Origin of the sequence: Microbacterium sp. Nx66 (assembly GCF_904066215.1) — a bacterium.
In the GTDB taxonomy this organism is placed as follows: domain Bacteria; phylum Actinomycetota; class Actinomycetes; order Actinomycetales; family Microbacteriaceae; genus Microbacterium; species Microbacterium meiriae.
Genome location: NZ_LR880474.1, coordinates 2867524 through 2977803, shown reverse-complemented (window position 1 = coordinate 2977803; position 110280 = coordinate 2867524). Strand labels below are relative to the sequence as shown.

The following is a 110280-nucleotide window of genomic DNA, read 5'->3' as shown; positions in this document are numbered from 1 at the left end:
CCAGCGCGTCATCGGCCAGGAGGAGGCCATCGCGGCCCTCTCCAAGACCATTCGTCGTCAGCGTGCCGGCCTCAAGGACCCGAAGCGTCCCTCCGGCTCGTTCATCTTCGCCGGCCCCACGGGCGTCGGAAAGACCGAGCTGGCCAAGGCGCTCGCGGAGTTCCTCTTCGACGACGAGGCCGCGCTCATCTCGCTCGACATGAGCGAGTTCGGCGAGAAGCACACCGTCTCGCGGCTGTTCGGTGCCCCTCCCGGGTTCGTCGGCTTCGAAGAGGGCGGTCAGCTCACGGAGAAGGTGCGGCGCAAGCCGTTCAGCGTGGTCCTCTTCGATGAGATCGAGAAGGCCCACCCGGACATCTTCAACTCGCTGCTGCAGATCCTCGAGGAGGGTCGCCTCACCGACGGCCAGGGTCGGATCGTGGACTTCAAGAACACGGTCATCATCATGACCACGAACCTCGGTGCGCGTGACATCGCCGGAGGCCCCGTGGGCTTCCAGATCGAGGGCAACAACGCCACGAGCTACGAGCGGATGAAGGGCAAGGTCAACGAGGAGCTCAAGCGGCACTTCAAGCCCGAGTTCCTCAACCGCGTCGACGACATCATCGTCTTCCCGCAGCTGAGCAAGAGCGAGCTGGTGCAGATCGTGGACCTGTTCACGAAGCGCCTCGGCGAGCGTCTGCTCGACCGCGACATGACGATCGAGCTGTCGCAGTCGGCCAAGGAGCGCCTGATCGAGATCGGCTTCGACCCGGCTCTGGGTGCTCGTCCGCTGCGTCGCGCGATGCAGCACGAGATCGAGGACCGTCTGTCGGAGAAGATCCTGCACGGCGAGCTCGACTCGGGCGACCACGTGAAGGTCGACGCGAAGGACGGGGAGTTCCTGTTCGAGCACGGCCCGCGCGGCGAGAAGGTCGCGGTCGGCGTCAACACCGGCGGCGGCGCCATCTCCGGCACGCCCGACCTGGCGATCACCGGCAACGACTGATCCTCGACACGGTCACCCGAAGGGGCGGATGCGACAGCATCCGCCCCTTCGTCGTCCCCACTCCGCCGCCCTCCTGGCCACAACTTCGGAGATGACAGACGACACGCGGGGCGCAGCTTCTGGGTGCCGGAGTGTCGGTCGGGATCTCCGAAGCTGTGCCCCGTCTGAGAGCCGACGGGAGGGGTGGGTCCTAGGCTGGTCAGGTGAGCGCGTACATCGTCCGGCCGGCCCGCAGCGCCGACATCGTCAGCATCCGGAACCTGCTCCAGCCGATGGTGGAGCAGCGCATCCTGCTCGGCAAGGACCTCGCCGTGCTCTACGGCGCCGTGCAGGAGTTCGTCGTCGCCGAGGCCGACGGCGAGCTGATCGGCTGCGGCGCGCTGCACGTGATCTGGGAGGACCTCGGCGAGGTGCGCACCCTGCTCGTCCGCGACGACTGGCTCCATCACGGCGTCGGTCGGGCGATCGTCGAGCGGCTCGAGGAGAACGCGCGGGCGCTCGGGCTCACGCGCCTGTTCTGCCTCACGTTCGAGGTCGACTTCTTCGGCCGTCGCGGCTTCACCCCCATCGGGGAGCAGGTCGTCGATCCGGACGTGTACTCGCAGCTCCTCCGCAGCGGCGACGCCGGCGTCGAGGAGTTCCTCGACCTCGCGCACGTGAAGCCGAACACGCTCGGCAACACCCGGATGCTCAAGGTGCTCTGAGCCCCGGACGACCGCTCGCGCCTCCCAGGCTCGTGGAGGGGGATCGCTTAACCTGGAGGCATGCCCCGTCACTCCGCCGCCGTCTATCGTCGTCGGCGGTTGGCGGTGCTGTTGGGACTGCTCCTCGTCCTCGCGCTCGTCGGAGCCTCCGTCTGGCTCCTCGTCGCACGACCGTGGGCGGCCGCCGACGGGCAGGGGACCGCACCCGCGCCGACCTCCTCCGCCACCGCCGGTCCGACGCCGTCCGGGTCAGCCTCGCCGTCGCCCTCACCCTCGCCCTCTGCGGACGCCACTCCGGCCGTCGTCGCGTGCGAGGCGAAGGACGTCGAGGTGAAGGCCGTGACGGATGCCGAGTCGTACGCCGACGGTGCTTCGCCGAAGCTCTCCATCTCGCTGACCAACAAGGGCACCAGGGACTGCACGATCGACGTCGGCTCCACGACCCAGGTCTTCACGGTCTCCAGCGGCTCGGACGTGTGGTGGCGGTCGACCGACTGCCAGGAGAACCCCAGCAGCATGATCGCCACACTCACCGCGGGATCCACCGTGGTGAGCAAGGAGCCGGTCGTCTGGGATCGCACGCGCTCCAGCGTCGAGACCTGCGCGCAGGAGAACCGGCAACGGGCTCCCGGCGGTGGGGCCTCGTATCACGTGGGCGTCTCGATCGGCGGTTTCCCCAGCGCCACGACCACCCAGATCCTCTTGTTCTGAGAGCGTGACCGGCACCTGTGCTGACAGGGCTCACTCTTTGGGATACCATAGAGGTGACTCTCCCGATATGCGGCAACATGCCATCCCCAGTGGCGTCGAATCACAGCGTCCCCAGCGCTTCGACACCGCCGCTCGAGAGTCCGAGGGCCCTCTCGAGTACCCCAGTCCCCAATGGAGGACTCGAGAGGGCCCCAATCTTTCCCCGGCGCCGCCGCGTCGCCCCGATGCCTAAGCTGGATGCATGGCAGCGAAGAAGGCGAAGTCCGGGAAGAGCGCGAAGAAGAAGCCCGCCCCGGAGGACTTCCGGTCCGAAGCACTCGCGCTCGCGCTCGAGAAGCAGGACGTCGCCGCAGTCGCGCTCGCCCTGCGGCACGGCACCACCGTCGTCCCGCTCATCAAGCCGGGCGCCCGCGACAACCCGCTCGACAGCGGCGAGGTCTGGACCTACCGCGACCCGAACTCGGGTGACCTCGCCCTCCTCCTGTTCAGCGACGCGAAGAACAAGCCGGCGAACCTGCCGCCCGGCGTGGGCATCTACGACGCGACCTGGCTGCGGGCGTTCCTCTCCGCGCACCCGATCACGACCGTGTTCCTCGACATCGCAGGACCGCACCCGATGCAGGCCGACCCGGTGGAACTGCTCAAGGCCCTCGACGCCTGACCTCAGCCGCGCTCCGGCTCAGAACGGCGGGATGTCCCGGTCGGGCCGACGGGTGCTGTTCCGTGCCCTGACGTCTCCCAGCGCGGCACGCAGCGTCTTCGAACGGTCGTCCACGACCTGCTCGTAGCCGAGTCGCGCGGCTTCGGACCGCCGCTGCGCCGCCTGCGTCACCGGCCGCACCTCACCCGCGAGACTGAGCTCGCCGACGGCGGCGACCGTACGCGGGACCGAGATCATCTGGATGGATCCGGCGACGGCGATCGCGATGGCGAGGTCGGCCGCGGGCTCCGTGAACCGCACGCCGCCGACCGTGGACACGTACACGTCGAGGCTGCCGGTGGGCACGCCCGCCCGGCGCTCGAGGATCGCCAGCACCATGGCCACCCGCGAGGAGTCGAGGCCGTGCACGATGCGGCGGGGGTTCGGGGCGTTGCTCGGCACGGTGAGCGCCTGCACCTCGACCGGGAGAGCGCGACGGCCTTCGAGGGAGATGGCCACACAGGTCCCGGGTTCGGAGGCGCCCTGCGACAGGAACAGACCGGACGGGTCGGGGACCTCGGCGATGCCGTCTCCGGTCATCTCGAAGCAGCCGACCTCGTCGGTGGGGCCGAAGCGGTTCTTCAGCGCCCGGATGAAGCGCAGCGAGGTCTGCCGGTCGCCCTCGAAGTGACACACGACGTCGACGAGGTGCTCCAGCACCCGGGGCCCCGCGACCTGGCCGTCCTTGGTCACGTGCCCGACGATGATGATCGGCAGGTCGCGCTCCTTCGCCACCCGGATCAGGGTCGCGGCGACCTCCCGCACCTGGCTGGGCTGACCGGCCGCGCCGTCGGTGAGGGACGACGACACGGTCTGCACGGAGTCGACGATGACGAGCTGCGGCTGCACCTCGTCGATGTGTCCGAGGATGGTGGCGAGGTCGGTCTCGCTCGCGAGGTAGAGCTCGTCGTGCAGCGCGCCCGTCCGCTCCGCCCGCAGCCGCACCTGGGCCGGCGACTCCTCCGCGCTCGCGTACAGCACCCGTCGCCCGCTCCGCGCCGCTTGCGCGGCGACCTCGAGCAGCAGGGTCGACTTGCCCACGCCGGGCTCGCCGCTGAGGAGGATCGCGGCTCCCGGCACGATGCCGCCGCCGAGCACACGGTCGAACTCGCCGACGCCGCTCGTGCGCCGCGGGGCGTCCTGGGTCGTGATCTGCGTGATCGGTCGTGCGGCGCGATCGGCGGTCGGGGCGAGCGCGTTCACGCGACGGAGGATCCCGGTCTGCGCGGCCTGCTCCTGGACCGTGCCCCACTGCTGGCACTCCCCGCAGCGGCCGACCCACTTGGCCGTCGTCCACCCGCACTCGGTGCAGACGTACGCGGGGGGAGCGGGTTTCCGGGTGGCCATGCCCCCAGGCTATCGGCGGGATCAGACATCCCTATCGACCAGGCGATTATTCACGGCCCGGTTCCCCCGACGGCCACCGGTCCCGGCCGATAATTGAGACATGTCCAACGGCGGGTCCGTCTGCGGGCCGATCTCCAGCTACTCCCGGGTGCGCATCCTGCACCTCCTCTTCGAGGCCGGGCACTCCGGTGCCTCCGGAGAACTCGCGATCGGCGACCTGTGCGAGGCCACCGGCCTCCACCCGAACACGGTGCGCGAGCACCTCCAGCGGCTCATCGAGGGCGGCTACGTGATCCCGACCGTGGAGCACCGCACCACCCGGGGCCGTCCTCGTACGCTGTACCGTGCCGCCACCGGCGCCCCCGACGCCTCCAGCCCGGTCGCGCGGAACAAGGCCAAGGCCGCCGCCCGTCGCGGCGACCTCCTCCGCAGCGTCCTTCCCGGCACCGGAAGCGCCCTCGGGAGGGACGCCACCTACCAGCTCGACGCCCTCGTCGAGCACCTGGAGGAGAGCGGTTTCGAGCCGGTCGTGGACGACCGCGGGCTGACCGTCGACCTGAGCCCGTGCCCGCACGCGGCCGGCCGGCCGGAGGACCGCCCGATGCTGTGCCAGGTGCATCTCGGCCTGATGCAGGGCATCCTGGCAGAAGCGGGGGGTCCGCTCGAAGCCGAGTGCGTGCGCGAGGCCGCGCTGCCCTCCGAATGCACCGTGCAGCTGCGCGACACCGCCGCGCAGGCGTCGAACAGAACGGGAGTCGCTCATGGAATGGCTTGATCCGCTCGCCCTGGCCCGATGGCAGTTCGGGCTGACGACCGTCTACCACTACCTCTTCGTCCCGCTGACGATCGGCATGGCGCTCGTCGCAGCCATCTTCCAGACGGCGTGGGTGCGCACGGCCAAGGTCCAGTACCTGCACCTCACCCGCTTCTTCGGCAAGATCTTCCTCATCAACTTCGCGATGGGGGTCGTCACCGGCATCGTGCAGGAGTTCCAGTTCGGGATGAACTGGTCGGACTACTCCCGCTTCGTCGGTGACGTCTTCGGCGCCCCGCTCGCCTTCGAGGGCCTGCTGGCGTTCTTCTTCGAGGCGACCTTCATCGGCCTCTGGATCTTCGGCTGGGACAAGCTCCCGCAGAAGATCCACCTCGCCACCATCTGGTGCGTCTCGATCGGCAGCATCCTGTCGGCGTACTTCATCATCGCCGCCAACGCATTCATGCAGAACCCGGTCGGCTACACGTACAACGAGGTGACCAACCGCGCCGAGCTCACCGACTTCTGGGCGCTGCTGACCAACCCCGTCGCCCTCGCCGCGTTCCCGCACACCATCTTCGGCGCGCTCATGTTCGCCGCCGGTGTCGTGATCTCGGTGTCCGCCTGGCACCTGGCCCGCGGGCAGCACTTCGACACCATGCGCGTCTCGCTGAAGTTCGGCCTCTGGGCGATGATCTTCTCCACCGCGGGCGTCGTGCTCACCGGTGACCAGTTGGGCCTGGCGATGTACGCCGCGCAGCCGATGAAGATGGCCGCAGCCGAGGCGACGTTCAACACGGTCTGCGGCGCCGACGCCTCCTTCAGCATCTTCACGCTGGGCACGCCGGACGGCAGCTCCGAGCTGTTCTCGATCCGGGTGCCGTACCTGCTGTCGCTGCTGTCGACCCACACGCTCGACGCCTGCGTGCACGGCATCAACGACCTGAACGCCGAGTACGCCCAGACCTACGCGAGCACCGGCCTCACCGACTTCGCCCCCGTCCTGTGGATCACGTACTGGTCGTTCCGCTGGATGATCGGCCTCGGCATGGCCGCCGCCCTCGTCGCCGTCGCCGGCCTCTGGGTCACGCGCAAGAAGGCCACGAAGCCGGTCGCACCGTGGATGTGGAAGGTCGCGATCTGGTCGTTCCCGCTCGCGCTCGCCGCCAACATCATGGGCTGGGTGTTCACCGAGATGGGCCGACAGCCGTGGATCGTGTTCGGTCTGATGTCCACCCGCGACGGCGTCTCGCCGGGGGTGAGCGGACTCGAGGTCCTGATCTCGCTGATCGCCTTCACCGCGATCTACGCCGCGCTGGCCGTCGTCGAGGTCAAGCTGATCGTCAAGGCCGCCCAGAAGGGGCCGGACACCGACGAACAGCCCCATGAGGAGACGGCTCAGCTGCCGTCGGTCGTGTACTGAGAGGAACGAGCATCATGGATCTCGCAACGATCTGGTTCTGGGTGGTCGCCTTCCTGTTCGTCGGCTACTTCGTCCTCGACGGGTTCGACTTCGGTGTGGGCATGTCGCTGCCGTTCCTCGGCAAGGACGACGTCTCCCGCCGGCAGGTCATCAACACGATCGGTCCCGTGTGGGACCTCAACGAGACGTGGGTCATCGTGGCCGGGGCCTCGCTGTTCGCCTCGTTCCCCGAGTGGTACGCCACCCTGTTCAGCGGGTTCTACCTGCCGCTGCTGCTCATCCTGCTGGCACTCATCCTCCGCGGCGTCTCGTTCGAGTACCGCCACCAGCGGGAGAGCCGGAAGTGGAAGCAGGGCTTCGACCGGATGATCGTCATCGGCTCGGTCGTCCCGGCACTGCTCTGGGGCGTCGCTTTCGGCAACATCGTGCAGGGCGTCGCGATCGACGAGAACCACATCTACGTCGGCGGCTTCTTCTCGCTGCTGAACCCGTATGCGCTGCTGGTCGGCGTCACGACCCTGCTGCTCTTCTTCCTGCACGGCGTGCTGTTCGTCGCGCTGAAGACGGACGGCCAGGTGCACGAGGATGCCCGGAAGCTCGCGAAGAAGGCCGCCATCCCGACGATCCTCGTCGCAGCCGCGACGGTGGTCTGGACGGTCGCGATCGCGATGGGCCGCGAGGCGCCGCTGCTGTGGCTGGTCATCGGAGCCGGTGCGCTCGCGGCGGTCAGCCTGATCGCGGCGGTCGGCTTCTCGCTCGTCCGCCGCGACGGGTGGGCGTTCTTCGCCGGCATGCTCACGGTCATGTTCGCCGTCGTCATGCTGTTCTCCGCCCTCTTCCCGTTCGTGATGCCCTCGACGATCGACCCGGCGTTCAGCCTCACGATCGCCAACGCGTCCAGCACTCCGTATACGCTGCAGATCATGAGCTGGACCGCGCTGATCGCCCTCCCGCTGGTCATCGCGTACCAGACCTGGACCTACTGGGTGTTCCGCAAGCGCGTCACCCGCCGGTCGATCGAGGGGGCTCCGGCGCACGCGTGAAACCCGTCGATCCGAGGCTGCTCCGATACGCGGCCGCCGCCCGGGGGTTCCTCCTGGCGTCGGCCGCGATCGGCGTCTTCCAGACCGCGGTGACGATCGCCTTCGCGTGGCTGCTCACCGAGGCGGTGGTCGGCGCCATCGCGGGTCGCGACGTCACCGCGACCCTGCTCTGGCTGCTGGCGACGGCGCTGCTGCGGGGGCTGCTCATCGCCGCCTCCGACGCGGCGGGCACGCAGGCCGCGGCCCGCACCGGGATGCAGCTGCGCGCGGCCCTCGTCGCAGCGGTCGGGCGACTCGGGCCGGGGTGGCTCGCTCAGCGGAACCAGACGCAGATCGCCGTCACCGCCGGTCACGGCCTGGAAGCCCTGGACGCGTACTTCGCGCGGTACATCCCGCAGCTCGTCCTCACCGTCATCGCGACGCCCGTGCTCGTCGCGGTCATGTGGTGGCAGGACTGGCCGAGCGGGCTCACCGCCGTCATCACCCTGCCGCTCATCCCGCTGTTCCTCATCCTCATCGGCATCGCGACCCGCACGGTGCAGAAGAAGCAGTGGCAGACTCTGCAGCACCTCGCCGCCCGCTTCGCCGATACGGTGCAGGGGCTGTCGACGCTGCGGCTGTTCGGCCGGGACCGTCGGGCGGCCGACCGCATCGAGGTGACCGCCGACGAGTACCGCCGCGAGACCATGAAGGTGCTCCGGTTCTCGTTCCTCTCGGGGTTCGCGATGGAGCTGCTGTCGTCGCTCGCGGTCGCGCTCATCGCGGTCGCGGTCGGCTTCCGGCTGCTGTCAGGAGACCTGAGCCTGGAGGTCGGGCTCTTCGTGCTGCTGCTCGCCCCGGAGGCCTTCCTCCCCATCCGTCAGGTCGGCGTGCAGTTCCACGCCGCGGCCGAGGGCGTCGCGGCCACGGAAGACGTGTTCGATGTGCTCGATGCGGCGCGCGACCGGGACCGCGGCGGGGTGCGCAGGCACGATCCGGACACGGATGCACGACCGAACCCCGTGGACTCGTCCGGCAGCCGTGCCGGAGTCGTGCAGGTGGCACACGGACTCGTGGTCGAGGGGCTCCGGGTGAGGGACCTGCCGCCGGTGTCGTTCGTCGCGGAGCCGGGGACGGTGACCCTGATCGAGGGACCGAGCGGCTCCGGGAAGTCGAGTCTGCTCGCCGCCCTCCGCGGAGCGGTGGACTACACGGGGACCGCGACCTGGGACGGACGGGACGTCGTCGAGCTCGCGCCGTCGGAATGGCTCGCCTGGGCCGGCCAGACGCCGGGGCTGATGCGCGGCACGGTCGCGGAGAACGTGGCTCTGGGCGACGCGGCTCCCGACCTCGCCCGCGTGCGCCGGGCCCTCGACGCCGCGTGCGCGGAGGGGATCGAGGCCGACCGCGTGCTGGGCGTGCAGGGCGCAGGGCTGTCGGGAGGGCAGGCGCAGCGCGTCGCGGTGGCCAGGGCGCTGTATCGCCACGACGGTGCCCCGGAGCGGATGCTCGCGCTCGATGAGCCCTCCAGCGCCCTCGACGCCGACACCGAGGAGCGGCTGTGGCGGTCGCTGCGCGCGCGGGCGGACGCCGGCGCGACCATCCTCCTCGTCTCGCACCGCCGCTCGGCCAGGGACATCGCCGACCGGATCGTGGCGCTGGGGGTGAGCGCATGACCGAGACGACGCGCAGCGAGCGGGTCCGGGACATGCTCCGGCTCGCGCAGCCGCCGTTCCGCCGCTTCCTCCCCGGGCTGATCTGGGGGGTGCTGTCGGCGGCCGCCGCAGTGAGCCTTCTCGCGGTGAGCGGCTGGCTGATCGTGAGCGCGTCGATCGTCGACTCCCTCGTGCCGCTGTCCATCGCGGTCGTCGGGGTGCGGTTCTTCGCCGTGACCCGGGCTGTCACGCGGTACCTGGAGCGGCTGAGCGGTCACGACGCCGCGCTCCGGCAGCTCGCCACGACCCGCTCCGACATGGTGCGCCGCCTCATCCCGCTCTCGCCGGCGGGGCTCGGTGCGACCGACCGTGGGCAGGTGCTCGCGGCGCTCGTCGACGACGTGGAGAACCTGCAGAACCTCCCGCTCCGGGTCGTGCAGCCGCTTGCCGTCTCGGGCGTCGTCGCCCTCGGAGCGGTGGGCTTCCTCGCCTTCGTCTCGCCACCCGCCGCGCTGACCCTCGCGGTCTGCCTCCTCGTCGCCGCGTTCGCGGCGGTCGGGCTCGGCTGGATCTTCGGCTCCCGCGCGGAGGCCGCGGTGTCGGCGCGTCGGGCCGAGGTGTCCGCGGCCCTCGTCGACTACTTCGGCAGTCTCGACGTGCTCCTCGCGTTCGGTGCGGAGGCGCAGGCGCGGGAGCGGATCCGCGTCGCGGACGCCGCGCTGCGTCGCGTGGTCAGTCGGGCGTCGCTCGCGCAGGCCGTCGCGGCCGGAGTGGTGTCGCTGATGGCCGGGGCCGCATCCGTGTGGGCGCTCGCCGCGGCGGCTCCGGGCCTCGACACGGGGGCGATCGATGCGCCGTGGCTCGCGGTCGCGGTGCTCGTGCCGATGGTCGTGTTCGAGGTGCTCGGCGCCGTGCCGATCGCCGCGGCCTCGTGGCGGAGCGTGCGCGCGAGTGCGGAGCGCATCGTGGACGTGCTGCCCGAACGGATGCCGCCGGAGCTGCGGCCCGACGCGGGGCAGGATGCCGAGGTCGCGGGTGTGCCCGCCCTCGTCCTGCGCGGTGCCACGGCGCACTGGCCCGGAGGCGCGGCGGCGTTGACCGGCGTGGACCTCGACCTCGCACCCGGGGAGCGGGTGCTCGTCTCCGGAGCGAGCGGGGCGGGCAAGAGCTCGCTGGCGGCCGCACTGGTCGGCTTCCTCCGGGTGGACGGCGAGTACCGGATCGGCGACCTCGACGCGGCAGCCCTGTCCGGACCGGCACTGCGGCGCATCGTCGGTCTGTGCGAGCAGCAGCCCCAGCTGTTCGACGAGGACGTGCGGCAGAACCTGCTCTTCGCGAGGGATACCGCCACCGATGACGAGCTCCTCGCCGTGCTCGACCGTGTGGGCCTCGCGGCGTGGGTCCGCGAGCGTGGGGGTCTCGACGCCCGAGTGGGCGACCGCGGTGCGCTGGTGTCCGGCGGTCAGGCACAGCGGATCGCCCTGGCTCGCGCGCTGCTGCGCGGCTTCCCGGTGCTCGTGCTGGACGAGCCGACGGCGGGCGTCGACCCCGAGGCCTCGGACGCTTTGCTGCGCGATCTGCTGCAGGCGACGGGGGAGCAGTCGGTGCTGCTCATCTCGCACGTGGCGCCGCCCGCGGGGACGGTCGACCGGGTCGTGCGGATCGAGGGCGGCCGGACGGTCTGAGCCTCAGCCGACGAGGTTCATGTCGGCGGGCGGCTCCATCACGATGCCCTGCGCTTCGAACGCGCGCCGGCGCTCCTCGATCCTTCGGTGCATCTCGACCTGGGCCTCGTCGATGAGACGCGGGTCGAGGTCGACCGTCGCCGGATGCGGGTCGCCGTGGTGGGCGGCGATGTACGCGTCGAGCTCGGGGCCGCTGGTCCAGGAGGTGATGAGCGCGTACCGCGGGCCCGTGCCGCGGTGCCACACGGCGTGCCAGAAGCGCTGCGTGTCGACGATGATCCGCGAACCGGCGCGCAGCGGCAGCCGGACCTCGGTGGCCGGGTCGAACCGGTCGGAGCGGAGGATGAGCATCGAGTCGGTGTCGTCGGTGAGGTTGTAATACCCGCGGACCACCCAGCCCGTGCCCGGCTCATTGAGGCGGTTGTTGTCGTCCTGGTGCAGGTTGTAGATCGCGTCGGCGTAGTCGTTGGGCTGGAGCTCGATGACCCGGCAGCGACCGACGCCGGCGCCCGGGGCCAGGGCACGGCGCTGCAGGGTCGGGGCGATCGCGACCTGCGCCGGGATCCAGACGCCGTCCTTGTCGGTGCGCGGGGGTGTGTGGTTCCAGAAGCCGTTGCAGTCGATGTCGCCGGCGTAGCTCGTCAGGGGTGCGAAGCGGGTGATGCCGGAGGAGCGCCAGCCGACGTACTCGAGGTCACGCCACTCGGACGGGTCCACCGGGGTGGTCTCGTCGTCGAGGACCACGTATCCGGTCTCGGCGAGCGCCGCAGACGTGATGAATCCCATGCTGCTTGCATCCTTCCCGTCGTTCTGCCCCCGGAGGCGGCGGGTTCTTAGGCAATCCTAATCCCGACCTCCCCTCGCCGACCCACCCCCTTGCGTGTGTCCCACCCCCTTCCGGCCGCACGCAGAGGGGTGGCCCGGCCGGAAGGGGATGGGTCGGCGAGGGATATTCTGAGGGCATGACGCAGCCCCAGGGTGCCCTTCTCGTGGGCAGTGTGAACTTCGACGACGCCGAAACCACGATTCGCACCGCTGCGGAGCTGCTCGGCGACCGGTTGCGCCGCATCCCGGACGGCGAGGTCGGCAAGCGGTTCCACTGGATCATGTTCCAGCCCGACGTCATCGGCCAGGCGGACGGCATCGAGCGGATCGGCGACGAGCCCATCCCGTTCCCCGCCGGCATCGACGCCCGCGGCCTCCGCATCGTCGAGGGTGTGGACCCGGCGACGATCGCACTGCCTCCGCTCGGGTACGCCTCCGCGGCGATCGAGTCGTACGGGCGCTTCGCCCGGCTGCGTGAGGAGGGAGTGGTCGCGGCAGGCACCCGGTTCCAGGTGTCGCTGCCCACCCCGCTCGCCGTCATCTCCTCCTTCTTCCATGGCGACGACCGGGCCGCGATCGAGCCCGTGTACACCGCCGCGATACTCCGCGAGCTCGACGAGACCCTCGCCGCGATCCCGCACGGGGACCTCGCCGTGCAGTGGGACGTCGCGAGCGAGATGGGCATCATCGAGGGGGCCTCCGGCTACGGCGCCGTCATGGAGGCGTGGTGGCCCGGTGACCCGTTCGACGGACTCGTCTCGCGTCTGGCCGCCCTCGTCGACGCCGTCCCGGACGACGTCGAGGTGGGCGTGCACCTCTGTTACGGCGACGCGGGGGAGAAGCATTTCTTCGAGCCGACCGACGCCGGCGCCCTCGTCCACTACGCCAACGCCGTCATCGCCGCGGCCCACCGTCCGCTCACCTGGCTGCACCTTCCCGTGCCGATCGGCCACGATGACGAGGCCTACTTCGCCCCGCTCGCCGAGCTCACCCCGGTCGAGGAGCTCTACCTCGGCCTCGTGCACCGGGAGGACGGCGCGGAGGGTGCGCGCCGCCGGATCGCCGCCGCCGTCCCGTTCGCCCCGGAGTTCGGCGTCGCCACGGAGTGCGGCATCGGCCGCGCCCCCGCCGGCTCCACGGGAGGCATCCTCCGCACCCACGCCGAGGTCGCCGCCGCCTGGTGACCCGTCGATTCGCGCGCTCGGCCCCGGTGTCGTAAACTGATCCGCGGTGACGTGTCCGAGCGGCCGAAGGTGCAACTCTCGAAAAGTTGTGTAGGGTAACCCCCTACCGTGGGTTCAAATCCCACCGTCACCGCCACCACGAAGGCCCCGGCTCCCGTTGATATGACGGGGATGCGGGGCCTTCGTCCTGTCGGCTATCCCGAGCGTGATAACGTAGATGTCGTTCACGGGCCTATGGCGCAGTTGGTAGCGCGCCTCGTTCGCATCGAGGAGGTCAGGGGTTCGAATCCCCTTAGGTCCACAGGAACAGAACGCAAGAGCCTCGCCCCGCATCTCGCAGGGCGAGGTTCTTTCGTTGAAGCGCTGGGCCGGACCGACCGCTGCGACGAGACCGCTCGGCAGCGGCGGGGGTTCGATTCCGTGCCCCTAGGCTGAGGACATGGACGCGACGCCCAGCGAATCCGGCTCGACCCTGCACACGCATGCCGTCGACAGCCAGCGCCGTGCCGCGGCCCTCGGCGAGGGGGATCGCGTGCTGTCGCGCACGCAGAAGGTGTATGTGGCGCTCAGGGACGACATCGTCCGCACCCGGCTCGCCCCGGGCGAGGTCGTCATCGAACCTGAGCTGGCCGCGCGCTTCGGGGTGTCGAAGACGCCCGTGCGCGAGGCCCTGCAGATCCTCGTCGTCGAGGGGCTCGTCGTCGCCCTTCCTCGTCGCGGCTACGTCGTCCGCCCGCTGGGCATCAACGAGGTGCGCGAGGTGCTCGATCTGCGCCTGATCATCGAACCGCCCATGGCCGCGAGTGCGACGCGCTACGGCAACGAGGCTTTCATCGAGGAGCTCAGCTCGATCCTGGACGCGCAGCGCAGCGGCTCAGGCACGGCGGAGCTGACCGATGCGGCGCGCGCTTTCCACGAGTGCATCCTCGGCGCGGCGCGCAACGCTCGGGCCAAGACGCTCATGAGCGGCCTGTTCGACGAGACGACACGGAGTCATCACCTGATCCCGGCGATCGATGCGCGAATCCACTCGGACGTCGAGAACAACGGACACCAGCAGGTGCTCGAGGCGATCCGCACCGGCGATCCGCAGGCTGCCGAGGAGGCCATGCGCGGCCACCTCGTGGAGCTGCGGGAGTTCGTCCTCCAGGCATTCCTCGAAGCCTGACCCGCGCTCGTCGCGAAGGAGCGACCCTCTGGTCGTCTCAGATATATCTGACGCATATCGCTATTGTGCCCAAGATATTTGGTGGCTATGGTGGTGCCGACACCGCGGTCGGCTCTCCGGCCGCCCCGGGGCTGCCGAGAGGAACCAGGACTTTTGCGACGCCGCATCCGCACCTTCATCGAGCTGCTGAGCTTCGCTCCGCCGGCGCTTCCCACCGAGGCGAAGCGCGTGGCGGAGGCACGTAGCCTCGGCGACCTCCGCCGGCTCGCGAAGCGTCGCGTGCCCGGATTCGTCTTCGACTACGTCGAGGGTGCCGCGGTGACCGAGCAAGCCGCCCGAGACAACGAGTCGGCCTTCGCCCGCCGGAGGTTCGTGCCCTCCGTCACGGAGAGCGCAGCCGGAGCGTCGCTCACCACCCGCCTGCTGGGACGCGAGCATGCGATGCCCATCGGCATCGCCCCCATCGGCCTCACCGCCCTCATGCGCGCGGCCGGCGAGACCGACGGGGTCCGCGCGGCTGCGAACCGCGATGTGCCGTTCGTGCTCTCCACGATGGGCACGCGGAGCATCGAGGACGTCGCCGATGCCGCGCCCGCTGCGCGCCGATGGTTCCAACTCTACCTGCGGCGGGATCGTGCCGCGTCGCTCGCCCTCATCGAGCGGGCTGCTGCGGCGGGCTTCGACACCCTCGTGCTGACCGTCGACACCCGGGTGCCGGGGCAGCGCTACCGCGACGACCGCAACCGACTCTCGATGCCGCCGCGTCTGACGCTGCGCACCGCCATGCAGTCGGCGCTGCATCCCGCGTGGTCGCTCGATCTGCTGGCACACGATGCACCGGCCATGGCGAACTTCGGGCCCCGATCCGGAAGCGTCACCGACGTGGTCAGCAGCATGTTCGATCCCGCGCTGTCCTTGGACGACGTGCGCTGGCTGCGGGGGAACTGGGACGGGCCGATCGTCGTGAAGGGCGTGCTCTCCGCCATCGACGCCGAGCGCTTCATCGACGCCGGAGCGGACGCCATCTGGGTCTCCAACCACGGCGGTCGCCAACTCGACCGTGCGATCGCGCCCATCGAGGTCGTCGGTGCGGTGCGCGCCGCCGTCGGCGACGACGTCCCGATCCTCCTCGACTCCGGCATCCGCAGCGGCCTCGACGTCGTGGCCGCGATCGCGTGCGGAGCCGACTTCGTCTTCCTCGGCCGGGGGTACATGTACGGCCTCATGGCAGGCGGACGGATCGGGGTGGAGCGAGCACTCGACCTCGTGGCGAACGAGACCCTGTCGACGATGCAGCTTCTCGGCGTGCGCACGACCGCTGAACTACGCGGCCGGGGGACCACGGTCCTCGCACCGACCGGATAACCACGACCACGCCAGCACTTTTCAATGACGAAAGGACACCCCATGGCCAACGAACAGCAGCGCACCATGACCCCGCAGGCGAGGCGGGCGATCGCCGCAGCCTATTTCGGCACGCTCATCGAGTGGTACGACTACGCGCTCTACGGCGCCGCCGCCGGCCTCGTGATCGGCCCGCTCTTCTTCCCGGACGTCATCCCCGCCTCCGCCTCGATGCTCGCCTTCGCGACCTTCGCCGTCGGCTTCGTGGTGCGGCCGCTCGGCGGCCTCATCATCTCCCACCTCGGCGACCGGGTCGGCCGGAAGCCCGCGATGATCCTGACCATCGTGCTCATGGGGATCGCGACCGTGGGCATCGGGCTCCTCCCGACTGCCGAGGCGATCGGGGTGGCGGCGCCGATCCTGCTGATCCTGTTCCGCTTCATCCAGGGCTTCGGCGCCGGTGCGGAACTCGCCGGTGCGCTCACGCTCGTCGCCGAGTACGCGCCAGAGCGCCGCCGAGGGCGGGTCATCGGACTGGTCACCTCAGGCGCCCCTGGTGGAGCGTTCCTCGCGACTCTGGCCTTCACCTTCGCCTCGATGCTGCCCGGCGACGTGCTCCTCGGCGGGGCCTGGCGCATTCCGTTCCTGGTCTCCGCCGTCCTGTTCGTCCTGGCGCTCTGGATCCGTCGTCGCCTCGAGGAGACGCCCGAGTACCGGGACGCGGTGACGAACGCGGAGCAGTCCGCGACGAAGGTGCCCTTGGCGGAGCTGTTCCGCCGCAGCCCCCGCGAGCTCGTCATCGGCTTCTTCAGCGTCTGCGGGCACAATGTGACGAACTACGTCCTGAGCGCCTTCGCGCTGAGCTACCTCACGCTGACGGTCGGGATGCCTCGGGTCGAGGCGCTGATCGCGGTCCTGGTGTCCTCACTGCTCACCGCCTTCGCTCCGGTCCTCGGCGGCGTCGCGGTCGACCGGTTCGGGGCCAAGCGCGTGGTGATGTTCGGCTCGGTCGCCGGGATCGTCCTCACGTACCCGGTCTTCCTCTCCCTGCAGTCCGGCGACCCGGTGTTGGCTGCTCTCGGGATGACGGCGCTCGGCGTCATCGCCGTGGGTGCGACCGCGGCGTCCACCGGGACCTTCCTCACGAACCTCTTCCCGACCCGGTACCGCTTCACCGGCGTCGCGACGGCCCGGGAGCTCAATGGCGCGCTGGTCGCCGGCCCGACTCCGCTCATCGCCACCGCGCTCGTCGTGGCCGCCGGGGGAGGGCTCTGGCTCGTGGTGCTGTTCGTCATCGCCGCCTGCCTCTTGTCGCTCCTGGCCGTCGTCGCGACGCCGAAGCGCATCGGCGACCTGCAGCCCGAGGAGGCGTCCGGTCCGTCGGTGATCGCATCGGCGGAGAGGGTGTCGGACGGAGCGGGAGGAGGCGACACGCCCGGGAATCGGCGGTGATTTGCCCGATGCCTGGAACCCACGTAAGTTATTACCTGTTCGCCCCAAACGGTTGAGCGGAGGTCCTCGGACCGGCTCCCGTCAAGCAGCTAACACCTCCCGAATCCCACACACTCACTGAGTGAACAGGATGAAGGATGCTGATCCGTTCCCACGGTCTGGCCGAAGAAACTCGGACTTGACAACGGAAACGAGATCGGTAAGATAGAGAAGTTGCCCTGCGGGCCTGGTCGTGATGGCTGGGTCGTGGGAGCATCCGATCCTTGAGAACTCAACAGCGTGCACTTGTCAAATGCCAAATTATCCTCGTCTAGCTTCGGCTGGGTGAGAATTCCTTTGGATCAAAGACCAACCTCCTTGTGGGGTTGGCAATGGATAGTCAGCAATGATTTATCTCTTTGGTCAGCATCAAACTCGCTGCGTTCCGGTTTTTCCCCGGTTCGTATGCAATTTCTTTTTACGGAGAGTTTGATCCTGGCTCAGGATGAACGCTGGCGGCGTGCTTAACACATGCAAGTCGAACGGTGAACACGGAGCTTGCTCTGTGGGATCAGTGGCGAACGGGTGAGTAACACGTGAGCAACCTGCCCCTGACTCTGGGATAAGCGCTGGAAACGGCGTCTAATACTGGATATGTGACGTGACCGCATGGTCTGCGTTTGGAAAGATTTTTCGGTTGGGGATGGGCTCGCGGCCTATCAGCTTGTTGGTGAGGTAATGGCTCACCAAGGCGTCGACGGGTAGCCGGCCTGAGAGGGTGACCGGCCACACTGGGACTGAGACACGGCCCAGACTCCTACGGGAGGCAGCAGTGGGGAATATTGCACAATGGGCGAAAGCCTGATGCAGCAACGCCGCGTGAGGGATGACGGCCTTCGGGTTGTAAACCTCTTTTAGCAGGGAAGAAGCGAAAGTGACGGTACCTGCAGAAAAAGCGCCGGCTAACTACGTGCCAGCAGCCGCGGTAATACGTAGGGCGCAAGCGTTATCCGGAATTATTGGGCGTAAAGAGCTCGTAGGCGGTTTGTCGCGTCTGCTGTGAAATCCCGAGGCTCAACCTCGGGCCTGCAGTGGGTACGGGCAGACTAGAGTGCGGTAGGGGAGATTGGAATTCCTGGTGTAGCGGTGGAATGCGCAGATATCAGGAGGAACACCGATGGCGAAGGCAGATCTCTGGGCCGTAACTGACGCTGAGGAGCGAAAGGGTGGGGAGCAAACAGGCTTAGATACCCTGGTAGTCCACCCCGTAAACGTTGGGAACTAGTTGTGGGGTCCATTCCACGGATTCCGTGACGCAGCTAACGCATTAAGTTCCCCGCCTGGGGAGTACGGCCGCAAGGCTAAAACTCAAAGGAATTGACGGGGACCCGCACAAGCGGCGGAGCATGCGGATTAATTCGATGCAACGCGAAGAACCTTACCAAGGCTTGACATATACGAGAACGGGCCAGAAATGGTCAACTCTTTGGACACTCGTAAACAGGTGGTGCATGGTTGTCGTCAGCTCGTGTCGTGAGATGTTGGGTTAAGTCCCGCAACGAGCGCAACCCTCGTTCTATGTTGCCAGCACGTAATGGTGGGAACTCATGGGATACTGCCGGGGTCAACTCGGAGGAAGGTGGGGATGACGTCAAATCATCATGCCCCTTATGTCTTGGGCTTCACGCATGCTACAATGGCCGGTACAAAGGGCTGCAATACCGTGAGGTGGAGCGAATCCCAAAAAGCCGGTCCCAGTTCGGATTGAGGTCTGCAACTCGACCTCATGAAGTCGGAGTCGCTAGTAATCGCAGATCAGCAACGCTGCGGTGAATACGTTCCCGGGTCTTGTACACACCGCCCGTCAAGTCATGAAAGTCGGTAACACCTGAAGCCGGTGGCCTAACCCTTGTGGAGGGAGCCGTCGAAGGTGGGATCGGTAATTAGGACTAAGTCGTAACAAGGTAGCCGTACCGGAAGGTGCGGCTGGATCACCTCCTTTCTAAGGAGCATCTGACGCTTCGGCGTCCAGAACCCAGATCGAAGGCATACGTTCTTCGCTGGGAGCTCATGGGTGGAACATTTGACATGGCATCGAGATCTGATCTCGGGACTAGTACGCCGCTTCGGTGGTTGGAAGGTTCTGGGTGAGGGGACCGGTGCCTGCACGCTGTTGGGTCCTGAGGGACCGGATGCGGATCCTTCGGGGTCTGGTCTGAACCTCTGGACCTCTTTCTGTTTGTCCCTGTGGGGGCAGGTGGATGGGGGTTCCGCCCGTACTTTGAGAACTACACAGTGGACGCGAGCATCTTGCAGCCGGCTTTCGAGCTGGTTGCACAAGATGATCTTAAAGATCATTAGTCAATTTCTGATTCCATCTTCGGATGGGGTCGAGTTTTTGATTCAAACTCATGTGATTTCAAGTCTTTAAGAGCAAACGGTGGATGCCTTGGCATCTGGAGCCGAAGAAGGACGTAGCAATCTGCGATAAGCCTCGGGGAACTGATAAGCAAGTTTTGATCCGAGGGTGTCCGAATGGGGAAACCCCGCTGGGCGGCGTGCCGACCTAGTGACTCCCGCCTGAATATATAGGGCGGGTAGAGGGAACGTGGGGAAGTGAAACATCTCAGTACCCACAGGAAGAGAAAGCAACCGCGATTCCGTTAGTAGTGGCGAGCGAAACCGGATCAGGCTAAACCGAGTGTGTGTGATATCCGGCAGGAGTTGCATATTCGGGGTTGTGGGACTCACCAGTCAGTTCTGCCGAGCTGGCGACGTTACAGAAGCGTATAGACGAACGGTCTTGAAAGGCCGGTCATAGAGGGTGCCAACCCCGTAGTCGAAATGCGTGTTCTGGCGTGGAGAGTATCCCAAGTAGCACGGGGCCCGTGAAATCCCGTGTGAATCTGTCAGGACCACCTGATAAGCCTAAATACTCCCAGATGACCGATAGCGGACAAGTACCGTGAGGGAAAGGTGAAAAGTACCCCGGGAGGGGAGTGAAATAGTACCTGAAACCGTTTGCTTACAAACCGTTGGAGCACCCCTGGTAGGTGTGACAGCGTGCCTTTTGAAGAATGAGCCTGCGAGTTAGCGATATGTGGCGAGGTTAACCCGTGTGGGGTAGCCGTAGCGAAAGCGAGTCTGAATAGGGCGATTCAGTCGCATGTCCTAGACCCGAAGCGAAGTGATCTATCCATGGCCAGGTTGAAGCGACGGTAAGACGTCGTGGAGGACCGAACCCACTTAGGTTGAAAACTGAGGGGATGAGCTGTGGATAGGGGTGAAAGGCCAATCAAACTTCGTGATAGCTGGTTCTCTCCGAAATGCATTTAGGTGCAGCGTTGCGTGTTTCTTGCCGGAGGTAGAGCTACTGGATGGCCGATGGGCCCTACAAGGTTACTGACGTCAGCCAAACTCCGAATGCCGGTAAGTGAGAGCGCAGCAGTGAGACTGTGGGGGATAAGCTTCATAGTCGAGAGGGAAACAACCCAGACCACCAACTAAGGTCCCAAAGCGCGTGCTAAGTGGGAAAGGATGTGGAGTTGCTCTGACAACCAGGAGGTTGGCTTAGAAGCAGCCACCCTTGAAAGAGTGCGTAATAGCTCACTGGTCAAGTGATTCCGCGCCGACAATGTAACGGGGCTCAAGCACGCCACCGAAGTTGTGGCATTGACATTATTGGTAGGCCTTCGTGGTCCAGCCGTGTTGATGGGTAGGAGAGCGTCGTGTGGCCAGCGAAGCGGCGGTGGAAACCAGCCGTGGAGGCTACACGAGTGAGAATGCAGGCATGAGTAGCGAATGACGTGTGAGAAACACGTCCTCCGAAAGACCAAGGGTTCCAGGGTCAAGCTAATCTTCCCTGGGTAAGTCGGGACCTAAGGCGAGGCCGACAGGCGTAGTCGATGGACAACGGGTTGATATTCCCGTACCGGCGAAGAACCGCCCAAGCTAATCCAGTGGTGCTAAACGTCCGAGCCTTCACATCGTCACCTTCGGGTGACACCGTGGAGGGGAGCACGTGACCCCATGCTGGTGCGGTTAGCGTATTAACAGGTGTGACGCAGGAAGGTAGTCCAAGCCAGGCGATGGTTGTCCTGGTGCAAGTGCGTAGGCCGAGTCGTAGGCAAATCCGCGACTCATACAGGCTGAGACACGATGCGGATAAAAAGTGGATGATCCTATGCTGCCGAGAAAAGCATCGACGCGAGGTTCTAGCCGCCCGTACCCCAAACCGACTCAGGTGGTCAGGTAGAGAATACCAAGGAGATCGAGAGAATCGTGGTTAAGGAACTCGGCAAAATGCCCCCGTAACTTCGGGAGAAGGGGGGCCTTCGACGTATTAGGACTTGCTCCGAAAGCGTTTGGAGGCCGCAGAGACTAGTGGGTAGCGACTGTTTACTAAAAACACAGGTCCGTGCCAAGTCGCAAGACGATGTATACGGACTGACGCCTGCCCGGTGCTGGAAGGTTAAGAGGACCGGTTAGCCGCAAGGCGAAGCTGAGAATTTAAGCCCCAGTAAACGGCGGTGGTAACTATAACCATCCTAAGGTAGCGAAATTCCTTGTCGGGTAAGTTCCGACCTGCACGAATGGCGTAACGACTTCCCAACTGTCTCAACCGCGAACTCGGCGAAATTGCATTACGAGTAAAGATGCTCGTTACGCGCAGCAGGACGGAAAGACCCCGTGACCTTTACTACAGCTTGGTATTGGTGTTCGGTGTGGCTTGTGTAGGATAGGTGGGAGACTTTGAAGCGGTGACGCCAGTTACCGTGGAGTCATTGTTGAAATACCACTCTGGTCACTCTGGATATCTAACTTCGAACCGTAATCCGGTTCAGGGACAGTGCCTGGTGGGTAGTTTAACTGGGGCGGTTGCCTCCCAAAAAGTAACGGAGGCGCCCAAAGGTTCCCTCAACCTGGTTGGCAATCAGGTGGCGAGTGTAAGTGCACAAGGGAGCTTGACTGTGAGACTGACAGGTCGAGCAGGGACGAAAGTCGGGACTAGTGATCCGGCAGTGGCTTGTGGAAGCGCTGTCGCTCAACGGATAAAAGGTACCTCGGGGATAACAGGCTGATCTTGCCCAAGAGTCCATATCGACGGCATGGTTTGGCACCTCGATGTCGGCTCGTCGCATCCTGGGGCTGGAGTAGGTCCCAAGGGTTGGGCTGTTCGCCCATTAAAGCGGTACGCGAGCTGGGTTTAGAACGTCGTGAGACAGTTCGGTCCCTATCCGCTGCGCGCGTAGGAAGTTTGAGAGGATCTGACCCTAGTACGAGAGGACCGGGTTGGACGAACCTCTGGTGTGTCAGTTGTTCCGCCAGGAGCACCGCTGATTAGCTACGTTCGGGATGGATAACCGCTGAAAGCATCTAAGCGGGAAGCCGGCCTCAAGATGAGACTTCCATACCTTCGGGTGAGAGGCTCCCAGCCAGACTACTGGGTTGATAGGCCAGATGTGGAAGCACGGTAACGTGTGCAGCTGACTGGTACTAATAAGCCGATGACTTGATAACACACCGTTTGTTGGTGCTTGCGTCCACTGAGTGGTTCTCGATGTACGGTCGAGAACTACCTTCAACAATGATTCATCATTGCTTTAGGTTTGATTGAAACATCAATAGTGTTTCGGCGGCCATAGCGTGAGGGAAACGCCCGGTCACATTCCGAACCCGGAAGCTAAGCCTCACAGCGCCGATGGTACTGCAGGGGGGACCCTGTGGGAGAGTAGGACACCGCCGGACTCCTTTTAGTCAAGAAGGCCACCCAATGCTGGGTGGCCTTCTTGCGTTAGCGCGATCGCTCCGCGGCGCGGCCCGCAGGACGGACTCAGCGCGCCAGGCGTGCCTCGAGCGTCGCCGCTGTCTCGCGTACCGCTTTCGCCAGCGCAGATTCCCTGCCGTCGTCGTCGGCCCAGGTGACCGCCACGGCGGCGACCGGCCATCCCGCAGCGTCCCGCACCACTGCGCCCACGGAGCGCAGTCCGTCCGCGACCTCACCGTCCTCGGTCGCATACTCGCGGACCCGTACTTCGCGAAGGAGTTCGCGCAGTTCGCCGGGCCTACGGGGACCACGTCCCGTGCGGTCGGAGAAGGCCGAAGCATCCGGATACAGCGCCCGCACCTGTTCTCGGGGGAGGGCGGCGAGCATCGCGCGTCCCGTTGCGGTCAAATGCGCAGGGAGGCGCACGCCCACGTCGGTCACCAGTGCCGGGCGTCGCGGCGCCCGTTCCTCGACGATGTAGAGCACATCGCCGCCGCTCATCACCGCGAGGTGTGCGCTTTCCCCGAGATGGTCGGAGAGTGCGGCGATGAGCGGACGGCCGAGCCGTGCCAACGGCTGCTGCCGCGCGTAGCCCCCTGCCAGCTCGAAGGCCGACGTGCCGAGTCCCCATCGACGCTCCTCACGGAGGTGCAGGACGAAGCCATGTGCGGCGAGCGTGCGGAGCAGGTGATAAACCGTCGATCGCGGAAGCATCAGCTCGCGGGCGATCGCGGACGCCGCCACCGGTGCCGGCCGCCCCGCCAGGTAGCTGAGGATGCGCAGGGTCTGCGCCGCGGCAGGCACCTGGGCTTCATCGGTCTCGGGGATGTCTGGGATCACAGACACAGGTTGCCACGAAGCCGCGTGCGCGTCGACCCGGCGGGTGTGGAATCGAGACATGAGCGATCCTGCCCCTGTCATCGTCGGCGCCGTCCCTCTCTCCCCGGCGGAGGTCGTCCGCGTGGTCCGGCATGACGTGCCCGTCCGGGTGGATCCCGCCGCGCTGGCGAGGGTCGCCGAGAGCCGCCGTGTGATCGACGGCCTCGCCGCGGACCCGCACCCGCACTACGGGGTGTCCACCGGCTTCGGCGCGCTGGCGACGACTTTCATCGCTCCTGAGCGGCGACTGCAGTTGCAGGCGAGCCTCATCCGCTCCCATGCCGCGGGGACCGGCGCCGAGGTCGAGCGGGAGGTGGTCCGCGGGCTCCAGCTGCTGCGCCTCCAGACGCTCGCCTCGGGGCGCACGGGCGTGCGTCCTGTCGTGGTCGAGACCTACGCCGCGTTGCTCAACGCGGGCATCGTCCCCGTGGTCCGCGAGTACGGGTCACTGGGGTGCTCCGGGGATCTCGCCCCGCTCGCCCACATCGCCCTCGCGGCGATGGGGGAGGGCGAAGTGCGCGACGCCGCCGGGCGTCTCGTCGACGCGGCCGACGCCCTCGCCGCGGCCGGCATCGCTCCGCTCACCCTCGTCGAGAAGGAGGGGCTGGCCCTCATCAACGGCACGGACGGCATGCTCGGCACCCTGGTGCTCGCGCTCCACGACCTCGAGACGCTGCTGCTCACGGCGGACGTGGCGGCGGCGATGTCGGTCGAGTCGCAGCTCGGCACCGATGCCGTGTTCGCCGCCGACCTCATGGCGCTGCGTCCGCAGGCGGGCCAGGCGGTCTCCGCCGGCCACCTCCGTGCACTGCTCACCGGGTCCCCCATGGTCGCCAGCCACAAGGGCCCGGAGGACGGCCGCGTCCAGGACGCATATTCGCTGCGCTGCTCGCCGCAGGTGCACGGCGCCGCACGTGACACGCTCGGGCACGCCGCGATGATCGCGGAGCGCGAGCTCTCCAGCGTGATCGACAACCCCATCATCACCCTCGACGGCCGCATCGAGTCCAACGGCAACTTCCACGGGGCCCCGGTCGCCGCTGTCCTCGACTTCCTGGCGATCTCCATCGCCGACGTCGCCTCCGTGTCCGAGCGCCGCACCGACCGGGCGCTGGACCCGGCCCGCAGCCACGGGCTCCCGCCGTTCCTGGCGGCGGAGGTCGGCGTCGACTCCGGTCTGATGATCGCGCAGTATGCGGCGGCCGGCATCGTCTCGGAGCTCAAGCGCCTCGCGGTTCCGGCCTCGGTGGACTCCATCCCGTCCTCGGCGATGCAGGAGGACCACGTCTCGATGGGCTGGGCCGCGGCGCGGAAGCTGCGGCGCGCGGTCGACGGCCTCTCGCGGGTCCTCGCGATCGAGATCCTCACCGCGGCCCGTGCGCTCGACCTGCGCGCGCCGCTGCAGGCGGGCCCGGCGACCGGGGCCGTGCGCGACCTCGTCCGCACCGTCGCCGCAGGCCCCGGACCCGACCGCCACCTCTCGCCCGAGATGGAGGCCGTGACCGCCCTCGTCCAGTCGGGCGCCGTCGCCCGTGTCGCAAAGGAGCACATGCATGACTGAGGACACCGCAGCGCGTACGGTACGCGCAGCCCGAGGTGCCGAGCGCACCGCGAAGAGCTGGGGCGCGGAAGCGGCCAAGCGCATGCTCATGAACAACCTCGATCCCGAGGTCGCCGAGCACCCGGAGGACCTTGTCGTCTACGGCGGGACGGGCAAGGCGGCGCGCAACTGGGCGGCGTACGAGGCGATCGTCCGCACGCTCGACGAGCTGGAGCCGGATGAGACGCTGCTGGTCCAGTCCGGGAAGCCGGTGGGGGTGTTCCGCACCCATGAGTGGGCACCGCGCGTGCTCATCGCCAACTCGAACCTCGTCGGCGACTGGGCGACCTGGCCGGAGTTCCGCCGCCTGGAGGAGCTCGGGCTGACCATGTACGGCCAGATGACCGCCGGCTCCTGGATCTACATCGGCACGCAGGGCATCCTGCAGGGGACGTACGAGACCTTCGCCGCTGTGGCCCGCTCGCTGGGCCGGGATTCCCTGCGGGGCACGCTCACGTTGACCGCCGGCGCCGGCGGCATGGGCGGGGCGCAGCCTCTCGCGGTGACCCTCAACGAGGGCGCGGTCCTGATCGTGGACGTCGACGAGACGCGGCTGGCCCGCCGCGTCGAGCACCGGTACCTCGACGAGTACACGACCGACCTCGATGCGGCGGTGGCCCGGGTCGTCGCGGCGAAGGACGCCGGTCACGCCCTCTCGGTCGGCGTCGTGGGCAATGCCGCGGAGATCTTCCCCGAGCTCCTGCGCCGGGGCGTGCCGATCGACGTCGTGACCGACCAGACCAGCGCCCATGACCCGCTCGCCTACCTGCCGATCGGCATCGACGTGTCCCGCTGGAAGGCGGAGGCCGCGCGCGATCCGGAGGAGTTCACCCGGCTGTCCCGCGCGTCCATGGCGGCCCACGTCGCCGCGATGGTCGGCTTCCAGGACGCGGGGGCGGCCGTCTTCGACTACGGCAACTCGATCCGCGCGGAGGCGCAGCTCGGAGGCTTCGACCGGGCGTTCGCGTTCCCGGGCTTCGTCCCCGCCTACATCCGTCCGCAGTTCGAGGAGGGGCGAGGACCGTTCCGCTGGGTGGCGCTCTCCGGAGACCCGGAGGACATCTTCAAGACGGACCGTGCGATCGCCGAGCTCTTCCCCGAGGACGCCGCGCTGCACCGCTGGCTCGACAAGGCGGGGTCGGCCGTCCACTTCGAGGGGCTGCCGGCGCGCATCTGCTGGCTCGGCTACCAGGAGCGGCACCTCGCCGGGCTGAAGTTCAACGAGATGGTCGCGTCGGGAGAGCTCTCCGCACCGATCGTCATCGGCCGCGATCATCTGGACTCCGGGTCCGTCGCGTCCCCGTACCGGGAGACCGAGGCCATGAAGGACGGCTCCGACGCGATCGCCGACTGGCCGCTGCTCAACGCCCTCCTCAACACAGCCTCCGGGGCCTCATGGGTGTCGCTGCACCACGGCGGCGGCGTGGGGATCGGCCGCTCGATCCATGCCGGGCAGGTGACGGTGGCGGACGGCTCGGCCATCGCCGCGGAGAAGCTCGCGCGCGTGCTGACCAACGACCCGGGAACCGGCGTGATGCGGCATGCGGACGCCGGTTACGAACACGCCAGGGAGGTCGCGCGCGACCGCGGACTGAAGGTGCCGATGCTGTGACGACCACCCTCATCACCGGGATCGGGGAGCTGACGACCAACGTCGCCGCCGAGGGCGATCCGAGCGGCACGCTCAGAGACGCCGCCGTGCTGATCGACGGCGAGCGGATCGTGTGGGTCGGTCCGTCCGCGGGAGCCCCCGCCGCCGACGAGGTCGTCGACGCCCGGGGGAGGGCCGTGATCCCCGGATTCGTCGACAGCCACAGTCACCTCGTCTTCGGAGGCGATCGCGCGGCGGAGTTCGAGGCGCGCATGGCGGGGCAGCGGTACGCGGCGGGCGGCATCCGCTCGACGGTGCAGGCGACCCGGGCGGCGAGCGACGACGAGCTGCGGAGCCGGCTGCGTGGCTTCATCGAGGAGCTGCGGACGCAGGGCACCACCACGGTCGAGATCAAGAGCGGCTACGGTCTCGCCGTCGCGGAGGAGGAGCGCCTCGTGCGCCTCGCCGCCGAGGTGACGTCGGAGGTCACCTTCCTCGGGGCGCACGTGGTGCCGGTCGAGTACGCTGACGATCCCGATGCCTACGTCGACCTCGTCGTGGGGCCGATGCTCGACGCCTGCGCCCCGCACTCCCGATGGATCGACGTGTTCTGCGAGACCGGCGCCTTCACGGTGGCGCAGTCGCGGCGGATCCTGGAGGCGGGCATCGCCCGGGGTCTCGCTCCTCGCGTGCATGCGAGCCAGCTCGGCACGGGCGATGGCGTGCGGATGGCGGTCGAGCTCGGGGCCGCCTCCGTGGACCACGGTACCTACCTCACCGACGCGGACGTCGCCGCGCTCGCCGCGTCGGACACGGTGCTCACGCTGCTCCCCGGTGTGGAGTTCTCCACGCGTCAGCCCTATCCGGACGCCCGCGGACTCCTGGACGCGGGGGTGACCGTGGCGCTCGCGTGCGACACCAACCCGGGGTCGAGCTTCACGTCGTCGATGGCCTTCTGCATCGCCATCGCCGTGCGCGACATGGGTATGACGACGGCGGAGGCGGTCTGGGCCGCCACGGCCGGCGGGGCGCGCGCGCTCCGGCGCGACGACATCGGCCGGATCGCCCCCGGTGTGCGCGCCGACCTCGTGCTGCTCGACGCCCCCTCTCGCGTGCACCTCGCGTACCGGCCGGGGGTGCCGCTGGTGCAGCGCGTCTGGAAGGACGGGACGGCCGTCGTCTGACCGTCCCGCCCCTCACCGCAGGGCTTCGGCGCAGACCACGGCGGCAGCGGCGGACCATGCCTGCGGACGGCAGGCGGCCGGGTAGGGGACCGGTCGGCCGCCGTCGACGCGGGGCTCGCCCGAGTGCAGCTCCGGCACGCGGTAGTCGAAGCCCTCGGCGAGATCGAGCAGCTGGGCGGCGATGCGTCCGGCATGATCGGTGAGGCCGGCGCGGAGCATCCCGTGCACGGCGATCGCGGTGTCGTGGGTCCACACGCTGCCGCCGTGGTAGCTCAGCGGCCAGTATCCCGAGGCCTCCGTGGACATCGTGCGGACGCCGTAGCCGCTCGACATCGTCTCGCCGACGAGCAGTTCCGCGCAGGCGCGCTCCTCGTCCGGATCGAGCAGCCCGGTGCCGATGAGATGGCCGATGTTGCTGGTGAGCGTGTCGACCGCGGCGCCGTGGGCGTCGAGGGCGATGGCGGGGTACCGCCCCTCCGGCGTGGTGACCCAGTAGGCCTCCCGGAAGCGTCGCCGCAGGTCCGCCGCCCACGAACGCAGGTCGTCACCGCCGGCTGCACCCAGCTCGTCGAGGAGCGCTGCTCCGCGCACTGCGGCCTCGTAGGCGTATCCCTGCACCTCGCTGAGCGCGATCGGACCTTCCGCGAGACGGCCGTCGCGCCACTGGATCGAGTCACCGGAGTCCTTCCAGCCCTGATTCGCCAAGCCGTGGCCCGACTCATCCGCATAGTCGATGAAACCGCTGCCGGAAGCGTCGCCGTGCTCGATCATCCACGTCACTGCGGCGCGCAACGCGGGCTCCAGGTCCTTCAGCTCCGTGATCGTCAGGCCGGCCGCGCGGGCGTCGGCGAGGAGGCAGATCCACAGCGGTGTCGCGTCGACCGTGCCGTAGTAGAGCGGAGGCAGCAGCACGCCCTCGCCGGGGAGGGAGAGCTCCGCGCTGCGGAGCTCGTGCGCGATCTTGCCCGGGGCCTCCGCGGTGCCGGGGTCGTGCACCGTGCCCTGGAGACGCGCGAGCACCCGCAGGGTGGAGGCGGCGATGTCGCGGTCGGCGGCGAGGGCGAGACGGGCCGCCCAGATCGAGTCCCGTCCGAACAGGGTGAAGAACCAGGGGGCGCCCGCGGCGTAGAACGCCTCGTCCGGCTGATCCGGCAGGGCCAGTCGCAGGGCATCGAGGTCGGCGCAGGCGCGCTCCAGCCAGCGCGCGGCGCGAGGGTCCGCTCCGGTGGGGACGGGCCGGACGCCGGCTGTCCGTGGCGAGGACGTCACGACCAGGGTCGGATCGTCGAGGTCGACCGACCACGTCACCTCGACCTCGCCGCGCGGAGGGACGGTCACCCGCCAGGCGAGCAGCATCTCCCGACCGTCGATCGACACGGCGGCGTCCACAGCGCGCAGCGTGAACGACGCCTGCCCTGCGCGGCAGCGCTCGCCGTCCCACGACCACTCCTCGCTCCGGGCCACCCCCGCTTTGACGAGCTGCAGGGGGGTGAAATCCGGGCGGATGCGCACCGTGAGCTCGGCCGTCACCTCGTGCATGAGGTGCGAGGACACCCGCAGGGTCTCGGTCAGTCTTCCCGCCTCGACGGTGCGATCCCGGTCGAGGCGCACCTTCGGATCGGCGGCGGCATCGTCGAGTCCGCGCAGCAGGCCGGTGAACAGCGCACGCTGCGGGACCGGCGCCGAGCAGGCGATGGCTTCCAGGGCGGTGTCCCGCACCTCGAGTCCGATCGTGGCGATGTGACGGACGTCGCCGTGGTAGACCCCGTGGATCGGGGCGCCGCCCACGTCGCCGTCGCGGTCGGACCAGACCTGGGTGGGGGCGTCGAGCACCACCACGGCGTCGTCGAGCAGCGGCTGGAGGTGGGGGCGGTCGGTCATTCCTTGACGGCTCCTTCGGTGGAATTCATGATGCGGCGCTGGAAGATGAAGAACATCACGGCGACGGGGATCGTCATGATGAGCGCCGCGGCGAGCTTGAGCGGGTACTGGGTGCCCTGGCTGAGCTGCCCGCTGGCGAGCGAGGCGACACCCTTCGTGAGGGTCGTCAGCGCGGGGTCGTTCGTGGACACGATGAAGTGGCTGAGCTCGTTCCACGACCCCTGGAACGACAGGATGACGATCGTGATGAGGGCGGGCGTCGCCATCGGGAGCACGACCGACCAGAAGGTCCGGAACGCACCGGCTCCGTCGATCCGTGCCTGCTCCTCGACCGAGGCGGGGATCGACTCGAAGAAGTTCTTCATGATGAAGACGCCGGCGGCGTCGACCAGCAGAGGCAGGATCATGCCGGCGTAGGAGTTGAATATGCCGAGCTGGTTGATGACGAGGAACTTCGGGATGAGCAGGACGACGGTCGGCACCGACATCACGGCGACGAGGGCCGCGAACACGACTCCTCGACCGCGGAAGCGCAGACGCGCGAGCGCGTATCCGGCGAGGGAGTTGAAGAACACCCGCCCCGCGGTGACGAAGATCGTCACGATGGCGCTGTTGACGAACCACGAGGGGAAGTCGGAGTTGGCGAAGAGCCGTTCATAGGCGGCGAACGTCCACGACTCCGGGAGCAGGTTCACGCCGGAGCTCGCGGCGTCCTCGTCCGTCTTGAAACTCGTGAACACCTGGATCAGGAACGGGTAGATGTAGATGACGGCGAGCACGATCAGCACGGTGTACAGCACGATCTGCCAGGTCAGCTGCGTGCGCGAGAGCCTCATGACGTCCCTCCCTCGCGCGCGACCTCGTACGCGCGGATGCGGCGCCGCGATACCGGCCGGTCGCGCAGCACCCAGCGCTGCAGCAGCGTGAAGATCACGATGATGACGAAGAGAATGAAGGCGATCGCCGCGCCCTGACCCCACTCCTGGTCCGTGAACGCCGTCTTGTACGACAGGTACGCCGGGGTGAGGGTCGTCTTGCTGGGGGCGCCACGGGTGCCGGTATAGATCTGATCGAACACCTGCCAGCAGCCGATGAGCCCGAGGGTGAGCACCGTGAACAGCGTCGGCCGCAGCTGCGGCAGGGTCACCCGCCAGAACCGCTGCCACCCGTTCGCCCCGTCCATCATGGCCGCCTCGTCGACGTCCGCGCCGAGATTCTGCAGACCGGCGAGGAAGAGCAGCATGAAGGTGCCGGAGGTCGTGAAGATGGCCATCAGGATGTAGGCGCTCATGGCGATCGACGGACCGGCGAGCCACTCCCACCAGGAGATGCCCAGCATCCCGCCGCCGGTGAGCGCGGCGGGTCCGGTGTCGATGCCGATGCCGCTGAGCGCGAGATGCAGGATCCCGCGGGGGTCGTTGAACCAGTTCGGACCGTTCAGGCCGAACCAGGCGAGAACGCTGTTGACCGCTCCGCTCGCGGAGAACAGGAAGAGCCAGAGCACCGTGATCGCCACCGAGCTCGTGACGGAGGGGAAGTAGTACGCGGTCCGGAAGAACCCGCGGCCGCGCAGCACCGCTCTGTTCACCAGGACGGCGAGGAACAGGGCGATGGCCGTCTGCAGGGGCACGACGAGCAGCACGTACCAGGAGTTGTTGCGCAGCGCGGTCCCGAAGTCCTTGGTCGGGAGGCCGCCGTCGGCCAGCACGGCCGAGTAGTTCTCGGTGCCCACGAACGAGACCGACGGCGAGAGGGGGCTGCCGCGCCCCGCCCAGTCCGACATGCTGACCCAGAGCGCCATGAGCACGGGGACCAGCAAGAAGACCCCGAGGATGAGGATGACCGGCGCCGTGAAGAGCCACCCGGCTGCGGCCTCGCCGCGGCGGAGTCCGGAGGCTCGCCCGCGGCGAGACAGGGCCTGTCCCGCCATCGCTACTCGACGATCGCTTCGAGGTTCGACTGCACGGTGTCGAGGATCTGTGCGGGGTCTCCCGTCTTCAGCGACTCGAGCTGCGCGTTGAAGTCGGCGATCACGTCCGCAGCGCCGTCCTGGTTGGGCGGGAACTGCGCGTAGTCCGCTCCCGCGAGGAAGGGCGCGAGGTCCGGGTTGTCCGCGGTCCACTGGTCGGCGGCGGAGGTGATCGACGGCATCGGGCCGAACGCCTTCGAGAAGGCGAGCTGGCTGTCAGCACTGGTGAGGTACTCGACGAGGTCGAGGGCCGCCTGCTGGTTGGGGCTGTCGGCAGCCATGCCCCAGCAGTTCGTGAACTGCAGGGTGCCCTGGCCGCCCGGTCCTTCGGGAAGCTCGGCGACGGTGTAGTCCACGGAGCCGAAGTCGTTCGCCATCGCACCGGTGATCCAGTTGCCTTCGATCACCATCGCGGCCAGCTCCTTCCCGAGTGCCTCGCCGCCCCAGCCGGCCCCGACGTCCTTCGCGTAGGCGAAGGTGCCATCGACGAGGTGGGTCTGCACGTACTCCAGCGCCTCGACGTTCGCGGGGTCGTCCGCGATCGCCGTGCCGTCCTTCACGAGCCCGCCGCCGGCCTGCGCCATGAACGTGCCGACGCGCTGGTACTCGGCTCCGAAGGCCAGACCCACGTGGTCGGCGGTGGTGAGCTTCTGCGCGACGGCCGCGAGGTCGTCCCAGCTCTTCGGGAGGTCGGCATCGGTGAGTCCCGCCTCCGCCCACATGCGTGTGTTGATCACGAGCGCGAGCGTGGAGAAGTCCTTGGGCGCACAGTAGAACGTGCCGTCGAGGGTGAAGTTCTCGACGAGGGAGGGGTAGAAGTCGTCCTTGTTCGAGAGCTCGTCGCCGTACGCCTGGAGGGAGCCGTTCGAGGCGTACCCGGCCATCTGCTCCGGTGCGAGGTAAAAGAGGTCGGCGGGGTTCCCGGCGGCGAAGCCCTGGGAGAGCTCCTGCGCCAGGTCGCTCGCCACCTGGAGGTCGACCTCGGTGCCGGACTCCTCGGACCAGGCGTCGAGCGCCGACTGCACTGCGGCGGTCTCGGCGTCGCCCGACGAGCCGATGAGGATCGTGAGGCCGTCGTCGGAGGAGGTGAGGTCCGTGTGGCCCTCGCTCTGCTCCTCGCCTGAGAACCCGGAGCCGCACCCGGTGAGCACGAGGGTGGTGGTGATCAGGACCGCTCCGGCGCCGAGCCAGGCGCGTGTGGTCTGCCGTGTCATGTCTCTCTCTCCTTTGATGAGGGCCGGCGGGCAGGAATTTGAACGATCAAACTCTGCATGGAATACGCTAGGTGCGGCAGTGCGGACGTGTCAAGCCGCCGGGATCGAGGAGTGCGATGGCCAAGGCCCCCACGGTGGAGGATGTGGCGGCACACGCCGGCGTCTCCCGCCAAACGGTGTCGAACGTCCTGAACACCCCGGACATCGTCCGGCCGGCCACCCGGGAGCGCGTGCTCGCCTCCATCGACGAGCTCGGCTACCGTCGGCACGCGGCGGCCCGCCGGCTGCGCCTGCGTCGGAGCTCGACGATCGGCATCCGGCTCGACCCGTACCTGGGTGGGATCTCGGGGGTGGTGCTGGATCGTTTCGTGCACGCCATCACGGAGCGGTCGAGTGATCGCGGTATGCGCATGCTCGTGTACGCGGCACGGACCCCGGAGGAGGAACTCGGCCGGCTCGCCGAACTGTGGGACGGATCCGAGATCGATGCGGCGATCCTCACCGGCACCGTGCGCGACGACCCCCGCGTCACGCGGCTGGACGCGCTCGGTCTGCCGTTCATCTCCTTCGGACGGCCGTGGGGGGATGACGACATCTCCGATCCGATGCATCTCTGGGTCGACGTGGACGGCGCGGCGGGCACGAGGGCGGCGACGACGTATGCGCTCGAGCACGGGAGCGCGGTGACCTTCCTGGGCTGGCCGTCGGGGTCGGGCACGGGGGACGATCGAGAACGCGGGTGGCGCGAGGCCGTCGCGGAGGCGGGGGCGCACGGCGCCAGGGTCGTCGCCGAGGACTCGGTTCCCGAGGCGCGTCGGGCGATCACCCGGGCGCTGGAAGACGGCATCCGGGCGGACGCCATCGTCTGCGCCAGCGACTCTCTCGCCGTGGGGGCCCTGCTCGGCCTCGCCGACGCCGGGAAGACCGTCCCGGTCATCGGGTTCGACAACACGCCCACCGCCGAAGCCTTGGGATTCTCCAGCGTCGAGCAGCGACCGGAGGATGTGGCGGAGGCGATCCTCCATCTATTGATGGGGCCGACGGGGGACGTCGTCGCGCCGCGTCGGGTCGAGTCCGGCTCGGCGCACGCGCTCATCACGCCCGAGCTCGTCGTGCGCTGATCCGGCGCGTCGCCCGGGCCGCTCCTCTGCTCAGCGTGCCGCGAGGCCGACGAGCAGCTCGAGCACGCAGAGGGCCGCGAGTCGCACGGTGCGACCGTCCTCGGCATCCGCTGTCGCATCGACCTCGGCGATGTCGGCGCTCCGGACCCGCGGGTCGGCGGCGACACCGCGCGTGAGGGCGCGCAGCTCCCACGCCGCCAGGCCTCCGGGGACGCTGGCCGGGCATCCCGGGGCGACCGCGCGGTCGCACACGTCCACGTCGATGTCGAGGTGCACGCGGGGCCGGTCGCCCGCCCCCGCGATCTCGACCGCCTCGGCCACGACGTCGGCGATCCCGCGACGGCGCACGTCGTCGAGCGTGACGACCCGGATGCCCCAGTCCGCCGCCCGGCGCGCGTAGGCGGCGGAGTTCGCGAAATCGGCGAGGCCGATCTGCACGATCCGGGTGGGGTCGATGCGGGCGGTGGGGAGGCCGGACGCCGCCGGGGCGTCTTCGACGAGTCGTCGCACCGGCGTGCCGTTGGAGACGCCGTCGCGCAGGTCGAAGTGGGCGTCGAACGTGATCAGGCCCGTGGCCTCCGCACCGAGGGCGACAGGGTAGGTGAGGGAGTTGTCGCCGCCGAGAGCGATGACGAGGTCGGACGCTCGCGCCAGCTCCCGGACCCGCTCGATCGTCCGTGCCTCTCCGGTGTCGCCGTCCGGCTCCGGCACGTCCCCGGCATCCGCGATGCGGAGCACCTCGTCCAGGTCGATCGTCGGCGGGCCGAGGACCGTCGTGCCGTAGCGGGGGAGCGCCTCGCGGATCGCGGCCGGCGTCGCGTGGGCTCCGGTCGGGGACAGCGAGGTGCGCCAGGTCGGGACGCCGAGGAGCACCGCATCGGCCGTGTCCTCGAACGCGGGCCAGGCCCCGGCGCGCGGCCAGAGCGGATCGTGGGACAGCGCCATGTCAGACTCCCGGGATCAGGGCGTGGGCGACGGTGAAGATCGCGAGGCCGGCGAGGGCGCCGACGACGGTGCCGTTCAGACGGATGTACTGCAGGTCGCGGCCGACCATGAGCTCGATCTTCTCGGTGGTCTCGGCGGGATCCCAGCGCTCCACGGTGTCGGTGATGATCGAGGCGATGTCGTGCCGGTACCGGTCGACGAGGAAGACGGCCGCGTCCGAGACCCACGTGTCGACCCGGCGCTGCAGGGCGGCGTCGGTCGTGAGCCGCTCGCCGACCTCCTGCAGGGCTTGCACGGCGCGACGCCGCAGCCCGCTCTCCGGGTCGGCGAGGGAGGTGAGGAGTCCGTTCTTGGCGGTGTTCCAGGCCTCCGCCGCGAGGGCACCGACGCGCGGGCTGTCGAAGAGGGCGGCCTTGGCGTTCTCCAGCTTCTCGCGGGTCGCGGGATCGTTCTGCAGCGCATCAGCGAGGCGGGACAGGTACCCGTCGATCGCGAGGCGGGCCGGATGCCGCGGATCGGCCTGCACGGCGCGGACGAACTTGACCGCCTCGTTGTACACCGTGTCGTCGATCAGGCGGTGCGCGATCTTCGGCATCCACCCGGGGAGTCGTCGGGAGACGAGTCCGGCGAAGGACGCGGCGTTCGCGTCGAGCCACCGCCCGATGCTGTCCACCGCGAGGTCGACAGCGCCGTGGTGCGCTTCCGCGTCGACGATCTTCTCCAGCCACGCTCCGGCGGGCGGCCCCCACTCCGGTGCGACGAGGTGCTCGCGGGCGAGGTCGGCGAGGAGGTCGCGCACGTCGTCGTCGCTCAGCGCGTTCAGCACCGCCGTCGCGACCGTCGCGCCCTCGGCAGCGACCCGCTCGGCATGCGGGGTCTCGCGGAGCCACTCGCCGGCGCGGAGGGCGATCGCGGTGCTGGTCAGCTTGGTGCGCACGACGTCGGCAGCGAGGAAGTTCGTCTCCACGAACTCGCCCAGCGTGCGGCCGATCTCGTCCTTGCGGTTCGGGATGATCGCGGTGTGCGGGATGGGCAGGCCGAGCGGACGGCGGAAAAGCGCCGTGACCGCGAACCAGTCCGCCAGCGCGCCGACCATCCCGCCCTCCGCCGCGGCTCGCACGTAGGCGAGCCCACCGACCCGCTCCTGGAACGCGAACGCGACGATGAAGGCGAGCGCCATGAAGATGAGGGCGCCGAGCGCGACGGCCTTCATCCGCCGCAGCGCGCGCCGACGCTCCTGGTCGGCGACGGAGAGCAGCGTCGTGGGTGTTCGCGGCATGACGTCATCCTTTCACGGGGCGAGTAGCCTCGATACGTGATCGAAGACATCAAGAAGCGCGCTCTGCACCGCACCAGCATCCTCGAGGGTCAGATGCGCGGTGTCGCGCGGATGATCGAGAACGAGGAGTACTGCATGGACATCATCACGCAGTCCCGCGCGATCCAGCGCTCCCTCGAGTCACTCAACCGTCTGCTGTTGGAGAACCACCTGCGCACGCACGTCACCCACATGTTCGAGGACGGCGGCGAGGAGCGCGACAAGGCCGTCGGCGAGCTCCTCAAGGCGTTCGACTTCGACCGCAAGTAGGCGGGCGCCGCCGGCCGCTCAGCCGGCGGCGATATCGTCGGCGACCGTCAGCGCCTCCTCGATCCCGGCCAGTCCCCGCACCAGCTCCGCCTCCTCGATCACCAGCGGCGGGGCGATGTGCACGCGGTGGAAGTGCGTGAAGGGCCAGACTCCTGCCCGCTTCGCGGCGGCTGCGAACGCGGTCATCGGCGCGGCATCGGTACCGGTCGCGTTGAACGGCACCAGCGGCTCCCTGGTCTGCTGGTCCCGCACGAGCTCCACCGCCCAGAACAGGCCGCGGCCGCGTACCTCACCCACGCTCGGATGCGACGATGCCCACGCGCGCAGCGTCGGGCCGACGATCCGCTCGCCGAGGTCGCGTACCCGTTCCAGGATGCCGTCGCGGCGGTACACCTCGAACGTGGCGACACCGGCCGCGCAGGCGAGAGGGTGTCCGGAGTACGTGAGCCCGCCCGCGAACGGAACGGTGTCGAAGGCTGCGGCGATGCGGTCCGAGATCACGACGCCGCCGAGCGGGACGTAGCCCGAGTTCACCCCCTTCGCGAAGGTGATCAGGTCGGGGCGCCCCTCGAAGGCGTCGATGCCGAACCATTCGCCGAGCCGGCCGAACCCCACCATCACCTCGTCGGCGATGAAGACGATCCCGTAGCGGTCGCACAGCGCGCGCACCCCGGGCAGATAGCCGGGCGGCGGAAGCAGCACGCCGTTGGTGCCGACCACTGTCTCGACGATGATCGCGGCGATCGTCTGCGGGCCCTCGAGCTGGATGGTCTGCTCCAGATGCGCGAGGGCGCGCTCCGTCTCCTGCTCCGGCGTCTCGCTGTGGAACGGGGAGCGGTACAGGTACGGGCCGAAGAACCGCACGGCGCCGGTGTCCGTGACGTCGTTCGCCCAGCGACGGGGGTCGCCGGTGAGGGAGATCGCGGTGGCGGTGGAGCCGTGGTAGCTGCGGTACATCGACAGCACCTTCCGGCGGCCCGTGGCCTGCCGGGCCATGCGCACCGCGTACTCATTCGCCTCCGCGCCGCCGTTCGTGAAGAACACCTTCTCGAAGCCGTCCGGGGCGACCTCGGCGATGAGGCGCGCGAGCTCACCCCGCACATCATTGGCCATCGACGGCTGGATGGTCGCGAGCCGCCCGGCCTGCCGCTGGATCGCGGCGACGAGGTCCGGGTGCTGATGGCCGAGGTTGAGGTTCACGAGCTGGCTGGAGAAGTCGAGGTAGGCGGTGCCCTCGTAGTCCCAGAACGTCGAGCCCTGGCCGGCGGCGACCGGCAACGGGTCGATCAGCGCCTGGGCGCTCCAGGAGTGGAAGACGTGGGCGCGGTCGTCGGCGCGCACCTGCGCTTCGGCGTCGGGGGCGGGGAGGGGGGAGGAGACCCCGTGGCGGTCGGTGAAGGTCGTCATCGTGATCGCTCCTCGTCAGTGGTTGCTCGGGAAGCCGAGGTCGATCTGCGACGGGGTGTGGTCGGGCCACCGCGTCGTCACGACCTTCGACCGCGTGTAGAAGTGCACGGACTCCGGGCCGTAGATGTGCGCGTCGCCGAAGAGGGAGTCCTTCCACCCGCCGAAGGAGTACGCGCCGACGGGCACCGGGATCGGGACGTTGACGCCGACCATGCCGACCTCGATGTCGAACTCGTACTGCCGTGCCGTCCCGCCGTCGCGCGTGAAGATCGCCGTGCCGTTGCCGTAGGCGTTCGCGTTGACCAACGCGACGGCCTCCGCGTAGGAGCCCACGCGCACGACGGACAGGACCGGGCCGAAGATCTCGTCGTCATAGACGCGCATGCCAGGGGTGACGTCGTCGATCAGGCTCGCGCCGAGGAAGAAGCCGTCGCCGTCGAACTCCGCGCTCGTGCCGTCGACGACGACCCTGGCGCCCTCTCCGGGGGCTCCCGCGACATAGGACGCGACGCGATCGCGGTGCTCCGCGGTGATGAGCGGGCCCATCGCGCTCGCCGGGTCCGTGCCGGGGCCGATCGAGAGGCCGTCGATGCGGCGGGCGATCGCGGCGACGAGGTCGTCGGCGATGTCGCCCACGGCCACGAGCACGGACACCGCCATGCAGCGTTCGCCCGCGGAGCCGTAGGCCGCGGAGACGGCGGCGTCGGCGGCCGCGTCGATGTCGGCGTCGGGCATCACGACCATGTGGTTCTTCGCGCCACCGAGCGCTTGGACGCGCTTCCCGGCGGCAGACGCCCGCTGGTAGATCGCCCGGGCGATGGGCGTCGATCCGACGAAGCTCACCGCCTGCACCCGCGGGGACTCGAGAAGCGCGTCGACGGCCTCCCGGTCGCCGTGCACGACGTTGAGGACGCCGTCCGGCAGGCCCGCCTCGTGGAACAGCCGTGCGAGCCACACCGCGGCGGACGGATCCTTCTCACTGGGCTTGAGGACGACGGTGTTGCCGCAGGCGATGGCCGAGGCGACCATCCACAGCGGCACCATGACCGGGAAGTTGAACGGGGTGATGGCGGCGACCACCCCGACCGGCTGCTTGACGGAGTGCACGTCGACCCCGCGGGCGACCTGCTCGCTGCGCTCGCCCTTGAGCAGATGTACGAGGCCGGCCGCGAACTCGACGTTCTCGATGCCCCGGGACACCTCGCCGGCCGCGTCGGACAGGACCTTGCCGTGCTCGGACGTGACGATCGCCGCCAGCTCGTCCGTGCGCTCCGTGAGGAGCTGGCGGAGCCGGAAGAACACGTCGGCGCGTTTGATGAGGCTCGTCTCCCGCCACGCCGGGAGTGCCGCAGCCGCGGCGGCGACGGCGGCGTCGACCTCGGCGGCCGAGGCGAAGGCGACCTCCTTCGTGACGGCTCCTGTCGCCGGGTCGAAGACGGGGCCGCGGCGCGCCGCAGCGGCCGTCTCGGTGCCGTTGATGAGATGACGGACGGTGTTCACAGGTGCTCCTTCGCAGTGGATCGCGTATCGCACACTCTGACCGAGGGTCGCTACGCTGGGGCTCGGCCCATGCTCACAGAGAACGGAGCCCGTGCAGAGTGGCAGAGCGTCAGGAGTTCTTCTTCGGTCGGACAGACCGTCCGGATCGGCGCTCGTCGGCGCTGCTCGTCGGGGACGTCCTCGCTCTTCCCGCGGTCCAGGAGGGAGCGCCGACCGTCCTTGTCGGCGGCCCGGCACTCGAGGCCGGGGTGCGGTGGGTCCACGTCTCGGACAGCGCCGACGTCGCCCGCCTGCTCGACGGCGGCGAGCTGCTGCTCACGACCGGCGCCGCCTGGCCGACCGGCACCGCAGCACTGCGCGTGCTCGTGGCGGAGCTGGCGGCGATCGGGGTCTCGGGCATCGTGATCGAACTCGGCCCGCGGATGTCCCGCGTCCCGGACGCGGTCATCGAGGCCTGCGCCGCCGCCGGTCTCGCCCTCGTCGCGCTCGCGGTGGAGGTGAAGTTCGTCGCGGTGACCGAGGCCGTGCACCGGGCGCTGATCGAAGCGCAGACCGCGGCGCTCCGCGAACGGCAGCGTCTGCATGATCTCTTCACCGCCCTCAGCCTCCGTGGCGCACCGGCCGACCTCATCGTGTCGGAGGTCGCCCGTGCGCTCGACGTCCCCGTCCACCTCGAGAACCTGGCAGGAGAGGTCGTCGCCGTCGAAGCTCTCCGCGTTCCGGTCGGCCAGGCTCTCCGTCCGCCCGGCCCGGATGGCGGTGACCGTGTGCCGGTGCAGGCGCGCGGTGTGCGCTGGGGCTGGCTCATCGCGGCGGACGGTCCACCGCATCCCGCCGGTCGCGCCACCGTCTTGGAGCTGGGGGCGACCGCCCTCGCCTTCGGTTGCCTCGCCGACGGGGAAGGCGCGTGGACCGTGCTCGCGCACCGCAGCCTCATCGAGGATCTCCTCGGCGCGCGCTTCGCCCGTGAGGAGGATGTCGAGGTCCGGCTCCGGCGGCTCGGGCTGGATCTCGCGGGCACCACCGGCACCGGGCTCGTGTTCCGCACCGACGAGGCATCGGACCGGCTGGTCGCCCGTGCGCGTGCGGCCGGTCTGGCTGCGGTGGGCTCGCGGCGCGGCGCCGACGTGGTGCTGCTCGTCGCGACCGGCGTCGGCGCCCTGTCCGATGCGGCCGTCCGCCACCTCTCCGGCGGTGCGCCCGCGATCCTCGGTCCGAGCGCCGAAGGCGTGCTCGGACTCCTGGCCTCGACCCGTGCCGCGCTCGACCTCGCCGCGCGGCCGTCCGGGGGTGACGTGCCGGCGGTCCGCCGCGTCGCCGACCGGCCGCTCGAGCGCCTCGTGTCCGCCCTGCGCGACGATCGGCGACTCCAGGCGCACAGCGAGCAGATGCTGGATCCGCTCGTGCGTCACGACAGGGATCGCCGAGGCGATCTGCTCGCCGTGCTCGCCGCTCTCGTGGCGCACCCGGGCAACCGCTCCGCCGCGGCGGCCGCGAGCCATCTCTCCCGCTCGGTGTTCTATCAGCGCCTCGCGCTCATCGGCGACCTGCTGGGCGCGGATCTGGACGACGGGGAGACCCTCGCCGCCCTGCACCTCGCCCTGCTCGCCCGCCGTCGTGATACGACGCCGCCGCTCTGAGCGGGACGGTCAGCGTGTGCCCCAGGCGAACTGCTGCTTCTGGAGCTTCGCGTAGATGAAGGTCTCCGTCGACACCACGCCCTGGATCGGACGGATGCGGTCGTTGACGAGCGCCAGCAGATGGTCGTCGTCCTCGCACACCGCCTCGACGAGCACATCGAACGATCCGACCGTGATCACGACGTAGTCGACCTCGTCGATGTCGGCGATCGCCTCGGCCACGCCCCGCGCGTCGCCGGCGACCTTGACGCCCACCATCGCCTGCCGGTGGAAGCCGAGCTGCATGGGATCCGTCACCGCGACGATCTGCATGATGCCCGACTCCGTGAGGCGCTGCACCCGCTGGCGGACGGCGGCCTCGCTCAGCCCCACGATGCGGCCGATCTCGGAGTACGAGCGGCGGCCGTCCTCCTGCAGCATCTCGACGATGGTCTTGGAGATCGCGTCGAGGGTGTGGTCCTTCTTCGACGGTGCCATGGTGCGATCCTGGCACTGCGGACGATCGCGGACAACGGGGTCCGCGTGCGCCGATCAGGCCTCGATCGGGCCGAGCCAGGCGCTCGCCGCTGTGGCGTGCGCCGACTCGGGGTCGGAGGGGTGGAACGCCCCGGCGAGGACGTCGCGGTACAGCCGGGAGAGCTCGTTGCCGGAGAAGTACGAGCCGCCACCGGCCACCAGCATCGCCTCGTCGACCACCTGCTTGGCCATCGTCACCGCCCGGTGCTTGACTCCCGAGAGCGCGGGGAACCAGCCGGCGCCGCGGTCCGCGCGCTCATCCACGTCGCGGGCGAGGGCGGCGATCTGCGGCGGGAGCGCGTCGTAGGCGAGGGCCATGTCGGCGATACGCCAGCGGATGTCCGGATCCTGGCTGTACGCGGTGCCGCTCTTCTTCGAGCGACGTCGGTGCGCCGCCGCCACGGCCAGCTCGAGGGCCCGGCGCGCGATGCCGGTGTAGACGGAGGCGAGGAGGATCTCGAAGACGGAGAAGATGCCGAAGACGATCGGGTCCGGGCTGGGTCCCGGGTCGATGCGCCGCACCACGTGCGCCGCATCCGCGACGGCGCCGTCGAGCCGCGTGGTCCGGCTCTGTGTGCCGCGCATGCCGAGGGTGTCCCAGTCATCCGCAGTGGTGACCGCGGACGTGCGGTCGACGAAGGCGAACACGAGCTTCGGCGCGTCCGGGCTCGTGGTGTCGAGGCCGTGCAGGCCGAGCTTCGTCCACACGGGGGCGAGCGAGGTGAAGATCTTGGTGCCGGTGAAGGCGTAGCCGCCGCCGCCGTCCGGGACCGCCGCCGTGTCGCTCCCGAACAGCACGAGGTCGTTGCCGCCCTCGCTGATGCCGAACGCGAAGACCTCTCCGGCCACGGCGCCGTCCTGCACGAACTCGAGACCGGGGACCCCGCGATCCGAGAAGACCTTGGCCACGCCGGTCCAGACCAGGTGCATATTGATCGCCAGGGCCGTTGCGGGCGCGGCGCCGGCGAGCCGCTGCTGGAGGACGGCCGCCTGCTCCAGGCCGAGTCCCGCGCCGCCGCGCTCCCGGGGCACGAGGATGGACAGGTAGCCGGCTGCGCGGAGCTCGTCGAGGTCCGCCTGGGGGAAGGTGTTCTCCCGGTCGTGGATCGGCGCCCGTTCGCGGATGCGGTCGAGCAGGTCGTCGGGGAGATACGCCGACGGGTCGAAGTCGTTCATGCCAGAGCCTCCAGGAGCTGTCGGATCGATTCCTCCGGGCGGTCGCGATGCACCGAGTGGCCGGCGCCGGCCACGACCGACAGGGAGATGCGGGGGTTGCTCGCGAGCACCTCGTCGGCGAGGGGTCCGGTGAAGATGCTGTAGACGGCGGGGTCGCCGCCGATCACGTGCGTGGGCACGGTCAGGCGGGCCGCGTGTCCGCGGACGTCCCACGGCTGATTCTGGGCGCTGGTCTGCTCGACCGCCCACGCACTCGCCCGCCGGACGGCGTCGGCCTTGAGCTCCTGGTCCTGCGGGTGCCAGTGCGGATGCTCCTGCCGCACGGCGTCGAGGCGGTTGTCGGCGAAGGCGCGTTCCTGGTTGTGGCGGACGATGGCCGCGTCCCGCTGGACGATGTGGATCGCGGGGTCGATGAGGACCAGGCGGTGCGTCCAGCCCGTGTCGTCGGCGGCGGCCACCGTACCGGCCGCCCCGCCGAGCGAGTGCCCGACGACGGCGTCCCAGGCGCGCGACCCGGCAGGCCGCGTCGCGACGAGATCCGCGGCATACGCCGCGACGGAGTAGTCGAGGGCCCGCGGGGCGTCACCGTGGCCGCGCAGGTCCACCGCCGTCGCGTGCCAACCGGCCGCCGCGAGAGCATCGCCGAGCCGCCACATGAGTGCGCCGGACGAGCCGAGACCGTGCACGAGAAGGGCGCGTCGCCCCGCCGCGGGATCGCCCCAGCTCAGGCGGGGAAGGGTGACGGGAGCGGGCATGGCACCAGCCTACGACCGCGCCAGGACGCGGCGGGCGGAGTCAGCGCGCCGGCTCCAGGGGCGGCAGGTCGGCCGCGATGCGGAGCACTCGCGCTGCGGCCTCGTGTCCTGCGGCCAGGCGGGTCTCGAGGTCGGCGCCGTCGAGCGTCGCGGCCAGGAACCCGGAGGCGAAGGCGTCCCCCGCACCGACGGGCTCCACCACGTCCACGGTCGGCGCGGGCACGAAGACCGGGTCCGCGTCACCGGCGAAGGCCGTGGCGCCGACGTCGCCGTCCTTGACGACGAGCAGACCGCAGTGCGGAAGGTGCGCGCGGATCTCCGCGGCCGTCGCGGTGCCCCAGATGCGCTCGGCCTCGTCACGGCCGACGAAGGCGATGTCGGCGGCGTCGGCCAGGCGCGCGAGGGTCGCGGCCGCCTCCTCGGGGCTCCACAGCGCCCGGCGGTCGTTCACATCGAAGGAGACGACGGCTCCGGCGGTGCGCGCGTCCGCGAAGAGCCGGTCGACCATCGCCAGGCAGGTCGCAGACAGCGCCGGGGTGATGCCCGTGGTGTGCACGATACGGACGCCGGCGAGCTGCGCGGGGGACAGGAACCCGGGTGCCATGCGCGAGGCGGCCGAGCCGCGGCGATAGTAGTAGACCGCCGAGGACTCCACGCCGGGATCCTTGAACATCACTCCGGTCGGCGCCTCCGGGTCGACCTCGGTCCAGAGTTCGACGCGACGCTGCTCCAGCTCTGCGGAGAGGCGGCGGCCGAGAGGATCGTCGCCGAGACGAGAGGCCCAGACGGCCCGGTGGCCGGCGGCCGCGACGCCGACGGCGACGTTCGCCTCCGCACCCGCGTGGGTGATCGACGCGGTGTCGGCGGTCGTGAGGTCGGCGCCGGTCGGCGTGATCAGGGCCATCGACTCGCCGACGCACACGATCGCGGGGGAGGAGGACGGGACGGAGGGGCTCATGAGGGGGTGACCGCCAGGGGCTCGGTGTCGGGATGGGGGCTGGCGTCGCGGTGACGCAGATCGGGGAAGGACCGCACGAACACGATGGAGACGAGCAGTCCGACCGCCGCGAAGATGGTGGCGGCCAGGTACGCACCGCGCCAGTCGCCGACGTCGACGAGGAAGCCGGCGACCGCCGATCCGGCTGCGGCGCCGATGAGCTGCCCGGTGCCCGCCCAGCCGAAGGCCTCGGCGGTCTCGCTGAACTTCACGCTGGCCGTGGTGATGGCGAACAGCACCGCGAGGGCGGGGGCGATGCCGATGCCTGCGAGGATGAGCATGCCGCCCAGCCAGTAGACGTTGAGCATGACCATCGTGAGGGCGAGGCCCACCGTGACGATGAGCAGGCGGCGCGCCATCGCCCAGGGGCCGATCGGGATGTGGCCGAAGGCGAGGCCGCCGGCCAGGCTGCCGGCGGAGAAGACCGCGAGGACGAGACCCGCCGCGAGGCTGCCGTGCTCGAACGTCGCGACCACGCCGACCTCGACCGCGGAGCAGGCGCCGATGAGCAGGAATCCGATGACGGTCGCGAGGAGCACGGGCGGCTTGAGCACGACCGTGCCCAGCGCGTTGCGGCTGCGCGGGATGCGCACGCGGCCGACCTCGGGGGAGAGGATGAACCACGCACCGCCGGCGACGAGGACGATCGCCACCAGGAGCAGGCCCTCCATGGTGCCGACCTGGGTGGAGACGAGGGTGATGACGACCGGCGCCAGCACCCAGATGATCTCCTGCAGGGACGCGTCGAGGGAGAACAGCGGGGTGAGCTGACCGGCGTTCACGAGCTTGGGGTAGATGGTGCGGACGGCCGCCTGCACCGGCGGCGTCGAGAGGCCGGCGATCATGCCCAGGGCCATGTATCCCGGGACCGAGAGGGGCAGCAGTCCCAGGCCGAGTACCGCGATGACGCAGACGGACAGGGTGAGGGTCAGCACCCGCCGCATGCCCCAGGCGCCCATCCACCGGCTGGTGATGGGGCCGGCGACCGCTTGGCCGACACTGGTCGCGGCGAGCACGAGGCCCGCCGATCCGTACGATCCGGTCTGCTGCTCGACGTGCAGCAGGATCGCCAAGGACATCATCCCGTTGGGGAAGCGCGCGGTGAGCTGGGCGGCGATCATGCGGCCCACTCCCGGCGTGCGAAGAAGATCCCGATAGCCCGCCACCCGACAACGGTACCGGGCGGCGGGGACGTCGGTGCGATGGGCCGGCGATGGACACGCCGCGACACGCCGTGGACACGCCGGACGACGAATTCCACAGGCCTGGGGATGTCGGATGCCCCTCGTAGGGTGCCTCCTGTGGATGGATCTCTCCCAGGCTCCTCCCAGCCGCGATTTCCCGCGGGTCGTCGACCCCGCGAGAGGGGGTCCGCCTGTGGAAGAAACGGTGGACAACCTGTGTTGTATCTGTAGAGAGCGGTGGAAAAACTACACGGATGTAACTACTACCCCTTGTGGTCGCACCGAATGTACGTCCCTATATGTAGTATTGAGATCCCGGCGGAGGTCTGCCGGAGAAACCAGAGATTTGAGGGGTTCAGATGTCGATCACGGTGTACACCAAGCCTTCCTGCGTCCAGTGCAACGCGACCTACCGTGCCCTGGATGCCAAGGGCATCGAGTACGAGATTCACGACCTGTCGGAGGACCCGACGGCGCTGGAGCAGGTCAAGGCGCTCGGCTACATGCAGGCGCCCGTCGTCGTCACCGACGAGGACCACTGGTCGGGCTTCCGTCCCGACAAGATCGACGAGCTCGCGTCCCGCCTGGCGTAGTCCGACAGGCTCACCGACCCGGCCCTTCGACAGGCTCAGGAACCCAAGGAGAGAGCTATGAGCGCCGTCGCGACCGCTGCGCCGCTCCTGGTCTACTTCTCGAGCGTGTCGGGTAACACCGCGCGCTTCATCGAGAAGCTCGGGCTTCCCGCCCGACGCATCCCCCTCCACCGGAACGAAGAGGACCTCGTCGTCGACGAGCCCTTCGTCCTGGTGACCCCCACCTACGGCGGGGGTGCCGGGCGCGGGGTCGAGAAGGGGGCCGTGCCCAAGCAGGTGATCCGGTTCCTCAACGACGAGCGCAACCGGCGTCACATCCGCGGGGTCATCTCCGCGGGCAACACCAACTTCGGCGACGCGTTCTGCCTCGCCGGCGACATCATCAGCCGCAAGTGTCACGTGCCTCACTTGTATCGGCTCGAGATCTTCGGCACACAGGACGACGTGGATCGCGTGAGCGACGGATTGGAACGACGGTGGAATCTTCAGTGACCGAGACAGTGGCATTCAAGGTGAACCCCGCGTATGAGGGTCTGGACTACCACGCCCTCAACGCGATGCTGAACCTGTACGACGCGAACGGGAAGATCCAGTTCGACGCCGACAAGCGCGCCGCGCGGGAGTACTTCCTGCAGCACGTGAACCAGAACACGGTGTTCTTCCACTCGCTCAAGGAGCGCCTGGACTACCTCGTGGAGAAGGAGTACTACGAGGGCGCCGTCATCGAGAAGTACTCGTTCGACTTCGTGCAGAAGCTCAACGACCTCGCCTACTCGAAGAAGTTCCGCTTCGAGACGTTCCTCGGCGCGTTCAAGTACTACACGAGCTACACGCTGAAGACGTTCGACGGCAAGCGCTACCTCGAGCGCTTCGAGGACCGCGTCGTGATGACCGCGCTCGCCCTCGCGGACGGCGACGAGAAGCTCGCCGTGAACCTCGTCGAGGAGATCATCTCCGGTCGCTTCCAGCCGGCCACCCCGACCTTCCTCAACGCGGGCAAGGCGCAGCGCGGCGAGCTCGTCAGCTGCTTCCTGCTGCGCATCGAGGACAACATGGAGTCGATCGCCCGCGGCATCAACTCCGCGCTGCAGCTCTCCAAGCGCGGCGGCGGCGTGGCCCTGCTGCTGTCGAACATCCGCGAGTCGGGTGCCCCGATCAAGCAGATCGAGAACCAGTCCTCGGGCATCATCCCCGTCATGAAGCTCCTCGAGGACAGCTTCAGCTACGCCAACCAGCTCGGCGCGCGTCAGGGGGCGGGTGCGGTGTACCTCAACGCCCACCACCCCGACATCATGCGCTTCCTCGACACCAAGCGCGAGAACGCCGATGAGAAGATCCGCATCAAGACGCTGTCGCTCGGAGTCGTGGTGCCGGACATCACGTTCGAGCTCGCCAAGAACGACGAGGACATGTACCTGTTCTCGCCGTACGACGTGGAGAAGGTCTACGGCGTTCCGTTCGGCGACATCTCGGTCACCGAGAAGTACCGCGAGATGGTCGACGACCCGCGCATCAAGAAGACCAAGATCAACGCGCGCGAGTTCTTCCAGACCGTCGCCGAGATCCAGTTCGAGTCCGGCTACCCGTACGTCATGTTCGAGGACACGGTCAACAAGGCCAACCCCATCAAGGGGCGCATCAACATGTCCAACCTCTGCAGCGAGATCCTGCAGGTGAACACGCCGACCACCTACAACGACGACCTGTCGTACAAGGAGATCGGCAAGGACATCTCCTGCAACCTCGGCTCGATGAACATCGCGCTGTCGATGGACGCCGACGACCTCGGTCAGACGGTCGAGACCGCGATCCGCGCGCTCACCGCGGTCAGCGACCAGAGCCACATCGGCTCGGTCCGCTCGATCGAGGATGGCAACGACCGGTCGCACGCGATCGGCCTCGGCCAGATGAACCTGCACGGCTACCTCGCCCGCGAGCACGTGTTCTACGGCTCGGAGGAGGGTGTCGACTTCACGAACATCTACTTCTACACCGTGCTGTTCCACGCGCTGCGCGCCTCGAACCAGCTCGCGATCGAGCGCGGCACGACGTTCGACGGGTTCGCCGACTCCACCTACGCGTCCGGCGAGTTCTTCGACAAGTACATCGACCGGGCGTGGGTGCCGGAGACCGAGAAGGTCAAGGAGCTCTTCGCGGGCAAGCACATCCCGACGCAGGAGGACTGGGTCCAGCTCAAGGCGTCGATCCAGGAGCACGGCATCTACAACCAGAACCTGCAGGCCGTGCCACCGACGGGCTCGATCTCCTACATCAACAACTCGACCTCCTCGATCCACCCGATCGCCTCGAAGATCGAGATCCGCAAGGAAGGCAAGCTCGGTCGCGTCTACTACCCGGCGGCGTTCATGACGAACGACAACCTGGAGTACTACCAGGACGCGTACGAGATCGGCTACGAGAAGGTCATCGACACGTACGCCGCGGCCACGCAGCACGTCGACCAGGGTCTGTCGCTGACGCTGTTCTTCAAGGACACCGCCACCACGCGCGACATCAACAAGGCCCAGATCTACGCATGGCGCAAGGGCATCAAGACGATCTACTACATCCGTCTGCGTCAGCTGGCGCTCGAGGGCACCGACATGACCGAGTGCGTCTCGTGCATGCTCTGACACTTCGACAGGCTCAGTGACCCAGGAACTAGGACAAGAATGACTCCTCACTCCCCGCTCAAGCTGGTCTCCAGCGTGCAGGCGATCAACTGGAACCGCATCCAGGACGACAAGGACCTCGAGGTCTGGAACCGTCTGGTGAACAATTTCTGGCTGCCGGAGAAGGTGCCGCTGTCGAACGACGTGCAGTCGTGGAACACGCTCACCCCCGACGAGCAGCTGCTCACCATGCGGGTGTTCACCGGGCTCACGCTCCTCGACACGATCCAGGGCACCGTCGGCGCGGTGTCGCTGATCCCCGACGCGATCACGCCTCACGAGGAGGCCGTCTACACGAACATCGCGTTCATGGAGTCGGTGCACGCGAAGAGCTACTCCTCGATCTTCTCGACGCTCGCGTCGACGAAGGAGATCGACGAGGCGTTCCGCTGGTCCACGGAGAATGCGAACCTTCAGAAGAAGGCGCAGATCATCATGGACTACTACCAGGGAGACGACCCCCTCAAGCGCAAGGTCGCCTCCACGCTGCTGGAGTCGTTCCTGTTCTACTCGGGCTTCTACCTGCCGATCTACTGGTCCTCGAAGGCGAAGCTGACGAACACGGCCGACCTCATCCGCCTCATCATCCGCGACGAGGCCGTGCACGGGTACTACATCGGCTACAAGTTCCAGCGCGGACTCGAGACGGCCGACCAGGCGCGCAAGGACGAGCTCAAGGACTACACGTTCTCCCTGCTCTACGAGCTCTACGACAACGAGGTGCAGTACACGCAGGACCTCTACGACGGCGTCGGCCTGACCGAGGACGTCAAGAAGTTCCTGCACTACAACGCCAACAAGGCCCTCATGAACCTGGGCTACGAGGCGATGTTCCCCTCCAGCGTCACCAACGTGAACCCGGCGATCCTGTCGGCGCTCTCCCCGAACGCGGACGAGAACCACGACTTCTTCAGTGGGTCGGGCTCGTCCTACGTCATCGGCAAGGCCGAGGCCACGGAAGACGACGACTGGGACTTCTGAGGAACCGCGGGTGCGGAATTGCGCGCATATGAATCGCTCTCTTCATACGACTTTGAGCGTCTAGTTAGGGACCTTCTTCAAGCCGAATGGAAGGAGAGGCTCGAGTCGTTCTCTCCTGGGCCGGATGGTGGGGTCGACGTCCGGCTTCTGCGCGCTGGCGCACTGCGTACCGTCCAGTGTAAGCACTCGCCGGGACGAACGCTCCTTCAGCTTAAGTCGAAGCTGGAGCGTGAAGCTAGAAAGGTGGCTTCAAGCGACCTTGGCGAGTACTGGCTAGCGACAACAGCGCGCGCGAGCCCGGGAGCGAAAGCTACAATCGCCGCAATATTTGGGAAACAGAAGCTGCGGCAAGAGCACATTCTTGCATGTGAGGATCTCGAGAACCTTCTCGATCGTCACGGTGAGGTTGAGCGCCTGCACGTGAAGCTATACGTTTCGAGCCTGGCGGTGCTAAAGACTGTTTTGCATCATGCAGTATACGAGCGGCAACGATATTTTCTCGAGCGCGCCGCAAGGCGGGCGAGACTATTCGTTACGAGTGACGCGACTCAGTTCGTGCACGAATCGCTAGGGAAGTACGGGATGTCGATCATCACCGGTCCTCCCGGGGTGGGGAAGACTACACTCGCAGAATCGGTAGCTCTGACATATGCTGCGGACGGCTACGAGGTCTTCGACGTTCGGAATGCCTCGGAGATAGAGAACGTGTGGCAGCCCGGTGCGAAGCAGCTGTTTCTGTACGACGACTTTCTCGGTCAAACAAGCCTTATGGAGAAGCTGTCGAAGGGTGAGGATCACTCCCTCGACTTACTAGCGCAGCGACTACGCGATTCGAAATCACACAAGATGATTCTGACCACGCGTCAGTACATCCTGACTGCAGCTCAAAGCACCTATAGTAAGTTGCGAACTGCCCGCGTTCTCGATTCAAACGTTGTTGTAGATGTCAGTACGTACAACGCGTTTCAACGCGGACATATCCTGTTCAATCATATTTACTACTCCGGGCTAGGGCAGGCCGCTAGGCGAAGTATTATCCGCAATCGCGCCTATCTCCGAGTGATTAGGCACCCCAACTACAATCCTCGTCTGATCGAGTCGATTGTGTCCGCTGCTCAAGCACTTGGGGGTGGGTCGAAGGGCGCAGGGTTTGCGGAGTTCATGTTGAGTTCGCTGAACTCGCCCTCTGCCTTGTGGAACAGTGTGTACGAGGTGGAGCTCTCCAGTGCCCAGAGAGCGCTGGCGTTAGCGATCTGTGTCGGGTTGACGGATACTTCCAAGGCAAGTGCAAGTGCGACTGCGCAATCGGTTTTATCGGCGTGGGGTGAATCTACGGTGGTAACTGACTCTGACGTAGACGTCCTCGAGGGTATTTCTATTGATGTTGACCGAGACGCGTTCGGAGAATATGAGTTCTCGGCAAAAAACCCAAGCATCAGAGACTTTCTACTATCGCGACTCTTTTCAGATCTTCGAGCTTTCAGGGCGCACCTGCAATCAGCAGAACCTTCATCGATCGCAGTCCTCTTCGCAATGCTGAGTGGCAAGGGAATCCGCGCCTCCAGGCCGTGGCAGGATCTTGAGGTTCCAAGCCGGGTGGCTCTTTTGGGAGCAGTCGATGAGTTCTTCGTGCCGATTCTGAGGCGGTCTCGAGGACTAGACGGTCTACGGCTCGTTGCCATGGGCATGGGCGTTCTGGATGATCATGCTCACAGGGGTCGGGTTAGCGCGACAACCGACATACTGAAGCTCACGCATGATTTCATGCGTGAGGAGTCAGATGTTGACGCGCGTATTCGGGCGTACTGGGCGCTTGAGCCGTTGCTGACTGCGAGTGAGGCGGAGATTCTCGCCACGGAAGTTCGCCGAGTATGGGTCGATGATGAGATTGGGATGCACGACATCTCAGCGGCTCACGAGTTTGAGCGCGAATGCGAGTCTGGGGTGGAGTCACATCTCGAAGCCATGCTTGTCGAGAGCATCGAATGGGCCCTCGATGATCCCGACAGGGACGGGTACGATTCGGATTTTGAATTGCTCCACGCTTTGCAGAGCGTACTCGAGTCTTTCCCGGTCGAATTTGTGGACGTGCAAGAGAGAGTCCGGGAGCGGTTGAATGAAGTATGGGAGCCCGACCCGGACGACGACTTCGACCGTCGTGAGTGGTCGAACAGCGACCGCGAGGATCTTCACGAGGTCGATGTCCTCTTCGCTCACCTTGGATGAACCTGGGCTACGGCATCGGCAATGCCGAGGCCACGGAAGACGACGACTGGGACTTCTGAGTCCGTGGTGCGGCGCCACGCCGTGTGGCGCCGCACCAGGTTCGGGGCGACGCACTGTTCGGCGGTTCCTCGACGCGGCGGCGCAGCTTGATGGGGTCGCTCGCGACGTGCGGGTTCAGGCACCGTGATCTCGTGAGGCGGGCGTGAGATAAGACGCAGGGGCATCCTTCGTGTTCCGGCAGAGATCGCGGGAGCCCGAACCTCAGCGTGCGCTCAGGACGAAGGCCAGAACCGCTCCCAGGACGGTGCCCGCGAGCATCGCGGCGGCCGTCCAACCGACGACGCGACCTCGGGCGACCTCGCGTTTCGTCGCGTACACGCCCGCGCCGAGGCCACCCACCACCACTGCCGCCATCGTCACGCCGGCGACGAGCGCCTGGACCCCGTAGTCCGGCGTCGGCGGGGCAGGATCGACGAGCGGAGTCGTGAAGCGGTAGGTCATGACGACGCCGAGGGCGACGAGCGAGACCGCGGTCATCGCTGCGATCAACCCCCACGCTGTCGATGTGCGCATCCGTCACCTGTTCTTCGCGGAGTTCGATGACCGGAGGTCGCCACAGGCAGAACGCGGGTCAGCGACCCGCGGCGCGCTCCGCTTCCTTCTCCGCGACGATCCTCCGGAGGCCCGAGCTGGAGAACCGATGGTCTCGGCTGTTGAAGTAGAGCTCGATGCCACTCTCCTCGCAGTACGCGCGGCCGGTGAAGTCCCGATCGCGGTACTCATCCCCGACGATGCGCACATCGAGCTTGAAGGACCGAAGGATGTCCTCGAGGTCCTGCTCCGTCGAGTACGGCACGATCTCATCCACGTGCTGACAGCCGCGAAGCTGGATGTAGCGCTCCACGACCGTCTGCGTCGGCGCGTTCTTCTCCGGGCGGTCCAGGGTCGGATCCATCTGCAGGCCGACGATGAGGTAGTCGCACTGCCGCTTCGCCTCGGCGAGCATCATGATGTGCCCTGCGTGCAGCAGGTCGAAGGTGGAGAAGGTGATCCCCACTCGCGGTCCGGGGTTGTAGTCGCGCCGTTGCGCCATGGACTCGTCAGACAAAATGTTCCCCCCTGTTTCCCGTACTCTACCGGCCCGCGCTCGCGCGTCGATTCCGGTCACGGAGTCGCTCGCGTCAGCCGCCGTCGCCGAGCACCGGAACGCCCCAGATGCGTGCCGCGTCAGAGATCAAACGGTCCATGCCGTCCGGTGACTCCCGGCGAAGCGGCGCGTCGTCCCTGGTCACCGGGACCGGGATCGTGGCCTGTCCCGCTCCCTGCGAGACCACGATCTCGAGGGTCGGGTAGAGGAAGGCGCCCTCCTGGATGGCACCTCTCGTCACGCCCTGGATCCGATCCCGCGGCACGCTGTATGCGGTGAGGAGACGGTCCCCGCCGCGGACCACCCGGAACCCCGAAGGGTCGATGACGCCCGTGGGGCTCGCCGTCAACATGCCGCGGGGGGCGGGGCCGAGTGCGAGGAGGGGGATCGCACGTGACAGGTAGGCTGCAACACCGTTGAGCGCGTAGGAGCCGAAGGTTCGCGCCTGCGGCTCGCGCTCCCGCAGTGCTCGCCGCTGGGTGCGCTGCAGTCGTTGGATGCGTCCGAGCACGATCCAGATGATCAGACCCGCGAGCAGTACCCCCGTCGCGAATACCAGCGATGTCGCCACAGGCGGCTCGCCCTCGACCAGGGGACGCACGAGTGTCCCCCAGACGAAGAACGCCGCCAGGGCCACAGCCATCGCGAGCATCAGTCTGTTGGCGGGCGGGTTCCGGCGCACGAGGGCTCTCTTTCAGGAAGCAGTGAGGGCGAGGGTTGTTGGGGCTGGTTGACACCCGGCTCGCGGCGGCTCAGCCACCCATGAGGAACGCGGCGGTGGGAAGGGCCGACACGGCCCCCAGCACGGTTCCCGCGACCGGCCACGCGTAGCCGACGCGGTCGGCACGGGCGAAGACGAGCCCGATGACGCCGAGGATGAGGGCGGTGCCACCGAAGAGGACCGCGAGCGGCAGCGTGAGGAACAACAGCCATCCGTAGTTCGGGTCCGCCGTCCCCGCCAGAACGAAGACGATCGCGGTCGGCAGGATCCCGACGAGCGCCACGACGGTGGCCGCGACCCCGCATCCGAAGGCTCGGCGACGAGGTGACGGGATGATCTGGCTCACGGGGCGATCCTAGCCACAGCCTGATCGCGCGACGAAAGCGTCGTTCTCGGTGACCACGGCTCCACGCGATCGGAGGATGCGAAGATGAGGGGCGAGCCGGGGGAGGGGTGGCCGATGAACACCGAACACGACGAGGGCGTCAGCGCGTTGCGAGGGGTCGTCGGCCCGGTGCTCCGCGGCGCCGGTCAGCCGACGAGGGGAGCGGAGGGCGCATGCGATCGATGACCCCGATCCCGGGGGACCCGTGGCCGCACGACATGATCATCACCGTCGACGATCGCCCTCACGCCCTGCTCGAACTGCTCTGGGTCCGGGAGGCGCACGGGCTGGTCCCCGTCGACGACGCGCTCCCGCCGCTCCTGGTCGACCGACCAGCGGAGGCGGAGCGGCCCGTGGACGCGCAGACCCGTGAGCACTGGGCGGAGGTCTGGCCCCGGATCTGGGACAAGGCTGTCGCGCACGCCGCGACGGAGCCGGATCGGGCCTTGTTCGACCGCGCCCTCGATCCGACGATGGGTCCGGATGAGCGGGAGACGCTGCTCGGCCAGCTCGTCGGCCCCACGGCGCGGGATGAGTTCGGAGACGATGTCTTCGACGACGCGGCGTACCGCGAATGGGAGCGGCGTGGCTCCGACGCGCACCTCGCGACGAACCGCACGACACTCGCGGACAGCCCTGAACACGGGGACGTGGCAACGCTCGCCGACGCCTGGCGTCGGGGCCTCGGGAAGGTGGTGACGCTGCCGTGCCGCGGGGTGTACGTCCGGCAGATCGGACCTCGCGCCCTCCTGGTCACCGATGCGGTACGGAACGACGCCGCCACGTATCGCACGGCGCTGGAATCGTTCCGCCGGTCATCCTCGCAGCGACCGTCGACGGCGTGAGGCTTCCGCGCGCGACGTCAGAGGACCAGCGGGAGGAACGACACCATCAGGCCGACGGCACCGACCGCGGCGAAGACGACCCCGACGGTCCGCAGGACCCGGCGCAGATGCGGCGGCTCACCGATCCGGCTGCGGGCCGGGTCGTTCGAGCTGTGGAACCCGTCGAGCCATCCATCGGTGGTGGCCGTGGGCTCGCTGCGGCGCAGCGGTCTCTCGTGGAAGTCGCCGCCCGCGAACCAGCGAGCGGTGCGGCGGCCGTCCCGATCGATCACGGCGATCTCGACCGGAACCCACTGCCCCTCGACGAGGTGGATCAGCATCGCCACGATGAGGAGCGGCACGCCGATGCCGAGGCCGATCCAGGACAGCACCTCGCCGACGACGGAGAGGGTGTCGACGAGCTGCACGAGTCCATCGTAGAGACGCATGCATCCGGAGTCGTGCGAGACGCGGCGCCGGATCACGGAGGACCGCTCGCTGATCCGCCGTCATACTGCATCCTTCCCACGGATAGTCTGACCGGCATGACGGATTCTGCAGACATCCCGACGTCCCGCCCGATGGACGCCTGGCTCGACGCGCTCAGTCAGCCCACCGGTTCGCCTGGCGGAGGTGCGGCGTCGGGGGTCATGCTCGGCCTGGCCGCGGCACTGATGGGCATGGTCGCCGGATACACCCGCGAGGATCCTGCTGTCGCCGAGAGCACCGGCCGCCTCGACCCCGTGCGCGCGGAGCTCCTGCAGGCCGTCGAGGCGGACGGCGTGGTGTCGGCTGGCTTCGGTGCCGCGCTCGCACTGGCACCGGAGGACCCGGCACGGGAGGAGAGGGTGCGGAACGCCGCCCTCGACGCCGCTGCGTCCGTCGCGCGCCTCGGCCGCATCGGTATCACCCTGGTCGCGGAGGCGCGCACTCTCGCGTCGCGCGGCAACCCGCACCTCGCCGTGGACCTCGCCGTCGCGGCGGAGGCCCTAGAGGCCGGCCTCTCGGGTGCCTCCCTGAACCTCCGCGCCAACCTGCAGCTCGCTCGCGCACACGGCGCCTCGCCGTCCATGCGGTCCGGGCTCGACGAGGAGGTCGGGCGATTGGCGGAGGCGCGGACCCAGGTCTCGCGGATCACGGCGGAGCTGTCTGCGCGCCTGGACTGACCGTGTTCCTGCGGCTCACCCCTGCGTGAGGCGATACGAGGGCCCGCGAAGGGCCCGCACCGACGGGTATGTCTCGGCGCCCGGAAGGGGCCGCCGGTCGATGTCGAAACGCAGGCTCGCGTCGTCCGCATCCCGGGCGGAGTCGAGCCGCACCTCGGCGAAGGGATGCCAGAGTCCGCCGGGCGAGGCGAAGTACAGCCGGAGCTGCCACGGCTGATCGTCCACCGCCTTGCGGAGCTCCGTCACGGCGCCGGGGAGGGGACGGGGTGGAACGGTTCGCGCGCCGAGCATGACCGGACCGCGCGGCGTCCGGTACGGCACGACGCTGCTGAACGTCGCGCGGGTCGGCGTGAGACGGGGGAGGAGCAGGAACCGCCCGGGGACGCCGATGCCCGTCGAAGCCAGCTGAAGGTCGACCTCCTCGGCGCCGTGCACCCAGCGGATGCCGAGCCCATAGACGTCCGGCGCCCACGAGGGCGTACCGACCGAGCGCGAGACCCGCACGACGACCGGCACCTCGGCGGCCGGAGGGTCATCGATCCCTCGGATGCCGGATCCCGGGTTCGGCCGCAGGGTCAGCCGCCCGTCGAAGATGGCGCCGTGCGCGTGGATCGGCCTGGGGTGCCGGACGAGGAGGATCAGGGCCATGACCCCTCGAAGGGCGAGGCCCAGGCCTCGGGACAGGTAAGCGCTCATGCGGCCATGGTGATCGCGCACTCCCCGCGGTTCGACCCCTTGGCGTCGGTCCCCGCGGACGGGCTACGATGCGGTCGTCGTCGGGGTAGGAGGAGATGGATCGTCAGGGATCTGTCGTGACGGACACCCGTTGCGCGGGCCGTACGCATGGTTCATCCTGAACGTGCTGCACCGATCGACTCGGGGGGCCTTGCCGGTCGCGCTGCGGCCGACGGAGCGCCTGCCACCCAACTCCCTCCCCCGGCGGGCGCTCCGCTGCGCGAGAAGGTGCTCGCTTGCGCGAGAGTCCCGGGACTCACCCGGGTGAACATCGCTCAGCCCCTTTTCGCCGGAGGAGCCTGTGTCTATCGTCGGTGACCAACGGCGGGCTGTCGCAGGTCGGGGAACCCGTCACTCGGATCATCGGCGAGATCGAGGGACACCATGCACACCGAGACGACGCGATCGCGTACGCGCACGGCAGGGGCTCTTCTGGCGACGGCCATCGCCGCGGCGATGGTGCTCTTCGGAGCCACGCCGGCATCGGCTCTGTGGGATCCCGATCCGGTGCTTCCGCGGGCCGGCTTCTTCACGCAGGTCACCATCACCGGCTCGCAGTACCCGACGAACGTGACCGGCGAGCTGACGACGCTGGGGCCCACGCCCGGCCCCTATCCGGCGACCGGGGCCTCCGTGGAGGCCGTGAGCCCCCAGCTGATCACCATCGCCGATCCGGTCTCGGGGGCGACGGCCTCGGCGTACTGCATCGATTTCAGTACCGAGACCGGCGTCGGGGCGGGCTACAACATCGGCGAGTGGGACGAGTCCAACGTGCCCAATCTCGACTACATCAACTACATCCTCACCAACTACTTCCCGTTCGACACGAGCAACCCGATCTCCGGGCTCACGCTCGCCCAGCAGGTGGCGGCCGTGCAGAGCGCGATCTGGTACTTCAGTGACGGATTCGTCCTGGCCACCGGCACCACCGCGACCATCCGGAACGCCACGGCCGCTGTCGTCCAGGATGCGCTGGACAGCGGAGGTCTCCCGGAGCCGTCGGTGCCGACGCTCGGCATCGAGCCCGGCACGACGACGATCCCGGAAGACGGCTCGATCGTGGGACCGTTCACCGTCTCGGGCACCGCCAGCGGCACGCTCGACGCCGCCGCGGGCGTCGAGGTCTTCCTCGATCAGGCCGGAACCCAGCCCGTTCCGGTCGGCACGGCTGTCGCGTCCGGGGCGCAGCTCTGGGCGCGCTGGACCGGACCCGCGGCACCCGTGAACGGCTTCCGGATCACGGCGCAGGTGCCCCTGACGCAGGGCACGGTCTATCTCTACGACCCGGAGTCCTCGGACAGACCCGCAGCGCAGAAGCTGGTCCTCGCGCAGACGACGACGCTCCCGGTCCGCGCCGGGGTCCGGGCGACGCCCTACGCCTCCGGCGAGATCACCGTGCAGAAGATCATCACCGGTGACGGCGCGGGACTTCAGGGCGCCATCACGATCGACCTGGCCTGCACGCCCGCCCCGGCACCCGGCGTCATCGTCTCCGCCACGATCCCCGCCGGAGCGACGGCCGCCGACCCCGTCGTCTTCTCCGGGCTGCCGGATGGCGCGACCTGCACGGTCAGCGAGTCCGCGGACGGCGCCAACGACGCGGTCACGCTCGCCGCGCAGACCATCGAACCGGCGACCGTGACGGTGGACGCCGCTGCGACCACCCCGGTGGCGGTGACCGTGACGAACACCTACGACCCCGTCGAGTCGCCGAGCAACGGCGGCGGCGAGGAAGGCGGCGAGGGCGGCGGTGAGGGCGAAGGGCTCGCCGCCTCCGGGCCGACGCCGATGACGGGCGCGCTGACGGTGGCCGGGCTCGGTCTCCTGCTCGCGGGTGCCCTGCTACGGGTGCGGCGACGGGCGAACCTGCGCTGACGATGCCTCGACCTCGTCCTCCCGCCGCGTCAGATGGTCGGCGAGTTCGGGCACGAGCACGAGGACGACGTCGACGAGCTTCCAGTCCAGCTCGTGGCACTCCTGGCGCGCGCGGTCGAGGTCGGCCAGGGAGGGCAGGGCATCGTCGACGGGCACGATGAACGCTTCGACGTGGAAGAACTGGCCTTGATCCCTCGTCCGCACCGCGACGTCGCGGACCCAGGGCAGGGTGCGGAGGTGGTCCAGCACGGCGTGGGAGTCGGGGTGCGGCTTCTCGTCGTCGAAGGTCGTCGCCCTGGTGTCCATGAGGTCGGTGATCGCGGCGCGGGTGTTGCGCCACCCGTCCCAGAGGATGCTCCCCGCGATGAAGGTCGCCGCGGCGGCGTCCGCCCACCACAGCCCGAGCCCGATCCCGCCGACCCCGACGATCGAGCCGGCCGCGGTCATCCAGTCGGCCTTGTTCATGTCCGCATCGGCATAGAGGACCTTGTTGTGCAGATCCTTGGCCAGGCGCATCTTCACACGCCCGAAGTAGATCGGCAGCGGAATGGTCAGCGCCATCATGCCCATCATCAGCCAGCCCGACCAGATCGCATGGCCGAACACCTGGACCGACCCGATCGGAGGCCGGTCGCCGCTCACCAGCCCGATGACGGAATCGACCAGGAGGAACGCGCCCATCGCGAACAGGGCGACGCCGGCGACGAGGTGGGCCACACCGACGGAGCGGAAGAACCCGTACGGGTATTTGACGGTCGGCGGCTTCGCGATGATGCGGACGGCGACGAGGAAGGCGATCGGCGGGGCGAGGGAGAGCAGGTCCTCGATCCACGCGGCCTTCATCGCCTGCGAGCTGCCCATGACCAGGTAGACGCCGGTGATCGCCACTGCGAGGAACGCGAGCGTGAACCACTCGTAGCGGATCGCTCGACGCAGGGTGTCCTGCTGCGCGGGCGGAAGGTCGGGGTGAGCCCTCATCGCGCGTCTCCTCGTTCGAGCAGGAAGGTCTCCAGGGTGGTGAGGAACCGGTTCTCCCCCAGAACGGTGAGCATCACGTGCTTCTTCGTCTCGCCCGCGGTCGTCGCGTCGTCGAATGGGACGGTCATCGCCGCCTTCTCGACCCAGGGGGTGTCGTCGGTGAACCCGCCGACGGCCAGGTCGAGGGCATGGTCGTGCAACCGCTCGGCCAGGTTCGCCTCGCTGTCGACGGTCCAGACGACGGTCGCGTCCAGCGTCTCGGCGAACTCCTCCACGAGGCGCACTTCAACCCCGGCCGGGTCCGACGGATCGGTCGTGTCCGTCCACGGCGGGTTGTGCGTGATCCCGACCCGGATCTGGCCGTCGCGGGCCTTGTCGAGGGTGCCGTCGACGTCGGCGGGGATCGCCGTGCAGCCGGCGAGCGCTGCCGCGATCGCGAGCCACCCTCCGATGATCCCGATCTCGCGGAGAAGTGGTCTTCCGGTGCTCATCCTGCGCATCGGCGCGCGACGACCAGGCCTGCACATCGCTTCGTTCGCTCCTCTGGGGTAGGAAAAACGCGCCGCACAGGCGACGCGAAGGGCATGGCTCTCACCATAGCCCGACCGGGTCATCGTCCTCTGGTCGTCCGGCCTTCCGGCTCCGACCCGTCGTCGTCGTTCTCGACGCGGATGCGCCGTCCCTCCTCGATGTCCTTCCGCTCCTTCTCCGCCCGCTTGTCGCTCTGACGGGTGTCGCGTGCGGGGAGCTGGATGTCGCGCTCGGCGGCGATCCCGGCCTGAAGCTGGCGGCCGCGTTCCAGCTCCGCGTCGAACTCCGCGCCGAACAGCAGGGCGAGGTTCGCGATCCACAGCCACAGCAGGAACACGATGACGCCCGCCATCGATCCGTAGGTGCGCTCGTAGTTGGAGAAGGTGGTGACGTAGAGCACGAAGCCGAGGGTGGCGACGGCCAGCACGACGATCGCCACGAGGGCACCCATGCTGATCCACCGGAACTTGGGCTGCTTGGCGTTCGGGGTCGCGTAGTAGAGCATCGCGACGAGGAAGACGACGACGAACAGCAGCAGCGGCCACTTGGCGATGCTCCACGCGAGCTGCACGCCCTCGCCGGCGCCGATCGCGTCGCCCAGCGCCGACACCACATCTCCGGAGAGCACGAGCACGATGGCGACGATGGTCAGCGAGACGACGGTGATGAGCGTGACGAGCAGCTGCATGGGGCGCAGCTTCCAGAACGGCCGCCCCTCCTCGATCTCGTAGATGCGGTTCATCACCCGGCTGAACGCCCCGACATAGCCCGAGGCCGACCACAGCGCGAGGAGGATCCCGGTCACGAGCGCGATGCCGGCGCCGGGAGCCTGGGAGATCTGCTCGATGGGACCGCGGAGAGCTTCCGCGGTCTCCGGCGGTGCCACGTCGCCGATGATGCCGAGCACGGCGTCGGCGGCGGCCCCGCCCTGGCCGAACACGCCGAGCAGCGAGAAGACGGCGATCATGGCGGGGAAGATCGAGAGCACCGCGTAGTACGTGAGGGCCGCGGCGCCGTCCATGCACTGATCGGCGGAGAACTCCCGGACGCTCTTGACCAGGACGTACTTCCACGACCGCTTCTGCAGATCGGTCGGGCTGTCCGGCTTCTCGTCGTGCTCTGGCGATGGAGCGGACGCGGATCCGCTTCGTCCTGTGGCTGCCTTCGACATGGCTCCTCCTCGGCGTCGGCGCGAGCACTGCTCCCGCGATCCAGTCCTATGAGGAGAAGAGGTGTTCCGGCACGGGGGTTGCGCGAAGACGAGACGAGGGGGATGCTGTGCCGGCGTGCGGTCATGCGGCCGGGTAGGTGACCGTCCCGTCCGCGCGGACGACCGCGCCGGCGCTGAGCTCGGCCGGATCGACGTGCCCGGGACCGAGGATGTGGCGGACGACTTCGTCCCGCGCGAGGAGGTGGTCGGCGATGATCCGTCGATGGCACCGCCACCACACGCTCTCCGAGCACATCACCGTGACGCGCCGCTCGCGGCCCTCGGCGCGGAGCTCGTCCAGGGCCTGCCCGAAATCCGCGGAGAGGGCGTGATCGGCGTAGTTGTGGAAGCTGCGGTTCTGCCACCACGCGTTGGTCTCGAAGGGAACGTCCCTGCTCACGGGGCGGCGACCCGTCAGCCCCTCTGCACGGTGGTAGGCGATCCCGGCGGTGCGGAGGGAGGACGCGAGTGCGTCCTGGTCGAACTGCGGATGCCGCTTCGAACCGGGGAGGCGGCGCACGTCCACGACGCTCTCCACACGGCTCTCCTGCACCAACGCGAGGAACTCATCGATCGTGCGGGTGGAGTGCCCGATGGTGAAGAACGGCTCGGCCATGAGGCGACCGTAGCCCACCCCTCCCCATCCGTCGGCAACCCTTGCCCTGACGAGGTCCTCGCCCCTACGGTGAGGTGACGGGTGGGATCCGCACCCGAGGCGGGGGCCGTTCGATCATGAGAAGAGTCCGATTCGGCGTTCTGGGCGTGCTGCTGGCCGCCGTGGTCGGTTTCGGCGGCGCACTCCCCGCCGTCGCGGCCGAGCCCACTGCCCGGCTCTCGCTCTTCAAGGCGATCGAGAACCTCGACACGGGGGCCAGTCTGGGGGATCGGACCCTGTGGACGATGCACGCCGTCAACGTGGCCACGGGGGAGACCTTCACCGGCGACGGCCTCAACGGCATGCAGTCGCGCCTCGTCCCGCCGGGCACCTACCGCATCTTCGAGACCGGCGGCGTGGCCGGTTACGCCTTCTTCGCCTGGAACTGCGACGGCGACATGACGACGGAGCCGGAACGCACGATCACGATCACCGCGAACCAGTCGATGACGTGCACGGTGCAGAACAACGCCATCCAGGGCAGACTCACGCTCGTCAAGAACGTGCAGGGCGGCGGCGCGGCCCCGTCGGAGTGGACGCTGCGGGCCCAGGGACCGTCGACCATCGAGGGGGTGGGAGGCTCGGCCGAAGTGCAGAACCAGCCCGCCCGGATCGGCGTCTACACGTTGAGCGAGTTCGGCGGACCGGGGAGCTACGTGCCGGGGCCGTGGACGTGCGAGCGGCGGGATCTGACGACCGGAGAGGTCGCCGAGGTCCCCGTGAGCGGCGACCAGTTCGAGATGACGCTCGGCGGTGCGGTGACCTGTCAGATCACGAACACCGGGGATCTGCCCCACCTGACGCTCGTCAAGGAGGTCGTCGACCCGGCAGCCACCGGATACCCGTTGGCCGCCCCGTCGGACTTCGTGCTGAGCGCGAGCGGACCCGAGCGGATCTCCGGTCCCTCCGGCTCGGACGCCGTCGACCACGCCTCCATCGACCCCGGCGCCTACACGCTCGCCGAGAGCGGCCCTGCCGGATACAGCGGAGGCGCGTGGACCTGCGTCGACGCCACGAGCGACGGCGGCATCGACGGCGGCCTCCTCTTCGTGCGCGAAAGCTCCGACATCACCTGCCGCATCACCAACACCTTCGCGGGCGGCTGGCTCACCCTCGTCAAGAACGTGGTGGGCAGCGACCAACCGCCGTCCGACTGGACCCTGACGGCTGCAGGACCGGAAACGGTCACCGGTGCCTCCGGATCCGCTGCCGTCTCCCGCGTCCCGGTGCCGGTCGGCGACTACGCGCTCGCCGAGGCGGATGGCCCCGCCGGGTATGCGGCCGGCCCGTGGTCGTGCACGGGCGGCGCCCTGGCGACCGACACCGTGACGGTCGGCGCCGGAGCGGACGTGACATGCACGGTCACGAACACCCTCGAGGTCGGCCAGCTCACCCTGGTGAAGAACGTCGTGAACGCGGGCGGCGGCCCGCTCACCGCGCAGGACTGGGAGCTCACCGCGAGATCGGCCGACACCGTCATCAGCGGCGCCTCCGGCTCGGGCAAGGTCAGCTTCGCGGCGGTGGCACCGGGGACCTTCACCCTGTCGGAGGCCAGTACCGCTCCGGAGGCGGGCTCCTATACGAGCGAGGGCTGGTCGTGCGTCGATGACGAGGGCACTCCGGTCGGCACGGGCGACACCGTGGAGGTCGTGCCGTTGGAGAGTGTGATCTGCACCGTCACGAATCGATGGACCGAGTCGACCCTGACGCTGCGCAAGCAGGTCGCCTCCGCCTTCGGCACGCCGGCCCTGCCCTCGGCCTGGACGCTGACCGCGACCGACGGCGCCGCCACGGTGTCGGGGCCCGCCAACTCCCCGGCTGTCACGCAGGCGGCGGTCGCCCCCGGCGCGTGGACCCTCGGCGAGACGGGAGGCCCATCCGGCTACGACCCTCTCGGGTGGAACTGCTCGGGCGGGTCCGTGTCCGGGGATGTCGTCCAGGTTCCTCCGTCCAAGGACGTGGTGTGCATCCTCACCAACGCATCGATCACGCCCAGCCTCACGCTGGTCAAGCAGGTGGTGAACGGCGAGCGCGGCCGAGCAGTGCCTGCGGACTTCGAGCTGAAGGCCCGCGGTCCGGGCAATGCGGCTCTCTCCGGTCCCAGCGGCTCGGAGTTCGTCACCGACATGCAGCTTCCGCCGGGCGACTACATCTTCTCCGAGGACGGCCCGAGCGGCTACGAGGGCGAGTGGTCCTGCACGGGCACCGCCTGGGACGGGACCACGGCGACGCTGGGGTTCGGGGAGGACGCGATCTGCACCGCGACCAACACGTTCGTCGGCGGAACCCTGACGCTTCGGAAGGCCATCGTCGGGGTCGGCCCCGGGGCGCCGACCGGGCCCGCCGACGCCACGGACTGGACCCTGCGCGCCATCGGCGGCGGGCAGTTCCCGCGTCCGCGCATCGAGGGGGCGTCCGGAGAGACCGCGGTGACCCTCGCTCCGCTCGGCGCCGGTGCGTTCCGGCTCTCGGAGCGGGCGGTCGCGGGGGCGCCCACAGCGGACTACCGCAGCGACGGCTGGGCGTGCACCGGGGGAGCGCTGGAGGGCGACGTCGTCGAGGTCACGGCCGGGATGGACACCGTGTGCACGGTCACGAACGTCTACGACCCGGGGCCCGAGCCCGAGCCCGAACCCGAACCGGAACCGGAGAACCCGGATCGCGGAACGGACGGAGGCCCCGGCCCGGCGACCGGATCGGAAGGCGGGGCGGCCTCCGACCTGGCCACGACAGGGCTCGCGCCGGCGACGGTCGTGATGGCAGGCGCCGGTGGTCTGCTCGTGCTCCTCGGGGCCGTGCTGATCGCGACCCGCCGTCGCCGACGGCGAGGAACGGATCAGGGAACAGGTGTCCGCACGTCCGCGCGTCCGTAGTCGCCGAGCTTCTCCACCGCGAAGTCGAGGAGGGCATCGGCACGCGACGTCAGGGTCATGTCCGCCGGCCAGATCCCCACGACGTGGGAGACCGTCACCGGGGGGTCCAGGGGGCGGATCACGACCGGGCGTCCCTCGCTGCTCACGGGCAGGGTGTTGGGGCGGGACATGAGGAGGCCGTAGCCCAGGCCTCGGCCCACGAGGGCTTCGACGAGGGCGAGCTGGCTGACGCGGGCCTCGATCCGGGGCTCGAGTCCGCGCGCGGTGAAGGCATCGATGACGTTGCGCGTCCCCGGGCTGGCGTCGTACTGGATGTAGGGCTCGTCGGCGAGGTCCGGCAGGTCCAGGGTCGCCGCATCGGCCAGCGGGTGCGTGGGCGGCAGGTGGACCTCGAGCTCGGTGGCATAGATCCGCCGACGACGGTATCCGGCGGGCAGGGACACGTTGTACACGAGCGCCACATCGAGGTCTCCCGCGTCGAGTGCCGCGAGGAGTTCCTCGTTCGTGCCGATCATGATCTCGAGCTGCACGCCCGGATGGCGCTTCGGGAAGCCTTCGAGCAGCTCCGGAACCACGCTGGTCGCGAAGCTGGCGTAGCACCCGAGCGTGACCGGGCCGCGCAGCTCGGTGCCGCGGCGCGCGTCGAGGACGAGCTCCTGAGCATCCGCGACGATCCGACGGGCCTGCTTGGCGAACTGCTGACCGGTCGGCGTCAGAGTGAGGCCGCGTGCCTTCCGTCGCACGCAGAGCTGGGCGCCGACCGCCCGCTCCAGGCTCGTCACCGCCTGGGACAGCGCCGATTCCGAGATGTGCAGATGAGCTGCCGCGGCGCTGAGGGTCGGGAAGTTGGGCAGGGCGGCGAACAGCTCGAGCTGCCTCATGCTCACGTCGGACATGACGGCTCCCCTCGATTCCTCTTCCGCTCACCTGAACTATAACCACGAAGAAGTGCGATTTACGTACAGAGTCCCCGCCCTCACGATGAGAGGGACACATCCCGATCCCCTCGCTCGCGAGGGGGACAACGACGTTAGGGACGACCATGACCTCCTCTTCCGCATCAGGCAACGCCAGCTCGCAGCGCCGCATCGCCTTCGCGACGATCATCGGCACGACCATCGAGTGGTACGACTTCTTCATCTACGCGACGAGCGCCGGGCTCGTCTTCGCACAGCTCTTCTTCCAACCCGCCGGCAAGGAGATCGGCCTGCTGCTCTCCTTCGCCACGGTCGGCATCTCCTTCCTCTTCCGTCCGCTCGGCGCCTTCCTGGCCGGGCACTTCGGCGACGTCCTGGGGCGGCGCACGATGCTCGTCCTCACCCTCGTGCTGATGGGAGCGGCCACCACCCTCATCGGTCTGTTGCCGACGTACGCCCAGATCGGGATCGCCGCGCCGATCCTCCTCCTGCTGCTCCGGATCCTCCAGGGTCTCTCGGCCGGCGGTGAGTGGGGAGGCGCGGTGCTGATGGCCGTCGAGCATGCCCCGGCCGACCGTCGAGGGCGCGCGGGGTCGTGGCCCCAGCTCGGGGTGCCCCTCGGCTTCCTCCTCGCCTCCGGAGTGACGGCCCTCATGACCGGCGTCATCACCCCGGGTGCCGCGTACCTGGAGTGGGGCTGGCGCGTGCCGTTCCTGGTGAGCGTCGTGCTCATCGCCGTCGGGTTCGTCATCCGGCGCTCCGTGTCGGAGAGCCCCGTCTTCGCGGAGATCGCACGCCGCGGACGGCAGTCCCAGGCGCCGATCGTGACCCTGTTCCGGCGCCACTGGTATCTGGTGCTCCTGGCCGCCCTCGTGTTCGCGGGCAACGGCACGCTCGGGTACATGACGACGGGTGGCTTCCTCAACAGCTATGCGATCAACGTGCAGAGCCTCGACACCACGGCGGTGCTCGTCGCCGCGTCGGTGGCCGCCGTCGTCTGGTTCTTCTCGACGCTCCTCGCCGGGTACCTCTCCGACGTGATCGGGCGGCGGAGCACCTTCCTGATCGGTTTCGCCCTGCAGGCTCTCGTCGTCTTCCCCGTGTTCTGGCTCGTCGACCACGGAGGTCTCCCGGGGCTGTACACCGCGCTCGTCCTCATCTCGACCGGACTGGGCCTCACCTACGGACCGCTGGCCGCCTGGTACTCCGAGATCTTCCCCGCCTCGATCCGCTTCTCGGGCGTCTCGATCACCTACGCGATCGGCGCGGTGCTGGGTGGTGCGTTCGCACCGATGATCGCCCAGTTGCTGCTCGACAGGACCGGTACGACCGTGGCCGTGTCGGCCTACCTCCTGGTGGCCTCGCTCCTCGGCGGCATCGCGACGCTGTGTCTGCGGGATCGATCGGGGATTCCGCTGGGACCGGACCACGAGGCCGAGCAGGCCACGGGAGCCACGATGTTCCGGTCGCGCCCGGCTGCGCCCGCGCTGGCCGCGAAGTGAGAGGACGCCTGTTCGTGCGTCATTCGATGAAGGAGAGGCAATGGTAGACAGCAGGACGAGGATCGCCGTGATCGGCGGGGGGATGGGCGGGCTCACGGCCGCGATCGCCCTCACCCGGATCGCCGGTGTCCAGGTCACCGTGTTCGAGCAGGCGACGGCGCTCGGCGAGGTGGGAGCAGGCGTGACCGTCGCCCCGAACGCGCAGCGCGTGCTGGACGCCCTCGGTGTGCTCGACCAGGTGCGACGGGCCGGGGCGACCCCCGACGGGCACGGCGTCTACCTGGATGCGAGTGGGGCGCTCGTCACCGACGCGGCGTGGGAGGACTCCGCGAAGCAGTACCGGAACATCGGGATGTACCGCCCGGATCTCATCGAGGTCCTGGCGCGCGAGGTCGACGGGGAGAGCATCCGCCTCGGGCACCGCCTGGCCTCCCTGCGCACGGAGGAGTCCGGCGTCCGCGTCACCTTCGAGAACGGGGTGACCGACCTCTTCGACGCGGTCATCGGGGCGGACGGCATCCACTCCGTGGTGCGCCGCAGCATCGTGCCCGATCCGGAGCCCGTGTACTCCGGCTACATCGTCTACCGGGGCGTCGTCGACGCCTCCCACCTGCCCGCGGACTGGCCGCGGATCAGCCAGGTGTGGATGGGGGATCAGCGGCACTTCATGTGCTACCCGCTGCAACAGCGCACCCTGTTCAACTTCGTCGCCGGGGTGCCCAGCGACCGCCCGCTCCACGGCCCCTGGTCGGGCCCCGCCGACGTGAGCGAGCTCCGCGCCGAGTTCGCCGGCGAGATGTGGGACACCCGGCTCCAGCGCTTCCTGGGAGCGATCGAGAAGACGTTCTGGTGGGGGCTCTTCGACCACGAGCCGCTCCGCAACTGGTCCCACGGAGCGGTGACCCTGCTCGGCGACGCCGCACACACGATGCTGCCGCACCAGGGCCAGGGCGTGAACCAGGCGATCGAGGACAGCATGGCGCTCGCCGTGTTCCTGAAGGCCGCCGACACGGTCGCCGACATCCCGGAGGCGTTCCGGCGCTACACCTCGGTCCGCATGCAGCGGACCGCGATCCTGCAGCACGGCTCACGGCGGGCGGGGTGGATGTTCGACGCGCAGCACGAGTTCGCGGACCGGCGGAAGCGCGACACCGACCTGCGCGTCGGGCGCGACTTCCGCCGGAGCGCGGTCTTCGACTACGACGCGAGGAAGGTCGCCGAGAGGGCGCTGGCCCGCTTCCGGAAGGAGCAGTACGCATGACCTCGATCAGCATCATCGGCAGCGGGAGGATGAGCGCGGCGATCGCGGACGTCGCCGCGCGCGCCGGCGCGGGTATCCAGATCGTCCGTCGGAGCACCGCCAGTTCTTCCGGCGACCGCCCCGACGTCACGTATGCCGCGCTCGGCGACGACCTCACGGGTGACCTGGTGGTGCTCGCAGTCCCCTCTGCGGCGTACCCGAGCATCCTCGACCACTATCGCGAGCGCCTGCGCGACAAGGTCGTGATCGATATCAGCAACCCCATCGACTTCACGACCTACGACGAACTGACCGTCCCGTCCGATTCGTCGAGCGCCGCGGAACTCGCGCGGATGCTCCCCGAGGGGGCAGCGGTCGTCAAGGCGTTCAACGTCAACCTCGGCGACACCCTGGTCACCGGCACCAACGGCACCACGCGGACGACGGTCCTCTTCGCCGGTGACTACGCGGAGGCGAAGATCGCCGTCGCGTCGCTGATCGAGGATGCGGGGCTCCGCGCCGTCGACGTCGGTCCGTTGTCCCGTGCTCGGGAGCTCGAGGCGATGGGGTTCCTCCAGATCGTCCTCGCCGCGCTCGGCGCCACGAGCTACGAGTCGGGATTCACCCTGCTGCCCTGAGGGTTCCGCGTCTGGTCGTGCCGGGAACGTGCACGGGACACGATGCTGCGGGTCCGCCCCGGAACGGGACGGACCCGCAGCGCCGAGGCTCAGCCGGCCGCCGGCGCGATCTCGTTCGGGGTGACCTCCAGCTCGGTGCTCGCGAGCACCTCGCCCGTGCTGAGGTTCACCGCGTGCACGCTGTCCGCGGCGGGCTCGGTCACGTAGGCGATGTCACCGGCGACGACGATGGCGGGGTGCGGGTCCTGCCACTCGGCCGGCCCTTCCCACGCCTCGATGACGGGGTAGGAGTCGGTGATCTCCCCGGTCTCGGGGTCGAGCACATGGATGGCACCGTCGGCGCCGAGGATGTAGGCCAGGTCGTCCGGCCCCCGCACGACGTCGCGGAAGGTGTACTCCGCTCCCTCCGGCAGGGACACGACCTCGGACGTCATCGCCGCGGTGTCGATGAGCGTTACGGCGTCGAGCAGGTACCCCTCGGCGTCGGGATCGTTCTTGTAGTCGCCCACCACGATCGGGCTCGTCTCGCTCACGTAGGCGTTGCCCATGCGGCCGTACGGCTGGTCCGGGGCGGCGAGCTTGGTGATCTCGCCGTCCTTGTAGACGAGCGCGCCGTCCTCGCAGCCGAAGACGACGACCTCGTCGGACGCCGTGCCTTCGCCGTGGACGCCGGGGCACTGATCGGACGCCGCGATCTCCGTGCCCTCCGCATCGCGCACCACGATGCCGCTGCGACCGTCCGCATCGCCCACCGTGGTGAGGAACGTGCCGTCCTCCAGCAGCACCGAGACGCCGTGGTGCGCCTCGACGCCGTCGATGGTCTCCACTTCCGGGAGGCCGTCGTCGCCGAGGGCGGCGGTGTCGAAGATCGTGGTGTCGCTCGTGCCGTCGGCGTAGAGGATGGTCTTGCCGCCGTGACGGACCACGTGGCCGGGGATGTCGGCCTCGAACACCGTGTCGGTCAGCGCCGCGTCATCGGTCGACCCGGCTCCGGTGTCGAGTACCTGGAAGCCCTCGCTCATCGTCACCATGACGTGGCGACCGTCGCCCGCCGGGTTCAGGCGGGTGAACGGCTCCGAATCGAAGCCGGCGACGGTGTCGAGGGTCTCCCCGTCGAGGACGAGGATGCCGCCCTCGTACGAGATGGCCACCCGGGGGCCGGGGTCCGACTCCGGGGCATCGCTTCCGGCGGAGCCGGACCCGGGGCTGGTCGAGCAGGCGGCGAGCGTCACGGCGGCGCCGAGGGCGACCGCCCCGGCCAGCGCCCGGCGCAGGGGGAGTGTCTTCATGCGGTGCTTCTTTCTTGTGAGGGTGGTCTCAACGGGTGAGACCGGAGGAGATGCGCTCGGTGTTGACGCGCATCATGGTCAGGTAGTCCGGGGCGCCGCCGTCTTCCGCGGTGAGCGACTCGGTGAACAGCTCGATCACCTCGACGTGGACGTCGGCCTCCTCGGCGAGCGCCTGGACGAGGCGGTCGGGGGAGGAGGACTCCGCGAAGACGGCGGGCACGCCCGTGTCCTCCACGGCGCCCACGAGGTCGGCGAGGTCGGAGGCCGAGGGTGCCGCGAGCGTGGTTCCGCCCGGGATCACGGCGCCGACGACCTCGAAATCGAAGCGGTCGGCGAGGTAGCCGAAGACGTGATGGTTGGTCACGAGCGCCCGGCGTTCGTCCGGGATTCGGGCGAATGCGACGGTCATCTCGGCGTCGAGCGTCGTGAGCTCCTCGCGGTAGTCGGCGACGTCCGCGGCGAGGGTGTCGGCGTCGATCCCGTCGAGCGCGGCCAGGGCGGGCTCCAGGGCATCGACGACGTCGATCATGCGCGCGGGGTCGGTCCAGAAGTGCGCATCGGGCATTCCCGCGGCGTCGCCGTCGCGGTAGTCCAGCACCTCGATCGCGTCGCCGGCGACGAAGGACGGCACCTCCGCGGCGACGGCCGCGTCGAGATGCTGCTGCAGGCCCTCCTCGAGCCCGAGCCCGTTGGAGACGAGGAGGTCGGCGTCCCGGAGCGTGGCGGCCTCCTGCGCCGAGATCTCGAACGAGTGCGGGTCCGCGTTCGGCTTCATGAGGGTGACGACGCGAGCCTGACCCCCGACGAGCTCGCCGACCACGTCGCCCAGGATGTTCGTCGAGACGACCACCACCGGTCGCGTGTCGGCAGGGGTGGCGCAGGAGGTCAGGGTGGCAGCGGCGCACGCGGCGAGCGCCGTGGCGGTGAGAACGCGGAGGAAGCGCATGTCAGCGCCCCGTCTCGGCGACGAAGGCCGGGGCGTCGGTCGTGTCGAAGGTCCTCGCGACGCGGGCGCCGTCGGCGTAGTCGATCTCGAACAGCCGGTGCTCCGCCGGGCCGCTGAGGTAGGCACGGTGCTGGTCGGCGATGAGGACCGGGGTGGCTCCCCCCGCCACCGACTCCGCCACCAGCGGCGCCGTCTCCGCTCGCACCGCCCCGTCGAGCGCGCTGAGCACGAGCACACGGCCGTCCTCCGCGAGGGCGAGCAGGGTGTCGTCCTCATCGCCGACGGCTGTCACCTGCACGAGTGGGGCCGGAGCGGTGAGGAGGGTCCAGGCCCGGGCCCGGGTGTCGAGGATGCGGATGTCGGTGGGCCCGGCGAGGCCGGCGACCGTGGGGCGCCCCTCACGATTGTGGAAGGACGTCACGGCTCCGGCCGGCGCGTCCTCCGGGTACGGGATGCGGTCGACGACGACGGCGCCGTCCTCGACGTGAGCCAGCAGGGCGCCGTCGGCGCAGCCGATCACCGCTCCGACCCTGGTCGTGATCGTGCCGCTCGGCGCGACGCAGCTCTCCCGGAGCCCGGTGCGCTCGCCGTGTGCCGTGTGGCCGACGACGGATCCGCCCGCCTCACCATCGGCCTCGGTCACGAGGGCGAACGACCCGACCGGTACCACCAGACCCGCGTGGGGAGTGCGCTCGATGCGGAACAGCTCACGGATCTCCCCCTTCGACAGGGCCTCCGTATCGAGGAGGACCGCGTCACCGGATCCGGAGAAGGAGATCCCCGTGCCGCCGGTGGTCGAGCTGTTCGTCGTCGCGACCGTTGCCGTGCCGTGGCCCTCGACCGTGCCGAGCAGCGCGGGCTCCGCCCGGTAGTAGTGGAAATGGTCGACGTGGTCCCATGTCCAGACGCCGCTGTCGACGACCTCGACGCCGTCGCCGGTGTCCGCGAAGAGGTACCGGCCATCGGTGGCCATGCCCTCGGGGGCGGCGACCGCACCGATGTCGGTGACGCTCTCATCCAGGAGGTCGAGGTGGGTCACCCGACCCGCGTCGTCGACGGTCGTGAGGCCGAGCTGCGGTTCGGCGACCTCTTCCGCTCCGGCGATCGCGCCGTGCCCGTCCGCGGGAGTCGAGGGCGCGGCCGGGCTCTGCGCCGCGGGACCGGCGCAGGAGGTGAGGGCGAGGGAGAGGGCGGCGAGAGTGATGAGGGGCAGGAGGCGGGAGCGCACGAGAACCTTTCGGAGACGGGTCAGGAGGCGGGAGCAGGGTCGGGATGGGCGGCCCGGTCGGCGAACGGATGCCGTGTGCGCACGGCGGCCCGCACCGCCCAGGAGAGGCCGGCGAGCCCGATCGCGGCGGCGGCGACGGACGCTCCGGCCGCGGTGGCCGCGTACCAGGACGCGAGGAGCCCGACGAGGACCGCGGCGACCCCGAACGCGGAGGCCAGGACCATGCGCGTGGGCAGCCGCGACGTCCACTGTGCGGCGGCGACCGCCGGAGCGAGGAGCAGACCGACGACGAGCAGCGAGCCGACCGCCTGGTACGACGCCACGACCGCGAGGGTCACCAGCCCGACCAGGGCCGCCTGGGCCCACCGCGGACGGAGCCCGAGCACCGTCGCGATCCGGGTGTCGAGGGCCAGCGCGACGAACGGTCGGTGGCAGAGGGTGGCGGCGATCACTCCCAGTGCCGCGGCTGCGGCGAGCAGGAGGAGATCGGCGCGGGTGATGGCGAGGATGTCGCCGAACAGGATGGCCGTCGCGTCCGTGGCGAAGCTCCCCGAGTGGGAGATGATGATGACGCCCAGAGCCAGCATCGCGACGAACAGCAGACCGATGCTCGTGTCGTAGGAGAGCCGGGCGCGTCGTTGCAGGGCGCCGATGCCGATGCTCATCGCGACGGCGCTGAGCGCTCCGCCCACGAGGACGGGAGCCCCGAGCACTGTCGCCAGCGCGACACCGGGCAGCATCCCGTGGGCCAGTGCCTCACCGAGGAACGCCATCCCTCGGACGACGACCCAGGTGCCGACGACCCCGCAGAGGACCGCGACGAGCGCGCCGCCGAGGAGCCCGCGCTGGAAGAACTCGAGCGTGAACGGGGTGAGGAGGGCGGAGAACGAGGAGGTCACGGAACGCGAGCCTATGCGTAGTTGAGAATGATTATCAAATTCATAAACTGGAGATATGACGACGCTCTCATCGACCACCGACCCCTCGGTGTGCCTGGACGGTGTCTCCGTGTGGTTCGGGGAGCGCGATGCGCTGCGCGACCTCACCCTGTCGATCGGAGTCGGAGAGGTCGTCGCCGTCTCCGGCCCGAACGGCGCCGGGAAGTCGACCCTTCTCGAGGTCGTCGCCGGCGTGCGTTCACCGACGCGAGGGCGGCGGAGCGTGACGGGCCGGATCGCCTTCGTGCCGCAGCGCGCCGTGGTGCCTCCCGGCCTGCCGCTCACGGCGCGAGATGTCGTGGAGGTGGGTACGTGGGGGCGCCTCGGCGCCTTCCGGCGGCGGGATCAGCGTGCGCGCCACGCGGTCGAGGCGGCGATGGAACGCACGGCCGTGCAGGCTCTGGGGCGTCGTCCGTTCGCGGAGCTCTCCGGTGGCCAGCAGCAGCGGGTGCTGCTGGCTCAGGGGCTGGCGGCAGGCGCGGCGGTCCTCCTGCTGGACGAGCCGACGACCGCTCTGGATGCGGAATCGGTCCAGCGGATCCGGGCCGTGCTGCGCGAGGAGGCCGAGCGCGGAGCGACCGTGATCTGCGTCACGCACGACGCCGGGCTGATCGCGGCGGCCGACCACGGGATCGCCCTCCTCGACGGGGTGCGCCAGGCCGATCCGCGTCGCCGGGACGCGCGCACGGCGGTGCGGTCAGAGACCGTGCCCCATGTCGAAGTCGGAGAGTGCGGGGATGTCGATGTCTCCGCGCGATGACGAATCGCCCGTGGTCTTCGGGAAGTGGCGATGCGCGCGCAGCTCGTCGACCTCCGTCGCGAAGTCGGGTTCGGGGTCCGCGGTGTGGTGGGGGCTCACGAGCACATCGTTGCCGACACCCACGAGCAGATCGGCCCAGTCCTTCTCCCCGTCCAGGAGGATCGGGATCTCCACCGCTTCGGACTCGCCCTCGCTGGCGATCGCGGCCGCGAGGGTGAGGAGCGTCTCGGCGACGTCGTCAGAGGTGAGGAGCTGCTGGCCGGCGTAGGAGACGAGTTTCATGAGGACATCTTGTCGTCGTCGGCACCCTCCGGCACGGGGGTTGCGTCGATCCTCGAGCAGGGGATAAGCGGTTCAGCGCAGATAGGCGTCGACCATCAGGGCGCCGCGGATGTCGCGGAGCCGGTCGATGAGCCGGGTGATCCCGGCTGTGCCCACGGAGGCGAGGGGAAGGTCGAACGGGCCCAGGGGCTCCAGCTTCCCCATGCGCAGCCGGACGACCTCCCATCCGGCGCTGCGGACCGCGCGGTCCTTCCGGCGGTCCGTCTCCTCCCGCTTGCCGACGTGCTCCAGCCCGTGCCGGCCGACCGTGTCGTACTCGACCGCGATGCGCAGCTCGGGGAGCAGGATGTCGGGCCACACCTCCGTATGCCGGAAGAAGGGCCGCCCGACCTTGATCGCGTTGAGCTCGTCGGGGAACACCAGCCGTTCGGCCAGTGCCTGCCGGAGCTTCCCCTCCGCCGCCGAGGCCGGCTTCGGAGCGCATGCGCTCAGGAACGCGGTTCCCGTCGGCAGCGCAGGAGTCTTGGTGCAGAGCGCCGGTGCCGGCTTCTTCGGACGGGCGGGGAGCGCACGCGCCTCTCCGAGGATCACCGGCTGCGGCCGCGCCAGCGCCGCGCACTCCGGACACCAGGACGAGCGCCGTCGGACCCGCCCCGGACGCTCGCGCTGCTCGGTCGGCGTCGCCGCGAACAGGTGCCCGACGGCGCACTCCCAGCAGAGCAGGACATCGGCGGCCAGCGGGATCTGCGAGAGCACGATGCCGTGGTTGAGCTCCGGGTGGTACTGCCGGATGAGCTCGGGGTAAGCCGCCCACGCCGCCCGGTACGTCCCGACCGCGTAAGGCACGTCGAGTCCGCGCGAGAACTGCCGTCTCGCCCACCACTGCTGCACGGACTCGGGCACGACAGCGACCGTAGGCCAGGCCACGGACATCGCCGCGCGGAGTCACCAGGGTGAACATCGCTCGCCGCTCTGTCGTGTCCCCAGGGGCGCGCCTAGGGTCGGTGGCGAAGACCGGTGCCTCTGCGCGCGTGGAGAGCATCTCCGACCGCAACCGAAAGCAGGAAACCATGGCTGAACTGATCGTCATCTCCTATGACACCGAGAGCGACGCGGAGGGCGCCTACAACCGCGTCCAGGCCCTGCAGGACGACCTCGTCGTCGAGCTCGCGGGCCTCGCGCTCGTGAAGGTCGACGGGGAAGGCAAGACGAAGGTGGAGTACCCGGGCGCCGGGAGCAGGATCGGCCTGGGCGTCGCGTCTGGTGCCCTGTTCGGCGCGCTGATCGGCATCCTGTTCTTCATCCCGGTCGCCGGCCTGGTGTTCGGCGGCCTGCTCGGGGCCCTGTTCTCCGGTCTCGACAAGACCGGCATCGACGCCGAGTTCCGCGACCGGGTCAAGGCCACCGTGACGGCCGGCAAGTCGGCCGTCGTCATCTACGCCCTCAAGCTCACGGAGGACAAGTTCGCCGAGGCGCTCGCCCCGTACAACGGCACCGTCGTGCAGACCTCGCTGTCCAAGGAGGACGAGGCCGAGCTGGTCAGGGACCTCGGCGGCCACTGACCGCCCACTGATGCGCCCGCCGTGGATCCGCCCGCGGCGGGCGCATCGTCGTCTCCGGTGTCGGTGGGGCGTGCAAGGCTGCGCGCGTGGACACACTGAGCCTCCGGCCCTGGTCGGCCGACGATCTCCCTCTCCTGCGGGCGGCGAACACCCCGGAGATGACGGTGCACCTCAACGGGCCGGAGAGCGCGGCGGAGGTGCAGGCGCGTCACGAGAGGTACCTGCGTCTCGTCGCAGACGGCGAGGCCCTGATGTTCGCGATCATCGACGACGAGGGGCAGCCTCTCGGCTCGATCGGCGCGTGGCGGATCACGTGGCAGGACGAGCCCGCGTGGGAGACCGGCTGGTTCGTGCTGCCTGCCGCGCAGGGCCGGCGGGTGGCCGCCCGCGCTCTCGCTCTGCTCGTCGACGTGCTCCGTGGTCGAGTGGGGGACGGGCGGCTCCTGCTCGCGTTCCCCGCGGTCGACAACCCCGCGTCGAACGCCGTGTGTCGTCGCGGCGGGTTCACTCGCCGGGGAACGATCACGGAGGACTTCCGCGGGGCCGAGCTCACGGTCAACGAGTGGGTGCTCGACCTCGCCGCCGACTCCTCGACGGGATGACGCCGTCGGGTCAGCGGCGCACGCGCGCCCTGGTCTTCGCCACCCCGGCGAGAGTCGCCCGCACCGGCGTTCCGAGGTAGAGCCCGAGGGAGGCGCCGGAGGCGAGGGCGATGCCGATCACGGCGGCGTCGATGAGCGATCCGCCCACGGTCAGCATCCCGGTGGAGGTGCCCGCCGCGTGCACGACCTCGAGCAGGCCCTGGAAGACCGCGACGCCGGGGACGAGCGGGACGATCGCCGCCGTCGTCACCGCGACCGAGGGCACGTGCAGGTTGTGTGCGATGAGCATGCCGATGAAGCTCGCCAGCAATGCTCCGACCGCGCTCGCCGCGGCCGGGTGCAGCTGGAGCGCGACGGTGCCCGCGTACCCGGCGAGGGTGACGGCGCTGAGCAGGGCGCTGACGAGGATGATGCGGATCCCGGCGCCGTTGAACACGGCCACCGCGACCGCGATGATGATGGCCCCCGCGAACTGGTTGAGCAGGGGACCGAACGGCGCCGGGTCGTCCGGGAGCTCCATCGTGAAGCCCAGCACGCCACCGAGCTCCAGCCCGACGAGGATGCCGATCACCACGCCGAGCGTCTGCATCGTCAGGTCGAGGATGCGCCCGCCGGCGGTGAGCGCGAAGCCGTCGATGGCGTCCTGCGCCGCGCCCACCACGGTGAGCCCGGCGAGCATGAGCACGATGCCCGAGGCGACGATGATCGACGGACGGATGCCGACGAACGGTTCGATCCCCGCGCTGCCGAGCGCCGAGACAGCCACCGCGACGACCGTGGTGACGAGGCCCCCGGCGATCTGGCTGAAGAACAGCGGCACCCGCAGCCGGGCGAGGCCCGCCTGGGTGAGCGCCGCCCCCAGGGCCGCGACGAACGTGAGACCCACGATGAGCGGAGAGGCCCCGAGCATGATGCTCACCCCGACCGCGAGGAGCGCCCGTGCGACGATCACCACGGGCTGCTGATAGCGGAAGGGCACGCGGCGGATGACGCGGAAGGCGGTGCGCGCGGATTCCAGGTCCAGGCCGCCGTCGATGTCGGCCACGAGCGCCTGCACGCGCTGCAGCTTGGCGTGGTCCGGGGCGGCGACGCGGACCACGCGGACGAGGGTCTCCGGCCACACCTCCCCGCTGAGATGGAAGGAGACCGTGATCGAGTTGTAGGTCACGTCGACCTGCACGCCCTTGAGTCCATAGGCCTCGCACACGCGGGTGATCGCGAGCGTGACCTCGTGGGCGGAGGCGCCGACCGCGAACATCGACTCCCCGATGCGCGTCGCGAGATCGAGGACCCGCGGGACGGTGTGCTCGTCGATCACGGGCATCGCCTCGGTGTGGGCGACGGTGGACGGATCGGTGTGCAGCAGCCGGCGGACGGAGTGGAGCAGTCGCTGAGGGGAACGCGCGGGCATATGTCCCATTCTCCCGCGGGCGAGGACCTCCCGATCGACCGCCCCGCTGTCAAGGCCCGAGACGACCTCCGGCCACGCTTCTAGAGTGGCCTCGCCGTGGCGCTCCCGACGCCGTGGCAGGAGGACTCGACGATGACGGATGACTCGCTTCCCACGGAGGCGCTGCTCGATGGTCGCTACCACCTCCGGGAGTGCGTCGGGCAGGGCGGGATGGCGCGGGTGTACCGCGCCGAGGACTCGCTGCTCGGGCGCACAGTGGCCATCAAGATGCTGCGTGCGGAGACGGAGGAGGGGGCCGCGTCCGAGCGCGCTCGTGGCGAGATGACCGTCCTCGCCTCACTCAACCATCCCGCGCTGGTCACGCTGTACGACGCGCAGCTGCATCCCGGGCGGGCCGAGTACCTGGTCATGGAGTTCATCGACGGGCCGACCCTCGCGGCGCGGATCGCCCAGGGGCCGCTTCCTTCGGACGAGGTGGCGGCGCTGGCTGCCGACCTGGCGGAGGCCCTGCACGTCGTGCACGGCGCGGGCATCGTGCACCGCGACATCAAGCCCTCCAACGTCCTGCTCACGGGTCGCTCTCTCGCCGGGAGCCGATCGGGCGCGAAGCTCGCCGACTTCGGGATCTCGGTGCTCGTGGACGCGGCCCGGCTGACGTCTCCGGGGACGGTGATCGGGACCGCGGCGTACCTGGCGCCGGAGCAGTTGAACGGCGCGGCGCCGGCGCCCGCCGCCGACATCTACGCACTGGGGCTGGTCCTGCGCGAAGCGCTCACCGGAGAGCGCGCGTTCGCCGAGGCGGAGGGGATCGGGGCCACCCTGGCCCGCCTGATCGAGCCGCCTACGATCCCGGAATCCGTGGGTCCGGCGTGGTCCGCGCTGCTCCAGCGGATGACCGCCACGGATCCCGAGGACCGGCCGAGCGCCGCCGGCGTCTTCGCGGCGGTGTCCGCGCTCGCACAGGATCCTTCGCTGCCGCCCCGCCCGCCGGTGCCGGCCCCCATCGCCGCCGCAGCATTCGCGGATCGGACACCGACCGGCCCCTCCGCGCCCCCGACGCAGACCCGCGTGCTTCCCGTTCGTCCGTCTGCCGAGGGGGCGATGCTCCGCGCCCAGGCCCCTCGCACGCAGCGCGTCCGGCGGCGCCGCGGGCTCCTGACCGGCGCGGTCGCGGTCGCGGTGGCGCTCACCGTCGCCGGAACGCTCTGGGCGGCGGGGGCACTCAACCCGAATCCCGCGGTGACGCCTGTCGACACCGAGCCGAGCCCTCGTTCATCGCCCACGCCGGCAGTCGTGGTGCCCGTGACCGTCCCGGAAGACGGGGAAGAGCCGTCGACACCGGCCGAGGCTCCGCCCGCGGCACCGGAACCCGGGCCCGGCGTGCCGGCCGACAAGAAGGCGGAGAAGGCTCAGGAGGCCGCGGAGAAGGCCACGCAGAAGGCCGCCGAGGAGCAGCGGAAGGCCGAGGAGGACGCGCAGAAGAAGGCCGAGAAGGCTCAGGAGCGCGCCGAGAAGGAGGCGGAGAAGGCCCAGGAGGAGGCGGAGGAAGCGGAAGCGGAGGACGCCGACCTCGAGGACTGAGTCCTCGGGCCTGCGACCTCCGCGTCGGCGGAGCCGGTGTCAGACGGTGAGGTCCGCGAGCTGCCGGGAGGCACTGCTCGTCTCGGTCGGCTCCGGCACCAGGTACAGACCGTTCGTCGTGTTCGCGGTGTACGCCAGAGCGTCCACCCACCGCCGGTTGATGGCCGGGGGCCTGCTGCCGAAGAACTTGAACACGATGTTCGCGTTCGCGTGCACCCAGACTGTCGTCCGGCCGCCGCCGACGGAGGCGTCTTCCTTCCACGAGAACGGCATCGGCTCTCCGCGCCGGAGCTTCGTCATCATGACGAGCTGGATATGTGTGAGAGCGCGGTCCTCGATCTCGACCTTCGGACCGCCCTCGTAGATGAACTTGCCCATTGGATGGATCCTTCGTTCCATCACCACAGGAACCCGTTGCCAAGAGGCGCAACCACGCTGATCGCTGGTGGGGATATCTCTACGGTCTCACCTATCCCGGATTCGCAACACCCCACCTTCGTCCAGCGGTCGCGGCGGAGGTCCCCGGTCTCAGATGCGGCGAGGGCCGGGACCGTTCTCGCCCAAGGCGTCCTCGGGGTTCAGCAGGCGGCAGGCCTTGAGGGACAGGCAGCCGCAACCGATGCAGCCCGCGAGCTCGCGCTGCAGATGCTCGAGCTGCGTCCGTCGCTCCTCGAGCTCGGCGCGCCAGCGTTTGGCCACGCGGCGCCAGTCGCCGTGCGAGGGCGGCGCGTCCACGGGCAGGGTCTGGAAGAGCTCCTGCACCTCGCTGAGCGGGATGCCGATGCGCTTGGCCACGACGATGATGGAGATCCGGCGCAGCATGTGTCGGCGATATCGCCGCTGGTTGCCGGGCGTGCGCGTCGAGGCGATGAGACCGAGCTGCTCGTAGAAGTGCAGCGCGGAGGGGGCGACGCCCGTGCGTCGGGTGACCTCTCCGATCGGGAGGAGATCGTCGGGTTCCATCCGCCGCCCTTCCGTAGACCTCAACAATAGTTGAGGAACGGGCGGAACGGGTCAGCGCGACGTGGGCGGAAGCTTGTCCACGCCGTGGCGGTTCGGCTTGTCCGGCTCTGCCGCCGTCTCCGGCGTCACGTCCGGGCTGTCGGCGGGTGCGCCGGACGTCGGATAGTGCGGCTCGTCGATCTCGACGGCCTTGTCCCGCTCATCCGCCGGGGGGAGGTGGTCCAGGGGCTGCTTGATGTCATCGGGGTGGTGGCTCATGGACCCAGGGTGCGCTGTTCCGCCTGCAGCGCCCAGGGGGTTGTCATCCGGTCGGCGGTGTGGTCGGTGGGGAGCGCTACGGTGAACGGACACGACCACGGAGGGTTTCCCACATGGCATCCGTCCTCACCGGACTCGACCACATCCAGCTGCCCGTCGCCGATCTGGCCGCGTCCATCGCGTGGTACCAGCGCCTGCTCGGCTTCCGCGTCCTCACCGACTACGGCACGAGCGCCATGCTCCGGGCCGAGGGTGGCCCGGACCTCATGCTCTGGGAAGCGCCGGGGCACGCGCCGATGAAGCTGACGGTGGCGGGGGAGGAGCGGCCGATCTTCTTCCTGCGCACGACCGAGGTCCACGCCCTCGCGGAGCGGTTCGCGGCAGAGGGCGTCGATGTCGTGAGCTTCGACGACGGCGGCTTCGCTCTCTTCCTGAAGTTCTTCGACCCTGACGGCACCCTGCTCGGGGTCATCCAGCACGCCGCCTGACGCAGAGGCCCCGCCACCCTGTCGATGCCCGCCCGCCTGGGCTATCGTCGGGGCACGGCTCCGTGCGGCGGGGCTGCGAGGAGGGGCGCATGGAGCAGGTCGACGCGGTGATCGTGGGCGCGGGCGTGGCGGGCTTGACCGCTGCGCGGCTGCTGCAGGGCGAGGGGCGGACGGTCGTGGTGCTCGAAGCGCGCGACCGGGTCGGCGGCCGGGTGCATACGGACCGGACCGACGGCATCGTCGATCTCGGCGCCTCGTGGATCCACGGTGTCGACGGCAGCCCGGTGGCTGCCGCCGCCGAGGCCTTCGGCATGCGGACCGTGGAGTTCACCGTCGGCGGGTTCCAGGTGGACAGCCGGCCGATCGCGTATCACGGTCCCGACGGTCGCCCGCTCTCGGCGGAGGAGGCGCGCGCCTTCGCCGCGGATGTCCACGCGGTGGACGAGGCGCTGCCGGCTGTCATCGCCGCCTCCGGCCCCGAGGCCTCCTACCGCGACGTCACGGACCAGGTGCTCTCACGCCGGCAGTGGAGCGCGGACCGCGCACAGCGAGTGCGTGAATACCTGGAGCATCGCGCCGAGGAGCAGTACGGGGCGTGGATCGAGGACCTCGCCGCGCATGGCCTCGACGACGACGCGATCGCGGGCGACGAGGTCGTGTTCCCGGACGGGTACGGGGTGCTCCCGGAGCGCCTCGCCGAAGGGCTGGACGTCCGGCTGGAGCACATCGTCACCCGCGTCGACTGGAGCGAGGACGGCGTCTGGGCGCGGACCTCGCGCGGGGAGTTCTCCGGCGATACGACGGTCGTCACGGTCCCGGTCGGCGTGCTGCAGTCCGGGACCATGGAGATCGTGCCTCCGCTGCCGCCCGTCAACGCCGAGGCATTGGGACGGCTGCGCATGAACGCCTTCGAGAAGGTCTTCCTGCGGTTCCCCACCCGGTTCTGGGAAGACGGGGTCTACGCGTTCCGGCAGCAGGGGCCCGAGGCACGGTGGTGGCACTCCTGGTACGACCTCACGGCGCTGCACGACGAGCCGCTCCTGCTCACCTTCGCCGCAGGGCCCGCGGCCGTCGCGACGAGGGACTGGAGCGACGACCAGGTGCAGGCCTCGATCATGGTCCAGCTCCGCCGGCTGTACGGGGACGGGATCCCGGATCCGATCGGCCTGCATCGCACGGCCTGGCAGGACGATCCGTTCGCGCACGGGTCTTACGCGTACATGACGGTCGGGTCGACCACCGCGGATCACGACGACCTCGCCACCCCGGTCGGCGGCGTGCTGCACCTGGCGGGCGAAGCCACCTGGACCGACGACCCGGCGACCGTGCCGGCGGCCGTGTTCTCCGGGCATCGCGCGGCCGAGCGCATTCTCGGACGGACGGTACCGATCGAACGGCTCTGGACGCAGGGATGACGCCCCGGCGCGCCGGCAGTGTGGCCGTCGCGGTGTCCCCGGTCAACCCCCTGCGTCGCCGGGGCCGGCGCGCATACGGTCGTCGGAACGAACAGAGGAGGAGAGCATGAGCGACCCCCAGAACACGCAGGGCACTCCCGGCGCCGACGAGGAAGCCGACACGGCCTCCGGCGGCGCTCCCGACGACAGCGGCGAGAGCACCGACGACGTGCTCGAGCGTGAGACGACGGACGACGAGGGCAAGCCCCTCGAGAACCCGTCCGGCGGCTGACCGCCGCACCGCCCGAGGGTCAGCCGCGCCCCAGGCGGCGCGGCTACCCTCGGGTCATGCGCCGAATCGCCATCGTCCCCCTGCTGCTCGCCGCCGGTCTTCTGGCCGGGTGCGCCCAGGTCACTCAGGCTGCCGGAGACGCGTTCGGAGTCCCGGTCGTGGAGACCTGCGCCACGCTCGATGACGCATACGCCCAGTACCAGGCGCTGCTCGCGCAGGGCGACGTGTCCGCGGAGCAGCTCGACGCCGCCCGCGACGACCTCGTCGCCACGCTCGACCGCGTCGCCGACGGCATGGACGGACAGCTCGGCGACCTCATCCGCTCCGGCGCCGATCAGCTCGGCGGCATGACCGACCTTCAGGCTCCGGAGACCGTCGAGGCGATCGAACGCCTCCACGACGGGCTCTCCTCGTTCTGCGGCTGAGCCGAATCCCGCGGTCGGGTCGCCACGAACCACTGTCGGAGCAGCAGCACGATGAGCAGCACGTCCACCGCGTCACCGGCGTAGAACATCAGCTCCGCGCCGATCCGAGCGTCCCCGACGTCGACGCCAGCGGGCGGGTGGGCCCACAGCCACTTGGCGAGGATCGAGTGCGCGGCGACGAAGACGATGAGGACCCCGGCCCGCACGGTTACCGACGCGCGGTGCGGATCCGGATCGAGCCCCACGATGCTCGCCGTGAACAGGTATCCGGTCAGCAGCACGTGAAGATGCACGGCGGCATGCAGCCATGGTGAGGCGTGCATCAGGGGGAACAGCGGTGTGGCGTAGAGGAGCCAGAGACCGCCGACATTGAGGGCGCCGGCGACCACCGGATGCGTGAGCGCCCGGATCGGGCCGCTGCGCAGCACTCGGGACAGAGTGCGCGCCCGCGGCACGGGGAGGGCGCGCAGGGCCAGCGTGACCGGCCGCCCGAGCACGAGGAGGAGTGGCGCCAGCATCCCCACGAGCACGTGCCCGGCCATGTGCACCGGGAAGCTGCTGTGGGCCAGGGCGGCGAACGGTCCGACCATGCCGACTCCGGCGCAGAGCAGACCCGCCATCCAGGCGGCCGTCCGCGGCCGAGGCCAGGGGCTGCGGTCCCGGGTCTGCCGCAACCCGACGAGATAGAGAACGGCTGCGGCGAGGAGGGCGACGAGCGCGACCGGCGCGAGCAGATCGATCCCGCCTCCGACGGCGTCGGTGTCGATGCCCGGCGTCTCGGGCGGTCCGTGGTGTCCGTCGTGACCCTCGCGCATGGCCGTCACCGCGCCGGGTCCGGGCGGGTCCGCCACACCATGAGGATCCCTGCAGCGAGCAACAGGACGGCCGACACGATCCAGACGGTGTCGTAGAGCACGAGGTCGACGCCGTAGCGGATCTGGTGGATCCCGAGGAGCTTGTGATCGACCACGCCGTCGAAGAGCTGGAAGAACCCGACCCCGGTGATCACCGCGCCCGTCCAGCGCGTCCATCGCACGGGGCCACGACGGCGGACGTCGGCGAGGAGGAAGGCGCCGAGGATCGTGATGAACCAGCCGAACGCATGGAAGAACCCGTCCGAGACGAGGGCCACGTCAGGGGTCGACAGATCGTAGAAGTGGTGCCAGTGCAGCACCAGGTGGAAGACGAAGAGGTCGATCATCGAGGCGGCGATCCCGCAGCCGAACAGGAAGCCCGACAGCAGCAGGCGCCGGTCGGGGCGGGGCATGGCTCCGGAGGTCATGCGGTCAGGGTCGTCCGTCCCGCCCACCCCGGCGACGTCCTTGACCCCGGCCTCCGAGTGCGGTAGCCGTCGATAGTTGCGAAACCGCAACTATCGGCGTATGGTTGATCTCGATCAACTTTCTATGCAGGAGCATTCCCCCGTGACACACACCTCATCCTCTTCCGAGACCACGCGCTCGGCCCGCGAGGTCTTCACCGCGATCTCCGGCCTCATCGTCGGCATGTTCGTCGCCGTGCTCTCCGGCACGGTCGTCTCGACTTCGATGCCGGTCATCATCGCCGACCTCGGTGGCACGCAGTCGCAGTACACCTGGGTCATCACCGCGAGCCTTCTCGCCACCGCCGTCTCCACCCCGATCTGGGGCAAGCTCGCCGACCTGGTCGACCGCAAGGTGCTGGTCCAGATCTCGCTCATCCTCTTCACGGTCGGCACCGTGATCGCCGGATTCTCGACCGATACGAACATGCTCATCGCTGTCCGCGTCGTGCAGGGCATCGGCGTCGGCGGTCTCATGTCGCTCGTCATGATCGCGGTGGCCCTCATCATCTCGCCGCGTGAGCGCGGCAAGTACATGGGCGTCGTCGGCGGCATCATGGCCCTCGGCACGATCGGCGGACCGCTGCTGGGCGGACTCCTCACCGACGTGTGGGGCTGGCGCTCCAACTTCTTCGTCGGCGTCCCGTTCGCGATCCTCGCCCTCGTGCTGCTGCAGTTCACGCTGCACCTGCCCAAGCCGCAGCGCGGCACGAAGGTCTCGATCGACTACTTCGGCATCGTCCTGCTCGCCGTCGGCGTCTCGACGCTCCTCATCTGGGTGTCCATGGGTGGCAACCAGTTCGACTGGGACTCCGGGACGAGCATCGCGCTCATCGTGACCGCGGTCGTCGCGATCGCCGCCTTCATCGTGGTCGAGTTCTTCGTCAAGGAGCCGATCGTCCCGATGACGCTGTTCCGCAACCGCACCTTCACGCTGTCGGTCATCGCCTCGATCGCGATCGGCGTCTCGATGTTCGCGACCTCGGTCTTCCTCGCGCAGTACTTCCAGCTGGCCCGGGGCGCGACGCCCACCGAGTCGGGCCTGATGACCATCCCGATGATCATCGGTCAGATGGGCGCGTCGATCATCATCGGCCAGCTCGTCAGCCGCTTCGGCAAGTGGAAGAGCTGGATGGTCACCGGCTCGATCCTCGCCACGATCGGCGTGAGCCTGATGGCGACGCTGCGCTACGACACCCCGTTCCCGCTGGTCGCTGTCTACATGTTCGTCCTCGGTGCCGGGCTCGGCATGGTCATGCAGAACCTGACCCTGATCGTGCAGAACGACACGGCTCCGCAGCAGCTGGGCGCGGCCTCGTCGAACGTCAACTTCTTCCGTACGATCGCCGGCACCATCGGTGTGACCGTCATGGGGTCGCTGCTCTCCACGAGCGTCGCCGACTTCATGAAGGACGGTCTGAAGGGCTTCGTCCCGACCACGCCCGACGAGATCAGCGCCCTGGAGCGCCTGGGTTCCGGCGACGTGCCGAAGGTGGGCGAGCTGCCCGACACGATCCGCACGATCGTCGAGAGCGCCTACGGGCACGGCATCGCGGACGCGTTCATCCTCGCCATCCCGCTGGCGGTCATCGCGATCATCGCGATCGCGTTCATCAAGAACAAGCCGCTGTCCACCAAGAACGCCGCGGAGCAGCTGCGCGAGCAGGCCGAGGAGTCCGTCATCGAGGTCTCCGAGGCCGAGGTCGGCGCGAACCTCTCGACCGGGACCATTCGCACCGGGCAGGCCGAACCGGCGACCACCACGGGGTCCGTGAGCGTGCTCGAGCGCGACGATCGGAAGCAGGAGCGCTGACATGAGCGCGTCCGAGGCGGTCGGCACCCCCGACGTCGATACCGCCCTCAGCGACCTCCAGGCGCATCTCAACCTCATCTTCGCGCGGACCCGGTCGCTGTGGAAGGAATCGGCGTCCCGGGTCCACCCGGAGCTGCAGGTGGCGGGGTACAAGCTGCTCACCTTCATCGACCGGGCGGGCTCGGCCAGCGCGCATGAGCTCGCCGAGCGCTTCGAGATGGACAAGTCCGTCGTCAGCCGCCAGGTGCGGATGCTGGAGGAGCTCGGGCTGATCGCCTCGGTGCCGGATGAGCGCGACGGCCGGCTCCGGGTGCTCACCGCGACACCGGCCGCGTGCACCGCGCTCACCGATGTCCGCCGGGAGTACGGCAGCCGACTCCGCGCTGTCATCGATGAGCTCACGCCCGCGGAGATCGACGCCGCATCCAAGGTGTTCCGGCTCCTCGCCGAGGTCTGAGCACAGCCCCGCGACCGCATCCGGTCGCGGGGCTTCGCCGTACACTGGCGATATGAGCGCCCCGTCCGACGAACCCGCCGACGGCGCTCCGATCGACGACCTCGACCAGGCGGTCGCCCGCGTCGAGCACGAGCTCGGCCGGCTGTTCGCCCGCATCCGCGTCGGGTGGCGCGAGGCCGCGGTCACCGTGCATCCGGATCTCCAGCCGCTGGGCTACCAGGTGCTGACCTCGATCCTCGCCGGACGGGCGACCTCGGCGGGAGCACTCATCGAGCGCCTGCAGACGGACAAGTCCGCGGTGAGCCGGCAGGTGCGTCAGCTCGAGCAGCTCGGGCTCGTCGAGAGCATCCCCGATCCCGAGGACGGTCGCGCCCGGGTGCTGGTGGCGACCCCGCTGGCCGAGGAGCGCGTGGCTCTCGCCCGCTCCCGGTATGAGGGGCGCATCGGCGAGCGCCTGCGCGGCTGGACCGCCGCCGACCTCGACCACTTCGCGAACCTCGTCGCCGATCTGGGCGGTTGATACACCGGAATACGTCATCGATTCACGGGAATACAGTGGCGGTCGGACGCCTTGGCCCCACTGTGACTCTCTACGACTCCGCCGACTTCGGCTCGCTGCACCTGTCCAACCGCGTCGTCATGGCGCCGCTCACCCGCACCCGTGCGGACGCGGAGGGCGTGCCGACCGCGATCATCGAGGAGTACTACCGCCAGCGGGCCGGGCAGGGACTCATCATCTCGGAGGGGGTCTGGCCGGTCCTCGAAGGCAAGTCGTACCCTGGGCAGCCGGGCATCGTGACCCCCGCGCAGATCGAGGGATGGCGCCGCGTGGCCGACGCCGTGCACGCCGAGGGCGGCACCATCGTCATGCAGCTCATGCACGGCGGCCGTGTGGGCCACCCGGACATCTCCGGCGAGCCCCGCGTCGTCGCGCCGAGTGCTCTGGCGGCCCCCGGGCAGACGCGGACCCTCAAGGGCAAGGCCGATCTGCCCGTCGCGCATGCCCTCACCCTGGACGAGATCCCCGTGGTCGTCGAGCAGTTCGTCCAGGCCGCGCGTAACGCGATCGCGGCCGGCTTCGACGGCGTCGAGGTGCACGGTGCCAACGGCTACCTCGTCCACGAGTTCCTGTCCCCGGTGTCCAACGTCCGCGACGACCGGTACGGCGGCTCGCCGGAGAACCGTGCGCGCTTCGCGGTCGAGGTGACCACGGCGGTCGCAGCAGCCGTGGGTGCCGACCGCACCGGAATCCGCCTCTCACCGGCCCACGGCATCCAGGGCGTCATCGAGGACGACCCCGCCGACGTGCTCGCGACCTACACCGCGCTCGCCGAAGGACTCGCACCTCTGGGGCTGGCCTTCGTCGATGTGCTGCACCCCGAGCCGGCCGGAGAACTCGTGCAGGCCATCCGCCGAGCGGCGGGCGCTGCGTTCATCGTCAACACCGGCTTCGGCGTCGAGACCACCCGAGCCGCGGCCGAGGAACTGGTCGCGGAGGACTGGGCCGACGCGGTCGCGGCCGGGCGTCCCGTCATCGCCAACCCCGACCTCGTGGAGCGGTGGCGGACCGGGGCCGAGCTGAACGAGCCCCGCCCCGAGCTGTTCTACGGCTCGACTGCCGAGGGGTACATCGACTACCCGTCGCTCGAGGGCGTGCGCGCCGGCGAGTGACGCGGGGTGCCCGCTGTCACAGGACGATGTCGTCGGCGGTGTGCAGCGGGCGCCATGCCGTCTCGCGGAGTCCGCGCCGGGGGAGCACATCGGCGTCGGGAAGGGGGCCGAGGTCGACTCCGGTGAGGGCGGTCACCTCGGCGACCGGTACTTGGAACGTGCGGAAGGCCCCGAGACTCGCGACGGCGAAGACGCCCTCCCGCGTGTCCACGAGCTCGGTCTGGTCGAGGATGAATGCGGCGGCCGCGAGTCGGTCCTCGGAGCGCCACGCCACGATCTTCCAGTACTGCAGGGGCACGCGGATGCCGCGGTACGGCGGGTCGGCGTCCGCGAGCACCGGGGCCGTGAACACCGACAGGCGCTGCGCGGTCGCCTCGGCATACGCCAGCACGTGGTCCTCCAACCCGAGCCAGAGGTCCTTCGACTGGTTGAAGGCGGCCGCCTGCGGGGCCGCGTTGGGGTAGGTGAAGGTGGCTTCCGCAGCGGCGCGGGCCTCGTCGAGCTCCCCCCAGCCCGGGTCGCGGCGACGGACGAGGTGTCCGCGGTCGAGGTCGTTCCGGGCGTAGACGGCGGACCCCGCCTGTTCCTCCGCGGGCACCCGGGGGTCGAGGCGCCACTCACCCGTGCGCGGGAGATCCCGCAGGCGGGCGCCATCGATGGTCACGCCCGTCACCGCGGCGAGGCGCCGTTCCGGATCGAGCAGCACCGTGAACCGGGGCGCAGGGAGCGCGCGCACCGGCATCGGGGGCACGGGCAGCGGCAGCGGGATGCCGAGGAACGCGGGGTCGTAGCCGTCCGTCATGCCACCATCGTGCCCCGCCCCGCCGACATCACACCTCTTCCGCGTGCTCGTCCGCCCCACTACTGTCGGGGTTCAGGCGGAGCCGATTCGCGCAGTACGGGAGCGCGCTGACAGAGGGGGACGGATATGACCGGAGCGAGCGGACTCGACGGGGTACGGAAGGACGGCGAGCTGCCGGCGCGGGAGTCGATCCCCGCGATCTTCGACGAGCTGGACTTCCAGTTCGCCTGCCAGGCCTACCTCTGGGCTCTTCCGCTCGTCTCCTACGCGCAGTGGAAGTCGCAGCACGAGGAGGTCTTCGGTGCGACGAGCAGTGATCTCGTCCGATACCTGACGTATCGCGACCGCCTCGGCCTCATCACGGCGAATGCCACGACGCCGTACATCCTGAACTTCTTCGACCTCGCCGAGACCGGACCGCTGGTCATCGACCTGCCCCCGGGGCACACGGCCGGCGGCGTCTCCGACTTCTGGCAGCGGGAGGTCGGGGCGATGGGGGAGATGGGGCCGGACCAGGGGCGCGGCGGCAAGTACGTGATCGTCGCGCCCGGGGCGACCGTCCCCGCAGACATCACGGCCGAGTTCCGGATCCTGCAGTCCTCCGGGGTCAACATCATGTTCGGCTTCCGCACGCTCGACCCTGATCCGGAGCGCGCCGATGCCCTCGTGCGCGCCGTACGGATCTACCCGTACCGCGATCGGGAGGACCCCGCACCGACGCGCATCATCTCTCCGGACGGTCGGCCGTGGAGCGGCGATCAGCCGCGCGGCATGGACTACTGGCGTCTTCTGCACCGCATCTACCAGTCGGAGGTCGTCGACGAACGCGATCGCTTCTATCTCGCGATGCTGCGGCAGCTCGGCATCCGCGTCGGGGAGCCCTTCGCGCCGGACGACCGTCTCACCCGCATCCTGGAGCGCGGCGCCGAAGCGGGTGAGCTGATGGCGCAGGCGAACACGTTCGCGAAGCGCTTCGCGCAGGGGAGCTACTGGCCCGACCGTGTGTGGGAGCAGGCGATCGTCCTGGACAACTCCGCGCAGCGGGGCGACGGCTATGACGAGCTCCTCGAGAGGGCCTCATGGTTCTACGAGGCTGTCAGCTTCTCGGAGGCGATGAAGAGCACCACTCCCGGTGTCGGGCAGGCCTACCTCGGTGCCTACACCGATGCCGACGGAGAGTGGCTCGACGGTGCCCGCACCTATCGCCTGCACGTGCCGGCGGACGTGCCGGCGAAGCTGTTCTGGTCTGCGACGGTGTACGACGCCGACACCCGCTGCCTCATCGACAACGAGCAGCAGCGCGGCGACCGCGGGTCGCGCGATGAGGACCTCCGATACAACGAGGACGGCTCCGTCGATCTGTGGTTCGGCCCGGAACCGCCGACGGAGGGGCGCTCGAAGTGGGTGCAGACGATTCCGGGGCGGCACTGGTTCAGCTACTTCCGTTTCTACGGGCCGCTGCAGCCGTACTTCGATCGGTCCTGGAAGCTCGGCGACATCGTCGCGGCCGACGCCGCCGGCTGACACCTCGTGACACGAAGCCGCGCGGGGGAGGGGCCTCAGGCCTGACCGTTGTCCTCTGCCCGCCGTGCCGCGGCTTCGCGCATGCGGCGGCGGATGCGCAGCGCGATGAACACCAGAAGCAGCAGGATGAGCACGCCGACGACCACATCGGAGATCACGCCGCTCCACTGCTCGAGGATCGGCCGGATGGCGGGGCCGAAGGCGAAGCCCAGGCCGATCCAGATGCCGTTCCAGACCGCCGAGCCGACCAGCGTGTACAGCGTGAACTTCCACAGCGCCATGCGCTCGATGCCGGCCGGGATCGAGATGAACGAGCGCACGAGGGGCACGCAGCGACCGAACAGCACGGCACCGCCGCCCCAGCGCGCGAAGAACGCCTCGGCCTTGTCGAAGTCGTCGTGGTCGAGAAGGGGGATGCGTCCGACGATGCGCCGTGTGCGGTCCCGGCCCACGGCCGCGCCGAGTGCATACCAGATCCATGCACCGACGAGTCCGCCGATGGTGGCCGCGGCCCAGGCGCCCCAGGCGTTCATCCGCCCGTCGTAGGCAAGGAATCCCGCCGCCGGGAGGATCGCCTCCGAGGGGATCGGCGGGACGAACGTCTCGATGAGCACGGCGAGGCCGACGCCGACCTCGCCCAGGGTCTCGATCAGGCTGAGCACCCAGCCGATGAATCCGTCGTAGCCGGGGGCGGAAGCGGCGAGGGGGAGAGTGCCGGGGGTCATCGTGTCCTCTGTCGGGGGATCGCGGTGATCGTGCGGGATGCGGGAGGAGATCCGTGGGGACCGACCGCTCCTGAACGGTAACCGGTGTACCTGGGCTCCGCCTGCGTGCATCGGGAGCCGGGCCACCGGAGGCGGCGTTGTCAAGGTGCTCGCTCCGGCAGCGCGGCGGGCCGATCATGGAGTCCCATCAACCGAGGAGGCATCATGACCGATCCGCGACAGGACGAGACGACCGGATTCCACGGCGAGCCCCCGACCGCGAACAACGGGGAGGGCGACGCGCCCGAGGTCGACGTGACCGACCTGGAGCCTGAGGAGATCGAGGACGGCGTGGAGGTCGACGACCGCCCCTGATCCCCGAGGAGATTTTGACATAGGTCAAAATCTCCCCTACCGTCGAGTCATGGCAGCGGCGGAGAGCAGAGACGACGAGACCGACGGGATCAGCGGCGTCACCGCCGCGGAGATCTCGGAGAGCGTGCGCGACCTCGTCGAACGGGGGACGCTCGTCGCCGGGGACCGCTTGCCGCCGGTCCGCACGCTGGCCGAGCGGCTCGGCGTCAATCGCAACACTGTGCTCGCCGCCTACCGCGCACTCGTCACCGCCCGTATCGCGACCACCGGCGGGCGCACAGGGACGACCGTGCTCGGACCCGTCGCCACGCCGGATGAGGGCTTCACGCCCGGAACCGCGCTCCGCGACATCGCCAACGGCAACCCTCAGGCGGCCCTCCTTCCCGACCTCGCCGCCGCTCTCGCAGCCGTGCACCCGAGCCCCGTCCTCTACGGCGAGTCGGTGATCGATGCCGGTCTCGCCGAGTGGGCGACCCGATGGATCGCGGAGGACCAGCCTCGCCCCTTCCGCCTTTCGGTCACCGCCGGGGCGGTCGACGCGGTGGAGCGCCTGCTCGCTCAGACGCTCGTGCACGGCGACCGGGTGGGTCTCGAGGATCCGTGCTTCCTCTCGAGCATCCAGACCGCGCGTCTGGCGGGGTACACGCCCGTCGCGATACCCGTCGACGACGAGGGCATGACCGTGGAGGGGGTGCGTGACGCTCTGGAGAGCGGTGTGCGCGCGATCGTCTGCACGCCCCGCGCGCACAACCCCACCGGGGTCAGCATCAGTCCCGCGCGTGCCGCGGCGCTGCGCGAGGTGCTCGCTCCGCACCCCCACGTCCTGGTGATCGAGGACGACCACTTCTCGCTGCTCGCCCCGACTCCGTACGCCACCGTCATCGGACCGGGCCACGAACGGTGGGCTCTCGTGCGGTCGGTGTCCAAGTTCCTCGGACCCGACATGCGGCTGGCCCTCACCGCGTCCGACCCCGTCACCGCCGAGCGCCTCGCCCTCCGGCTCAGCCCCGGCACGATGTGGGTGAGCCACGTCATGCAGCAGCTCGCCGCGACCATGCTCCGTGACGAAGACGTGCACCGGCTCATCGCGAAGGCGGGGGCCCGATACGCCGCGCGCAACAGGTCCTTCGCCGCGCTCGTCTCCGCCCGTGGATCGGACGTCACCGCGGAGAGCGGTCTGAATGCGTGGGTCGATGTCCGCGAGGAGGCCGCGGTCGTCGCCGAGCGGCTCGCGCACCGCGGATGGCTCGTTCGACCGGGGTCCGAGTTCGCGCTGGAGGACGGCTCGCCCGGCGGCCACCATCTGCGTCTGACGGTGCACGACCTCGACGACGCCGACCTGCGACGACTGGCCGACGACATCGCCGCCGCTTCCGGTCCGGCCGAGGCCGAGGGGGACGAATGACGGCCAGGGCCCCGTTCCGGATCGGCCGATCATCGCGCCTGGACGGCGTGCTCTACGACCTGCGGGGTCCGGTGGCCGAGCGTGCGGCCGAGTTGGAAGCCCGCGGCGAGCAGATCCTCCGCCTGAACATCGGCAACCCGGCCCCGTTCGGTTTCGAGGCGCCGCCGGTCATCGTGGAGGCCCTGCGCGAGGCTCTTCCGCACGCCCATGGGTACTCGGAATCACCGGGCCTTCCGGAGACGAGGGAGGCGATCCGCGTGCACTACTCGCGCCGGGCCGGGTTCCCGTCCCTCGGGATCGAGGCGGTGACCGTCGGCAACGGCGTGTCCGAGCTGGTGGGTCTCACGTTGCAGGCGCTGCTGGAGCCGGGCGACGAGGTCCTCATCCCGAGTCCCGACTATCCGCTGTGGACCGCATCGACTGTCCTCGCCGGGGGTGAGCCCGTGCACTACCGCTGCGCGGAGGAGGCCGGGTGGCTCCCGGATCTCGAGGCCATGGCGGCGGCGATCGGCCCACGGACCGTGGCCATCGTCATAATCAACCCGAACAACCCCACCGGCGCGGTCTACCCGCGGGAGACCCTGGAGGGCGTGGCGGAGCTCGCCCGTCGCCATGGTCTGCTGCTGCTGTCGGACGAGATCTACGACCGTGTCGTGTACCCCGGATTCACGCACGTCTCCACGGCGCAGGTCGCCCCCGACGTGCCCTGCGTCACCTTCGCCGGCCTGTCGAAGACGCACCGCGTCGCCGGGTATCGGGCCGCCTGGGCGTTGACGACCGGGTTCGCTGCCGATGACCCCTTCCTCTCCGGTCTGCGGCTGCTCGCCTCGATGCGGATGTGCGCGTCCGTGCCGGCACAGCACGCGATCACGGCGGCCCTGGAGCACGACGCATCGCTCGACGCGCTCGTCGCGGCCGAGGGGCGGCTGACAATGCAGCGCGACGCCGCCACGGCCGCGCTCCGAGCCATCCCCGGCGTCGATGTGCAGGAGGCGGGTGGAGGGCTCTACCTCTTCCCGCGCCTCGACCCTGAGGTGTTCGGCATCCGTGACGACGAGCGTCTGGTGCTCGACTTCCTCGACGCGGAGCACATCCTGCTGGTGCACGGCCGCGCCTTCAACGGCGCCGACACCGATCACGTGCGCCTCGCCTTCCTGCCCGGGACCGACACGCTGATCGATGCGGTGCAGCGCTTCGGCCGCTTCCTGCAGGGGTACTCGCCGCCGGGCGCGTGAGGACATCTGACCCGGTGGAGTGACCGAGTGGCCAGGTCGCGGTCCGCAAGACCGTGCACGCAGGTTCGATTCCTGCCTCCACCTCCGATCCGGCTCGCGCCGAGCCGTTCCCGACGAAGGACATACCCATGCAGAAGGACTTCATCCCGGCCGCCGCGCCGCTCATCGGCGACGACGAGGTGGCAGCCGTCGAACGCGTGCTCCGCAGCGGCATGCTCGCCCAGGGCCCCGAGGTGGCGGCGTTCGAGCGCGAGTTCGCGACGCAGTTCGTGGAGGGCCGCACCACCGTCGCGGTGAACTCGGGGACGAGCGGCCAGCTCCTGGGCCTGCTCGCCTCCGGTGTCGGCCCGGGCGACGAGGTGATCGTGCCGTCCTTCACCTTCGCGGCGGTGGCGAACTCCGTGGTCCTGGCCGGCGCGACGCCGGTGTTCGTCGACATCGAGCCGAGGCACTTCACGCTGGATCCGGCGCGGGTCCGTGCCGCCGTCACCGCCCGCACGAAAGGCATCATGCCGGTGCACCTGTACGGGCATCCGTTCCTCGTGGACGACATCGAGGAGGTCGCCAGGGACCATGGCCTGGACATCTACGAGGACGCCGCGCAGGCCCACGGCGCCGCCTGGCGAGGCCGGCCGGCCGGGACCATCGGCAGGTTCGGCATGTTCAGCCTCTACCCGACGAAGAACATGACGGCGATCGAGGGCGGCATGGTCTCGTGCGTCGATGAGCAGGTCGCGCGCAGGGTCCGACTGCTGCGCAACCAGGGTATGGAGACCCAGTACGCGAACGAGGTCGTCGGCTACAACAACCGGATGAGCGAGGTGCACGCCGCGGTCGGTCGGGTGCAGCTCGGGCGGGTCGCCGCCTGGATCCGCCAGCGCCAGGAGAACGCCGCATTCCTCGACGGCGCGCTCGCCGGCATCGACGGGCTCACCGTGCCTGCGGTCGCGGAGGGCGCCGAGCACGTCTACCACCAGTACACGGTGCGGGTCGCCGCGGGGGAGCGCGACCGGGTGCGCGACGCACTCCGCGACGAACACGGGGTGGGCTCCGGCGTCTACTACCCGATCCCGAACCACCGGCTACCCTCGCTGGCGCGCTTCGCGCCGGCCGACGAGCTTCCGGAGACCGAACGGGCAGCGCAGGAGGTGCTCTCCCTCCCCGTGCACCCTTCGCTCACGGCCGGCGACCTCGACCGGATCGTGACCGGGGTCGCTGCCGTGATGTCAGCCGGCGGCTGAGCTCAGGCGGCGAGGCCGAGCCAGGCCCGCGGAGAGCGACCAAGCCGCTGGGCGAACGCGCGGGAGAAGGCGGAGGCGCTCGCATAGCCGAGGTCGGCGGCCACAGCGCTCACGGACATCCCCGCACGGAGCTGTTCCTGGGCGATCGTGAGACGCCACTCGGTGAGGTAGTCGCCCGGCGCTCGGCCCACGACCTCCTTGAAGCGCGCCGCGAAGGCGCTGCGCGACATCGCGGCGGTCCGCGCGAGAGTGTCGAGCGTCCACGGCTCGCCGGGGGCCTCATGCATCGCCACGAGGGCGGGTGCGAGGCGTTCGTCCGCAAGGCCGGGCAGCAGCCCCGGCGGGAGGGTGAGATCGCCGGAGTGGTCGAGCATCCAGCGCAGGAGCTGGATGAGCACGACCTCGAACATCCGGTCCGCCAGCAGCGGACGACCGCAGCGCACGTTGTCGACCTCGGCGAACAGGAGGTCCAGCGCGGGGGCGAGGGTGGACACCTCGTCGAGCGGCAGGACGATCACCGAGGGGAGGGTGCGGACGAGCGGGTGCGTGGCTCCGCCGTCGAAGTCGATCGTCGCGCAGGCGAAGTCGGATTCATCGGTCGGGGCGTTGAGGAAGGTGTGGTCGACGGGGCGGGGGAAGAACAGCAGGCTCGGGCGGGTGATCGTCTCGCGCTCGATGCCGCCGTCCGGGCGCTGGTGTGTCACCTCCATCTCGCCGCGACGCAGCACGTGGAGGAAGCCGTGGCCCGCACTCGCGGCGAAGACCGTGGTCCCGCACAGGGGTCCGGTGTGGAACAGGCGGCTGCGCACCCGGAAGCGGTCGAGCAGCGGGGTGAGGCGGTCGAGCGGTGGCATGCTTCCATTCTTCTGGACGATATGTCACGAACGCAAGACCAAATGATGCGTATCGTACTGCGCGGCGAGCAAGACTGGAGGGGAAGCCGAATCCGGCCCGTCCGAAACACAAAGGAGCACCCCATGCCCAACGTCCCTCTCGTCGACCGTGAGACCGCCACCGGCCCCGTCAAGGAGCAGCTGGAGCAGATCGGCTCCGCCTTCGGCGCCGTCCCCGCCATGTTCCGCGCGGTCGCGAACTCGCCCGCCGCGCTCACCAGCATGTGGAGCGCTTTCGGCGCCTACGGTGGGGGCACGCTCGGCGCGGCCCTCGGTGAGCAGATCGCGGTCGCGGTCGCGAACCGCAACTCCTGCGGCTACTGCCTCGCGGCGCACACCGCGCTCGGCAAGAAGGCGGGCCTCACGACCGAGGCGCTCGCCGAGGCCCAGGCCGGCAACTCCGACGACCCCCGTACGGCCGCTCTGCTGGCCTTCGCGCTCAAGCTCGTCGAGGAGCGGGGTCAGGTGACCTCGGCCGACGTCGACGCTCTCCGCGCGCACGGCTGGAACGACGAGCAGATCGTCGAGACCATCGGCCAGGTCGCGCTGAACCTCTTCACGAACTACGTGAACATCGCGCTCGACGTGCCGATCGACTTCCCGACGGTGCCGCTGCGTCGCGCCGCCTGAGGTCGAGGGGAGCAGAGGCCGGATTCGCTGGGGGTCCGGCCTCTTCCCCTGCCCGCCCGCTACGCCTCGACCTCGTCGAGCCAGTCGCTCAGCACACGGATGGCGAGGGCCTCGAGCCGCGGGCCGTGCCGCTGCGCCTGCTCCCGGATCGTCCGCGGGTCGATGCCGTGGTGATGGAGCTCGTGCGCGTGACCGATGAGCCAGCGCTCGATGACGCGGTGGTCGGCTTCCAGGTGGAACTGGAGTCCGAGCGTGCGCGCGACGGCGAAGGCCTGATGGGGGAAGCCGGGCGTGTGCGCCAGGGAGTGCGCCCCGGCGGGGATCGCGAACTCGTCGCCGTGCCAGTGCAGCACGGGCTCGCCGTCGAGAGGGGCGAGGACGGACTCCCGGCCCTCGGGGGTGAGTGCGAGCGGGCCGTAGCCGATCTCGACGGCCCCGGTCGGGCGTACCTCTGCGCCCAGAGCCTCGGCCAGGAGCTGGGTGCCGAGACAGACGCCGAGCGTGGCGCCGCCCGTGGCGAGCCGGGTCGCGAGAGCCGCCTTCGAGGAGTGCAGGAAGGGATACCGATCCTCGTCGTACACGCCGATCGGTCCGCCGAGGACGAGGAGCAGGTCCGTGCCAGCGACGGCGTCCGGGTCGATCGCGTCGATGCCGGCGTCGAGCAGTGTGGTCTCGTAGCCGCGCGCCGCCAGCAGCGGGGCGAGGATCCCGAGGTCTTCGAAGGGGACGTGGCGGACGGCGATCGCCGTCCGGGGCGTGCGGGACGCGGACATGCACTCTCCTCGGATAGATTTGACCTATGCCAAAAATAGCACACGAGGTTCGCGGTGCCGAGGTGATCGTGCGCGCCGCGGGGGTCCTGTTCGACTGCGACGGCGTGCTGGTGGATTCCGTCCCCTCGGCGGCGATCGCGTGGGACGCCTGGGCGCACCGGCACGCCCCGGGATTCGACTTCCTGCGGGACGCGCCTCATGGCATGCGGCCGAGTGAGGTGGTCGCGGCGATCGTGGGGCCGGAACGCGCGGCCGAGGCGGCGGCCGACCTCCTCGCTCGGGAGCTCGCCGTCGCCCCGGTGACGACCGGGATCCCCGGGGCCGCTGCCCTGCTCGCTGCGCTGCCCCCGAAGCTGTGGGCGGTCGCGACGAGCAGCAACCGAGCGGTCGCGACCGCACGGATGGGCGGAGCGGGTATCCCGACGCCGGCGGTGCTGGTCGCCGCCGAAGACGTGGACAGAGGCAAGCCCGCGCCCGACCCGTACGTCCGTGCCGCACGGCTCCTCGGGCGGGACCCGGGGGCTTGCGTCGTCTTCGAGGACTCGGCGCCGGGGATCAGCGCGGCGCGAGCGGCCGGTGCCGGCCTCGTGGTCGGGGTGGGCGCAGACTCCGGGGCGGCTGACCCCGACCTGGTCGTGCACGACCTCGCCCACGTGCGGTGGAGCGGGGAGGCGCTGTGCCTCCGCGTGCTCAGCGGAGCGCGCTGAGGGCCTCGTCGATCACGTCCACGGCGACGTCGAGCTGCTCGTCGGTCGTGGTCAGAGTGGGGAGGAAGCGGATCACGTTGCCGTCGCTGCCGGCGGTGAGCAGCAGGATGCCGCGCTGGGCGGCGAACTCCGCGATCATGGAGGCGGCCCCGGCCAGCGGTCGCGTCGTCCCGGGGGTGCTCAGCTCGAAGGCCTGCATGGCGCCGATCCCGCGGACGTCGCCGATGACCGCATGGCGAGTGCGCAGACCCTCGAGTCGGGCGGACAGGTGGGCGCCTATCCGGCGGGCGTCGGCGAAGAAGGTCCCGTGCTCGAGCTCGTCGAACACTGCGAGGGCGGCGGCGATCGAGACCGGGTTGCCGCCGAATGTGCCGCCGAGGCCGCCAGGGTCGGGCGCGTCCATGATCTCGGCGCGGCCGGTCACCCCGGCCAGGGGCAGCCCGCCGGCGATGCCCTTCGCCGTGAGCACGAGGTCCGGCACGAGGTCGAAGTGCGTGCTCGCGAACCACGTCCCGGTGCGCCCGAGGCCCGTCTGGATCTCATCGGCGATGAACACCACGCCGTTCTCCGTGCACCACTCCCGCAGGGCGGGGAGGTAGCCCTCGGCCGGGACGACGAAGCCGCCCTCGCCCTGGATGGGCTCGGCGATGACGGCCGCGAGGTCGTGGACGCCGATCCGCTGTTCGAGATGGGCGATCGTGCGCGCGGCGGCTTCCTCGCCGTCGAGGCCGTCGCGGTAGGGGTACGAGTTGGGGACGCGGTGGACATCGGGCGCGAACGGACCGAACCCGGTGCCGTACGGCGCCGCCTTGTGGTTCATCGCGAGTGCGAGGTTGGTGCGCCCGTGGAACGCGTGGTCCAGGGCGGCGACGGCGCGCCGTCCCGTGTGCCTCCGGGCGATCTTGACCGCGTTCTCGACGGCTTCGGCGCCGGAGTTCGCGAAGGCCGTGCGGGTCTCGTGGGTGCCGGGGACCTTTTCCGCGAGCAGTTCGGCGAGGCGCACGTAGCCCTCGTAGGGGGTGACGGTGAAGAGCGTGTGCGTGACCCGGTCGAGCTGCTCCGCCGCGGCGGTGACGGCTGCGAGGTTGGTGTGGCCGATGGTCGTCACGCCGATCCCGCTGCCGAGGTCGAGGAAGCGGTTGCCGTCGACGTCGGTGACCCAGGGGCCGTCGGCGTGCTCGATGTAGACGGGGAGCACGCTGCCGACGCCGCGCGGGACGACCCGTTGCCGGCGCTCGTGCAGCGCCCGGCTCTGCGGCCCTGGCACCTCGGTGCGCAGGCGCGGGGTCGACAGGGCGGTGTCGGAGAACAGGCCGGGTGCGGACATGGACGGGCTCCTTCGTGAAGGGGGTGTCGGCGGGTACGCGACGTGGTGTCGAAGCTATGTTAGATTTTGACCTATGTCAAAAATCGAGCGTGTGGGGGAGAGCGCCGAGCGCTACCCGACGGCCTTCACCGCCGCGGACTTCCGCGCCAACGTCGCCGACGTCCGCGCCCGCATCGACGCCGCCGCGGAGCGCGCAGGACGCGACCCCGGTGAGGTGCACCTGCTCCCGGTGAGCAAGACGGTGCCGACCGATCGGGTGCGGGTGGCCATCGACGCCGGGCTGCGCCGACTCGGCGAGAACAAGGTGCAGGAAGCCGTGCGCAAGCACCGGGAGACGGCCGACCTCGATGTGGACTGGGTGGTCATCGGCCACCTGCAGACGAACAAGGCCAGGGACGTCGCCTCCTTCGCCACCGAGTTCCAGGCGCTCGACCGGCTGCGGGTCGCCGAGGCTCTCGACCGGCGCCTGCAGGCCGCGGGGCGCAGCCTCGACGTGTACGTGCAGGTGAACACCTCGGCCGAGGACTCGAAGTTCGGGATGCCGCCGGAGGAGCTTCTCGACTTCCTGAAGGCGTTGCCCTCGTACGGTGCTCTCCGTGTGCGCGGCCTGATGACGCTGGCGCTGCTCACACCGGACGATGCCCGGGTGCGGGAATGCTTCGCGATGCTGCGGACCCTCCGTGACAGAGCACGTGAGGAGAACCCCGAACTCATCGGCGACGGCGCCCTGTCGATGGGTATGTCCGGGGATTACGAGATCGCCGTCGAGGAGGGCGCGACGTGCGTGCGGGTCGGGCAGGCGATCTTCGGTGCGCGCGCCGTCCCGGACAGTCACTACTGGCCGGAGGGCTGACGCCCGCTCAGTCCTCGGTGCGGAAACCGGCCGCCTTGTGTGTGCCGTCGCAGAACGGCTTCAGCGCGGAGAGCCCGCAGCGGCACAGGGCCACCGTGCGTCGACGCGGGTCGATCACCGTGCCGTCGCTCGCGTGCAACTCGATCTCTCCGCGCACCAGGAGGGGGCCGTCCGGGTACGCCGTGACGGTGACCGGCTCGTCCCGGGCGGTCATGCCGTCGTCCTCTCCCGCAGCGCCGAGCGGCCCTCGGTCCACGCGTCGAGGGTGTGCGCACCAGCCCAGCCGTCGACCGTGAGGCACGCGGCCGCGCCGAACAGGATGTCTGCGAGCAGCTCCGGACGGTCCTCGGCGAGGCTGCCCGCGAGGTCGCGGGCCGCGATCTGCTCGTGCACCGCGTCGGCCTCCACGTGCTCCTCGAAGTATGCGGCGACATCGTCGGCGAACCCCAGCCGGTGCAGGCCGTCGGCGTAGAAGCGGCACGGGATCGACGAGGTCATCTCGTAGGCGGCGAGGTGACCCACGATTGCGCCCACGAGGCGGCGGTTGAGGCCGAACAGGCTCATCATGTTGTGCGAGGCGAGCGTGATCGCGGGGGCGTCGTCGACGTAGGCGCCGTATGTGTCGTCGAGTTCGGCGGCGCGAAGGGCGCGGGCGTAGAGCTCCGCGTGGACCCGCTGCGGTCGGCCGCCGCCGTACTCGTCCGACTGGATCTCCACCAGCGCCGCCTTGGGGCGGCCGGTCAGCCGTGGGATCGCCCAGGAGTGCGGATCGGCCTCCCGCAGCGTGTACACGGAACGGAGGATCAGCGACTCCTCGGCCTGCTCGCGGGTGGCCTTCCTGGCGATGTGCCGCGACAGGCTGGGGCCCGTGTCCGCAGCGGCGAGGGCGAACAGGGCGCGCCCCACGGCGTCGACTGTCGGCTCCGGAAGCTCGGGCACGGGCACGGGCACGGTCTCGCGCAGTGCGGCCTCGAAGGCGTCCTCGAGGATCCGGCGCGCGGTGACCACCCCGGCCTCCCACTCCAGCGCCGCATCGAGCTGCGGCAGCGAGCCGTACGAGGACGCATAGAGGACGAAGAGGGCGAGCTGGATGTCGTCGTCCCGGACCACATCGCTGCTCTCAGCGACGGCTGTGGTGGCGAGGTCGGGCAGGGCGGCGGCGTCCTCGCCGCGACCGGTGAGGACGTCGAGGACGGCGCCCGACAGAGGACCGCGCGGCGAGAAGGCGACGGCGGTATCGGGGTCGAGGGTGGAAACGGTCATGAGGAGGGGCTCCCATCGAGTCGATCACCGATATCCTCGTCCGCGCGAACGGGGGCCACCAGGGACTTGACGCCGAGGCGCTCGGCAGGCAAGCGCCTCCGTCGATCGTCAGGGGCACCCGGCGAAGACGTACTCCTCGTCGTCCGGCGTGACGAGGTCGCGATCGCGGAGCACGAGGGATGCCGGGGCGTCCGGGTCGGCGCACAGCTCCGCGAACGACCGCGGGAGCTGGTCGGTGTACTCGATGTCGATCACGTGCGGCCCGTAGACCGCGGTGTATGCGCCGCACTCGGCGTACGCGGCGCACTCCTCCGTCACGGCGAAGTCGAAGCCTGCGCGCTCCTTCAGGGCCTCCGCATGCTCGGCAGCGTTCTTCTGTCCGGCGGCGAGCCCGACGCCGTGCGCCGCGTCGACGAGGAGCTCTGCGAGCGCGAGGTTGTGGTCCAGAGTCAGGAGGCCGAGCGAGCGTGAGAAGGAGTCGAGGTTGTCGAACTCGACCGCCTGGAAGCCGGAGTCCGCGCAGCCCTCGATCCAGGGGATCACGATCTCCGCGATGCGGGACCGCTGCGCTGCGCTGCCGGTATCCAGAAGGGCCTCGTCGGGCCAGTCCGGGTCGAAGACCACATCGTCACCGTCATGCAGGAGGAGGTCGTCGGGCCACTCGGCGAGCTCGCCCGGCTGGGTCTGGAATCCGTTGACGTAGCAGACGGAGTAGAGTCCCGCGACCGGCTCCGCGCTGCGGTCTCGCCCGACGATGCCCACGCCCTCGGCCGGATCGTACGCGCCGCCGAGCTGGTAATCCGGAAGGGCTCCGGCCGGAGGAAGCACGACGCCGGCCGATGACCCCGTTCCCTCCGCAGGGAGGGCGGTCGGGGCGGCGCAGCCGGCGAGAGCGAGGATCCCCACCGCGGCGCACGCCGCCAGCGTCAGGGACACGCGTGCCGTTCTTCGACCGCGTCGAGAGCGCGGGGCGGTCATCGCGGCTGAGGCGTCGGCTGCGCGGGGGCGTCGACCGGCGGCGCCGCCGCCTCCGAGGGGTTCCGGCGGATGCCGATCCACGACACGACGCCGCCGAGCACGAGGAGCGCCGCGGTGACCCAGGCGGCGTTGTGGAACCCGTCGAGGTCGAGGGAGCCGCCGACGATGGTCGACAGCATCGCGACGACCAGCAGCCCCGCGACGCGGGAGACGGCGTTGTTCACGGCGGAGGCGATGCCGGAGTGGTTCTCGTCGATGGCCCCGAGGATCGCGGCCGTCAGTGGGGCGACGGTGAGCGACAGGCCCAGCCCCATCACGATCATGGCCGGGAGCACCTGCGCCCAGTAGTCGAAGGCGGTGTTCACGGTCAGCAGCATCAGCGCTCCGACGGCCATGATCAGCGGCCCGACTGTCATGAAGATGCGCGGGCCCCAGCGCCCCGCCCACCCGCCGGCGCGGGAGCTCAGCAGGATCATCAGGATCGTCATCGGCAGGCTCGCGAGTCCCGCCGCCGTCGCGCTGAGTCCCGCCCCCTGCTGGAGGTAGACGCCGACGACGAAGCCGTTGAGCGAGAGCGCGGCGTAGACGAAGAGCGTGGCGAGGTTGCCCCACCCGAAGTCGCGCACCCGGAACAGCCAGAGCGGCATGAGCGGCGTGGCCGAGCGGCCCTGCCGCCACAGGAAGACGGCGAAGAGCGCGGCCCCGACCACGGCGGGGATCCAGATCGCGGGGGAGGCCCACCCGAGGTTCGGCTGCTCGATGAGGGCGAACACGATGGCGCCCAGGCCCAGCGCGCACAGTGCTCCGCTCCACCAGTCCACCCGGACGCCCCGAGGGTGCTCCGGCAGGTGCAGGCGGGCGAGCAGCAGCAGCGTCACTCCGATGGGGAGGACGTTGATGAGGAACACGAAGCGCCAGGAGAGGAAGTCGACGAAGAGCCCGCCGAGGAGGGGGCCGATCAGTTGGGCCGCCGTGGTGAAGGCGGTCCAGACGCCGATGGCCCTCGCCTGCAGGTCGCCGCGCATGGTCGCGGTGATGAGGGCGAGGGAGCTCGGGACGAGGAGGGCGCCGGCCGCTCCCTGCGCTCCGCGGGCCACGATGAGCATGAGCGGATCGATCGCTGCGGCGACCGCGACCGACGCGATGCCGAAGGCGATGAGCCCGATCCGCATCACCAGGACCCGGCCGTAGGCGTCGGACAGGGACCCGGCGAGCAGGATCAGCGCGCTGAGGGTGATGAGGTACGCGTCGACCACCCACTGCTGCGTGGTGATCCCGCCGCCCAGCTCTTCACTGATGGCGGGAAGCGCGACGTTCACCACCGTTCCGTCGAGGAACGTGACGAACGAGGCCAGCACGGCGATCGCGATGACGAGCCGCTGGAGCGGGGCGAAGGATGACACAGGCCGACCCTACTCCCGGGGTCGGACGCGAGGGGCCGGTCAGTCAGCCGATGTCCCGGTACCTTCCGCCAGCAGCCGTCGGAGTGCGGGGAGGCCGTCCCGTCCGTGCGCCGCGCGCTGCCGCGCCGCGCCGGTGCCGTCCGCCCGCATCCGGGCGAGTCCCGCTCGCACGGTGTCCGCATCGCCCTGCTCGTCCAGCACCGGGCCGATGTCGTCGAGCAGGTGCTCGGCCACGGTCCAGGCCGGGGCGACCTCGCCCGTGAGCGGATCCAGGATGCGGGCCGTCATCCCCGCTCTCGACGCCATCCAGATCGACGCGTCGATCGTCTCCGTCTCGTCGGCGACGATCCGCTGCGCGGACGACAGGGCGATGCCGCGGGTCAGCAGCGCGGAGAGAACGGCGTCCTCCGCGGTCAGCTGCGTGTCCGCGACGCGCGCCTCGACCGTCGGGTAGCGCTCGGACAGGCGCACCGCCCAGGAGAGGGAGGTCGCCTCCCCGATGGTCCCGAGATCGAGGAGCTGGTCCACGCGCGTGCGGTAGTCGTCGACATCGGCGAACCGGGGCGGGCACCACGACGAGGGGAGCCGGCGGATGAGCATGCTCCGCCAGCTCGCGAAGCCGGTGTCGATGCCGTTGCCGAACGGACTGTTCGTGCTGAGGGCGAGCAGCAGGGGCAGCCACGCGCGGAGTCGATTCAGCGCACGGACCCGCTCCTCCTCGTCCGGGACCTCGACGTGCACGTGCAGCCCGTTCACCTCGTGCTCGCGGGTGAGGTGCGCCAGGCGGCGCGCGACGTCGTCGTAGTGCGCCGACGGCGAGAGCCGGGGAGAGCGGAGAGTGGTGAACGGCGAGCCGGTCGGTGCCGCGATCGCGCGCCGCGCGCGGGCCTCCGCGCCGATGGCAGCCCGCAGCGTCGTCAGTTGCTGCAGGGCCTCGGCTCCGGTCCGCACCGGATCGGTGAGGGCCTCGAGCTGCGAGGCCAGGTACTCGGTGGTCACGCGTCCGGCGGCGACCTCGCCGCCGATGCGCTCCAGGATGTCACCGCTGAGGGCGACGGGGACGAGCGAATCCTCATCGAGCAGGAGGAACTCCTCCTCGATCCCGAAGCGCGTCATCCGGGTCAGTGGTTTCGCAGTTCGGAGATGAGCTCGGCCTTGCGCTTGCCGCTGTAGCCCGTGAGGCCCAGTTCCTTCGCGCGCTTCCGCAGCTCGGGGACGGTCCAGTCCTCGTAGTCCCCGTGCTCCCCGCCGCGCCGGCCGACCGAGCTGCGGCCGTCGCGTGCGGCGGCGTTCGAGATACGGGCGGCCTTCTCCTTCGAGGCGCCGTCGTCGCGGAGTTCCTCGTACAGTTCCGGATCCTTCAGGGAATTGTTGCGTCGTCCTGGCATTGCTCTGCTCCTTCGCGCATCGGGAGGGTCGAAGTCAACCCCCTCCAGGGAGGGTGTGGTTCGGGTTTAGCGTGGTGTCACCGCAGTCGGGCGCCCGCGCCCCCAGAGAAGGGAAAGACCGATGAACATCCTCCTGATCATCGTCATCGTCATCGCCGTGATCCTCGCGATCACCGGAGGACTGGTGCAGTCGCTCCAGTTCCTGCTGTGGGTCGGTCTGGTGCTCCTGGCCATCGCCGTGATCGCCTGGCTGATCCGAGCGATCACCGGCAGCCGCAAGGTCTGACCCGAGTGCGGAGGGGGAGGCTCGCCATCGGCGAGCCTCCCCCTCTTCATGGGTTCAGCGGGTGGGGGATCAGCGGTTGAACGCGTCCTTGACGCTGTCCCCGGCCTTGCCCGCGGCGTCCTTGACGTTCTCGCCGGCCTGCTTCGCGTCGGCCTTCACCTGATCCGCCTGGCCTTCGGCCTCGAGCTTCTCGTTGTCGGTCAGCTTGCCGAAGCCTTCCTTGGCCTTGCCACCCAGCTTCTCGGCGGAGTTCTTCATGTCATCTGCGCCACTCATAAGAGGCTCCTCTCCTTGACGGATCGATTGCTCTTCGAGCCTCCCACCAGCCCTCCGCACCGTCCACGGGATTGACATTCGCGCAGCGGCGTGTCAGCGTCCCGCGACCATCGACTCCCGTCCGCGCAGGGGTTAGCCTGGCGCCAGGCGGGTGTCCTGCCCGTCGTCCTCGACGAAGGGAGCGGTGTGCGATGGACGCGATGATGATGGGTGCCATGTCCAAGAACATGGAGTCGATGCCGGACATGGCGATGATGGACATGTCGGTGCTGCAGGCCTGCATGGATGCCTGCGCCGCCTGCGAGCAGGCCTGCACCGTGTGCGCGACCCAGGAGATGGACTGCGCTCCGGCCTGCATGAACTGCGCGGACATGTGTCACACGATGATGCGGTCGATGCTCCGCATGCAGGGGATGACGCCGGCCACGATGATGGCGATGCTGGACGCCTGCATCGCGATGTGCCAGATGTGCATGGACGAGTGCATGCAGCACGCCGATCACAGCGACGTCTGCCGGCTCTGCGCTCAGGCGTGTCAGGCCTGCATGAACGCCTGCATGGCGGTCCGCGACATGATGATGGCGAGCGCCTGACCCGAGGGGTCAGGGCATCGTCACACGACGGCGACGTTGAAGCGGGTGCGCCCGACGGCGAGGACGGCGTAGTCGAGGTGGAGGGCGACCGGGCTGCCGATCGTGGCCTCCAGCGCGGCGCCGGAGCCGTTCCACAGCGTGTGCGTGGTGCCGTCGAGCGTGCGGACGACGAGGTCTCCGGCGACCGGATCCGCCGCGGTCACGAACGCGTCCGACCATCCTGCCGGAGTCGCCGCCGCGAGGCGCTCCTGGATCAGATGCAGGGCATGGCCGGGGGCCGACGACGAGCAGCGGCCGCCGTTCCCGCACATGCACGTCGCACGCTCACGCACCTCGAGGGGCGGACGGCGGTGCAGCGGCGTGGACACGGGGACTCCTTCGGATCGGCGTCCGGCCAGAGTACGTCGACCGGGTCGGGATCCCGCAGCGCCCCCGACACGCGACGAAACAAACGGGTGTAGGCTCGCCGGGTGCTGTCGTCGATGAGCGCCCTCGGGGCGCGGAGCGGAGCTGCAGGCGCGTTCAGCGCCGCAGGCAGAGGCTGAGGACCGGCCGGAGGCGGAATCCCGTCCCCGGTGCTGCGTCGTACCCCGGCACCGTCCGGGTGATCCTCCGATCCGTCTCGCCGTTCCGGCGATCACACCGAAAGCTCTTCCCCTATGCGTCCCATCGACGAGCGCGCTCTGCGCGCCTCCTTCCGCAACGCCTCTCGCAAGGAGATCTCCGACATCACCCTGCCGCCCGGCTTCGCCGAGACGGACTTCGACCGGCTCGACTACCTCGGCTGGGTCGACCCGAAGCTGCCTCGTCGCTCCTACGTCGTCACGTGGATCGACGACGAGCCGGTCGGCGTCGTGCTGCAGCGCGCCGAGCAGCGCGTGCTCGCCCGCGCGCAGTGCTCCTGGTGCGAGGACGTGACGCTCCGCAACGACGTGCAGCTGTACGTCGCCCGCCGCGCCGGGGCCGCCGGTCGCAAGGGCGACACCGTCGGCGTGCTGGCGTGTGCGGAGTTCGGGTGCAATGTCGCGGTGCGCAGGCTCCCGCCGCTGGCCTATCCGGGGTACGACCGCGAGCTCGCGCGCGAGATGCGGATCCTGCGGCTGCAGGAGCACGTGACCGGGTTCGTCCGCGAGGTCGCCGGTCTGACCCTCTAGGCCGTCACGGCGCGCACGTGGGCGAGGGCGGGTGCCTCCCACGCCGCCGACAGCCGGGCGAACGCCCCGAAGCTGCGTCCGCCCGGCCAGTCGGCCGGCAGCATCGCCGGGGGCAGCCCGGGATCCGTGTAGGGCAGCACCCGCCACCGGTCGATGAGGTGCACGTAGGCCGGGAACGGCGCGTCGGGCAGGGCCGCGAGCGATGTCTGGAAGGCCTCGTGCTCGGCGCGCAGCCCGTCCAGGTCCCACCACGCCGCGGCGGCCTCGGCCAGGGTCCCTGCCGGGGCCGGGGCCGATGCGTCGAACAGGGTCGCCCAGCGCCGGGCATCCAGCTCGTCGAGGATCTGCTCCGCCTCCTCCCGGAGATGTCCGGGGCAGATCCACAGGGCGGGGGAGACGACGCCGGCGCCGATCCAGTGCAGTCGGCGCCGCAGCTGATGGCGCACGCTGCGTGCGCTCTCCGGGATCGAGAACGAGACGAGACACCACGGATCGTCGTCGGTCATCTCCCGCATCCGGAAGATCCGGCGGTCGCCCCGCTCCAGCATCGGCACCGCCGCAGGGCTGAGGCGGTAGCCGATCGCGTCGCGGCGCTCGGGGAGGAGCAGACCCTTCTGCTTGAGACGGGCGATGCCCGTCCGGGCGGGAGCCGCCGGGATTCCGAGGTCGCCGGCCAGCGCCACGAGGTCGGCAGCCGAGATCCAGCCGCCGAGCGGGCGCAGATACAGGCCGATCAGGGTGCGCAGGAGCGAGGCGGTGCTGCCGGGGCGGGCGTCGATGTCATCGAGCACCACCGGTGCCGCGGGGTCAGGAGACACCGGACTCCAGTGCGTCCCTCACCGCGAGCACCCCGGCGACGGTCTCGGCGTGCGACGTGCTCAGCGGCGACAGCCCGAGCCGGATCCCGTCCGGGAAGCGGAAGTCGGGGATGACGCCGTCGGCCCAGAGTCTCCGGGTGACCTCCCGGAAGTCCGGGTGGCCGATCGTGATGTGTCCGCCGCGCAGCGCGGGGTCGCGAGGGCTGAGCAGGCGGACGTCCAGGGGCGCGAGCAGCTCGTCGTACGC

The 110280-nt window shown here is 69.5% G+C and carries 108 protein-coding genes, 3 tRNA genes and 3 rRNA genes (2 of these 114 cut by a window edge); 60 read left to right on the top strand and 54 right to left on the bottom strand.

Features of this window, described 5'->3' with window-relative positions; translation table 11 throughout:
- The 4 genes from MICNX66_RS14410 to MICNX66_RS14395 all read left to right on the top strand — a co-directional run.
- A protein-coding gene (locus tag MICNX66_RS14410; RefSeq protein WP_071329948.1) for an ATP-dependent Clp protease ATP-binding subunit crosses the window boundary here: on the top strand, window positions 1–988 show its 3' portion. The gene continues 1544 nt to the left of window position 1, outside the view; 988 of the gene's 2532 nt are visible here — the last part of the coding sequence; the start codon falls outside the window, past its left edge; the stop codon is at window positions 986–988.
- A 203-nt stretch (window positions 989–1191) separates the two neighbouring features.
- Complete coding sequence (locus tag MICNX66_RS14405; RefSeq protein ID WP_071329949.1) at window positions 1192–1692, top strand: amino-acid N-acetyltransferase; 501 nt, start codon at window positions 1192–1194, stop codon at window positions 1690–1692.
- A gap of 60 nt (window positions 1693–1752) precedes the next feature.
- A complete protein-coding gene (locus MICNX66_RS14400; RefSeq protein WP_187662437.1) occupies window positions 1753–2403 on the top strand; it encodes a hypothetical protein in 651 nt (216 codons plus the stop codon).
- Window positions 2404–2644: 241 nt separating this feature from the next.
- A complete protein-coding gene (locus tag MICNX66_RS14395) occupies window positions 2645–3064 on the top strand; it encodes a dehydrogenase (protein ID WP_187662436.1) in 420 nt (139 codons plus the stop codon).
- An 18-nt stretch (window positions 3065–3082) separates the two neighbouring features.
- Here MICNX66_RS14395 and radA read toward each other — a convergent pair whose 3' ends face one another.
- Entirely contained in the window at window positions 3083–4450 is a 1368-nt protein-coding gene (radA, locus tag MICNX66_RS14390) for a DNA repair protein RadA (RefSeq protein ID WP_187662435.1), read from the bottom strand.
- A 100-nt stretch (window positions 4451–4550) separates the two neighbouring features.
- On the opposite strand from radA, the gene MICNX66_RS14385 reads away from it, so the two are divergent.
- Genes MICNX66_RS14385 through cydC form a run of 5 tightly spaced genes read left to right on the top strand, consistent with a single transcriptional unit; the run spans window position 4551 to window position 10989 of the window.
- Window positions 4551–5225: a helix-turn-helix transcriptional regulator gene (locus MICNX66_RS14385; protein WP_187662434.1), complete on the top strand. Its 675-nt coding sequence runs from the start codon at window positions 4551–4553 to the stop codon at window positions 5223–5225.
- Complete coding sequence (locus MICNX66_RS14380; RefSeq protein WP_187662433.1) at window positions 5212–6627, top strand: cytochrome ubiquinol oxidase subunit I; 1416 nt, start codon at window positions 5212–5214, stop codon at window positions 6625–6627. The genes MICNX66_RS14385 and MICNX66_RS14380 overlap by 14 nt, the downstream gene beginning before the upstream one ends.
- Before the next feature lie 14 nt (window positions 6628–6641).
- Window positions 6642–7670 (top strand): cytochrome d ubiquinol oxidase subunit II, encoded by a 1029-nt coding sequence (gene cydB, locus MICNX66_RS14375; RefSeq protein ID WP_187662432.1) that lies wholly within the window; start codon window positions 6642–6644, stop codon window positions 7668–7670.
- Complete coding sequence (gene cydD, locus MICNX66_RS14370) at window positions 7667–9325, top strand: thiol reductant ABC exporter subunit CydD (RefSeq protein ID WP_187662431.1); 1659 nt, start codon at window positions 7667–7669, stop codon at window positions 9323–9325. The genes cydB and cydD overlap by 4 nt, the downstream gene beginning before the upstream one ends.
- Window positions 9322–10989, top strand: a complete 1668-nt coding sequence (cydC, locus tag MICNX66_RS14365; protein WP_187662430.1) for a thiol reductant ABC exporter subunit CydC — start codon at window positions 9322–9324, stop codon at window positions 10987–10989. Before cydD ends, cydC begins: the two co-directional genes overlap by 4 nt.
- 3 nt (window positions 10990–10992) lie before the next feature.
- Here the strand turns inward: cydC and MICNX66_RS14360 are convergent, their stop codons facing one another.
- Window positions 10993–11775: a hypothetical protein gene (locus tag MICNX66_RS14360; RefSeq protein WP_187662429.1), complete on the bottom strand. Its 783-nt coding sequence runs from the start codon at window positions 11773–11775 to the stop codon at window positions 10993–10995.
- A gap of 176 nt (window positions 11776–11951) precedes the next feature.
- Here MICNX66_RS14360 and MICNX66_RS14355 point away from each other — a divergent pair, with 176 nt between their 5' ends.
- The 9 genes from MICNX66_RS14355 to rrf all read left to right on the top strand — a co-directional run bounded on the left by MICNX66_RS14355 (window position 11952) and on the right by rrf (window position 22689).
- A complete protein-coding gene (locus MICNX66_RS14355; RefSeq protein WP_187662428.1) occupies window positions 11952–12998 on the top strand; it encodes a hypothetical protein in 1047 nt (348 codons plus the stop codon).
- A 45-nt stretch (window positions 12999–13043) separates the two neighbouring features.
- Window positions 13044–13134 (top strand) — tRNA-Ser (locus tag MICNX66_RS14350).
- A 92-nt stretch (window positions 13135–13226) separates the two neighbouring features.
- A tRNA-Ala gene (locus MICNX66_RS14345) sits at window positions 13227–13299 on the top strand.
- 138 nt (window positions 13300–13437) lie between these two features.
- On the top strand, window positions 13438–14166 hold the full coding sequence (locus MICNX66_RS14340) for a GntR family transcriptional regulator (protein ID WP_187662427.1): 729 nt from the start codon (window positions 13438–13440) through the stop codon (window positions 14164–14166).
- Window positions 14167–14319: 153 nt separating this feature from the next.
- A complete protein-coding gene (locus tag MICNX66_RS14335) occupies window positions 14320–15531 on the top strand; it encodes an alpha-hydroxy acid oxidase (protein ID WP_232089103.1) in 1212 nt (403 codons plus the stop codon).
- A 42-nt stretch (window positions 15532–15573) separates the two neighbouring features.
- Window positions 15574–16962 carry an MFS transporter gene (locus MICNX66_RS14330; RefSeq protein ID WP_187662426.1) on the top strand — a complete coding sequence of 463 codons (1389 nt, stop codon included), beginning with the start codon at window positions 15574–15576 and terminating at the stop codon, window positions 16960–16962.
- Between the two features lie 456 nt (window positions 16963–17418).
- Window positions 17419–18943, top strand: a 16S ribosomal RNA gene (locus MICNX66_RS14325).
- Window positions 18944–19358: 415 nt separating this feature from the next.
- A 23S ribosomal RNA gene (locus MICNX66_RS14320) occupies window positions 19359–22461 on the top strand.
- A gap of 111 nt (window positions 22462–22572) precedes the next feature.
- Window positions 22573–22689: ribosomal RNA gene (rrf, locus tag MICNX66_RS14315) — 5S ribosomal RNA — on the top strand.
- Together the 16S, 23S and 5S rRNA genes form the textbook arrangement of a ribosomal RNA operon.
- A gap of 85 nt (window positions 22690–22774) precedes the next feature.
- Here rrf and MICNX66_RS14310 read toward each other — a convergent pair.
- Window positions 22775–23512 (bottom strand): IclR family transcriptional regulator, encoded by a 738-nt coding sequence (locus MICNX66_RS14310; protein WP_232089255.1) that lies wholly within the window; start codon window positions 23510–23512, stop codon window positions 22775–22777.
- 94 nt (window positions 23513–23606) lie between these two features.
- On the opposite strand from MICNX66_RS14310, the gene hutH reads away from it, so the two are divergent.
- The 3 genes from hutH to hutI are packed head-to-tail and all read left to right on the top strand — an operon-like array spanning window position 23607 to window position 27962.
- On the top strand, window positions 23607–25148 hold the full coding sequence (hutH, locus tag MICNX66_RS14305; protein WP_187662424.1) for a histidine ammonia-lyase: 1542 nt from the start codon (window positions 23607–23609) through the stop codon (window positions 25146–25148).
- Window positions 25141–26799 carry a urocanate hydratase gene (hutU, locus tag MICNX66_RS14300; protein ID WP_187662423.1) on the top strand — a complete coding sequence of 553 codons (1659 nt, stop codon included), beginning with the start codon at window positions 25141–25143 and terminating at the stop codon, window positions 26797–26799. Before hutH ends, hutU begins: the two co-directional genes overlap by 8 nt.
- Entirely contained in the window at window positions 26796–27962 is a 1167-nt protein-coding gene (gene hutI / locus MICNX66_RS14295) for an imidazolonepropionase (RefSeq protein ID WP_187662422.1), read from the top strand. Before hutU ends, hutI begins: the two co-directional genes overlap by 4 nt.
- A 12-nt stretch (window positions 27963–27974) precedes the next feature.
- Here the strand turns inward: hutI and MICNX66_RS14290 are convergent, their stop codons facing one another.
- The 4 genes from MICNX66_RS14290 to MICNX66_RS14275 are packed head-to-tail and all read right to left on the bottom strand — an operon-like array spanning window position 27975 to window position 33026.
- Window positions 27975–29843 carry a glycogen debranching N-terminal domain-containing protein gene (locus MICNX66_RS14290; RefSeq protein WP_187662421.1) on the bottom strand — a complete coding sequence of 623 codons (1869 nt, stop codon included), beginning with the start codon at window positions 29841–29843 and terminating at the stop codon, window positions 27975–27977.
- Complete coding sequence (locus MICNX66_RS14285) at window positions 29840–30679, bottom strand: carbohydrate ABC transporter permease (RefSeq protein ID WP_187662420.1); 840 nt, start codon at window positions 30677–30679, stop codon at window positions 29840–29842. Before MICNX66_RS14285 ends, MICNX66_RS14290 begins: the two co-directional genes overlap by 4 nt.
- Window positions 30676–31773 carry a carbohydrate ABC transporter permease gene (locus MICNX66_RS14280; RefSeq protein ID WP_187662419.1) on the bottom strand — a complete coding sequence of 366 codons (1098 nt, stop codon included), beginning with the start codon at window positions 31771–31773 and terminating at the stop codon, window positions 30676–30678. The genes MICNX66_RS14285 and MICNX66_RS14280 overlap by 4 nt, the downstream gene beginning before the upstream one ends.
- A 2-nt stretch (window positions 31774–31775) precedes the next feature.
- Complete coding sequence (locus MICNX66_RS14275) at window positions 31776–33026, bottom strand: sugar ABC transporter substrate-binding protein (RefSeq protein ID WP_187662418.1); 1251 nt, start codon at window positions 33024–33026, stop codon at window positions 31776–31778.
- Between the two features lie 116 nt (window positions 33027–33142).
- Between MICNX66_RS14275 and MICNX66_RS14270 the strand changes: the two genes are divergently transcribed.
- Window positions 33143–34147 (top strand): LacI family DNA-binding transcriptional regulator, encoded by a 1005-nt coding sequence (locus MICNX66_RS14270; protein WP_187662417.1) that lies wholly within the window; start codon window positions 33143–33145, stop codon window positions 34145–34147.
- A gap of 30 nt (window positions 34148–34177) precedes the next feature.
- Here the strand turns inward: MICNX66_RS14270 and MICNX66_RS14265 are convergent, their stop codons facing one another.
- The gene (locus tag MICNX66_RS14265; RefSeq protein ID WP_187662416.1) at window positions 34178–35092 is read right to left on the bottom strand and encodes an agmatinase family protein; all 915 of its coding nucleotides are present in this window, start codon (window positions 35090–35092) and stop codon (window positions 34178–34180) included.
- Between the two features lies 1 nt (window position 35093).
- On the bottom strand, window positions 35094–36371 hold the full coding sequence (locus tag MICNX66_RS14260; protein ID WP_187662415.1) for a DUF445 domain-containing protein: 1278 nt from the start codon (window positions 36369–36371) through the stop codon (window positions 35094–35096).
- A 36-nt stretch (window positions 36372–36407) separates the two neighbouring features.
- Here MICNX66_RS14260 and MICNX66_RS14255 point away from each other — a divergent pair, with 36 nt between their 5' ends.
- Entirely contained in the window at window positions 36408–36680 is a 273-nt protein-coding gene (locus tag MICNX66_RS14255; protein WP_025102619.1) for a metal-sensitive transcriptional regulator, read from the top strand.
- An 18-nt stretch (window positions 36681–36698) separates the two neighbouring features.
- On the opposite strand, the gene MICNX66_RS14250 is transcribed toward MICNX66_RS14255, so the two are convergent.
- Both MICNX66_RS14250 and MICNX66_RS14245 read right to left on the bottom strand, forming a co-directional pair.
- Window positions 36699–38087 (bottom strand): aspartate aminotransferase family protein, encoded by a 1389-nt coding sequence (locus tag MICNX66_RS14250; protein ID WP_187662414.1) that lies wholly within the window; start codon window positions 38085–38087, stop codon window positions 36699–36701.
- A 15-nt stretch (window positions 38088–38102) separates the two neighbouring features.
- Window positions 38103–39587: a CoA-acylating methylmalonate-semialdehyde dehydrogenase gene (locus MICNX66_RS14245; RefSeq protein ID WP_187662413.1), complete on the bottom strand. Its 1485-nt coding sequence runs from the start codon at window positions 39585–39587 to the stop codon at window positions 38103–38105.
- Between the two features lie 98 nt (window positions 39588–39685).
- On the opposite strand from MICNX66_RS14245, the gene MICNX66_RS14240 reads away from it, so the two are divergent.
- Entirely contained in the window at window positions 39686–41227 is a 1542-nt protein-coding gene (locus tag MICNX66_RS14240) for a PucR family transcriptional regulator (protein WP_232089102.1), read from the top strand.
- A 9-nt stretch (window positions 41228–41236) separates the two neighbouring features.
- Here MICNX66_RS14240 and MICNX66_RS14235 read toward each other — a convergent pair whose 3' ends face one another.
- Genes MICNX66_RS14235 through MICNX66_RS14215 form a run of 5 tightly spaced genes read right to left on the bottom strand, consistent with a single transcriptional unit; the run spans window position 41237 to window position 45792 of the window.
- Window positions 41237–41704: an Lrp/AsnC family transcriptional regulator gene (locus MICNX66_RS14235; protein ID WP_187662412.1), complete on the bottom strand. Its 468-nt coding sequence runs from the start codon at window positions 41702–41704 to the stop codon at window positions 41237–41239.
- 54 nt (window positions 41705–41758) lie between these two features.
- Window positions 41759–42919, bottom strand: a complete 1161-nt coding sequence (locus MICNX66_RS14230) for an acyl-CoA dehydrogenase family protein (RefSeq protein ID WP_187662411.1) — start codon at window positions 42917–42919, stop codon at window positions 41759–41761.
- Window positions 42916–43674: an alpha/beta fold hydrolase gene (locus tag MICNX66_RS14225; protein ID WP_187662410.1), complete on the bottom strand. Its 759-nt coding sequence runs from the start codon at window positions 43672–43674 to the stop codon at window positions 42916–42918. The genes MICNX66_RS14230 and MICNX66_RS14225 overlap by 4 nt, the downstream gene beginning before the upstream one ends.
- A 40-nt stretch (window positions 43675–43714) precedes the next feature.
- The gene (locus tag MICNX66_RS14220) at window positions 43715–44632 is read right to left on the bottom strand and encodes a sugar kinase (RefSeq protein WP_187662409.1); all 918 of its coding nucleotides are present in this window, start codon (window positions 44630–44632) and stop codon (window positions 43715–43717) included.
- Entirely contained in the window at window positions 44629–45792 is a 1164-nt protein-coding gene (locus tag MICNX66_RS14215) for an MFS transporter (RefSeq protein ID WP_232089101.1), read from the bottom strand. The genes MICNX66_RS14220 and MICNX66_RS14215 overlap by 4 nt, the downstream gene beginning before the upstream one ends.
- Window positions 45793–46214: 422 nt before the next feature.
- Here MICNX66_RS14215 and nrdH point away from each other — a divergent pair, with 422 nt between their 5' ends.
- From nrdH to MICNX66_RS14190, 5 genes are read left to right on the top strand one after another with little or no spacing between them, the layout of a single operon-like run.
- Entirely contained in the window at window positions 46215–46448 is a 234-nt protein-coding gene (gene nrdH / locus MICNX66_RS14210) for a glutaredoxin-like protein NrdH (RefSeq protein ID WP_017202656.1), read from the top strand.
- A 57-nt stretch (window positions 46449–46505) separates the two neighbouring features.
- On the top strand, window positions 46506–46940 hold the full coding sequence (nrdI, locus tag MICNX66_RS14205; protein WP_060922465.1) for a class Ib ribonucleoside-diphosphate reductase assembly flavoprotein NrdI: 435 nt from the start codon (window positions 46506–46508) through the stop codon (window positions 46938–46940).
- Complete coding sequence (gene nrdE, locus MICNX66_RS14200) at window positions 46937–49081, top strand: class 1b ribonucleoside-diphosphate reductase subunit alpha (protein ID WP_060922464.1); 2145 nt, start codon at window positions 46937–46939, stop codon at window positions 49079–49081. The genes nrdI and nrdE overlap by 4 nt, the downstream gene beginning before the upstream one ends.
- A gap of 39 nt (window positions 49082–49120) precedes the next feature.
- Window positions 49121–50101, top strand: a complete 981-nt coding sequence (gene nrdF / locus MICNX66_RS14195; protein ID WP_060922463.1) for a class 1b ribonucleoside-diphosphate reductase subunit beta — start codon at window positions 49121–49123, stop codon at window positions 50099–50101.
- An 18-nt stretch (window positions 50102–50119) separates the two neighbouring features.
- Complete coding sequence (locus MICNX66_RS14190; protein ID WP_332107625.1) at window positions 50120–52327, top strand: restriction endonuclease; 2208 nt, start codon at window positions 50120–50122, stop codon at window positions 52325–52327.
- Between the two features lie 261 nt (window positions 52328–52588).
- On the opposite strand, the gene MICNX66_RS14185 is transcribed toward MICNX66_RS14190, so the two are convergent.
- The 4 genes from MICNX66_RS14185 to MICNX66_RS14170 all read right to left on the bottom strand — a co-directional run bounded on the left by MICNX66_RS14185 (window position 52589) and on the right by MICNX66_RS14170 (window position 54541).
- Window positions 52589–52900, bottom strand: a complete 312-nt coding sequence (locus MICNX66_RS14185) for a hypothetical protein (RefSeq protein ID WP_187662406.1) — start codon at window positions 52898–52900, stop codon at window positions 52589–52591.
- A 58-nt stretch (window positions 52901–52958) separates the two neighbouring features.
- On the bottom strand, window positions 52959–53435 hold the full coding sequence (locus MICNX66_RS14180) for an adenylyltransferase/cytidyltransferase family protein (protein WP_197971851.1): 477 nt from the start codon (window positions 53433–53435) through the stop codon (window positions 52959–52961).
- Window positions 53436–53508: 73 nt separating this feature from the next.
- The gene (locus MICNX66_RS14175; RefSeq protein ID WP_187662405.1) at window positions 53509–54117 is read right to left on the bottom strand and encodes a hypothetical protein; all 609 of its coding nucleotides are present in this window, start codon (window positions 54115–54117) and stop codon (window positions 53509–53511) included.
- A gap of 109 nt (window positions 54118–54226) precedes the next feature.
- Window positions 54227–54541 carry a hypothetical protein gene (locus MICNX66_RS14170; RefSeq protein ID WP_187662404.1) on the bottom strand — a complete coding sequence of 105 codons (315 nt, stop codon included), beginning with the start codon at window positions 54539–54541 and terminating at the stop codon, window positions 54227–54229.
- 221 nt (window positions 54542–54762) lie between these two features.
- Here MICNX66_RS14170 and MICNX66_RS14165 point away from each other — a divergent pair, with 221 nt between their 5' ends.
- Window positions 54763–55425: a hypothetical protein gene (locus tag MICNX66_RS14165; protein ID WP_232089100.1), complete on the top strand. Its 663-nt coding sequence runs from the start codon at window positions 54763–54765 to the stop codon at window positions 55423–55425.
- 17 nt (window positions 55426–55442) lie between these two features.
- On the opposite strand, the gene MICNX66_RS14160 is transcribed toward MICNX66_RS14165, so the two are convergent.
- A complete protein-coding gene (locus tag MICNX66_RS14160; RefSeq protein WP_187662402.1) occupies window positions 55443–55853 on the bottom strand; it encodes a hypothetical protein in 411 nt (136 codons plus the stop codon).
- Window positions 55854–55949: 96 nt separating this feature from the next.
- On the opposite strand from MICNX66_RS14160, the gene MICNX66_RS14155 reads away from it, so the two are divergent.
- Complete coding sequence (locus MICNX66_RS14155; RefSeq protein ID WP_187662401.1) at window positions 55950–56570, top strand: cyclodeaminase/cyclohydrolase family protein; 621 nt, start codon at window positions 55950–55952, stop codon at window positions 56568–56570.
- Between the two features lie 15 nt (window positions 56571–56585).
- On the opposite strand, the gene MICNX66_RS14150 is transcribed toward MICNX66_RS14155, so the two are convergent.
- Window positions 56586–57266, bottom strand: a complete 681-nt coding sequence (locus MICNX66_RS14150) for a hypothetical protein (protein WP_187662400.1) — start codon at window positions 57264–57266, stop codon at window positions 56586–56588.
- Between the two features lie 423 nt (window positions 57267–57689).
- On the opposite strand from MICNX66_RS14150, the gene MICNX66_RS14145 reads away from it, so the two are divergent.
- Window positions 57690–59180 carry a thioester domain-containing protein gene (locus tag MICNX66_RS14145; RefSeq protein ID WP_187662399.1) on the top strand — a complete coding sequence of 497 codons (1491 nt, stop codon included), beginning with the start codon at window positions 57690–57692 and terminating at the stop codon, window positions 59178–59180.
- Here MICNX66_RS14145 and MICNX66_RS14140 read toward each other — a convergent pair.
- The 4 genes from MICNX66_RS14140 to MICNX66_RS14125 all read right to left on the bottom strand — a co-directional run bounded on the left by MICNX66_RS14140 (window position 59148) and on the right by MICNX66_RS14125 (window position 62515).
- Window positions 59148–60158: a cation transporter gene (locus tag MICNX66_RS14140; protein WP_187662398.1), complete on the bottom strand. Its 1011-nt coding sequence runs from the start codon at window positions 60156–60158 to the stop codon at window positions 59148–59150. The genes MICNX66_RS14145 and MICNX66_RS14140 overlap by 33 nt on opposite strands.
- A complete protein-coding gene (locus MICNX66_RS14135) occupies window positions 60155–60649 on the bottom strand; it encodes a transporter substrate-binding domain-containing protein (protein ID WP_187662397.1) in 495 nt (164 codons plus the stop codon). Before MICNX66_RS14135 ends, MICNX66_RS14140 begins: the two co-directional genes overlap by 4 nt.
- Before the next feature lie 119 nt (window positions 60650–60768).
- Window positions 60769–61860, bottom strand: a complete 1092-nt coding sequence (locus tag MICNX66_RS14130) for a YihY/virulence factor BrkB family protein (protein ID WP_187662396.1) — start codon at window positions 61858–61860, stop codon at window positions 60769–60771.
- 121 nt (window positions 61861–61981) lie between these two features.
- The gene (locus tag MICNX66_RS14125) at window positions 61982–62515 is read right to left on the bottom strand and encodes a DUF488 domain-containing protein (protein WP_187662395.1); all 534 of its coding nucleotides are present in this window, start codon (window positions 62513–62515) and stop codon (window positions 61982–61984) included.
- Between the two features lie 116 nt (window positions 62516–62631).
- On the opposite strand from MICNX66_RS14125, the gene MICNX66_RS14120 reads away from it, so the two are divergent.
- On the top strand, window positions 62632–65427 hold the full coding sequence (locus tag MICNX66_RS14120; RefSeq protein WP_187662394.1) for a hypothetical protein: 2796 nt from the start codon (window positions 62632–62634) through the stop codon (window positions 65425–65427).
- Here the strand turns inward: MICNX66_RS14120 and MICNX66_RS14115 are convergent.
- On the bottom strand, window positions 65391–66323 hold the full coding sequence (locus MICNX66_RS14115) for a LysR family transcriptional regulator (RefSeq protein ID WP_187662393.1): 933 nt from the start codon (window positions 66321–66323) through the stop codon (window positions 65391–65393). The two genes, MICNX66_RS14120 and MICNX66_RS14115, sit on opposite strands and share 37 nt — an antisense overlap.
- A 146-nt stretch (window positions 66324–66469) precedes the next feature.
- Here MICNX66_RS14115 and MICNX66_RS14110 point away from each other — a divergent pair, with 146 nt between their 5' ends.
- The 3 genes from MICNX66_RS14110 to MICNX66_RS14100 are packed head-to-tail and all read left to right on the top strand — an operon-like array spanning window position 66470 to window position 69724.
- Window positions 66470–67846 carry an MFS transporter gene (locus tag MICNX66_RS14110; RefSeq protein ID WP_187662392.1) on the top strand — a complete coding sequence of 459 codons (1377 nt, stop codon included), beginning with the start codon at window positions 66470–66472 and terminating at the stop codon, window positions 67844–67846.
- Between the two features lie 40 nt (window positions 67847–67886).
- Complete coding sequence (locus MICNX66_RS14105; RefSeq protein WP_187662391.1) at window positions 67887–69107, top strand: FAD-dependent monooxygenase; 1221 nt, start codon at window positions 67887–67889, stop codon at window positions 69105–69107.
- Window positions 69104–69724 carry an NADPH-dependent F420 reductase gene (locus MICNX66_RS14100; protein WP_187662390.1) on the top strand — a complete coding sequence of 207 codons (621 nt, stop codon included), beginning with the start codon at window positions 69104–69106 and terminating at the stop codon, window positions 69722–69724. Before MICNX66_RS14105 ends, MICNX66_RS14100 begins: the two co-directional genes overlap by 4 nt.
- An 89-nt stretch (window positions 69725–69813) precedes the next feature.
- Here MICNX66_RS14100 and aztD read toward each other — a convergent pair whose 3' ends face one another.
- The 4 genes from aztD to aztB are packed head-to-tail and all read right to left on the bottom strand — an operon-like array spanning window position 69814 to window position 74086.
- The gene (gene aztD / locus MICNX66_RS14095; RefSeq protein WP_187662389.1) at window positions 69814–71013 is read right to left on the bottom strand and encodes a zinc metallochaperone AztD; all 1200 of its coding nucleotides are present in this window, start codon (window positions 71011–71013) and stop codon (window positions 69814–69816) included.
- A 28-nt stretch (window positions 71014–71041) separates the two neighbouring features.
- A complete protein-coding gene (gene aztC / locus MICNX66_RS14090; protein WP_187662388.1) occupies window positions 71042–71959 on the bottom strand; it encodes a zinc ABC transporter substrate-binding protein AztC in 918 nt (305 codons plus the stop codon).
- 1 nt (window position 71960) lies between these two features.
- Window positions 71961–73187 (bottom strand): ABC transporter, encoded by a 1227-nt coding sequence (locus MICNX66_RS14085; protein WP_187662387.1) that lies wholly within the window; start codon window positions 73185–73187, stop codon window positions 71961–71963.
- Between the two features lie 20 nt (window positions 73188–73207).
- Window positions 73208–74086: a zinc ABC transporter permease AztB gene (aztB, locus tag MICNX66_RS14080; protein ID WP_187662386.1), complete on the bottom strand. Its 879-nt coding sequence runs from the start codon at window positions 74084–74086 to the stop codon at window positions 73208–73210.
- A 55-nt stretch (window positions 74087–74141) separates the two neighbouring features.
- Here aztB and aztA point away from each other — a divergent pair, with 55 nt between their 5' ends.
- A complete protein-coding gene (gene aztA, locus MICNX66_RS14075; RefSeq protein WP_187662385.1) occupies window positions 74142–74885 on the top strand; it encodes a zinc ABC transporter ATP-binding protein AztA in 744 nt (247 codons plus the stop codon).
- Here the strand turns inward: aztA and MICNX66_RS14070 are convergent.
- Window positions 74823–75167, bottom strand: a complete 345-nt coding sequence (locus tag MICNX66_RS14070) for a hypothetical protein (RefSeq protein ID WP_187662384.1) — start codon at window positions 75165–75167, stop codon at window positions 74823–74825. The two genes, aztA and MICNX66_RS14070, sit on opposite strands and share 63 nt — an antisense overlap.
- Before the next feature lie 72 nt (window positions 75168–75239).
- Complete coding sequence (locus MICNX66_RS14065; protein ID WP_232089099.1) at window positions 75240–76070, bottom strand: endonuclease domain-containing protein; 831 nt, start codon at window positions 76068–76070, stop codon at window positions 75240–75242.
- A gap of 167 nt (window positions 76071–76237) precedes the next feature.
- Between MICNX66_RS14065 and MICNX66_RS14060 the strand changes: the two genes are divergently transcribed.
- A complete protein-coding gene (locus MICNX66_RS14060) occupies window positions 76238–76729 on the top strand; it encodes a DUF1269 domain-containing protein (protein WP_187662382.1) in 492 nt (163 codons plus the stop codon).
- Between the two features lie 86 nt (window positions 76730–76815).
- Complete coding sequence (locus MICNX66_RS14055) at window positions 76816–77331, top strand: GNAT family N-acetyltransferase (protein ID WP_187662381.1); 516 nt, start codon at window positions 76816–76818, stop codon at window positions 77329–77331.
- 10 nt (window positions 77332–77341) lie between these two features.
- On the opposite strand, the gene MICNX66_RS14050 is transcribed toward MICNX66_RS14055, so the two are convergent.
- Window positions 77342–78742 carry a threonine/serine ThrE exporter family protein gene (locus MICNX66_RS14050; protein WP_187662380.1) on the bottom strand — a complete coding sequence of 467 codons (1401 nt, stop codon included), beginning with the start codon at window positions 78740–78742 and terminating at the stop codon, window positions 77342–77344.
- A 96-nt stretch (window positions 78743–78838) separates the two neighbouring features.
- Here MICNX66_RS14050 and MICNX66_RS14045 point away from each other — a divergent pair, with 96 nt between their 5' ends.
- Entirely contained in the window at window positions 78839–80323 is a 1485-nt protein-coding gene (locus tag MICNX66_RS14045) for a serine/threonine-protein kinase (protein ID WP_232089098.1), read from the top strand.
- A 39-nt stretch (window positions 80324–80362) separates the two neighbouring features.
- Here the strand turns inward: MICNX66_RS14045 and MICNX66_RS14040 are convergent, their stop codons facing one another.
- The 3 genes from MICNX66_RS14040 to MICNX66_RS14030 all read right to left on the bottom strand — a co-directional run bounded on the left by MICNX66_RS14040 (window position 80363) and on the right by MICNX66_RS14030 (window position 81544).
- Window positions 80363–80701, bottom strand: coding sequence for a DUF7882 family protein (locus MICNX66_RS14040; RefSeq protein WP_187662378.1), 339 nt, complete (start codon window positions 80699–80701; stop codon window positions 80363–80365).
- 150 nt (window positions 80702–80851) lie between these two features.
- Entirely contained in the window at window positions 80852–81286 is a 435-nt protein-coding gene (soxR, locus tag MICNX66_RS14035; protein WP_060922707.1) for a redox-sensitive transcriptional activator SoxR, read from the bottom strand.
- A gap of 51 nt (window positions 81287–81337) precedes the next feature.
- Entirely contained in the window at window positions 81338–81544 is a 207-nt protein-coding gene (locus MICNX66_RS14030) for a hypothetical protein (protein WP_025102541.1), read from the bottom strand.
- A gap of 113 nt (window positions 81545–81657) precedes the next feature.
- Here MICNX66_RS14030 and MICNX66_RS14025 point away from each other — a divergent pair, with 113 nt between their 5' ends.
- The 4 genes from MICNX66_RS14025 to MICNX66_RS14010 all read left to right on the top strand — a co-directional run bounded on the left by MICNX66_RS14025 (window position 81658) and on the right by MICNX66_RS14010 (window position 84143).
- On the top strand, window positions 81658–82032 hold the full coding sequence (locus MICNX66_RS14025) for a VOC family protein (protein ID WP_187662377.1): 375 nt from the start codon (window positions 81658–81660) through the stop codon (window positions 82030–82032).
- An 89-nt stretch (window positions 82033–82121) separates the two neighbouring features.
- Entirely contained in the window at window positions 82122–83447 is a 1326-nt protein-coding gene (locus MICNX66_RS14020) for a flavin monoamine oxidase family protein (RefSeq protein ID WP_187662376.1), read from the top strand.
- Window positions 83448–83553: 106 nt separating this feature from the next.
- On the top strand, window positions 83554–83718 hold the full coding sequence (locus MICNX66_RS14015) for a hypothetical protein (RefSeq protein ID WP_164498166.1): 165 nt from the start codon (window positions 83554–83556) through the stop codon (window positions 83716–83718).
- Window positions 83719–83774: 56 nt separating this feature from the next.
- Window positions 83775–84143: a hypothetical protein gene (locus MICNX66_RS14010; RefSeq protein ID WP_187662375.1), complete on the top strand. Its 369-nt coding sequence runs from the start codon at window positions 83775–83777 to the stop codon at window positions 84141–84143.
- Here MICNX66_RS14010 and MICNX66_RS14005 read toward each other — a convergent pair.
- Together MICNX66_RS14005 and MICNX66_RS14000 are read right to left on the bottom strand one after the other, a co-directional pair.
- The gene (locus MICNX66_RS14005) at window positions 84077–84994 is read right to left on the bottom strand and encodes a cytochrome c oxidase assembly protein (RefSeq protein ID WP_232089097.1); all 918 of its coding nucleotides are present in this window, start codon (window positions 84992–84994) and stop codon (window positions 84077–84079) included. The two genes, MICNX66_RS14010 and MICNX66_RS14005, sit on opposite strands and share 67 nt — an antisense overlap.
- Window positions 84964–85425, bottom strand: a complete 462-nt coding sequence (locus MICNX66_RS14000) for a DUF2243 domain-containing protein (RefSeq protein ID WP_187662374.1) — start codon at window positions 85423–85425, stop codon at window positions 84964–84966. Before MICNX66_RS14000 ends, MICNX66_RS14005 begins: the two co-directional genes overlap by 31 nt.
- Before the next feature lie 124 nt (window positions 85426–85549).
- Between MICNX66_RS14000 and MICNX66_RS13995 the strand changes: the two genes are divergently transcribed.
- From MICNX66_RS13995 to MICNX66_RS13980, 4 genes are all read left to right on the top strand, one after another.
- Window positions 85550–87277, top strand: coding sequence for an MDR family MFS transporter (locus tag MICNX66_RS13995; protein ID WP_187662373.1), 1728 nt, complete (start codon window positions 85550–85552; stop codon window positions 87275–87277).
- Window position 87278: 1 nt separating this feature from the next.
- Window positions 87279–87734, top strand: a complete 456-nt coding sequence (locus MICNX66_RS13990) for a MarR family winged helix-turn-helix transcriptional regulator (RefSeq protein WP_187662372.1) — start codon at window positions 87279–87281, stop codon at window positions 87732–87734.
- Between the two features lie 52 nt (window positions 87735–87786).
- A complete protein-coding gene (locus MICNX66_RS13985) occupies window positions 87787–88254 on the top strand; it encodes a MarR family winged helix-turn-helix transcriptional regulator (protein WP_187662371.1) in 468 nt (155 codons plus the stop codon).
- Between the two features lie 62 nt (window positions 88255–88316).
- Window positions 88317–89405, top strand: a complete 1089-nt coding sequence (locus MICNX66_RS13980) for an alkene reductase (protein WP_187662370.1) — start codon at window positions 88317–88319, stop codon at window positions 89403–89405.
- A 16-nt stretch (window positions 89406–89421) separates the two neighbouring features.
- Here the strand turns inward: MICNX66_RS13980 and MICNX66_RS13975 are convergent, their stop codons facing one another.
- Window positions 89422–90207 carry a DNA/RNA non-specific endonuclease gene (locus MICNX66_RS13975; RefSeq protein WP_187662369.1) on the bottom strand — a complete coding sequence of 262 codons (786 nt, stop codon included), beginning with the start codon at window positions 90205–90207 and terminating at the stop codon, window positions 89422–89424.
- A 126-nt stretch (window positions 90208–90333) separates the two neighbouring features.
- Here MICNX66_RS13975 and MICNX66_RS13970 point away from each other — a divergent pair, with 126 nt between their 5' ends.
- Entirely contained in the window at window positions 90334–91731 is a 1398-nt protein-coding gene (locus MICNX66_RS13970) for a DUF1254 domain-containing protein (protein WP_187662368.1), read from the top strand.
- A gap of 35 nt (window positions 91732–91766) precedes the next feature.
- Here MICNX66_RS13970 and MICNX66_RS13965 read toward each other — a convergent pair whose 3' ends face one another.
- Window positions 91767–92456: a DedA family protein gene (locus MICNX66_RS13965; protein ID WP_187662367.1), complete on the bottom strand. Its 690-nt coding sequence runs from the start codon at window positions 92454–92456 to the stop codon at window positions 91767–91769.
- A gap of 204 nt (window positions 92457–92660) precedes the next feature.
- Between MICNX66_RS13965 and MICNX66_RS13960 the strand changes: the two genes are divergently transcribed.
- From MICNX66_RS13960 to MICNX66_RS13940, 5 genes are all read left to right on the top strand, one after another.
- Window positions 92661–92810: a hypothetical protein gene (locus MICNX66_RS13960; protein ID WP_187662366.1), complete on the top strand. Its 150-nt coding sequence runs from the start codon at window positions 92661–92663 to the stop codon at window positions 92808–92810.
- Window positions 92811–92859: 49 nt separating this feature from the next.
- On the top strand, window positions 92860–94215 hold the full coding sequence (locus MICNX66_RS13955; protein WP_187662365.1) for an aminotransferase class I/II-fold pyridoxal phosphate-dependent enzyme: 1356 nt from the start codon (window positions 92860–92862) through the stop codon (window positions 94213–94215).
- Entirely contained in the window at window positions 94212–95450 is a 1239-nt protein-coding gene (locus tag MICNX66_RS13950) for an aminotransferase class I/II-fold pyridoxal phosphate-dependent enzyme (protein WP_187662364.1), read from the top strand. The genes MICNX66_RS13955 and MICNX66_RS13950 overlap by 4 nt, the downstream gene beginning before the upstream one ends.
- 13 nt (window positions 95451–95463) lie before the next feature.
- Window positions 95464–95534 (top strand) — tRNA-Cys (locus MICNX66_RS13945).
- A gap of 44 nt (window positions 95535–95578) precedes the next feature.
- Window positions 95579–96691: a DegT/DnrJ/EryC1/StrS family aminotransferase gene (locus MICNX66_RS13940; RefSeq protein WP_187662363.1), complete on the top strand. Its 1113-nt coding sequence runs from the start codon at window positions 95579–95581 to the stop codon at window positions 96689–96691.
- Between the two features lie 2 nt (window positions 96692–96693).
- On the opposite strand, the gene MICNX66_RS13935 is transcribed toward MICNX66_RS13940, so the two are convergent.
- Window positions 96694–97545 (bottom strand): AraC family transcriptional regulator, encoded by an 852-nt coding sequence (locus MICNX66_RS13935; protein ID WP_187662362.1) that lies wholly within the window; start codon window positions 97543–97545, stop codon window positions 96694–96696.
- Window positions 97546–97668: 123 nt separating this feature from the next.
- On the opposite strand from MICNX66_RS13935, the gene MICNX66_RS13930 reads away from it, so the two are divergent.
- Window positions 97669–98214, top strand: coding sequence for a carboxymuconolactone decarboxylase family protein (locus MICNX66_RS13930; RefSeq protein WP_187662361.1), 546 nt, complete (start codon window positions 97669–97671; stop codon window positions 98212–98214).
- Between the two features lie 59 nt (window positions 98215–98273).
- On the opposite strand, the gene MICNX66_RS13925 is transcribed toward MICNX66_RS13930, so the two are convergent.
- Window positions 98274–98987 carry a glutamine amidotransferase gene (locus MICNX66_RS13925; protein ID WP_187662360.1) on the bottom strand — a complete coding sequence of 238 codons (714 nt, stop codon included), beginning with the start codon at window positions 98985–98987 and terminating at the stop codon, window positions 98274–98276.
- A 26-nt stretch (window positions 98988–99013) separates the two neighbouring features.
- On the opposite strand from MICNX66_RS13925, the gene MICNX66_RS13920 reads away from it, so the two are divergent.
- The gene (locus MICNX66_RS13920; RefSeq protein ID WP_187662359.1) at window positions 99014–99694 is read left to right on the top strand and encodes an HAD-IA family hydrolase; all 681 of its coding nucleotides are present in this window, start codon (window positions 99014–99016) and stop codon (window positions 99692–99694) included.
- Here MICNX66_RS13920 and gabT read toward each other — a convergent pair.
- A complete protein-coding gene (gabT, locus tag MICNX66_RS13915) occupies window positions 99678–101021 on the bottom strand; it encodes a 4-aminobutyrate--2-oxoglutarate transaminase (RefSeq protein WP_187662358.1) in 1344 nt (447 codons plus the stop codon). The two genes, MICNX66_RS13920 and gabT, sit on opposite strands and share 17 nt — an antisense overlap.
- 73 nt (window positions 101022–101094) lie before the next feature.
- Here gabT and MICNX66_RS13910 point away from each other — a divergent pair, with 73 nt between their 5' ends.
- Complete coding sequence (locus MICNX66_RS13910; RefSeq protein ID WP_187662357.1) at window positions 101095–101874, top strand: YggS family pyridoxal phosphate-dependent enzyme; 780 nt, start codon at window positions 101095–101097, stop codon at window positions 101872–101874.
- A 7-nt stretch (window positions 101875–101881) separates the two neighbouring features.
- Here the strand turns inward: MICNX66_RS13910 and MICNX66_RS13905 are convergent, their stop codons facing one another.
- The 6 genes from MICNX66_RS13905 to MICNX66_RS13880 all read right to left on the bottom strand — a co-directional run bounded on the left by MICNX66_RS13905 (window position 101882) and on the right by MICNX66_RS13880 (window position 106906).
- Entirely contained in the window at window positions 101882–102088 is a 207-nt protein-coding gene (locus tag MICNX66_RS13905) for a CDGSH iron-sulfur domain-containing protein (RefSeq protein ID WP_187662356.1), read from the bottom strand.
- The gene (locus MICNX66_RS13900) at window positions 102085–103137 is read right to left on the bottom strand and encodes an iron-containing redox enzyme family protein (RefSeq protein ID WP_187662355.1); all 1053 of its coding nucleotides are present in this window, start codon (window positions 103135–103137) and stop codon (window positions 102085–102087) included. Before MICNX66_RS13900 ends, MICNX66_RS13905 begins: the two co-directional genes overlap by 4 nt.
- A 108-nt stretch (window positions 103138–103245) precedes the next feature.
- Complete coding sequence (locus tag MICNX66_RS13895; protein ID WP_187662354.1) at window positions 103246–104115, bottom strand: endo alpha-1,4 polygalactosaminidase; 870 nt, start codon at window positions 104113–104115, stop codon at window positions 103246–103248.
- Complete coding sequence (locus MICNX66_RS13890; RefSeq protein WP_187662353.1) at window positions 104112–105518, bottom strand: MFS transporter; 1407 nt, start codon at window positions 105516–105518, stop codon at window positions 104112–104114. Before MICNX66_RS13890 ends, MICNX66_RS13895 begins: the two co-directional genes overlap by 4 nt.
- 39 nt (window positions 105519–105557) lie before the next feature.
- Window positions 105558–106634 carry a carboxylate-amine ligase gene (locus MICNX66_RS13885; RefSeq protein WP_187662352.1) on the bottom strand — a complete coding sequence of 359 codons (1077 nt, stop codon included), beginning with the start codon at window positions 106632–106634 and terminating at the stop codon, window positions 105558–105560.
- A 5-nt stretch (window positions 106635–106639) separates the two neighbouring features.
- Window positions 106640–106906 carry a DUF7218 family protein gene (locus MICNX66_RS13880; protein WP_187662351.1) on the bottom strand — a complete coding sequence of 89 codons (267 nt, stop codon included), beginning with the start codon at window positions 106904–106906 and terminating at the stop codon, window positions 106640–106642.
- A gap of 121 nt (window positions 106907–107027) precedes the next feature.
- Between MICNX66_RS13880 and MICNX66_RS13875 the strand changes: the two genes are divergently transcribed.
- Entirely contained in the window at window positions 107028–107192 is a 165-nt protein-coding gene (locus MICNX66_RS13875) for a hypothetical protein (protein ID WP_164498167.1), read from the top strand.
- Window positions 107193–107261: 69 nt separating this feature from the next.
- Here the strand turns inward: MICNX66_RS13875 and MICNX66_RS13870 are convergent, their stop codons facing one another.
- Window positions 107262–107468 carry a CsbD family protein gene (locus MICNX66_RS13870; protein WP_101848342.1) on the bottom strand — a complete coding sequence of 69 codons (207 nt, stop codon included), beginning with the start codon at window positions 107466–107468 and terminating at the stop codon, window positions 107262–107264.
- Window positions 107469–107659: 191 nt separating this feature from the next.
- Between MICNX66_RS13870 and MICNX66_RS13865 the strand changes: the two genes are divergently transcribed.
- On the top strand, window positions 107660–108061 hold the full coding sequence (locus MICNX66_RS13865) for a hypothetical protein (protein WP_025102514.1): 402 nt from the start codon (window positions 107660–107662) through the stop codon (window positions 108059–108061).
- Window positions 108062–108081: 20 nt separating this feature from the next.
- On the opposite strand, the gene MICNX66_RS13860 is transcribed toward MICNX66_RS13865, so the two are convergent.
- A complete protein-coding gene (locus MICNX66_RS13860) occupies window positions 108082–108429 on the bottom strand; it encodes a hypothetical protein (RefSeq protein ID WP_187662350.1) in 348 nt (115 codons plus the stop codon).
- 291 nt (window positions 108430–108720) lie between these two features.
- Here MICNX66_RS13860 and MICNX66_RS13855 point away from each other — a divergent pair, with 291 nt between their 5' ends.
- A complete protein-coding gene (locus MICNX66_RS13855; protein WP_187662349.1) occupies window positions 108721–109215 on the top strand; it encodes an FBP domain-containing protein in 495 nt (164 codons plus the stop codon).
- Here MICNX66_RS13855 and MICNX66_RS13850 read toward each other — a convergent pair.
- Both MICNX66_RS13850 and MICNX66_RS13845 read right to left on the bottom strand, forming a co-directional pair.
- Window positions 109212–110033, bottom strand: coding sequence for a PaaX family transcriptional regulator (locus MICNX66_RS13850; protein ID WP_187662348.1), 822 nt, complete (start codon window positions 110031–110033; stop codon window positions 109212–109214). The two genes, MICNX66_RS13855 and MICNX66_RS13850, sit on opposite strands and share 4 nt — an antisense overlap.
- On the bottom strand, window positions 110023–110280 hold the 3' end of the coding sequence (locus tag MICNX66_RS13845) for a kynureninase (RefSeq protein ID WP_187662347.1). Its footprint extends 1014 nt past the window's final position; 258 of the gene's 1272 nt are visible here — the last part of the coding sequence; its start codon lies off the right edge, out of view; its stop codon occupies window positions 110023–110025. Before MICNX66_RS13845 ends, MICNX66_RS13850 begins: the two co-directional genes overlap by 11 nt.

Excerpts from the sequence above, each read along its gene's own strand:
- MICNX66_RS14400 (WP_187662437.1), top strand. The coding sequence starts at position 1,753 with ATGCCCCGTCACTCCGCCGCCGTCTATCGTCGTCGGCGGTTGGCGGTG.
- MICNX66_RS14395 (WP_187662436.1), top strand. The coding sequence starts at position 2,645 with ATGGCAGCGAAGAAGGCGAAGTCCGGGAAGAGCGCGAAGAAGAAGCCC.
- radA (WP_187662435.1), bottom strand. The coding sequence starts at position 4,450 with ATGGCCACCCGGAAACCCGCTCCCCCCGCGTACGTCTGCACCGAGTGC.
- MICNX66_RS14385 (WP_187662434.1), top strand. The coding sequence starts at position 4,551 with ATGTCCAACGGCGGGTCCGTCTGCGGGCCGATCTCCAGCTACTCCCGG.
- MICNX66_RS14380 (WP_187662433.1), top strand. The coding sequence starts at position 5,212 with ATGGAATGGCTTGATCCGCTCGCCCTGGCCCGATGGCAGTTCGGGCTG.
- cydB (WP_187662432.1), top strand. The coding sequence starts at position 6,642 with ATGGATCTCGCAACGATCTGGTTCTGGGTGGTCGCCTTCCTGTTCGTC.
- cydC (WP_187662430.1), top strand. The coding sequence starts at position 9,322 with ATGACCGAGACGACGCGCAGCGAGCGGGTCCGGGACATGCTCCGGCTC.
- MICNX66_RS14360 (WP_187662429.1), bottom strand. The coding sequence starts at position 11,775 with ATGGGATTCATCACGTCTGCGGCGCTCGCCGAGACCGGATACGTGGTC.
- MICNX66_RS14355 (WP_187662428.1), top strand. The coding sequence starts at position 11,952 with ATGACGCAGCCCCAGGGTGCCCTTCTCGTGGGCAGTGTGAACTTCGAC.
- MICNX66_RS14340 (WP_187662427.1), top strand. The coding sequence starts at position 13,438 with ATGGACGCGACGCCCAGCGAATCCGGCTCGACCCTGCACACGCATGCC.
- MICNX66_RS14330 (WP_187662426.1), top strand. The coding sequence starts at position 15,574 with ATGGCCAACGAACAGCAGCGCACCATGACCCCGCAGGCGAGGCGGGCG.
- hutH (WP_187662424.1), top strand. The coding sequence starts at position 23,607 with ATGAGCGATCCTGCCCCTGTCATCGTCGGCGCCGTCCCTCTCTCCCCG.
- hutU (WP_187662423.1), top strand. The coding sequence starts at position 25,141 with ATGACTGAGGACACCGCAGCGCGTACGGTACGCGCAGCCCGAGGTGCC.
- MICNX66_RS14290 (WP_187662421.1), bottom strand. The coding sequence starts at position 29,843 with ATGACCGACCGCCCCCACCTCCAGCCGCTGCTCGACGACGCCGTGGTG.
- MICNX66_RS14285 (WP_187662420.1), bottom strand. The coding sequence starts at position 30,679 with ATGAGGCTCTCGCGCACGCAGCTGACCTGGCAGATCGTGCTGTACACC.
- MICNX66_RS14280 (WP_187662419.1), bottom strand. The coding sequence starts at position 31,773 with ATGGCGGGACAGGCCCTGTCTCGCCGCGGGCGAGCCTCCGGACTCCGC.
- MICNX66_RS14275 (WP_187662418.1), bottom strand. The coding sequence starts at position 33,026 with ATGACACGGCAGACCACACGCGCCTGGCTCGGCGCCGGAGCGGTCCTG.
- MICNX66_RS14270 (WP_187662417.1), top strand. The coding sequence starts at position 33,143 with ATGGCCAAGGCCCCCACGGTGGAGGATGTGGCGGCACACGCCGGCGTC.
- MICNX66_RS14265 (WP_187662416.1), bottom strand. The coding sequence starts at position 35,092 with ATGGCGCTGTCCCACGATCCGCTCTGGCCGCGCGCCGGGGCCTGGCCC.
- MICNX66_RS14260 (WP_187662415.1), bottom strand. The coding sequence starts at position 36,371 with ATGCCGCGAACACCCACGACGCTGCTCTCCGTCGCCGACCAGGAGCGT.
- MICNX66_RS14250 (WP_187662414.1), bottom strand. The coding sequence starts at position 38,087 with ATGACGACCTTCACCGACCGCCACGGGGTCTCCTCCCCCCTCCCCGCC.
- MICNX66_RS14235 (WP_187662412.1), bottom strand. The coding sequence starts at position 41,704 with ATGGCACCGTCGAAGAAGGACCACACCCTCGACGCGATCTCCAAGACC.
- MICNX66_RS14230 (WP_187662411.1), bottom strand. The coding sequence starts at position 42,919 with ATGAACGACTTCGACCCGTCGGCGTATCTCCCCGACGACCTGCTCGAC.
- MICNX66_RS14225 (WP_187662410.1), bottom strand. The coding sequence starts at position 43,674 with ATGCCCGCTCCCGTCACCCTTCCCCGCCTGAGCTGGGGCGATCCCGCG.
- MICNX66_RS14220 (WP_187662409.1), bottom strand. The coding sequence starts at position 44,632 with ATGAGCCCCTCCGTCCCGTCCTCCTCCCCCGCGATCGTGTGCGTCGGC.
- MICNX66_RS14215 (WP_232089101.1), bottom strand. The coding sequence starts at position 45,792 with ATGATCGCCGCCCAGCTCACCGCGCGCTTCCCCAACGGGATGATGTCC.
- nrdH (WP_017202656.1), top strand. The coding sequence starts at position 46,215 with ATGTCGATCACGGTGTACACCAAGCCTTCCTGCGTCCAGTGCAACGCG.
- nrdI (WP_060922465.1), top strand. The coding sequence starts at position 46,506 with ATGAGCGCCGTCGCGACCGCTGCGCCGCTCCTGGTCTACTTCTCGAGC.
- nrdF (WP_060922463.1), top strand. The coding sequence starts at position 49,121 with ATGACTCCTCACTCCCCGCTCAAGCTGGTCTCCAGCGTGCAGGCGATC.
- MICNX66_RS14185 (WP_187662406.1), bottom strand. The coding sequence starts at position 52,900 with ATGCGCACATCGACAGCGTGGGGGTTGATCGCAGCGATGACCGCGGTC.
- MICNX66_RS14175 (WP_187662405.1), bottom strand. The coding sequence starts at position 54,117 with ATGGCTGTGGCCCTGGCGGCGTTCTTCGTCTGGGGGACACTCGTGCGT.
- MICNX66_RS14165 (WP_232089100.1), top strand. The coding sequence starts at position 54,763 with ATGACCCCGATCCCGGGGGACCCGTGGCCGCACGACATGATCATCACC.
- MICNX66_RS14160 (WP_187662402.1), bottom strand. The coding sequence starts at position 55,853 with ATGCGTCTCTACGATGGACTCGTGCAGCTCGTCGACACCCTCTCCGTC.
- MICNX66_RS14155 (WP_187662401.1), top strand. The coding sequence starts at position 55,950 with ATGACGGATTCTGCAGACATCCCGACGTCCCGCCCGATGGACGCCTGG.
- MICNX66_RS14150 (WP_187662400.1), bottom strand. The coding sequence starts at position 57,266 with ATGAGCGCTTACCTGTCCCGAGGCCTGGGCCTCGCCCTTCGAGGGGTC.
- MICNX66_RS14145 (WP_187662399.1), top strand. The coding sequence starts at position 57,690 with ATGCACACCGAGACGACGCGATCGCGTACGCGCACGGCAGGGGCTCTT.
- MICNX66_RS14140 (WP_187662398.1), bottom strand. The coding sequence starts at position 60,158 with ATGAGGGCTCACCCCGACCTTCCGCCCGCGCAGCAGGACACCCTGCGT.
- MICNX66_RS14135 (WP_187662397.1), bottom strand. The coding sequence starts at position 60,649 with ATGAGCACCGGAAGACCACTTCTCCGCGAGATCGGGATCATCGGAGGG.
- MICNX66_RS14130 (WP_187662396.1), bottom strand. The coding sequence starts at position 61,860 with ATGTCGAAGGCAGCCACAGGACGAAGCGGATCCGCGTCCGCTCCATCG.
- MICNX66_RS14125 (WP_187662395.1), bottom strand. The coding sequence starts at position 62,515 with ATGGCCGAGCCGTTCTTCACCATCGGGCACTCCACCCGCACGATCGAT.
- MICNX66_RS14120 (WP_187662394.1), top strand. The coding sequence starts at position 62,632 with ATGAGAAGAGTCCGATTCGGCGTTCTGGGCGTGCTGCTGGCCGCCGTG.
- MICNX66_RS14115 (WP_187662393.1), bottom strand. The coding sequence starts at position 66,323 with ATGTCCGACGTGAGCATGAGGCAGCTCGAGCTGTTCGCCGCCCTGCCC.
- MICNX66_RS14110 (WP_187662392.1), top strand. The coding sequence starts at position 66,470 with ATGACCTCCTCTTCCGCATCAGGCAACGCCAGCTCGCAGCGCCGCATC.
- MICNX66_RS14105 (WP_187662391.1), top strand. The coding sequence starts at position 67,887 with ATGGTAGACAGCAGGACGAGGATCGCCGTGATCGGCGGGGGGATGGGC.
- MICNX66_RS14100 (WP_187662390.1), top strand. The coding sequence starts at position 69,104 with ATGACCTCGATCAGCATCATCGGCAGCGGGAGGATGAGCGCGGCGATC.
- aztD (WP_187662389.1), bottom strand. The coding sequence starts at position 71,013 with ATGAAGACACTCCCCCTGCGCCGGGCGCTGGCCGGGGCGGTCGCCCTC.
- aztC (WP_187662388.1), bottom strand. The coding sequence starts at position 71,959 with ATGCGCTTCCTCCGCGTTCTCACCGCCACGGCGCTCGCCGCGTGCGCC.
- aztA (WP_187662385.1), top strand. The coding sequence starts at position 74,142 with ATGACGACGCTCTCATCGACCACCGACCCCTCGGTGTGCCTGGACGGT.
- MICNX66_RS14070 (WP_187662384.1), bottom strand. The coding sequence starts at position 75,167 with ATGAAACTCGTCTCCTACGCCGGCCAGCAGCTCCTCACCTCTGACGAC.
- MICNX66_RS14060 (WP_187662382.1), top strand. The coding sequence starts at position 76,238 with ATGGCTGAACTGATCGTCATCTCCTATGACACCGAGAGCGACGCGGAG.
- MICNX66_RS14050 (WP_187662380.1), bottom strand. The coding sequence starts at position 78,742 with ATGCCCGCGCGTTCCCCTCAGCGACTGCTCCACTCCGTCCGCCGGCTG.
- MICNX66_RS14040 (WP_187662378.1), bottom strand. The coding sequence starts at position 80,701 with ATGGGCAAGTTCATCTACGAGGGCGGTCCGAAGGTCGAGATCGAGGAC.
- soxR (WP_060922707.1), bottom strand. The coding sequence starts at position 81,286 with ATGGAACCCGACGATCTCCTCCCGATCGGAGAGGTCACCCGACGCACG.
- MICNX66_RS14030 (WP_025102541.1), bottom strand. The coding sequence starts at position 81,544 with ATGAGCCACCACCCCGATGACATCAAGCAGCCCCTGGACCACCTCCCC.
- MICNX66_RS14025 (WP_187662377.1), top strand. The coding sequence starts at position 81,658 with ATGGCATCCGTCCTCACCGGACTCGACCACATCCAGCTGCCCGTCGCC.
- MICNX66_RS14020 (WP_187662376.1), top strand. The coding sequence starts at position 82,122 with ATGGAGCAGGTCGACGCGGTGATCGTGGGCGCGGGCGTGGCGGGCTTG.
- MICNX66_RS14015 (WP_164498166.1), top strand. The coding sequence starts at position 83,554 with ATGAGCGACCCCCAGAACACGCAGGGCACTCCCGGCGCCGACGAGGAA.
- MICNX66_RS14010 (WP_187662375.1), top strand. The coding sequence starts at position 83,775 with ATGCGCCGAATCGCCATCGTCCCCCTGCTGCTCGCCGCCGGTCTTCTG.
- MICNX66_RS14000 (WP_187662374.1), bottom strand. The coding sequence starts at position 85,425 with ATGACCTCCGGAGCCATGCCCCGCCCCGACCGGCGCCTGCTGCTGTCG.
- MICNX66_RS13995 (WP_187662373.1), top strand. The coding sequence starts at position 85,550 with ATGCAGGAGCATTCCCCCGTGACACACACCTCATCCTCTTCCGAGACC.
- MICNX66_RS13990 (WP_187662372.1), top strand. The coding sequence starts at position 87,279 with ATGAGCGCGTCCGAGGCGGTCGGCACCCCCGACGTCGATACCGCCCTC.
- MICNX66_RS13985 (WP_187662371.1), top strand. The coding sequence starts at position 87,787 with ATGAGCGCCCCGTCCGACGAACCCGCCGACGGCGCTCCGATCGACGAC.
- MICNX66_RS13975 (WP_187662369.1), bottom strand. The coding sequence starts at position 90,207 with ATGACGGACGGCTACGACCCCGCGTTCCTCGGCATCCCGCTGCCGCTG.
- MICNX66_RS13970 (WP_187662368.1), top strand. The coding sequence starts at position 90,334 with ATGACCGGAGCGAGCGGACTCGACGGGGTACGGAAGGACGGCGAGCTG.
- MICNX66_RS13965 (WP_187662367.1), bottom strand. The coding sequence starts at position 92,456 with ATGACCCCCGGCACTCTCCCCCTCGCCGCTTCCGCCCCCGGCTACGAC.
- MICNX66_RS13960 (WP_187662366.1), top strand. The coding sequence starts at position 92,661 with ATGACCGATCCGCGACAGGACGAGACGACCGGATTCCACGGCGAGCCC.
- MICNX66_RS13955 (WP_187662365.1), top strand. The coding sequence starts at position 92,860 with ATGGCAGCGGCGGAGAGCAGAGACGACGAGACCGACGGGATCAGCGGC.
- MICNX66_RS13950 (WP_187662364.1), top strand. The coding sequence starts at position 94,212 with ATGACGGCCAGGGCCCCGTTCCGGATCGGCCGATCATCGCGCCTGGAC.
- MICNX66_RS13940 (WP_187662363.1), top strand. The coding sequence starts at position 95,579 with ATGCAGAAGGACTTCATCCCGGCCGCCGCGCCGCTCATCGGCGACGAC.
- MICNX66_RS13935 (WP_187662362.1), bottom strand. The coding sequence starts at position 97,545 with ATGCCACCGCTCGACCGCCTCACCCCGCTGCTCGACCGCTTCCGGGTG.
- MICNX66_RS13930 (WP_187662361.1), top strand. The coding sequence starts at position 97,669 with ATGCCCAACGTCCCTCTCGTCGACCGTGAGACCGCCACCGGCCCCGTC.
- MICNX66_RS13925 (WP_187662360.1), bottom strand. The coding sequence starts at position 98,987 with ATGTCCGCGTCCCGCACGCCCCGGACGGCGATCGCCGTCCGCCACGTC.
- MICNX66_RS13920 (WP_187662359.1), top strand. The coding sequence starts at position 99,014 with ATGCCAAAAATAGCACACGAGGTTCGCGGTGCCGAGGTGATCGTGCGC.
- gabT (WP_187662358.1), bottom strand. The coding sequence starts at position 101,021 with ATGTCCGCACCCGGCCTGTTCTCCGACACCGCCCTGTCGACCCCGCGC.
- MICNX66_RS13910 (WP_187662357.1), top strand. The coding sequence starts at position 101,095 with ATGTCAAAAATCGAGCGTGTGGGGGAGAGCGCCGAGCGCTACCCGACG.
- MICNX66_RS13905 (WP_187662356.1), bottom strand. The coding sequence starts at position 102,088 with ATGACCGCCCGGGACGAGCCGGTCACCGTCACGGCGTACCCGGACGGC.
- MICNX66_RS13900 (WP_187662355.1), bottom strand. The coding sequence starts at position 103,137 with ATGACCGTTTCCACCCTCGACCCCGATACCGCCGTCGCCTTCTCGCCG.
- MICNX66_RS13895 (WP_187662354.1), bottom strand. The coding sequence starts at position 104,115 with ATGACCGCCCCGCGCTCTCGACGCGGTCGAAGAACGGCACGCGTGTCC.
- MICNX66_RS13885 (WP_187662352.1), bottom strand. The coding sequence starts at position 106,634 with ATGACGCGCTTCGGGATCGAGGAGGAGTTCCTCCTGCTCGATGAGGAT.
- MICNX66_RS13880 (WP_187662351.1), bottom strand. The coding sequence starts at position 106,906 with ATGCCAGGACGACGCAACAATTCCCTGAAGGATCCGGAACTGTACGAG.
- MICNX66_RS13875 (WP_164498167.1), top strand. The coding sequence starts at position 107,028 with ATGAACATCCTCCTGATCATCGTCATCGTCATCGCCGTGATCCTCGCG.
- MICNX66_RS13870 (WP_101848342.1), bottom strand. The coding sequence starts at position 107,468 with ATGAGTGGCGCAGATGACATGAAGAACTCCGCCGAGAAGCTGGGTGGC.
- MICNX66_RS13865 (WP_025102514.1), top strand. The coding sequence starts at position 107,660 with ATGGACGCGATGATGATGGGTGCCATGTCCAAGAACATGGAGTCGATG.
- MICNX66_RS13855 (WP_187662349.1), top strand. The coding sequence starts at position 108,721 with ATGCGTCCCATCGACGAGCGCGCTCTGCGCGCCTCCTTCCGCAACGCC.